110 protein-coding genes, 3 tRNA genes, 1 pseudogene and 2 riboswitches (2 of these 116 only partly in view) are annotated in these 112,082 nt (G+C 72.4%); of the genes and pseudogenes, 45 read left to right on the forward strand and 69 right to left on the reverse strand.

What is annotated here, in order from left to right:
* The 9 genes from BLW57_RS06930 to BLW57_RS42165 form a co-directional block, all read right to left on the reverse strand.
* Positions 1-160, reverse strand: partial view of an NtaA/DmoA family FMN-dependent monooxygenase gene (locus BLW57_RS06930; RefSeq protein ID WP_093472929.1) — the 5' portion only. The gene continues 1,217 nt to the left of window position 1, outside the view; the window shows 160 of its 1,377 coding nt (coding positions 1-160); it begins with the start codon at positions 158-160; the stop codon falls past the left edge of the window.
* Between the two features lie 26 nt (positions 161-186).
* The gene (locus BLW57_RS06935; protein ID WP_093472931.1) at positions 187-1,395 is read right to left on the reverse strand and encodes an LLM class flavin-dependent oxidoreductase; all 1,209 of its coding nucleotides are present in this window, start codon (positions 1,393-1,395) and stop codon (positions 187-189) included.
* 126 nt (positions 1,396-1,521) lie between these two features.
* Positions 1,522-1,641: a putative leader peptide gene (locus BLW57_RS43040; RefSeq protein ID WP_371127777.1), complete on the reverse strand. Its 120-nt coding sequence runs from the start codon at positions 1,639-1,641 to the stop codon at positions 1,522-1,524.
* Positions 1,642-1,693: 52 nt separating this feature from the next.
* Positions 1,694-2,446 carry a GNAT family N-acetyltransferase gene (locus BLW57_RS06940; RefSeq protein WP_093472933.1) on the reverse strand — a complete coding sequence of 251 codons (753 nt, stop codon included), beginning with the start codon at positions 2,444-2,446 and terminating at the stop codon, positions 1,694-1,696.
* Between the two features lie 52 nt (positions 2,447-2,498).
* The gene (locus BLW57_RS06945; protein WP_093472935.1) at positions 2,499-3,518 is read right to left on the reverse strand and encodes a transporter substrate-binding domain-containing protein; all 1,020 of its coding nucleotides are present in this window, start codon (positions 3,516-3,518) and stop codon (positions 2,499-2,501) included.
* An 89-nt stretch (positions 3,519-3,607) separates the two neighbouring features.
* Entirely contained in the window at positions 3,608-4,399 is a 792-nt protein-coding gene (locus tag BLW57_RS06950) for an amino acid ABC transporter ATP-binding protein (RefSeq protein ID WP_093472937.1), read from the reverse strand.
* Entirely contained in the window at positions 4,396-5,376 is a 981-nt protein-coding gene (locus tag BLW57_RS06955) for an amino acid ABC transporter permease (protein ID WP_093472939.1), read from the reverse strand. The genes BLW57_RS06950 and BLW57_RS06955 overlap by 4 nt, the downstream gene beginning before the upstream one ends.
* Before the next feature lie 354 nt (positions 5,377-5,730).
* Positions 5,731-5,841: riboswitch (SAM riboswitch) on the reverse strand.
* Positions 5,842-5,918: 77 nt separating this feature from the next.
* Entirely contained in the window at positions 5,919-6,806 is an 888-nt protein-coding gene (locus tag BLW57_RS06960) for a glutathione S-transferase C-terminal domain-containing protein (RefSeq protein ID WP_093472941.1), read from the reverse strand.
* Between the two features lie 77 nt (positions 6,807-6,883).
* Positions 6,884-7,006: a putative leader peptide gene (locus tag BLW57_RS42165; protein WP_256339413.1), complete on the reverse strand. Its 123-nt coding sequence runs from the start codon at positions 7,004-7,006 to the stop codon at positions 6,884-6,886.
* 162 nt (positions 7,007-7,168) lie between these two features.
* Between BLW57_RS42165 and BLW57_RS06965 the strand changes: the two genes are divergently transcribed.
* From BLW57_RS06965 to BLW57_RS06995, 7 genes are all read left to right on the forward strand, one after another.
* Positions 7,169-8,353 carry an NAD(P)/FAD-dependent oxidoreductase gene (locus BLW57_RS06965; protein ID WP_093472943.1) on the forward strand — a complete coding sequence of 395 codons (1,185 nt, stop codon included), beginning with the start codon at positions 7,169-7,171 and terminating at the stop codon, positions 8,351-8,353.
* Positions 8,350-8,652 carry a (2Fe-2S)-binding protein gene (locus tag BLW57_RS06970; protein WP_176985498.1) on the forward strand — a complete coding sequence of 101 codons (303 nt, stop codon included), beginning with the start codon at positions 8,350-8,352 and terminating at the stop codon, positions 8,650-8,652. Before BLW57_RS06965 ends, BLW57_RS06970 begins: the two co-directional genes overlap by 4 nt.
* The gene (locus BLW57_RS06975; RefSeq protein WP_093472945.1) at positions 8,645-10,039 is read left to right on the forward strand and encodes an FAD/NAD(P)-dependent oxidoreductase; all 1,395 of its coding nucleotides are present in this window, start codon (positions 8,645-8,647) and stop codon (positions 10,037-10,039) included. Before BLW57_RS06970 ends, BLW57_RS06975 begins: the two co-directional genes overlap by 8 nt.
* Before the next feature lie 71 nt (positions 10,040-10,110).
* Positions 10,111-11,007: a dihydrodipicolinate synthase family protein gene (locus BLW57_RS06980; protein WP_093472946.1), complete on the forward strand. Its 897-nt coding sequence runs from the start codon at positions 10,111-10,113 to the stop codon at positions 11,005-11,007.
* Between the two features lie 15 nt (positions 11,008-11,022).
* On the forward strand, positions 11,023-12,024 hold the full coding sequence (locus tag BLW57_RS06985) for a proline racemase family protein (protein WP_093472948.1): 1,002 nt from the start codon (positions 11,023-11,025) through the stop codon (positions 12,022-12,024).
* A 13-nt stretch (positions 12,025-12,037) separates the two neighbouring features.
* Positions 12,038-12,733, forward strand: coding sequence for a GntR family transcriptional regulator (locus BLW57_RS06990; RefSeq protein ID WP_093472949.1), 696 nt, complete (start codon positions 12,038-12,040; stop codon positions 12,731-12,733).
* A 189-nt stretch (positions 12,734-12,922) separates the two neighbouring features.
* Complete coding sequence (locus tag BLW57_RS06995) at positions 12,923-14,371, forward strand: amino acid permease (RefSeq protein ID WP_093472951.1); 1,449 nt, start codon at positions 12,923-12,925, stop codon at positions 14,369-14,371.
* A 132-nt stretch (positions 14,372-14,503) separates the two neighbouring features.
* Here the strand turns inward: BLW57_RS06995 and BLW57_RS07000 are convergent, their stop codons facing one another.
* On the reverse strand, positions 14,504-17,185 hold the full coding sequence (locus tag BLW57_RS07000; RefSeq protein ID WP_256339414.1) for a P-loop NTPase: 2,682 nt from the start codon (positions 17,183-17,185) through the stop codon (positions 14,504-14,506).
* A gap of 336 nt (positions 17,186-17,521) precedes the next feature.
* Here BLW57_RS07000 and BLW57_RS07005 point away from each other — a divergent pair, with 336 nt between their 5' ends.
* Positions 17,522-18,463 (forward strand): macro domain-containing protein, encoded by a 942-nt coding sequence (locus BLW57_RS07005; RefSeq protein WP_256339415.1) that lies wholly within the window; start codon positions 17,522-17,524, stop codon positions 18,461-18,463.
* A gap of 92 nt (positions 18,464-18,555) precedes the next feature.
* Here BLW57_RS07005 and BLW57_RS07010 read toward each other — a convergent pair.
* Together BLW57_RS07010 and BLW57_RS07015 are read right to left on the reverse strand one after the other, a co-directional pair.
* Positions 18,556-18,629 (reverse strand) — tRNA-Pro (locus BLW57_RS07010).
* Positions 18,630-18,674: 45 nt separating this feature from the next.
* Positions 18,675-20,102, reverse strand: a complete 1,428-nt coding sequence (locus BLW57_RS07015; protein ID WP_093472956.1) for an MFS transporter — start codon at positions 20,100-20,102, stop codon at positions 18,675-18,677.
* Between the two features lie 230 nt (positions 20,103-20,332).
* Here BLW57_RS07015 and BLW57_RS07020 point away from each other — a divergent pair, with 230 nt between their 5' ends.
* Positions 20,333-20,911, forward strand: a complete 579-nt coding sequence (locus BLW57_RS07020; RefSeq protein WP_093472957.1) for a TetR/AcrR family transcriptional regulator — start codon at positions 20,333-20,335, stop codon at positions 20,909-20,911.
* Positions 20,912-20,957: 46 nt separating this feature from the next.
* Here BLW57_RS07020 and BLW57_RS07025 read toward each other — a convergent pair.
* Positions 20,958-21,474, reverse strand: a pseudogene (locus tag BLW57_RS07025) (hypothetical protein).
* 129 nt (positions 21,475-21,603) lie between these two features.
* Between BLW57_RS07025 and BLW57_RS07030 the strand changes: the two are divergent.
* Positions 21,604-21,948 (forward strand): cupin domain-containing protein, encoded by a 345-nt coding sequence (locus BLW57_RS07030; protein ID WP_093472959.1) that lies wholly within the window; start codon positions 21,604-21,606, stop codon positions 21,946-21,948.
* Here the strand turns inward: BLW57_RS07030 and BLW57_RS07035 are convergent.
* Positions 21,938-22,945, reverse strand: a complete 1,008-nt coding sequence (locus tag BLW57_RS07035; protein ID WP_093472960.1) for a LacI family DNA-binding transcriptional regulator — start codon at positions 22,943-22,945, stop codon at positions 21,938-21,940. The two genes, BLW57_RS07030 and BLW57_RS07035, sit on opposite strands and share 11 nt — an antisense overlap.
* A gap of 143 nt (positions 22,946-23,088) precedes the next feature.
* On the opposite strand from BLW57_RS07035, the gene BLW57_RS07040 reads away from it, so the two are divergent.
* Positions 23,089-24,249 (forward strand): Gfo/Idh/MocA family protein, encoded by a 1,161-nt coding sequence (locus BLW57_RS07040; protein ID WP_093472962.1) that lies wholly within the window; start codon positions 23,089-23,091, stop codon positions 24,247-24,249.
* Here the strand turns inward: BLW57_RS07040 and BLW57_RS07045 are convergent.
* The gene (locus BLW57_RS07045; protein ID WP_093472963.1) at positions 24,213-24,821 is read right to left on the reverse strand and encodes a poly-gamma-glutamate hydrolase family protein; all 609 of its coding nucleotides are present in this window, start codon (positions 24,819-24,821) and stop codon (positions 24,213-24,215) included. The genes BLW57_RS07040 and BLW57_RS07045 overlap by 37 nt on opposite strands.
* Before the next feature lie 10 nt (positions 24,822-24,831).
* Positions 24,832-25,863 carry a LacI family DNA-binding transcriptional regulator gene (locus BLW57_RS07050; protein ID WP_093472965.1) on the reverse strand — a complete coding sequence of 344 codons (1,032 nt, stop codon included), beginning with the start codon at positions 25,861-25,863 and terminating at the stop codon, positions 24,832-24,834.
* A gap of 110 nt (positions 25,864-25,973) precedes the next feature.
* Between BLW57_RS07050 and BLW57_RS07055 the strand changes: the two genes are divergently transcribed.
* From BLW57_RS07055 to BLW57_RS07065, 3 genes are all read left to right on the forward strand, one after another.
* Positions 25,974-27,140 carry a phytanoyl-CoA dioxygenase family protein gene (locus BLW57_RS07055; protein WP_093472966.1) on the forward strand — a complete coding sequence of 389 codons (1,167 nt, stop codon included), beginning with the start codon at positions 25,974-25,976 and terminating at the stop codon, positions 27,138-27,140.
* Positions 27,141-27,148: 8 nt separating this feature from the next.
* A complete protein-coding gene (locus tag BLW57_RS07060; RefSeq protein WP_093472968.1) occupies positions 27,149-27,934 on the forward strand; it encodes an SDR family oxidoreductase in 786 nt (261 codons plus the stop codon).
* A 105-nt stretch (positions 27,935-28,039) separates the two neighbouring features.
* Entirely contained in the window at positions 28,040-29,044 is a 1,005-nt protein-coding gene (locus BLW57_RS07065) for a Gfo/Idh/MocA family protein (RefSeq protein WP_093472969.1), read from the forward strand.
* A 43-nt stretch (positions 29,045-29,087) separates the two neighbouring features.
* Here BLW57_RS07065 and BLW57_RS07070 read toward each other — a convergent pair whose 3' ends face one another.
* The 4 genes from BLW57_RS07070 to BLW57_RS07085 form a co-directional block, all read right to left on the reverse strand.
* Positions 29,088-29,288 carry a hypothetical protein gene (locus BLW57_RS07070; protein ID WP_093472971.1) on the reverse strand — a complete coding sequence of 67 codons (201 nt, stop codon included), beginning with the start codon at positions 29,286-29,288 and terminating at the stop codon, positions 29,088-29,090.
* Between the two features lie 138 nt (positions 29,289-29,426).
* Positions 29,427-30,338, reverse strand: a complete 912-nt coding sequence (locus tag BLW57_RS07075; protein ID WP_093472972.1) for an ATP-binding cassette domain-containing protein — start codon at positions 30,336-30,338, stop codon at positions 29,427-29,429.
* Between the two features lie 3 nt (positions 30,339-30,341).
* Entirely contained in the window at positions 30,342-31,418 is a 1,077-nt protein-coding gene (locus BLW57_RS07080; RefSeq protein WP_093472974.1) for an ABC transporter permease, read from the reverse strand.
* The gene (locus tag BLW57_RS07085) at positions 31,418-32,437 is read right to left on the reverse strand and encodes a sugar ABC transporter substrate-binding protein (protein ID WP_093472975.1); all 1,020 of its coding nucleotides are present in this window, start codon (positions 32,435-32,437) and stop codon (positions 31,418-31,420) included. The genes BLW57_RS07080 and BLW57_RS07085 overlap by 1 nt, the downstream gene beginning before the upstream one ends.
* Positions 32,438-32,626: 189 nt before the next feature.
* On the opposite strand from BLW57_RS07085, the gene BLW57_RS07090 reads away from it, so the two are divergent.
* The 5 genes from BLW57_RS07090 to BLW57_RS07110 all read left to right on the forward strand — a co-directional run bounded on the left by BLW57_RS07090 (position 32,627) and on the right by BLW57_RS07110 (position 38,361).
* Positions 32,627-33,418 carry a GntR family transcriptional regulator gene (locus tag BLW57_RS07090; protein WP_093472977.1) on the forward strand — a complete coding sequence of 264 codons (792 nt, stop codon included), beginning with the start codon at positions 32,627-32,629 and terminating at the stop codon, positions 33,416-33,418.
* Positions 33,419-33,689: 271 nt separating this feature from the next.
* Positions 33,690-35,003, forward strand: coding sequence for an ABC transporter substrate-binding protein (locus BLW57_RS07095; protein ID WP_093472979.1), 1,314 nt, complete (start codon positions 33,690-33,692; stop codon positions 35,001-35,003).
* An 8-nt stretch (positions 35,004-35,011) separates the two neighbouring features.
* Entirely contained in the window at positions 35,012-35,989 is a 978-nt protein-coding gene (locus tag BLW57_RS07100) for a carbohydrate ABC transporter permease (RefSeq protein WP_093472981.1), read from the forward strand.
* A complete protein-coding gene (locus BLW57_RS07105) occupies positions 35,986-36,873 on the forward strand; it encodes a carbohydrate ABC transporter permease (RefSeq protein WP_093472982.1) in 888 nt (295 codons plus the stop codon). Before BLW57_RS07100 ends, BLW57_RS07105 begins: the two co-directional genes overlap by 4 nt.
* 108 nt (positions 36,874-36,981) lie before the next feature.
* Positions 36,982-38,361: a glycoside hydrolase family 5 protein gene (locus BLW57_RS07110; RefSeq protein ID WP_093472984.1), complete on the forward strand. Its 1,380-nt coding sequence runs from the start codon at positions 36,982-36,984 to the stop codon at positions 38,359-38,361.
* A gap of 38 nt (positions 38,362-38,399) precedes the next feature.
* On the opposite strand, the gene BLW57_RS07115 is transcribed toward BLW57_RS07110, so the two are convergent.
* The 4 genes from BLW57_RS07115 to BLW57_RS07130 form a co-directional block, all read right to left on the reverse strand.
* Positions 38,400-39,872: a sialidase family protein gene (locus BLW57_RS07115; protein ID WP_093472986.1), complete on the reverse strand. Its 1,473-nt coding sequence runs from the start codon at positions 39,870-39,872 to the stop codon at positions 38,400-38,402.
* Between the two features lie 285 nt (positions 39,873-40,157).
* Positions 40,158-40,364 (reverse strand): hypothetical protein, encoded by a 207-nt coding sequence (locus tag BLW57_RS07120; RefSeq protein ID WP_093472987.1) that lies wholly within the window; start codon positions 40,362-40,364, stop codon positions 40,158-40,160.
* Between the two features lie 124 nt (positions 40,365-40,488).
* Positions 40,489-40,764 (reverse strand): hypothetical protein, encoded by a 276-nt coding sequence (locus tag BLW57_RS07125; protein WP_093472988.1) that lies wholly within the window; start codon positions 40,762-40,764, stop codon positions 40,489-40,491.
* A 247-nt stretch (positions 40,765-41,011) separates the two neighbouring features.
* Positions 41,012-41,088: transfer RNA gene (locus tag BLW57_RS07130), tRNA-Pro, on the reverse strand.
* Between the two features lie 116 nt (positions 41,089-41,204).
* Here BLW57_RS07130 and BLW57_RS07135 point away from each other — a divergent pair.
* Positions 41,205-41,723, forward strand: coding sequence for a DUF309 domain-containing protein (locus BLW57_RS07135; protein WP_093472990.1), 519 nt, complete (start codon positions 41,205-41,207; stop codon positions 41,721-41,723).
* A 55-nt stretch (positions 41,724-41,778) separates the two neighbouring features.
* Positions 41,779-42,552, forward strand: coding sequence for a precorrin-6A synthase (deacetylating) (cobF, locus tag BLW57_RS07140; RefSeq protein WP_176985499.1), 774 nt, complete (start codon positions 41,779-41,781; stop codon positions 42,550-42,552).
* Positions 42,553-42,601: 49 nt separating this feature from the next.
* Here the strand turns inward: cobF and BLW57_RS07145 are convergent, their stop codons facing one another.
* Entirely contained in the window at positions 42,602-43,348 is a 747-nt protein-coding gene (locus BLW57_RS07145; protein WP_093472993.1) for a cobalt-precorrin-6A reductase, read from the reverse strand.
* A gap of 61 nt (positions 43,349-43,409) precedes the next feature.
* Between BLW57_RS07145 and BLW57_RS07150 the strand changes: the two genes are divergently transcribed.
* Entirely contained in the window at positions 43,410-44,189 is a 780-nt protein-coding gene (locus BLW57_RS07150) for a TIGR01458 family HAD-type hydrolase (RefSeq protein WP_093472994.1), read from the forward strand.
* 35 nt (positions 44,190-44,224) lie between these two features.
* On the opposite strand, the gene BLW57_RS07155 is transcribed toward BLW57_RS07150, so the two are convergent.
* The 3 genes from BLW57_RS07155 to BLW57_RS07165 all read right to left on the reverse strand — a co-directional run bounded on the left by BLW57_RS07155 (position 44,225) and on the right by BLW57_RS07165 (position 47,870).
* Positions 44,225-45,001, reverse strand: a complete 777-nt coding sequence (locus BLW57_RS07155; RefSeq protein WP_093472996.1) for a sulfite exporter TauE/SafE family protein — start codon at positions 44,999-45,001, stop codon at positions 44,225-44,227.
* Between the two features lie 95 nt (positions 45,002-45,096).
* On the reverse strand, positions 45,097-46,611 hold the full coding sequence (locus BLW57_RS07160; RefSeq protein WP_093472998.1) for a long-chain-fatty-acid--CoA ligase: 1,515 nt from the start codon (positions 46,609-46,611) through the stop codon (positions 45,097-45,099).
* A 71-nt stretch (positions 46,612-46,682) separates the two neighbouring features.
* A complete protein-coding gene (locus BLW57_RS07165; RefSeq protein ID WP_093472999.1) occupies positions 46,683-47,870 on the reverse strand; it encodes a thiolase family protein in 1,188 nt (395 codons plus the stop codon).
* A 147-nt stretch (positions 47,871-48,017) separates the two neighbouring features.
* Between BLW57_RS07165 and BLW57_RS07170 the strand changes: the two genes are divergently transcribed.
* The 6 genes from BLW57_RS07170 to BLW57_RS07195 all read left to right on the forward strand — a co-directional run bounded on the left by BLW57_RS07170 (position 48,018) and on the right by BLW57_RS07195 (position 51,841).
* Positions 48,018-48,827, forward strand: a complete 810-nt coding sequence (locus BLW57_RS07170) for an alpha/beta hydrolase (protein ID WP_093473001.1) — start codon at positions 48,018-48,020, stop codon at positions 48,825-48,827.
* 85 nt (positions 48,828-48,912) lie between these two features.
* Positions 48,913-49,395, forward strand: coding sequence for a Dps family protein (locus BLW57_RS07175; RefSeq protein WP_093473002.1), 483 nt, complete (start codon positions 48,913-48,915; stop codon positions 49,393-49,395).
* Positions 49,396-49,428: 33 nt separating this feature from the next.
* The gene (locus tag BLW57_RS07180) at positions 49,429-49,773 is read left to right on the forward strand and encodes a DUF3140 domain-containing protein (RefSeq protein WP_093473004.1); all 345 of its coding nucleotides are present in this window, start codon (positions 49,429-49,431) and stop codon (positions 49,771-49,773) included.
* Positions 49,774-49,793: 20 nt separating this feature from the next.
* Positions 49,794-50,441, forward strand: coding sequence for an endonuclease (locus BLW57_RS07185; RefSeq protein WP_093473005.1), 648 nt, complete (start codon positions 49,794-49,796; stop codon positions 50,439-50,441).
* 65 nt (positions 50,442-50,506) lie between these two features.
* Positions 50,507-51,313 (forward strand): SAM-dependent methyltransferase, encoded by an 807-nt coding sequence (locus tag BLW57_RS07190; protein WP_093473007.1) that lies wholly within the window; start codon positions 50,507-50,509, stop codon positions 51,311-51,313.
* A 159-nt stretch (positions 51,314-51,472) separates the two neighbouring features.
* Positions 51,473-51,841, forward strand: coding sequence for a DUF4333 domain-containing protein (locus BLW57_RS07195; RefSeq protein ID WP_256339416.1), 369 nt, complete (start codon positions 51,473-51,475; stop codon positions 51,839-51,841).
* Between the two features lie 8 nt (positions 51,842-51,849).
* On the opposite strand, the gene BLW57_RS07200 is transcribed toward BLW57_RS07195, so the two are convergent.
* Positions 51,850-52,710 carry a Cof-type HAD-IIB family hydrolase gene (locus tag BLW57_RS07200; RefSeq protein WP_093473009.1) on the reverse strand — a complete coding sequence of 287 codons (861 nt, stop codon included), beginning with the start codon at positions 52,708-52,710 and terminating at the stop codon, positions 51,850-51,852.
* 162 nt (positions 52,711-52,872) lie between these two features.
* On the opposite strand from BLW57_RS07200, the gene BLW57_RS07205 reads away from it, so the two are divergent.
* From BLW57_RS07205 to BLW57_RS07230, 6 genes are all read left to right on the forward strand, one after another.
* Complete coding sequence (locus tag BLW57_RS07205; protein ID WP_093473011.1) at positions 52,873-53,685, forward strand: SAM-dependent methyltransferase; 813 nt, start codon at positions 52,873-52,875, stop codon at positions 53,683-53,685.
* 40 nt (positions 53,686-53,725) lie between these two features.
* Positions 53,726-55,129 carry a glutamine synthetase family protein gene (locus tag BLW57_RS07210; protein ID WP_093473012.1) on the forward strand — a complete coding sequence of 468 codons (1,404 nt, stop codon included), beginning with the start codon at positions 53,726-53,728 and terminating at the stop codon, positions 55,127-55,129.
* Complete coding sequence (locus BLW57_RS07215) at positions 55,129-56,307, forward strand: amidohydrolase family protein (protein WP_093473014.1); 1,179 nt, start codon at positions 55,129-55,131, stop codon at positions 56,305-56,307. The genes BLW57_RS07210 and BLW57_RS07215 overlap by 1 nt, the downstream gene beginning before the upstream one ends.
* Positions 56,308-56,323: 16 nt before the next feature.
* Positions 56,324-56,851 (forward strand): NUDIX hydrolase family protein, encoded by a 528-nt coding sequence (locus tag BLW57_RS07220; protein ID WP_176985909.1) that lies wholly within the window; start codon positions 56,324-56,326, stop codon positions 56,849-56,851.
* A gap of 280 nt (positions 56,852-57,131) precedes the next feature.
* The gene (locus BLW57_RS07225; protein WP_306822955.1) at positions 57,132-58,409 is read left to right on the forward strand and encodes a PP2C family protein-serine/threonine phosphatase; all 1,278 of its coding nucleotides are present in this window, start codon (positions 57,132-57,134) and stop codon (positions 58,407-58,409) included.
* 99 nt (positions 58,410-58,508) lie between these two features.
* Positions 58,509-59,615 carry an MASE1 domain-containing protein gene (locus BLW57_RS07230; protein ID WP_176985500.1) on the forward strand — a complete coding sequence of 369 codons (1,107 nt, stop codon included), beginning with the start codon at positions 58,509-58,511 and terminating at the stop codon, positions 59,613-59,615.
* Here BLW57_RS07230 and BLW57_RS07235 read toward each other — a convergent pair.
* Positions 59,594-59,670, reverse strand: a tRNA-Pro gene (locus tag BLW57_RS07235). The two genes, BLW57_RS07230 and BLW57_RS07235, sit on opposite strands and share 22 nt — an antisense overlap.
* 125 nt (positions 59,671-59,795) lie before the next feature.
* On the opposite strand from BLW57_RS07235, the gene BLW57_RS07240 reads away from it, so the two are divergent.
* Both BLW57_RS07240 and BLW57_RS07245 read left to right on the forward strand, forming a co-directional pair.
* On the forward strand, positions 59,796-60,503 hold the full coding sequence (locus tag BLW57_RS07240) for a thiamine pyrophosphate-dependent enzyme (protein ID WP_093473018.1): 708 nt from the start codon (positions 59,796-59,798) through the stop codon (positions 60,501-60,503).
* Positions 60,504-60,536: 33 nt separating this feature from the next.
* Positions 60,537-61,439, forward strand: coding sequence for a transketolase family protein (locus tag BLW57_RS07245; protein WP_093473020.1), 903 nt, complete (start codon positions 60,537-60,539; stop codon positions 61,437-61,439).
* Here BLW57_RS07245 and BLW57_RS07250 read toward each other — a convergent pair.
* The 13 genes from BLW57_RS07250 to BLW57_RS07315 all read right to left on the reverse strand — a co-directional run bounded on the left by BLW57_RS07250 (position 61,436) and on the right by BLW57_RS07315 (position 74,504).
* Entirely contained in the window at positions 61,436-62,734 is a 1,299-nt protein-coding gene (locus BLW57_RS07250; RefSeq protein WP_176985501.1) for an MFS transporter, read from the reverse strand. The genes BLW57_RS07245 and BLW57_RS07250 overlap by 4 nt on opposite strands.
* Before the next feature lie 94 nt (positions 62,735-62,828).
* Positions 62,829-63,188, reverse strand: coding sequence for an MmcQ/YjbR family DNA-binding protein (locus BLW57_RS07255; protein ID WP_176985502.1), 360 nt, complete (start codon positions 63,186-63,188; stop codon positions 62,829-62,831).
* A gap of 30 nt (positions 63,189-63,218) precedes the next feature.
* The gene (locus BLW57_RS07260) at positions 63,219-63,767 is read right to left on the reverse strand and encodes a GNAT family N-acetyltransferase (RefSeq protein WP_093473023.1); all 549 of its coding nucleotides are present in this window, start codon (positions 63,765-63,767) and stop codon (positions 63,219-63,221) included.
* A gap of 2 nt (positions 63,768-63,769) precedes the next feature.
* Positions 63,770-64,342 carry a helix-turn-helix domain-containing protein gene (locus tag BLW57_RS07265; RefSeq protein ID WP_093473024.1) on the reverse strand — a complete coding sequence of 191 codons (573 nt, stop codon included), beginning with the start codon at positions 64,340-64,342 and terminating at the stop codon, positions 63,770-63,772.
* Positions 64,343-64,388: 46 nt separating this feature from the next.
* Positions 64,389-65,291 carry a LysR family transcriptional regulator gene (locus tag BLW57_RS07270; protein WP_093473026.1) on the reverse strand — a complete coding sequence of 301 codons (903 nt, stop codon included), beginning with the start codon at positions 65,289-65,291 and terminating at the stop codon, positions 64,389-64,391.
* 31 nt (positions 65,292-65,322) lie between these two features.
* Positions 65,323-66,516, reverse strand: coding sequence for a glycine C-acetyltransferase (locus BLW57_RS07275; RefSeq protein ID WP_093473027.1), 1,194 nt, complete (start codon positions 66,514-66,516; stop codon positions 65,323-65,325).
* A 42-nt stretch (positions 66,517-66,558) separates the two neighbouring features.
* A complete protein-coding gene (tdh, locus tag BLW57_RS07280) occupies positions 66,559-67,587 on the reverse strand; it encodes an L-threonine 3-dehydrogenase (protein ID WP_093473029.1) in 1,029 nt (342 codons plus the stop codon).
* Positions 67,588-67,793: 206 nt separating this feature from the next.
* Positions 67,794-68,369 carry a GAF domain-containing protein gene (locus BLW57_RS07285; RefSeq protein ID WP_093473030.1) on the reverse strand — a complete coding sequence of 192 codons (576 nt, stop codon included), beginning with the start codon at positions 68,367-68,369 and terminating at the stop codon, positions 67,794-67,796.
* 61 nt (positions 68,370-68,430) lie between these two features.
* Positions 68,431-69,030: a GTP-binding protein gene (locus tag BLW57_RS07290; protein WP_093473032.1), complete on the reverse strand. Its 600-nt coding sequence runs from the start codon at positions 69,028-69,030 to the stop codon at positions 68,431-68,433.
* The gene (locus BLW57_RS07295) at positions 69,008-69,379 is read right to left on the reverse strand and encodes a DUF742 domain-containing protein (protein WP_093473033.1); all 372 of its coding nucleotides are present in this window, start codon (positions 69,377-69,379) and stop codon (positions 69,008-69,010) included. Before BLW57_RS07295 ends, BLW57_RS07290 begins: the two co-directional genes overlap by 23 nt.
* Before the next feature lie 2 nt (positions 69,380-69,381).
* Positions 69,382-69,816: a roadblock/LC7 domain-containing protein gene (locus BLW57_RS07300; protein ID WP_073891429.1), complete on the reverse strand. Its 435-nt coding sequence runs from the start codon at positions 69,814-69,816 to the stop codon at positions 69,382-69,384.
* A gap of 68 nt (positions 69,817-69,884) precedes the next feature.
* On the reverse strand, positions 69,885-72,167 hold the full coding sequence (locus BLW57_RS07305) for a sensor histidine kinase (RefSeq protein ID WP_176985503.1): 2,283 nt from the start codon (positions 72,165-72,167) through the stop codon (positions 69,885-69,887).
* A 1,170-nt stretch (positions 72,168-73,337) separates the two neighbouring features.
* Positions 73,338-74,504, reverse strand: a complete 1,167-nt coding sequence (locus tag BLW57_RS07315) for an MBL fold metallo-hydrolase (RefSeq protein ID WP_093473038.1) — start codon at positions 74,502-74,504, stop codon at positions 73,338-73,340.
* Positions 74,505-74,824: 320 nt separating this feature from the next.
* On the opposite strand from BLW57_RS07315, the gene BLW57_RS07320 reads away from it, so the two are divergent.
* From BLW57_RS07320 to BLW57_RS07330, 3 genes are all read left to right on the forward strand, one after another.
* Complete coding sequence (locus tag BLW57_RS07320; protein ID WP_093473039.1) at positions 74,825-76,009, forward strand: Glu/Leu/Phe/Val dehydrogenase dimerization domain-containing protein; 1,185 nt, start codon at positions 74,825-74,827, stop codon at positions 76,007-76,009.
* A gap of 187 nt (positions 76,010-76,196) precedes the next feature.
* Positions 76,197-78,419: an RNA polymerase recycling motor ATPase HelR gene (gene helR, locus BLW57_RS07325; protein ID WP_093473041.1), complete on the forward strand. Its 2,223-nt coding sequence runs from the start codon at positions 76,197-76,199 to the stop codon at positions 78,417-78,419.
* A 115-nt stretch (positions 78,420-78,534) separates the two neighbouring features.
* Complete coding sequence (locus BLW57_RS07330) at positions 78,535-79,149, forward strand: TetR/AcrR family transcriptional regulator (RefSeq protein ID WP_256339417.1); 615 nt, start codon at positions 78,535-78,537, stop codon at positions 79,147-79,149.
* 111 nt (positions 79,150-79,260) lie between these two features.
* On the opposite strand, the gene BLW57_RS07335 is transcribed toward BLW57_RS07330, so the two are convergent.
* The 3 genes from BLW57_RS07335 to BLW57_RS07345 all read right to left on the reverse strand — a co-directional run bounded on the left by BLW57_RS07335 (position 79,261) and on the right by BLW57_RS07345 (position 83,769).
* Complete coding sequence (locus tag BLW57_RS07335) at positions 79,261-80,046, reverse strand: SGNH/GDSL hydrolase family protein (RefSeq protein ID WP_093473044.1); 786 nt, start codon at positions 80,044-80,046, stop codon at positions 79,261-79,263.
* Between the two features lie 210 nt (positions 80,047-80,256).
* Positions 80,257-81,219, reverse strand: a complete 963-nt coding sequence (locus BLW57_RS07340) for a M23 family metallopeptidase (RefSeq protein ID WP_093473045.1) — start codon at positions 81,217-81,219, stop codon at positions 80,257-80,259.
* Positions 81,220-81,223: 4 nt separating this feature from the next.
* A riboswitch (cyclic di-AMP (ydaO/yuaA leader) is annotated at positions 81,224-81,420 on the reverse strand.
* A gap of 270 nt (positions 81,421-81,690) precedes the next feature.
* Positions 81,691-83,769 (reverse strand): alpha-galactosidase, encoded by a 2,079-nt coding sequence (locus BLW57_RS07345; RefSeq protein ID WP_093473047.1) that lies wholly within the window; start codon positions 83,767-83,769, stop codon positions 81,691-81,693.
* Between the two features lie 171 nt (positions 83,770-83,940).
* On the opposite strand from BLW57_RS07345, the gene BLW57_RS07350 reads away from it, so the two are divergent.
* Entirely contained in the window at positions 83,941-84,738 is a 798-nt protein-coding gene (locus BLW57_RS07350) for a tyrosine-protein phosphatase (protein ID WP_093473048.1), read from the forward strand.
* Positions 84,739-84,780: 42 nt separating this feature from the next.
* On the opposite strand, the gene BLW57_RS07355 is transcribed toward BLW57_RS07350, so the two are convergent.
* Both BLW57_RS07355 and BLW57_RS07360 read right to left on the reverse strand, forming a co-directional pair.
* Positions 84,781-84,903 carry a DUF6126 family protein gene (locus BLW57_RS07355; protein WP_073891447.1) on the reverse strand — a complete coding sequence of 41 codons (123 nt, stop codon included), beginning with the start codon at positions 84,901-84,903 and terminating at the stop codon, positions 84,781-84,783.
* A complete protein-coding gene (locus BLW57_RS07360) occupies positions 84,900-85,523 on the reverse strand; it encodes a helix-turn-helix domain-containing protein (RefSeq protein WP_093473050.1) in 624 nt (207 codons plus the stop codon). Before BLW57_RS07360 ends, BLW57_RS07355 begins: the two co-directional genes overlap by 4 nt.
* A 152-nt stretch (positions 85,524-85,675) precedes the next feature.
* Between BLW57_RS07360 and BLW57_RS41305 the strand changes: the two genes are divergently transcribed.
* A complete protein-coding gene (locus tag BLW57_RS41305; protein WP_176985504.1) occupies positions 85,676-85,834 on the forward strand; it encodes a hypothetical protein in 159 nt (52 codons plus the stop codon).
* Between the two features lie 11 nt (positions 85,835-85,845).
* Here the strand turns inward: BLW57_RS41305 and BLW57_RS07370 are convergent, their stop codons facing one another.
* The 18 genes from BLW57_RS07370 to BLW57_RS07450 form a co-directional block, all read right to left on the reverse strand.
* Positions 85,846-87,231, reverse strand: coding sequence for an aspartate aminotransferase family protein (locus BLW57_RS07370; protein WP_093473053.1), 1,386 nt, complete (start codon positions 87,229-87,231; stop codon positions 85,846-85,848).
* Positions 87,228-89,126, reverse strand: a complete 1,899-nt coding sequence (gene dxs, locus BLW57_RS07375; RefSeq protein ID WP_093473054.1) for a 1-deoxy-D-xylulose-5-phosphate synthase — start codon at positions 89,124-89,126, stop codon at positions 87,228-87,230. Before dxs ends, BLW57_RS07370 begins: the two co-directional genes overlap by 4 nt.
* Positions 89,127-89,157: 31 nt before the next feature.
* The gene (ispG, locus tag BLW57_RS07380) at positions 89,158-90,291 is read right to left on the reverse strand and encodes a flavodoxin-dependent (E)-4-hydroxy-3-methylbut-2-enyl-diphosphate synthase (RefSeq protein ID WP_093473056.1); all 1,134 of its coding nucleotides are present in this window, start codon (positions 90,289-90,291) and stop codon (positions 89,158-89,160) included.
* Between the two features lie 4 nt (positions 90,292-90,295).
* Positions 90,296-91,318: an adenosyl-hopene transferase HpnH gene (gene hpnH / locus BLW57_RS07385; protein WP_093473057.1), complete on the reverse strand. Its 1,023-nt coding sequence runs from the start codon at positions 91,316-91,318 to the stop codon at positions 90,296-90,298.
* Between the two features lie 5 nt (positions 91,319-91,323).
* Complete coding sequence (locus BLW57_RS07390) at positions 91,324-91,965, reverse strand: phosphorylase family protein (RefSeq protein ID WP_093473059.1); 642 nt, start codon at positions 91,963-91,965, stop codon at positions 91,324-91,326.
* Position 91,966: 1 nt separating this feature from the next.
* Positions 91,967-93,997, reverse strand: a complete 2,031-nt coding sequence (gene shc / locus BLW57_RS07395; protein WP_093473061.1) for a squalene--hopene cyclase — start codon at positions 93,995-93,997, stop codon at positions 91,967-91,969.
* A gap of 119 nt (positions 93,998-94,116) precedes the next feature.
* Positions 94,117-95,253, reverse strand: coding sequence for a polyprenyl synthetase family protein (locus BLW57_RS07400; RefSeq protein WP_073891465.1), 1,137 nt, complete (start codon positions 95,251-95,253; stop codon positions 94,117-94,119).
* Positions 95,253-96,680 (reverse strand): hydroxysqualene dehydroxylase HpnE, encoded by a 1,428-nt coding sequence (gene hpnE, locus BLW57_RS07405; protein WP_093473062.1) that lies wholly within the window; start codon positions 96,678-96,680, stop codon positions 95,253-95,255. The genes BLW57_RS07400 and hpnE overlap by 1 nt, the downstream gene beginning before the upstream one ends.
* The gene (locus BLW57_RS43045) at positions 96,677-96,805 is read right to left on the reverse strand and encodes a DUF6380 family protein (protein WP_371127778.1); all 129 of its coding nucleotides are present in this window, start codon (positions 96,803-96,805) and stop codon (positions 96,677-96,679) included. The genes hpnE and BLW57_RS43045 overlap by 4 nt, the downstream gene beginning before the upstream one ends.
* Positions 96,805-97,767: a presqualene diphosphate synthase HpnD gene (gene hpnD / locus BLW57_RS07410; RefSeq protein WP_093473064.1), complete on the reverse strand. Its 963-nt coding sequence runs from the start codon at positions 97,765-97,767 to the stop codon at positions 96,805-96,807. Before hpnD ends, BLW57_RS43045 begins: the two co-directional genes overlap by 1 nt.
* Entirely contained in the window at positions 97,764-98,660 is an 897-nt protein-coding gene (gene hpnC, locus BLW57_RS07415; protein WP_256339418.1) for a squalene synthase HpnC, read from the reverse strand. The genes hpnD and hpnC overlap by 4 nt, the downstream gene beginning before the upstream one ends.
* 360 nt (positions 98,661-99,020) lie before the next feature.
* The gene (locus BLW57_RS07420; protein ID WP_093473067.1) at positions 99,021-99,800 is read right to left on the reverse strand and encodes an ABC transporter ATP-binding protein; all 780 of its coding nucleotides are present in this window, start codon (positions 99,798-99,800) and stop codon (positions 99,021-99,023) included.
* Entirely contained in the window at positions 99,793-100,722 is a 930-nt protein-coding gene (locus BLW57_RS07425; RefSeq protein WP_093473068.1) for an ABC transporter permease, read from the reverse strand. Before BLW57_RS07425 ends, BLW57_RS07420 begins: the two co-directional genes overlap by 8 nt.
* A 111-nt stretch (positions 100,723-100,833) precedes the next feature.
* The gene (locus tag BLW57_RS07430) at positions 100,834-101,718 is read right to left on the reverse strand and encodes a glycosyltransferase family 2 protein (RefSeq protein ID WP_093473070.1); all 885 of its coding nucleotides are present in this window, start codon (positions 101,716-101,718) and stop codon (positions 100,834-100,836) included.
* A complete protein-coding gene (locus BLW57_RS07435) occupies positions 101,715-102,494 on the reverse strand; it encodes a CDP-alcohol phosphatidyltransferase family protein (protein WP_073891479.1) in 780 nt (259 codons plus the stop codon). The genes BLW57_RS07430 and BLW57_RS07435 overlap by 4 nt, the downstream gene beginning before the upstream one ends.
* Positions 102,472-103,533, reverse strand: coding sequence for an iron-containing alcohol dehydrogenase family protein (locus BLW57_RS07440; protein ID WP_093473071.1), 1,062 nt, complete (start codon positions 103,531-103,533; stop codon positions 102,472-102,474). Before BLW57_RS07440 ends, BLW57_RS07435 begins: the two co-directional genes overlap by 23 nt.
* Complete coding sequence (locus BLW57_RS07445; protein WP_093473073.1) at positions 103,521-104,273, reverse strand: phosphocholine cytidylyltransferase family protein; 753 nt, start codon at positions 104,271-104,273, stop codon at positions 103,521-103,523. Before BLW57_RS07445 ends, BLW57_RS07440 begins: the two co-directional genes overlap by 13 nt.
* Positions 104,270-106,069, reverse strand: coding sequence for a DUF5941 domain-containing protein (locus tag BLW57_RS07450; RefSeq protein ID WP_093473074.1), 1,800 nt, complete (start codon positions 106,067-106,069; stop codon positions 104,270-104,272). The genes BLW57_RS07445 and BLW57_RS07450 overlap by 4 nt, the downstream gene beginning before the upstream one ends.
* Before the next feature lie 266 nt (positions 106,070-106,335).
* Between BLW57_RS07450 and galE the strand changes: the two genes are divergently transcribed.
* The 3 genes from galE (at position 106,336) to idi (ending at position 109,149) form a co-directional block, all read left to right on the forward strand.
* Positions 106,336-107,307 carry a UDP-glucose 4-epimerase GalE gene (gene galE / locus BLW57_RS07455; protein WP_093473076.1) on the forward strand — a complete coding sequence of 324 codons (972 nt, stop codon included), beginning with the start codon at positions 106,336-106,338 and terminating at the stop codon, positions 107,305-107,307.
* Between the two features lie 130 nt (positions 107,308-107,437).
* On the forward strand, positions 107,438-108,379 hold the full coding sequence (locus tag BLW57_RS07460) for a cation diffusion facilitator family transporter (RefSeq protein WP_093473077.1): 942 nt from the start codon (positions 107,438-107,440) through the stop codon (positions 108,377-108,379).
* Between the two features lie 176 nt (positions 108,380-108,555).
* Positions 108,556-109,149 carry an isopentenyl-diphosphate Delta-isomerase gene (gene idi / locus BLW57_RS07465; protein WP_093473079.1) on the forward strand — a complete coding sequence of 198 codons (594 nt, stop codon included), beginning with the start codon at positions 108,556-108,558 and terminating at the stop codon, positions 109,147-109,149.
* A 60-nt stretch (positions 109,150-109,209) separates the two neighbouring features.
* Here the strand turns inward: idi and BLW57_RS07470 are convergent, their stop codons facing one another.
* A complete protein-coding gene (locus BLW57_RS07470; protein ID WP_093473080.1) occupies positions 109,210-109,707 on the reverse strand; it encodes an ATP-binding protein in 498 nt (165 codons plus the stop codon).
* Between the two features lie 280 nt (positions 109,708-109,987).
* Here BLW57_RS07470 and BLW57_RS07475 point away from each other — a divergent pair, with 280 nt between their 5' ends.
* Complete coding sequence (locus BLW57_RS07475) at positions 109,988-110,743, forward strand: enoyl-CoA hydratase/isomerase family protein (RefSeq protein WP_093473082.1); 756 nt, start codon at positions 109,988-109,990, stop codon at positions 110,741-110,743.
* Here the strand turns inward: BLW57_RS07475 and BLW57_RS07480 are convergent.
* Both BLW57_RS07480 and BLW57_RS07485 read right to left on the reverse strand, forming a co-directional pair.
* Positions 110,730-111,353 carry a DJ-1/PfpI family protein gene (locus BLW57_RS07480; RefSeq protein WP_371127848.1) on the reverse strand — a complete coding sequence of 208 codons (624 nt, stop codon included), beginning with the start codon at positions 111,351-111,353 and terminating at the stop codon, positions 110,730-110,732. The genes BLW57_RS07475 and BLW57_RS07480 overlap by 14 nt on opposite strands.
* A gap of 54 nt (positions 111,354-111,407) precedes the next feature.
* On the reverse strand, positions 111,408-112,082 hold the 3' portion of the coding sequence (locus BLW57_RS07485; RefSeq protein WP_093480576.1) for a GlxA family transcriptional regulator. Its footprint extends 285 nt past the window's final position; only the last 675 of its 960 coding nucleotides appear in the window; its start codon lies beyond the right edge, outside the window; the stop codon is at positions 111,408-111,410.

Raw genomic sequence — 112,082 nt, forward strand, 5'->3', positions numbered from 1 at the left:
GGAACAGGAAGTCGAACTTGGCGCGTTCGGCGGTGCGGGCGAAGCGCACGAAGGAGTCGAACTCGATGTGGCTGCCGGCGGCCGGGTCGCTCCACACGGTGGTGTTGTTGACGCCCGGGAAGTGCGCGGCCAGGTGTATCTGCTTCAGCGGCTTGCTCATGGGGTGGGGTGGTCCTCTCCGGCCGCTCAGGCCGATGCGGCTGCGTAGCGGTTGGCGGGGCGGGCGAGGCCGAGGAGGCCGCGCAGGGTGCCGGCCTCGTAGGCGTCGCGGAAGCGGTCGCGGCGCTGGAGTTCGGGCACCAGGTCCCGGCTGATCCGGGGCAGGTCGTGGCCGGCGACGGCGGGCCGCAGACGGAAGCCGGTCAGCCCCGCCGACGCCAGCTCCTCCAGCAGGTCGGCCAGCTGGGCGGCGGTGCCGGTGAAGATCCGGGCGTCGCTGGTGTACGGCTCGCCCGCGAGGGTGTCCAGGCGCTCCCGGCGGCCCTGCGCCTCCGCCCGGGTGTCGTCGAGGAACACGACGAGGTCACCGAAGACGTGCAGGGTCTCCCCGGCCCGGCCCGCGGCCTCCTGCTCGGCACGGATCTCCGTGACGATCGCACGGGCCTGGTCCGTGTCGTGCGGGGTGACGTAGCCGACGTCGGCCTGCCGGGCCACCAGCCGGTACGGGACGGTCTGGTGCGCGAGGGCGGTGACCAGCGGCTGGCCCTGCGGTGGCCGGGGTGTGATGGAGGGGCCCTTCACACTGAAGAAGCGGCCCTGGAAGTCGATGTAGTGCAGCTTGTCCCGGTCGATGAACCGGCCGGTGGCGGCGTCGCGGATCTCGGCGTCGTCCTCCCAGCTGTCCCAGAGCCGGCGCACGGCCTCCACGTGGTCGGTGGCCTCCTCGAACAGCGCGGCGACCTGGTCCCGGGCGGCCGGGCTGTCGTAGGCGTCGACGGGCTCGATCGTGCGGCGGCCGAAGTGGGCGGCCTCGTCGGGGCGGGCGGTGATCTGCACCCGCAGGCCGGCGCGTCCGGTGCTGACGTAGTCCAGGGTGGCGATCGCCTTGGAGATGTGGAACGGCTCGGTGTGCGTGGCCACGACGGTCGGGACGAGACCTATGTGCCGGGTGAGCGGGGCGACGCGGGAGGCGACGAGGACCGCGTCGAGCCGGCCCCGCACCTGGTCGGTGCGGTCGTCCGGCTGGAGGAAGCGCGAGGACTGCGGGCCGAGGCCGTCCTCGATGGTGACGAAGTCGAGCAGGCCGCGTTCGGCCTCGGCGACCAGGTCGGCCCAGTAGCCGGCGGTGAACAGGTCCCGGGGGCGGGCGACCGGTTCGCGCCAGGACGCCGGATGCCAGCCGGTGCCGTCCAGGGCGACGGCGAGATGCAGCGGGGAAGCGGGAGTTGAGGACACGTCGGTGCCTTCCTTGATGTCCGTACGACAGGGCCGGCTCACCGGGCGGGCGTCGGCGACGGCGAGCGCGGCGGCAGGAGACCCGGGCGCGGTGCCGGGGAGAGAAGGGAGGAGAAGGAGAGGAGGTCAGCGGCGACAGAGTGCGGCGGACACGCGCTGGAGGTCTATGTGCGGCCGGGAGTGCAGACGCACGGAGCGGTACGGGTGCGCAACGCAGGGCGGGAGTACGCGGGTCACGGCCGTCACCTCCGTCCGTCGGGCGCGGCGGGCCTGGTCGGCGACCGCCGGGCGGATCCCGTCACGAGTACAACGCCCGGCCGGCGCCGGGTGTTCCCGGTGTGCGGACCCGGACGATCCGTGAGCGGCGGCGGAACGTGAACCCGATCGACTCGTAGAGCCGGATCGCCCGGCGGTTGTCCGCGGCCGCGTGCAGGAACGGGGTGTCCCCGCGGTCCCGGATGCCCGCGGCGACCGCGCGCACCAGCCGGGTGGCCAGGCCCCGGGTGCGGTGCCCGGGGTCGGTGCAGACGGCGCTGATCTCCGTCCAGCCGGGGAGCCGCAGCCGCTCCCCCGCGAGGGCGATCAGCCGGCCCTCGTACCGGATGCCGCGGTAGGACCCCATGTCGACGGTCCGGTTCAGGAACGGGCCGGGGCGGCTCCGGGCGACCAGGTCGAGGATCTCGGGGACGTCCGCGGGTCCCAGCCGTACCGCCTCCGGGTCGGGTGCGGCCCGCAGGGCGGTGTCGACGAGCTGGACCCCCTCCCCGCCGCCGACGACCTCCCACCCGTCCGGAACCCGCTCGACGGGCTTGATCCGTACGGTGGTTCCGGGACCGGCCAGCGTGTGCAGGTCGGTCCAGGCGGCCGGGTCGGCGGGGTCGGCGAGGGCGGCGAAGTCGTAGGTCCCGGGCAGGTAGCGGGCGGCGCGGCCCACGCGTTCGGCGAGGTGGGCGTGCGGGCCGTCGAGAGCGGCCCAGACCGCGTTGTCGAGGACGGCCGTGCCGGCCGGGGCGGGGGCTCCGCCCGCGCGGAGGTCGGTCGTTGGGGCCACGGAGGCGGAGTCCCTTCTCGGCTCGGTGTCACTGGTCGGGACGGCTGGACCGTCAGGAGTTGTCCAGCGGCAGGCCGGGCGGGTTGACCTCCGACTTGGCCACGGCCTCGTTGGAGAGGTTGTAGGCGGCCAGCCACTTGGCGTACTGCCCGTGCTCGATGAGGTAGTTGATGGCGTCGGCGAGCGGCTCGGCGAGACCGCTGTCCTTCTTGGCGGTCGCGGCGATCAGTCCCTGGAGCGTCTCACCGGCCCCGGAGAAAGTGCCCGCGTTGCGGGTGGGGTTGGGCGTGTCGGCGGTCTGCCGGGCCCGGTAGGCGACGCTGGGGTTCGGGCCGAAGAAGGCGTCGATCTTGCCGCTGCCGAGCGCCAGGTTGATGGAGTTCTGGTCGGGGAAGTACTTGACGGTGAGCTTCTTGCCCTCCTTGGCCAGCTTGGCCTTCCACTCCAGGAGGATCTTCTCCTGGTTGGTGCCGGAGCCCACGGAGACCGTCTTGTCCGCGAGGCTCTTGTAGTCGCCGTCGAACTTCCAGGTGTTCTTCTTCAGTACCTCGAAGGCCAGGTTGTCCTGACGGTAGGAGGCGAACTCGTACTTCTTCTTGCGCTCCTCGGTGTCGGTCACGTTGGAGAAGGCCACGTCGACCTTGCCGCTGTCGACGCCGACGAAGAGGTTCTCCCAGGTGGAGTTCCTGATCTCGGGCTTGAGGCCGAGAACGGCGGCCACCAGGCGGCCGAAGTCGGGCTCGGAGCCGGTGAGCGTCTTCTGGTCGCTGCCCACGAAGTTCAGGGGCGCGGACCCCGACGGCAGGGCCCCGACGCCGATGACGAGCTTGCCGCTCCTGCGGACGGCGGCAGGCAGTTCGGCGCTGATCGACTTCACCTCGGAGACCTTCAGTTCGGTCTCCTCGGCGGCTCCGTTGGACAGCTGCCCCACGGTGACCGTTCCGGTGGTCTCGGTCCGGGCGGCCGCCTCGCTGTCGCCCCCGCAGGCGGTGAGCCCGGTGGCGAGGGTGGCGACGGCGGTCGCCGCGGTGATGCCGCGTGTCAGGCTGCGTCGGGAGATGTGGCTGGGCATGGCGTGGCTGTCCTTGTCTCGCTGTCGAGGGAAGTGAGGTGGTGCGGTGGTGCCGTGGGGGGGGCGTGGGTACGCCGCCGGGGGGCGGGTCAGAGCACCCTGGCGAGGAAGTTCCGGGTCCGTTCGTGCCGCGGCCGGTCCAGCACCTTCTCGGGCGGGCCCTGTTCGACGATCCGGCCGCCGTCGATGAAGACGACCCGGTCGGCGATCTCGCGGGCGAAACCGATCTCGTGGGTGACGATGACGAGCGTGGTGCCGCTGGTCGCCAGGTCCTTGATGACGGCCAGTACCTCGCCGACGAGTTCGGGGTCGAGCGCCGAGGTCGGTTCGTCGAAGAGGATGACCCCGGGGCGCAGGGCGAGGGCGCGGGCGATGGCGACGCGCTGCTGCTGCCCGCCGGACAGCTGGCGCGGGTAGGCGCCGGTCCGGTCGCCGAGCCCCACCCGTTCGAGGAGTTCCCGGGCGAGCTCCCGGGCTGCCGGCCTGGTCAGCCTGCCGGTGGCGGCGGGGGCCGCGGCGACGTTGTCGAGGACCGTCAGGTGCGGAAAGAGGTTGAAGTTCTGGAAGACGAAACCGATCCGGCTGCGCTGCGCCAGGATGGCGCGTTCGCCGAGCTCCTTCAGGTGCTCCCCCTGACGCTTCACGCCGATCGGCTCGCCGCCGACGCTGACGTGGCCGATCTCGGGCTTCTCCAAGTGGTTCATGACCCTGAGCAGGGTCGACTTGCCGGAGCCGGACGGGCCGAGGATCACGGTGACCTCGCCGGGGCGGATGGACAGGTCGATGCCGTCGAGGACGCGGTGGGTGCCGTACCACTTGTGGACGTCGTGCACCTCCAGCGCGGCGGGGGCGGCCTCCTCGAAGGCGGGTGCGCTCGTCATACGGCGGCCTCCCTGCGCAGCCGGGCCCGCAGGTCGGTGAGTCCGGCCAGGGCCTTCTGGACCGGGGTCGGCGGCAGGGTGCGCGTGGCACCGCGGGCGTAGTACCGCTCGACGTAGAACTGGACGACGGACACGGCGCTGGTCAGGATCAGGTACCAGACGGTGGCGACCAGCAGCAGCGGCACGATGTCGCCGGGGTAGGTGTTGCCCATCGACTGCACGGACCCGAACAGGTCGAGCAGGGACACGTAGAACACCAGGGACGTGCTCTTGACGAGGCCGATGAGCTGGTTGACGTAGTTCGGTGTGATGGACCTGAGGGCCTGCGGGAAGACGATCCTGCGGAACCGGTAGCCCCTGGGCAGTCCGAGCGCGGCGGCCGCCTCGTGCTGTCCCTGGTCGACGGAGAGCAGGCCGCCGCGTACCACCTCGGCCGCGTACGCCGCCTCGTTGAGACTGAGCCCCACGACGGCGATCGCCAGGTCGGTGGCCAGCTTCGACTCGTCGAAGGTGACGAAGGCGGGGCCGAACGGCACGCCGAGGCTCAACGTCCGGTACAGGGCGCTGAAGTTGTACAGGAAGATCAGCACCACGATCAGCGGGATCGAGCGGAACAGCCAGGTGTACGTCCAGCTGACGGCGCGCAGCACCGGGCTTCCGGACACTCTGGCGAGCGCCAGCAGGATGCCGCCGGCCAGTCCCAGTACGGCGCTGAGCGCGGCGACTTCGAGGGTGACACCGAGGCCGTCCAGCACGGTCGGGCGCAGGAACCAGTAGCGGAATCGGTCCCACTGGTAGAAGGGGTTCGTCACCAGTCCGTGCAGGATCTGCGCGACCAGCACGAGGACGATCGCGGTGAGGATCCAGCGGCCGGGGCGGCGCAGCGGCTGAACGTGCTGCGCGGTGCGTTGTTTTGACGGTGTGTCGGACGGTGGCGCCTCGGCGAGAGAGAGGGCGGCGCCTGGGGGTTCGCTCATGGCGGGCTCCGGCTGGGGGTCGGACGGCCCCGGACGGCGCGGCGGGCGGGTGTGCGGCACCACGGCACTGGGGCACGGGAGGGCACACGGGTACGCGCGGGACCGGGAACCGGGCGGGCGACGGCACACCGGACGGACGGTGTGCCCGGGGAACGCGGGGGGCCGAGAAGCGGGAGGTCAGCCCGGACAGCGGGCAGAGCCCGGTGCGGTACACAGTGCGCTGCTGACGCGGAGCAGATCGACGGCGCGGTCGGCGACCAGGAGCTGGGCGGACGGTACGCAGCCCTGGGGGCGGCTCGGGGCCGTCCTGGGGCTTGCGTACATGGCGTCACCTGTCACTGTCCGGGCCCGTGGGCCTCGCGCTTACCGAGAACGTCGTCCGGTCCGGTCGTCACCTGGGGCACCCCACCGCGGTGCGAGGGTTGCCGGTCAGCGAGCCAGGGCTTGGCGCTGACGCTCGTGACCGTTCTGAGCGGAAAGTAAGGCAGTCGGCCGCGGGAATGTCAACGGCCGTCCGCGAAGTGGACGCCGGACGCCCTTCCTCACCTGCGGGAAACGTCCGGCGCGTCGGCCGCGTGACCGGCCCAGTCCAGGATCTGGACGGCCGCCCCGGCCGCCTCCAGGCCCTGGCAACGGCCGTGGTGGCGGCGGGAGATGCCGTCGAGGTCGACGTGCCGGCCGAAGGCGTGACGGGCGGCCAGGCGGCGGGCGTAGGCCCACAGGGCGTGGTGGCCCGTGATCCGGTGGACCGCGGAGGCGTCGAGGTGGCAGCGGTGCACGGTGTCGAGCTGGACCAGGGTCACCCACAGCTCGACGTCGGCCGCGGTGAGCCGGTCGCCGACCAGGTACTCCGCGTCGAGCAGCCGCCGCTCCAGCCGGCCGAGGGTGCCGAGCAGGACCTCCAGGGCGGCGGCCCGTTCCGCCGGATCCGTTCCGGCCCGTCCGGCACTCTGGGCGGCCCCCTCGATGCCCTCGGTGCACATCCGCTCGACGGCCTCGATCACGGACTCCGTTCCGCACGGGTACAGACAGGTGCCGCCGTCGTACGCGAAGCGGTCGAGGTCGCGCAGGATGTCGCGGGCGTGGGTGCTGACGATGCGTCCGGACCAGTCGTCACTGAGCACGGGCGCGAGGGCGGGGCCGCTGTAGTGGTGGGCGCTCGCCTCGTACAGCGGCAGCAGCGCCGCGTGGCCGCCGTCGGGACGGTCGGGGACCGCGGGCAGCGGGGTGACGGGACAACTGCCGTCCAGGGCCAGGAGGCTGTGGCCGACGGCGAGGCGCAGCCCGTCGGGACAGGCGGTCGAGAGATGGAGCCGGTAGCGGTGCGGCACGGCGTAGTGGCCGCTGCGGGCGTCCCGGCCGATCCGGCCGCGGAAGGCGGGGGCGCTGCGGTGGACGTCCGGGACGGCGGCGAGCGGACTGGTGGACATGCGTCTCCCCTGGTCGTTGGGCGTGCGGAAGGGCGCACCGGCGGGCGCCTCGTGCGGTGCGGGCGAGGGGGCCCGGCTCAGTGCCGGCCGCTGATGGCGCTGCAGACGCGCAGCAGATCGATGTGCAGGCGGGAGGTGAGCAGGGGGGCGCGGAACGGCGTTCGGCCTGCTCGGCCGGTGACCGTCTCGAGGCGCGCCATGTTTTCCTACCTGTTCACTAGGATTCCCTCCCTGGAGTGTCGATCCGGCTCCGTACGACGTCAAGGGGGCGTCCACGCCTGGGACTCCGGGCGGGTCGACACGGCGGCCGGGAAGGGACGCGGGGACTCCTCAGCGAGAGAGACATGTGACATAGTACTGACGTGGCAAAGCGACTGACCTGCGATGTCGTGGTCGTCGGAGCCGGAATGGTGGGCGCGGCCTGTGCGCTGTACGCCGCACGCGCCGGCCTCGACGTTCGAGTGGTGGACCGGGGCCCGGTGGCCGGCGGCACCACCGGCGCCGGCGAGGGCAACCTGCTCGTCTCCGACAAGGAACCTGGGCCGGAGCTCGAACTGGCCCTGCTGTCCGCCGGGTTGTGGGCCGAGCTGGCGGAGGAGCTGGGCCGGGCGATCGAGTACGAGCCGAAGGGCGGCCTGGTGGTCGCCTCGACGCCGGACGCCCTGTCGGCGCTGGCCGGCTTCGCCGGGGGCCAGCGTGCCGCCGGCGTCACGGCCGAGCCGGTCGGACCGGATGAACTGCTGCCCCTGGAGCCTCACTTGGCCCCCGGTCTGGCGGGCGGAGTGCGCTACCCGCAGGACGCCCAGGTGATGCCCGCACTGGCCGCCGCCCACCTGCTGCGCGCCTCCGGTGCCGCCGTGCACACCGGCCACACGGTGACCGGTGTGCTCCGCGCGGCGGAGGGACCGGTGCGCGGCGTCCGCACCGACCGGGGCGACATCCACGCGTCGGCGGTGGTCAACGCGGCCGGCACCTGGGGCGGCGACCTCGCCTCGCTCGCGGGCGTCCGGCTGCCGGTGCTCCCCCGGCGCGGCTTCGTCCTGGTCACCGAGCCGCTGCCGCGGATGGTGCGGCACAAGGTGTACGCCGCCGACTACGTGGCCGACGTGGCCAGCGACTCGGCGGCCCTGCGCGCCTCACCGGTGGTGGAGGGCACGGCCGCGGGACCCGTCCTGATCGGCGCCACCCGCGAACGGGTCGGCTTCGACCGCTCGTTGTCGCTCCCCGCCGTGCGGGCGCTCGCGGCCGGGGCGATCGGGCTGTTCCCCTTCCTGGAACGGGTGCACGCCCAGCGGACGTACGCGGGCTTCCGGCCGTACCTGCCCGACCACCTCCCGGCGATCGGACCGGATCCCCGGGCGCCCGGACTGTTCCACGCCTGCGGGCACGAGGGCGCCGGCATCGGACTGGCCCCCGGTACCGGGCAGTTGATCGCCCACGCGCTCACCGGCAGGGCGACCGGACAGGACATCGCACCGTTCCGGCCGGAGCGGTTCGAGGACGACGCGTTCGAGGACGAGTTCGACGACGGAGGCGAGGCCCGGTGAATCCGATGGAGCTGACCCGGGCACGGCCGGGCGAGGCCTTCACCGTGACGTTCGACGGACGGCCACTGCCGGCGCTGCCGGGCCAGACGATCGCGGCGGCGCTGTGGTCGGCGGGTGTGACGGCCTGGCGCCGCACGCGGGGCACCAGAGCGCCGCGCGGGGTGTTCTGCGGGATCGGCGTGTGCTTCGACTGCCTGGTCACCGTAGACGGCCGCCCGAACAGGCGGGCCTGTCTGGTGCCCGTGCGCCCGGGACAGCTGATCCGCAGCCAGGAGGGGACGGGCCACGACGATGACTGAACACCCTCGTCTCGCCGTGATCGGCGCCGGTCCGGCCGGGCTCGCCGCGGCCCTGGCGGCGGCCGCCCGGGGCGTCCGCGTGACCCTCCTGGACGCCGCCGACCAGGCGGGCGGCCAGTTCTACCGGCAGCCCGCCCCGGCTCTCGGCGCCCGCCGGCCGCAGGCCCTGCACCACCAGTGGCGCACCTGGGAGCGGCTGCGGAACGGTCTCGACCGGCACCGAGCCGCGGGACGTGTCACCCACCTGACGGATCATCACGTGTGGTGCGTGCGGCGCGGCTCCGGTCCGGCGCCGATCACCGTGCACGCGCTGCTGGGCCCGGATCAGGACGAGGGGATCACCGTCCGCGCCGACGCCGTCCTGCTCGCCACCGGAAGCTGTGAACGCGTGCTGCCGTTCCCCGGCTGGACACTGCCCGGGGTCGTCACGGCGGGCGGCGCGCAGGCCATGCTCAAGGGCGGCCTGGTGCTGCCCGGCCGGACGGCGGTCGTCGCCGGAACCGGCCCGCTGCTGCTCCCCGTGGCCACCGGGCTCGCCGCGGCGGGCGCCCGCGTGGCCGCGCTGGCCGAGTCCGCCGGCCCCGGGGCCCTGCTGCGCCGGGCGCCCGCCCTGGCCGCACAGCCCGCGAAGCTCGCCGAGGGCGCCGGCTACGCGGCCCGGCTGCTGCTGCACGGCGTGCGGGTGCTGCCCCGGCACACGGTGGTCGAGGCGCACGGCACCGGCCGGCTGGCGGCGGTCACCGTGGCCGCGCTCGGCCGGGACGGGCGGACCAGGCCGGGCAGTGCTCGGCACATCCCCTGCGACACCCTCGCCGTCGGTCACGGCCTGCTGCCGCACACCGACCTCGCGGAGACCCTCGGCTGCACCCTGGCCGGCACGGACGTACGGGTCGACGACGAGCAGCGCACCGACGTGCCCGGCGTCTGGGCCGCCGGTGAGACCACCGGCGTCGGCGGAGCGGCCCTGGCGCTCGCCGAGGGCCATGTCGCCGGCCGCTCGGTCGCGGCCCGGCTGCACGGCACGGTCCCCGACCCGCGCCGCTGGGCCGCCGCCCGGGCCAGGAGCCGGCTGCGGTCGTTCGCCGCCGCCCTCGACGCGGTGTACGCGCCGCCGGCGGGCTGGGCCGGGGAGGTCCCGGACGACACGGTCGTGTGCCGCTGCGAGGAGGTCACCGCCGGGGAGGTCCGTACGGCCGCGGAGACGCTCGGCGCCTCGGACCCGCGCACCGTGAAGCTGCTGACCCGGGCCGGAATGGGCTGGTGCCAGGGCCGGATGTGCGCGCCCGCGGTGGCCGCCCTCACCGGCTGCCCGCTCACGCCGGGACGCCGGCCGTTCGCGCGGCCGGTACCGCTCGGCGTCCTGGCCGCACTGCCCGACCCGGACTGACACCCCGGCCGTCGCAGGAACGACCCCGACCCTCAGTGGTATGTCACACCCTACGAAATGGGAGACGACGCATGACGCAGACCCGGCACCGCCCCTGGCACGGCATCCTCGTGGCCACCGCGCTCCCCCTGCGCGACGACCTCTCCGTCGACCACGACCGCTACGCCGAGCACTGCGCCTGGCTGGTCGCCAACGGCTGCGACGGCGTCGTACCGAACGGCTCGCTCGGCGAGTACCAGGTGCTCACCCCGGAGGAACGCGCCCGGGTGGTTGAGACCGCCGTGGCCGCGATCGGCGGTGACCGGGTGATGCCGGGCGTCGCCGCTTACGGCTCCGCCGAGGCCCGCCGCTGGGCCGAGCAGGCCGCCGAGGCCGGATGCGCGTCGGTGATGCTGCTGCCGCCCAACGCCTACCGGGCCGACGAGCGGTCCGTGCTCGCCCACTACGCGGAGGTCGCCCGGACGGGCCTGCCGGTGGTGGCGTACAACAATCCGGTCGACACCAAGGTCGACCTGGTGCCCGAACTCCTCGCCCGGCTGCACGCCGAGGGGCACGTCCACGCGGTCAAGGAGTTCTCGGGCGACGTCCGCCGGGCCTACCGCATCGCCGAACTCGCCCCGGAACTCGACCTGCTGGTCGGCGCCGACGACGTCCTGCTGGAGCTGGCCGTGGCGGGCGCCAAGGGCTGGGTGGCCGGCTACCCCAACGCGCTCCCCCGCGCCTCGGCGGAGCTGTACCGTGCCGCGGTGTCCGGTGACCTGACCACCGCGCTCCCCCTCTTCCGGCAGCTGCACCCGCTGCTGCGCTGGGACTCGCGGGTGGAGTTCGTGCAGGCGATCAAACTGTCCATGGACGTCGTCGGGCGGTACGGCGGCCCGGTGCGCCCGCCGCGCGTACCGTTGGCGCCGGAGCAGCAGGCCGCGGTCCGGGCGGCCACCGAGAAGGCCGTCGCCGCGGGGCTCGTCTGACAAGGAGACCGGTCAGTGCGCAGCACACTCGTCCTGCACGCCGTCGACTCGCACACCGAGGGCATGCCGACCCGCGTGATCACCGGCGGGATCGGCACCGTACCCGGTGCGACGATGAACGAGCGACGGCTGTACTTCCGTGAACACCGCGACCAAGTCAAGCGGTTGCTGATGAACGAGCCGCGCGGCCACTCCGCGATGAGCGGCGCGATCCTCCAGCCGCCGAGCCGCCCCGACTGCGACTGGGGCGTGATCTACATCGAGGTCTCCGGCTATCTGCCGATGTGCGGGCACGGCACGATCGGGGTGGCCACCGTGCTGGTGGAGACCGGCATGGTGGACGTGGTGGAGCCGGTGACCACCATCCGGCTCGACACCCCGGCGGGGGTGGTGGTGGCCGAGGTGACCGTTCAGGACGGCGCCGCGCGGGACGTGACCCTGCGGAACGTGCCGTCGTACGCCGTCGCCCTGGACCGCGAGATCACCCTGCCCGACGGCCGCACGGTCACCTACGACCTCGCGTACGGCGGCAACTTCTACGCGATCCTCCCCCTCGACGCCTTCGGGCTGCCCTTCGACCGCTCCCGCAAGGACGACATCCTCGCCGCCGGCCTGTCCCTGATGAGCGCCGTCAACGCGGAGGCGGAACCGGTGCACCCCGAGGACCCCTCCATCCGCGGCTGCCACCACGTCCACCTCCTGGCCCCCGGCGCCACCGCCCGGCACTCCCGCCACGCGATGGCCATCCATCCGGGCTGGTTCGACCGCTCCCCGTGCGGTACGGGGACCAGCGCGCGCATGGCGCAGCTGCACGCGCGCGGTGAACTCCCCCTGCACACCGAGTTCGTGAACGAGTCGTTCATCGGCACGCACTTCACCGGGCGGCTGCTCGGCACGACGGAGGTGGCCGGGATCCCGGCCGTGCTGCCCAGCTTCACCGGCCGCGCGTGGATCACCGGCACCGCCCAGTACCTGCTGGATCCCACCGACCCCTTCCCCGAGGGGTTCGTCCTCTAGACTCACCCCGGTGATGCGTGACATGGCACAGGATGCGACGGCCGCCGACCTGCCCGCGCTCCCCCGGCTCGGCGGCCGGCGGAGCAGCTTTCGCGAGCGGGTGGCCGACGCGCTGCGCGCCGCACTGGTCGCGGGCGAGCTGCGGCCCGGCGAGGTCTACTCGGCGCCGTCGCTCGCCGCCCGCTTCGGCGTCTCCGCGACGCCGGTGCGGGAGGCGATGCTGGACCTGGCCAAGGAGGGCCTGGTCGACACCGTGCCCAACAAGGGCTTCAGGGTCACCGCCGTCTCCGACCGGCAGCTCGACGAGTACACGCACATCCGCGCGCTGATCGAGATCCCCACCGTGGTCGAGCTCGCGCGCACGGCGGACCGCGTCTCCCTGGAGGCCCTGCGGCCCGCGGCCCGGGAGATCGTCACCGCCGCCGTGGCGGGCGACCTGATCGCCTACGTCGAGGCGGACACCCGCTTCCACCTCGGTCTGCTGGCGCTCGCGGGCAACGCCCACCTCGTGGAGGTCGTCGCCGACCTGCGCAAACGATCACGTCTGTACGGGCTCACCGCACTGGTGGAGGCGGGCCGGCTGCTGGCCTCCGCCGAGGAGCACCTGGAACTCCTCGACGCGCTGCTGGAGCGCGACGGGAAGGCCGTGCGCGAGGTCATGACCCGGCACCTGGGACATGTCCGCGGCCTCTGGGCGTCGGCCGACTGATCCCCGGCGCGGTCCTTTCCGTCCGCCGGACATCTCACGGCGCCGAGGCCGCCGTACGACGCTATTTGCGTGATCCGGCGGTCCCGACGGGACAAGGAACGGCGATTTTGCGCCAGATCGGGGCATCCCCGACCATTGGCTGGTCCCGGCGATCCCGGGAACGTCAGTTCCATGAGAGGCGCACCACCCATGCACAGCACCGGAACCGTCTCGGCTCCGGCCTCGACGGAGACCCACGCGGCCCCCGCCGAGGACCCGCACGGCGACACCGGCCGGCACGCCCGCCGGTTCGGCCTGCCCGTCGCCACCGCTCTGGTGATGGGCAACATCATCGGCGGCGGCATCTTCCTGCTCCCCGCCTCCATCGCCCCCTACGGCACGGTCAGCCTGGTCGCCTTCGGCGTCCTCACCGTCGGCGCCGTCGCGCTGGCCCTGGTGTTCGGCCGGCTCGCCGCGCGCGACCCCCGCACCGGCGGCCCGTACGTGTACGCCCGTGAGGCCTTCGGCGACTTCGCCGGCTTCCTCGCCGCGTGGTCGTACTGGATCACCACCTGGGTGTCCAACGCCGCACTCGCCGTCGCCGCCGTCGGCTACCTCGACGTGCTGATCCCGGTGGGCGGCCACGCCTGGACCGCGTGCCTGGCCGCCCTCGCGCTGCAGTGGCTGCCCGCACTCGCCAACTTCGCCGGCACCCGCTACGTCGGCGCCGTGCAGCTGGTGTCCACGGTGCTGAAGTTCGTGCCGCTGCTGCTCGTCGCCGTGGGCGGGCTGTTCTTCTTCGACCCCTCCCGGCTCGGGCCGTTCAACTCCAGCGGGCACGGCGCGATCGGCGCGGTGTCCGCCTCGGCGGCCCTGCTGCTCTTCTCCTACCTCGGCGTGGAGTCGGCCGCCGTCAGCGCGGGCGAGGTCGAGAACGCCCGCCGGAACGTGGGGCGCGCCACCGTCATCGGCACCGCGGGTGCCGCGCTGGTCTACCTGCTGGGCACGCTCTCCGTCTTCGGCACGGTCGCGCACGACCGCCTGGTGAACTCCACGGCGCCGTTCTCGGACGCCGTGAACACGATGTTCGGCGGCACCTGGGGCGGTACGGCGGTCGCGCTGGCCGCGCTGGTCTCGATGACCGGCTGCCTGAACGGCTGGACGCTGCTGAGCGCCCAGACCCCCTACGCCGCCGCCAAGGACGGTCTGTTCCCGGCCGCCTTCGCGCGGCGCAGGCGGGGCGTGCCGACGGTGGGCGTCGGTGTCACGGTCGTCCTGTCCTCCCTGCTCACCGCGTACAACTACCTGTCGGGCTCAGGGAAGGTCTTCGAGGTCCTGGTGCTCGTCACCACATTCACGGCGACCGTGCCGTACCTGCTGGCGACGGCCGCGCAGCTGTTCCACCTCGTGTCCGGCGACCGCCCGGTCGACCGGGGCCGGCTGCTGCGGGACTCCGCGATCACCGCGGTGGCCGCGGTCTTCTCCATCTGGCTGATGGCGGGCGCCGGTTACGCGGCGGTCTACCAGGGCGTGCTGTTCCTGTTCGCCGGCATCCTCGTCTACGCGGTGATGGCGGCCCGCCGCCGTCGCCACGAGACGGCGTCGGCCGGGGCGGGACGCCACGGCGCCGTGCTGGCTCGCTCAGGAAGGGCGTCCTGACGCGCTCCTCGACACAGACATGCGCAGCGCCGCCCATCCTGGGTGCGCAGACGGCCTCCGCCAGGCTACGGAGCCGGTCGGGACGGCAGGACCTGCACCTGTGTCCCCTGCCGACCGAAGGAGGCGGCGGCCTCACCACCCGCCCTTCCTGCGCTCGGCCAGCCTGCGCAGGTCGTCAAACGAGAGCAGCCCCTGGAGCCCCGACGGCAGTGGCAGCCCGGTCTCCGATCTCGCGGCGGCGGCGGCCTTGTCGAGCAGCTGGGCGAGTCGCCCGCACAGCTTGCCCGACGGCAGTTCCCGGATCTCCCCGACTCGGGGTAGCTGGACACCCCGCAGGTACTTGGTCGCTTCGTCCGTACCACGAACGCGTTCCAGGAGGACGTAGCAGATCTCCGGGACCTCGGCTGTCTCCGCCACTTGGGTCTGTCTGTTCACGTCGGCCATCGACTTGGCGAGGCTCACCAGGGCATATCCGGCGCGCGAGGCATCGAGGTTGAAACCAACTCGGTCGTCCAGCGCCAGGGCCGCCAGTCCCGCGGACGTCTGGGCCTGACCGTCGCTCCGCAGGCAGATGGAGTACTCCACGAGGAACCCCCTGATGTGACGCCGGTAGTCCCGGTACTCGTTCAGGTGTGGGGCCAGTCCGCGGCCATAGACGAGAGCCTTGCCCCTGTCCTCCATCCGCATCGCCCGCAGGAGCGAGACTCTCGACTCGAGGACGTCGCCTCCGGTGCCCACGACCGCGCCTTTGGCCGCCCAGACGGCCTCGGGGCCACGGAGGTCGCGGGACAGCAGATAGGCGTCCCGATAGCCCTCCTCATCAGTGGCACCGGCTACGAGCAGGCTTCCACCCGCCTGCCCCACCAGCTCGTACACCTTCTGGGCAGCCCCCTCCTTCTCCAGCGCCGTCACGACGATGGCGGCGATGGACGGGTGCCGACAGTACACACGGTTTCCGGCGATCGTCACCGCCGCCTCCCGGCCGAGGGTCTTGAGGATCTTCCCGTCGGCGAAGACCGTGTCGAGTCCGACCATGGCGGCGATGACGGCCCTGCTGGCCCCCTTGCCCCGGTTGCCGTCCTGGTCGAGCACGTGCTGCATCAGACAGATCCCCGCGAACACGTCGCCCAGGTCCAGGGAGTCCGTCAGCCGCACCTGGCGCAGTTTGCGCAGAAGGTCCTCCACCCGGTCACCGAGGCCCGATCCATGGCGGACGTCGAGCACCGCCCCGAAGAGGGTGTTTCCCTGCTCGGCCATCACGCCCGCCGATCCGATCAGCCGATCCCGGACCTCACTCACTCCGGAGGCGTGGAACGGCAACAGTCCGTTGCGCTCCCACGCCTCGGCGAGGTTCTGGGCGTCCTCACGGGTGATGCCGTGGAAGAGGACGTCCTCGAACGACGGCCGCAGACGCCCAGCCCCCTGCCACCAGAGGCGGTCGTGGCTGGCTAGCAAAAAGGCGATGCCGGACTCCTCGCGGGCCCAGAAGTCCTTCGTGGCGACGAGATCGTCCACGGCCAGGTCCGCCTCGTCGATACAAATCAGTGTCCTCGCCGAGGAACCGGCTTCTTCCAGCCACTCCTCGGTGATGGCGGGCGCGCCCGGCTCCCGCCACAACACCCGCCAATCGGGCCGAGTTTCCGCGACAGTGACGGCCACCTGGCGAACGGCGAGCGATTTACCCTCGCCGAGCGGGCCGATGGCCACCACACCGCGACCACCTCCGGCGTCGAGCGCCCGGTCCACTTCCTCCCTCAGCCGGGTCGTCGCGCTGAGCAGTGGCCACTGCCCCGGATCCGCATCCGCCCACTCCGGCTGACGGCCCTCGACGAACGCCGACGGCTCGTACGAGGAGGAGCGACGGGGATGACGTGGGACACGCGAGTAGCCGAACGGTGCGGCCTCCTCCGATTCGGTCTGCGCGCCGTCGGGGAGGTCATCCGAGAAGAGGGCGTGCCCGTCGACCCCGAGATAGAGGCTGAAGCCCGGTGCCTCGACCAGTTCCTTCAGCGGACCGTCGCCGACGACGACCGCTACGTCGGAGTCGTATGCCGCCCAAAGCACTTGCGCTTGAAGGGAGTCGGCGTCGTGGATGATCCTGCTCCGAAGGCTCCTCATGAAGCCGTCCAGCCAACCGCTGTATCCCACGACCAGCACCACGGAGTCGATCAGGAGCCGCTGGAGGAGCTGGTCCAGCCTGGGGCGCGGCGCGGTGATGCGGGTCGGGGCGTTGCTGGTCGCCGCACCGGTCCAGTGGCCGTGGATGTGGAGGACCGGCTGGTGTACGAACTGGTCCAGCTGCTCGATCGTCGGCGCAGCGTCGGTGGGGACGGGGTACGCCATCGACTCGATACCCTCCCTGCGCAGGGCGATCTCGATCAGCGGATCGAAGTTCGTCGTGATGACAGGGCCGCGCACCCGGCCGTTCAGGTCCGAGAAGAAGCGGGCGAAGCGTTGGTATCCGGTCGGCACCCGCCAGGTTCCGTCCCGTTCGAGGTCCTGGCACTTCTCCCGGTCATTCGCGACCGCGGCCACTTCCTCCGGCCGCACGTCCTCGCAGGCCTGCAGCACGGCCGCGCGGATCGCGCGCATCACGGCGGGCTCGCCCGCCAGCTTCGTCAGCATCGCTGCGGCGTTCTGGTATTTGAGGCCGGGATCGGGTTCTCGGGCGAGGGTCTCGTCGAAGCGGGCCCGGCCGCGCGACGGAATCTGCTCACGGAACATCGTCATCAGTTCCGGGACACCGGGAAGCACAGCGCTGCTGATCCCCGAGCCGAACACCGTGATGAGACGACGGTCAGCTTCCTGCGCCATCACTTCAAGACGAATCCTGAGATCGTCCATATCGCCGATGTCGATAGGATGCATGGGGAAATCAAACCACAAGGACGATCAGGAAAAAGGCACTTGGGGCCGTCCGGAGGGCAGTTGACGGCACAACCGACCGTACATCGTGACCCGCGCTCTGCCACGTACACAGGTGTCGCTCCTGTCTGTCAGGCCGGCCCTGTGCCGCAACAATGTCCGCGCTCGGAGGGAAGGGCTGGGATGGCACCTCTGCACTTGGGCGTCATGGCGGTATTCACCATCTGCGGCATAGCGTTGCAAATCTGGTCTTCACAGCCCCAACGGGCTGGGCGTCATTACGCGTTGCAGCTGCCTGTCGTCCTGTTCTACTCCCTGGCGGCCGCCCTCTTCCTCTTCTCCGTCTTCCCCGATTCCATGACCGAGGGCCGGGCCCTCGGGTTCGGGATCGGGGGCGCGGCGGGCTTCGCCGCCTTCTTCATGCTGGCGAGCTTCACCTGGTTGAGTAGGACCCGTGGAAGGGACGAACTGGCGGGCCGGGTGAAGAAGTTGACGCGAGAGAACGCCGCGCTGCGACGCAGGGTGTCGGCCGGACGGGACAGTGGCGGCCCGCCCCGTGTCCTCAGCGAGTGCACGCGGTACGAACTGCCTCTGCGTGATAGTCGAAGGCACCGAGTGGGCATGGTCACCGGAAACCTCGCCAACGTTCTCGGAACGGACGTCTGGGTCAACCCGGAGAACACCCGCATGGAGATGTCCCGCGTCGACGAACCCACGGTCTCCGCCACGATCCGGTACCACGGCGGTGTCCGTGACGGCGCCGGACACCTGACTCACGACACCATCGGCCTGGAGCTGGCGAAGCATGTGACCGACCGCACCCACGTCGCCGCCGGCCAGGTCCTGGTCACCGGCTCCGGGGAACTGGAGGAGACCCACCAAGTACGGCGCATCGTGCACGTGGCTGCCGTTGAGGGTGAACCGGGCTCCGGTTTCCGCCAGGTGATCGACCTGGAGCGTTGCGTCCGAAACGTTCTCACCGAAGTGGATCGCCTGTCCGCCGAGGGCCCGGCGCTGCGCTCCGTCGTCCTGCCCCTCCTGGGAACTGGCGGCGGCAACAGCGACCTGGAGGCCACGGTGACAAGGCTTCTCTCGGCAACGATCGGCTATTTCCACTCCCACAAGGGCTCACGCATTCGCGTGGTGTACCTCCTGGCCTACACCGATGTACAGGCGGCTCTGTGCAGGGAGGCGCTGGCCGGGGAAGCGGCGCTGGCCGGGGACTGAGATCGCTCGCAGTGCCTGGCCGTTGTCCAAGACGATCGAAGGGTCGCCTCAGATTCCCTCTGAAACGACCCTCGATCTGCGACTTCGTAAAGTCGGGACGACAGGATTTGAACCTGCGACCCCTTGACCCCCAGTCAAGTGCGCTACCAAGCTGCGCCACGTCCCGCCGCGGTCCCACACGGTGTGTCCCGTGTGATCACGCAGGTCAACCCTACCGCACCTGGGCCGGTGCGCGTGTCGACTCGGCAGGCGCGGTGTGCACGGTGCGGCCGGGGCGGCGGACCGGGACGAGGAGGGCGGCGCCGGCCGCGGCCAGCAGCAGGACGGACAGCAGGGCCCAGGCGTGGGTGTAGCCGGACTCGTACGGCAGGCCGGAGGGCTGGAGCCGGCCGGTCACCAGGACGCTGGTGAGCGCGGCGCCGACGGAGCCGCCGATGGTGCGGATGTTGGCGTTCATGCCGGTCGCGGCGCCGGTCTGCTCCGGCGGGACGCTGCCCACCACCAGGTTGGCCATCGAGGCGAAGGCCAGCCCGATACCGAGCCCGAACAGGCCCGCGACGACGGCGATCTGCCACTGCTCGTCGTGCCGGAGGGTGAGCAGGCCGCAGGCCACCGCGCCGAGCGCGGCACCCGCGGTGAGCAGGGCCTTCGCGCCCACGCGAGGCTCCAGGCGGCCGGAGAGGACACCGGAGAGGAACATCGCGACGAGCATCGGCAGCATGAGCAGTCCGGACGCGGTGACGCTCGCGCCGAAGCCGTAGCCTGCCGCGGAGGGCGTCTGGACGAAGCCGGGCAGGAAGGACCAGATCGCGTACATGCCCGCGCCGAAGAGCAGGGCGGCCGTGTTGGTGGTCCACACGGCGGGCAGCCGCATCACGCGCAGGTCGATCAGCGGGCTGCGGGAGCGGGCCTCGGCCGTGAGCCACAGGGCGAACAGCACGACGGCGGCGGTGAACAGGCCGAGCACCTCGGGCGAGCCCCAGCCCCACCGCGTGGCCTGGCTCAGCGGCAGCAGCAGGGCCACCAGCCAGCCGGAGAGCAGACCGGCACCCGCCCAACTGACCTTCCCCTCGGCCCGTTTGGGGGACTCGGGGACGTAGCGCGCGGCGATCAGGACGGTCGCGGCGACGATCGCGACCGGTATCCAGAACAGCCACCGGTAGTCGAGCGCGGAGACGATCGGGCCGGCGGCCACGATGCCGACGCCACCGCCCGCGGCGATCACCGCGGAGAGGTTGCTGATGCTGCCGGGGACCTCGGCGGCGGCGAACTCGTCCCGGATGATGCCGAAGGAGAGCGGGAACAGGGCGCCGCCGACGCCCTGGACGATCCGGGCGACGATGAGGACGCCGATGTTCGGGGCCAGCGCGGCGACGAGACAGCCGGCGAGGACCGTCACCAGGACCGCGACGAGGGTGCGCTTCTTGCCGGCGAGGTCGCCGACCCGGCCGAGGATCGGGGTGAAGACCGAGGCGGACAGCAGGTAGGCCGTCATCACCCAGGTCGCGGTGGACTGTGAGGTGTGCAGGGCGTGCTGGACGGTCGGCAGGGCCGGCGCGATCAGCGACTGGAGCATGGAGAACACGCCGGCACCGGTCGCGAGGACCGCGAAGGTGAGGCGGGTGGACTTGCGGGGCATGAAGGAGCCTCTCCGGAATGCGTGACGCGGAGGGTGCGAAGGTCTGACGGCGGGCCGCGCGGGCCCGTACGGAAGGGGTGCGGCGGGCAGGCGCCGGGACGCGTCCGTCCACGGCGGAGCCACCTCCGCACTGCTAAAGTGGAGGTACCCCTCCACTGTAACGGAGGTACCCCTCCGGTTCAAGATACGGAGGTCGAACTCCGTTTCGAGCCCACCCCCGGGAGGCAGAAGTGACGGCCACGCCGTTCCCCGTCGGCGAGATCGTGGCGACCCGCCGGCCGCACCGCAAGGACGCGGCACGCAACTACGACGCCCTGCTCGCCGCCGCCCGCGAGGCGTTCGCCGAGCACGGCTCGGACGCCTCGCTGGAGGACGTCGCCCGTCGCGCGGGCGTCGGCATCGGCACCCTGTACCGGAACTTCCCCACCCGCCGGGACCTCTTCGAGAGCGTCTACGCGGACGAGGTGAACACCCTGTGCCGGGCCGCTGTCGAACTCGCCGGCGGTGACCCCTGGGAGGCGCTGACCGCCTGGCTGGACCGGTTCGCCGGCTACATGGTCACCAAGCGGGCGGTGCGCGAGGCCCTGAACAACGAATCGGACATCTTCACGGCCTGCCGCGACTCCATGTACGCCGCCGGCGGCCCGCTGCTGGAGCGTGCGCAGCGGGCGGGCGTCGCGCGGACGGACATGGACTTCGGCGATCTGCTCCGGATGGTCGCCGGGATCATGGCGACGGCGTTCGACGACGACGCCCAGCGCGACCGGGTCCTCGCCATCGCCCTGGACGGGGTGCGCACCGGCCGCTGAGCCGGGCGTCCCGGATCCGCTCACGCCGGGCGTGCCCGTCGGTGGCCTACTTGATCAGCGCGTTGGCCACCACCACGATCAGCCCGAGCAGCGCGTCCCCGAGGCCGACGAGTACGGCGCCGGGCCAGCTGCGCGCCGCCCGGCGCGCCGTGACCAGGCCGAGCACGAAAAGGATGAGGATGTTGAGGACGAACGCCGCGTACTCGACGCCGTTGGCGGGCCACCACTTCCACCACGCGCCCGCGAGCAGCAGGACCGTCGGCAGCACGGCCGCCACGAGCGGCCACTCCTCGCGCAGGGCGAGCAGGATGTCCCAGCGGCGGTGGGGGCCCCGCTCGGCGATGTAGTGGGCGTATCCGTGGGCGAGGGCGGAGGCGCACGCGGTCACCAGGACCCAGGCGGCGTCGTAGCCGCGGACCTCGGCGGAGGTGTGCCCGTACTGGGTGAGCGCCGCGACCATCGAGCTGGCGAGGACGGGCGCCGTACACCCCGCCGAACAGGACGATCTCGCGCGTGCCGTGCTGCCGGGACGGTGCCGTGCCGGGCGCCGTGCTGTCGGACATGCTCCCCACGATCACCCGCTCCCCGCCCGCCTGCCAGTCCGCGCGCCCGACGAAGTGTCCTCCGACCAGGCCCGATGCCGCACACACTGTCCACGGCGGCGGGGTGCGGCCGCTCGCTAAGGTCGGCCCATGACGCACAGCTTCGCGCTCCACATCCCCGACGCCGGTCTCGAACCCGACCCCCTCGACCCGGAGCAGATCGTCTCCGGAACCCCGGAGGTGACCGGCAAGGTGGTCTGGGAGTCCCCGGACGGCAGGCAGATCCGCGGGATCTGGCAGATCACCCCCGGCGTGGTCACGGACACCGAGGCGGACGAGCTGTTCGTGGTGATCAGCGGGTCGGCGACGATCGAGGTCGAGGGCGGCCCCACGCTGACGGTGGGCCCGGGCGACATGGCGGTGCTGCGCGCGGGCGACCGTACGACGTGGACCGTGCACGAGACCCTGCGCAAGGCGTACGCGATCAATCTGTGAGGCCGCCGGCCGGCTCCCCGGTCGTGCCCCGGACCTCCAGCGTCGGTACGGCGAGGTGCACGCGCCCCTCACCGTCCGGCCGCTCGAAGCGGTCCAGCAGACAGCGTGCGGCACGCCGGCCCATCTCGTGCGGGGCGGTGTCCACGGTGGTCAGCCAGAGGTGGCGCAGCCGGGAGATGCCGGTGTTGTCGTAGCCGGCCACCGACAGGTCGCGCGGCACCCGCAGGCCCAGTTCCGCGGCCGCCGAGAGCGCGCCGATCGCGGCCATGTCGTTGACGCAGAAGAGCGCCGTCGGCCGGTCGGCGCGGCCGAGCAGCCGGACGGTCCCCCGGTACCCGCCCTCCTCGGTGAGGTCGCCGGGCTCGACGAAGGGCTCGGCGCCGTGGGCCCGCATCGCCGCCTCGAAGCCCCGCCTGCGCAGCGCGCCGACGGCGCCGTGGCCCGCGAGGTGCGCGATCCTGCGGTGGCCGAGGCCGAGCAGATGCTCGGTGGCGAGCCGGGCACCCCGTTCGTCGTCCCCGGCCACGACGTCCACGCCGGGCGCCCGCTGCTCATGGGCGCCCGCCACGACGACGGGCACACGCCGCGCCAGGCTGCCGAGTGCGCCCGCGTCCGGGACCGTGCCGACCACCACCAGCCCGTCGACGCCGAGGTCCAGGAAGGGCTCGGCGAGGTCGTGACCCAGCCGCCGGTTCAGACGGGCGTCGGCGAGGAGCATGTGCAGCCCGGCGGTGTGCAGCAGCGAGTTCAGACCGTCCAGGAGGTCCACGAACCAGGGGTTGCGCAGGTCGTCCAGGAGGACGCCGACCGTGCGGGTACGCCGCTCGCTCAGGCTGCGGGCAGCGGCGTTGGGCCGGTAGCCCAGCTCGTCCACGGCCCGCAGGACGGCGTCCCGCTTCTCGGCGCGCACCGGGCCGGAGCCGCGCAGCACCAGGGAGACCAACGACTTCGACACTCCCGCGCGTTCGGCCACGTCGCGGATCGTCGGAGGTCTCATGGATGGACCGTTCCATGGACCGATCCGGCTGTCAAAGGCCGGCGGGCGGCTCACCGGGGACGCGAGAGACCTGCTTGACAGCCGATCCATGTCCGGACATGGTGACCGGGACAGGAGATGGACCGGTCCAACGAGGGGCTGTCATGGTGGATGCGCTCGGTGTCGCCGTCGTCGGGTTCGGCTGGATGGGCCGGGTGCACACCCAGGCCTACGCCCGGCTCCCGCACCACTACCCCCGGCTTCCGCTGCGCCCGCGGCTGGTCGCGGTCGCCGAGGAGGTACCGGGGCGGGCCGAGGAGGCCGCCGAGCGGTTCGGGTTCGCCTCCGCCACCCGCGACTGGCGCGAGGTGGCCGCCGACCCGCGCGTCCGGGCGGTCAGCATCACCGCGCCGAACTTCCTGCACCGGGAGATCGGCGTGGCGATGGCCGAGGCCGGAAAGCACATCTGGATCGAGAAACCGGTGGGGCTGACCGCCGAGGACGCCCGAGCCGTCGCGGACGCGGTCGCGAAGGCGGGCGTCCAGGGCGCGGTCGGCTTCAACTACCGCAACGCGCCCGCCGTGGAAGCAGCCCGCGACCTGATCGCCACCGGCGGGATCGGCACGGTCACCCACGTGCGCATCCGGCTGTTCAGCGACTACGCGGCCCACCCGGACGGCGCCCTGACCTGGCGGTACGAGCGGGCGCGCGGGGGCAGCGGAGTGCTCGGCGACCTGGCCTCGCACGGCGCCGACCTGGCCCGCTTCCTGCTCGGCGACATCGCCTCCCTCATCGCCGACACCGCGGTCTTCGTCCCCGAGCGGGCGCGGCCGGCCGGTGCCACCGCCGGTCACGCCCTCGCCCCCGGCGGCGAGCGTGGCCCGGTCGAGAACGAGGACTACGTGGGCTGCCTGCTGCGTTTCGCCTCCGGCGCCCGAGGGGTGCTGGAGGCCTGCCGGGTCTCGGTCGGCGAGCAGAACACCTACGGCTTCGAGGTGCACGGCACCCGGGGCGCGGTGTTCTGGGACTTCCGCCGGATGAACGAGCTCCGCACCAGCCTCGGCACCACCTACCAGGACCAGCCGGTCAGCACGGAGTACGTCGGACCGGGCGCCGGCGAGTTCGCCGCGTTCCAGCCGGGCGCGGCCAACGCGATGGGCTACGACGACCTGAAGGTCATCGAGGCGTACCGCTTCGTCCGGTCCGTCGCCGAGGGCACGCCGTACGGCGCCACCGTGGCCGACGCGGTGCACAGTGCGGCCGTGCTGGACGCGATGGCGCGGTCCGTTCAGAGCGGGTCCTGGGTGGACGTCGAAGCGAGCTGAGCGAGCCGCCGGACACCGGCGGCGAGTGCGTCGGCCACCGGCTGCGGGGGCGTGTCGGCCGGTCCGGTGGTCCGGGCCGTGAGCGGCAGTTCCACCTGGACCCCGCCCAGGCGGGTGAGGTTGACCGGGTTCCTGGGATGCAGCCCGCGCAGCGCGGCCGGGATCGCCGCCAGGTCCGCGACCGCCCGGAACCGGGGTGCGAGGACGAGCAGTTCCTCGGCGAGGAGGTGTGCGGCCTCGCGGTTGCCGCCGCCCAGGAAGAGGGTCCGCGGTGCGTGGGACCGCATGTGGCCGTGGAGCGAGACCGTGAGGGCGACCCGGCCCAGGAACTCGCGCAGCAGCGCGCAGTGGTCGACCGCCATACGTGGGGACGGGATGTGCCGGGGCCGCGGCACTCCCGGCTGGGTGAAGACCAGGCTGGTGGCTCCGCAGCGCCGGGCCACCAGGTCCGCCAGCTCGGCCGTGCCCCCCTCGTTGCTGCCGTGCAGCGCGAGCAGCCCGATCGCGCCGCCCGGCACGAGGGTCGCGACCAGCGGTACGCCCTCGATCTCCACGTGTTCGGTCCGGCTCACCCGATCCCCTTCAGTCGTCCCGTCGCGCGGGCGTGTTGTACGGCGTGACGACCTGGATGGCGGTCGGCAGCGCCGGACCGGCCGGGGGCAGCGCGCCGTGCGCGCGCATGACGTGCCGGCAGGCCTCGCGCATGTCCTGGCGCAGGTCGTGGTGGAGGACGGCGGACAGCCGGTGCTCGCGCAGCAGACGGGTGTTGTCGTGGTCGAGGTCGTGGGCGACGAACACCGCGCAGTCGCGGCCGAGATCCGCGAAGGCCCGCAGGGTGGCGTCGTTGCCCCCGCCGATGGAGTACACGGCCCGGATCTCCGCGTCGCGTTCCAGGGCGGCGCGTACGAGGTCGTACTGCGTGGCGTCCAGGCCCTGGCCCTCGGCGATCTCGACCAGGGTCCGCTCCGGGTGCCGGGCCCTCATCACGCTGCGGAAGCCCATCTCCCGCTCCTCCTCGTTGCGGAAGAAGCCGCTGCTGAGGCTGGTGAGGACGTGGCCGGGCCGGTCACCGAGCCACTGGCCCATCAGATAGGCGGCGGTCGCGCCGGCCGCGCGGTCGTCGATGCCGACGTAGGCCAGCCGGCCGCTCGTGGGCAGGTCGGTGACGAGGGTGACGACGGGGATGCCGGCGGCGGTGAGCCGGCCGACGGCCGTGGTGACCTCGGGGACGTCCGGCGCCTTGAGGATCACGCCCTGCGAGCCGCGCCGGGCGATCCGGTCCAGCGTCCCGGCCTGCTCGGCGGCCGGGCCGGTCTCGCGGAAGTGGAAACGGGAGCGCAGCACCGCCGGGTGCAGGGAGGGCAGTTCTGCCTCCAGGGCGGCGCGTACGGCGGTGGTGAACCGCTCCGGTGCCTGCACCACGATGTCGACCATGAAGGTACGGCCGGCCAGCCGGACCTGGGTGCGCTGGCGGTCGAGGTCGGTGATCGCCCGGCGCACCTCCTGCGCGGTGCTCTCGCGCACCCCTCCCCGGCCGTTCAGCACCCGGTCCACCGTGGCCTCGCTCAGGCCCGCCTGTCGCGCGATCTCCCGGATGGGGAACGGGTGTCCCATGGACCGGCTCCTTGAGGGGTTTTTGACGGGTGTCTGCTGGTTGTTCGAGGGGTTTGTACTGACAAGAATGACAGGACCGCGCCGATCCCAGGCCCGAAAGCAGGACGCCGATGTCCCTCAGCTCCGCCCCCGGCCGCGCCCGGCTGTCCGAACAGGACTGCGATCTCGACGCCTTCCGCGCGCTCGTCGGCCGTACGACGCGTCTCGCGGACCATCCGCACGCCTCCTCGGTGACGGAGAACGTCCTCGTCTACGAGGGCGAGCGGCTGCGTACGGCCGGCGACCGGGACGCGCTGCGGGCCGAACTGGTGCGGGCGCTCGCCGACGGTCCCGGGATCGTCGTCGTCCGGGGTGCCTTCCCCGACCCCGCCGTCGTCGACCGGCTCACGGCGGTCTTCGAGGCGCTGATCGCCGGGCAGCGGGCCTCCGGCACGACGGCCGGTGACCACTTCGCGCGGCCGGGCGCCAACGACCGGGTGTGGAACGCGCTGGAGAAGACGGCCCTGTACGACCCGGAGGCGTTCGCCGCGTACTACGCGAACGAGGTGCTGGCCCTCGTCTCGACGGCCTGGCTCGGCCCCGGCTATCAGGTCACCTCACAGGTCAACGTGGTCAACCCGGGCGGCGCCGGCCAGACCGCGCACCGGGACTACCACCTCGGCTTCCTGCCCAACGCGGCGGCGGCCGCCTACCCCGCCCATGTGCACCGCCTCTCCCCGGTGCTCACGCTCCAGGGCGCGGTCGCCCACTGCGACATGCCGGTGGAGTCGGGGCCGACGCGGTACCTGCCGTACTCACAGACGTACGAGCCGGGCTATCTGGCCTGGCGGCTGCCCGCGTTCCAGGAGTACTTCGAGGCGCACCAGGTGCAGCTCCCGCTCGCCAAGGGTGACGCGGCCTTCTTCAACCCGGCGCTCTTCCACGCCGCCGGGACCAACCGGACGGCGGAGGTGCGGCGCACGGCCAACCTCCTCCAGATCTCCTCCGCCTTCGGACGCGCGATGGAGACGGTGGACCGGGTGGCGGTGGCCGGTGCGGTGTTCCCGGTACTGCTGCGGCACCGGTCCCGGGGCGCGGCGCGGGAGTGGCTCGACAACGTCGTCGCGGCGAGCGCCGAGGGCTACCCCTTCCCCACCGACCTCGACAGCGATCCGCCGGTCGACGGGCTGGCCCCGCCGTCGCAGGCGGACCTGCTGCGGCGCGCGGTGCGCGAGGAGTGGACGCCGGAACGGCTGCGCGAGGCACTGCGGGCCGGTGCCGAACGCCGGAAGGGCTGAGGAGAGCCATGGGTCTGAACGGACTTCTCCGGGACAAGGTCGTCCTGGTCAACGGCGGCAGCCAGGGAGTGGGTGCCGCGATCGCGCGGGCCGCCGTCCGGGAGGGGGCCGTGGTGGCGGTGGGCGCGCGCCGGCCCGGACCGGGCGAGGCCCTGGTGGCCGAGTTGACGGCCGCCGGCGGCGAGGCGCGGTACGTGCGGGCCGATCTCGCGGACGCCGGGCAGGCGAAGGCGTCGGTGGCCGAGGTGGTGGCCGCGTACGGCCGGATCGACTGCCTGGTGAACTCGGCGGGGCTGACCTCCCGGGGGACGCTGCTGGACACCACACCGGAGCTGTTCGACGAGCACATCGCGGTCAACCTCCGGGGACCGTTCTTCGCGATGCAGGCCGCGGTCGCCGACATGCTTGCCCGCGAGGCGCCCGGCACGATCGTCAACGTGATCACCTCCTCGGCGCACGGCGGGCAGCCGTTCCTGGCCCCGTACGTGGCCGCCAAGGCCGGCCTGATGGGCCTGACCCGGAACGCCGCGCACGCACACCGCTGGGACCGGATCCGGGTCAACGGCCTGAACATCGGCTGGACGGCGACGGAAGGCGAGGACGCCACCCAGCGCGCCTTCCACGGCGGGGGCGACGACTGGCGGGACCGGGCCGCGGAGCGGCTGCCGATGGGCAGGCTCGGCCGGCCGGACGAGATCGCGGACTTCGTCGTCCTGCTGCTGTCCGACCGGTCGGGCGTGGTCACCGGCTCGGTGATCGACTGGGACCAGAACGTACTCGGCGGGCTGGACTGAGACGTGCCGGCCCGCCCGTCGTCGCGGGGCGGGCCCGACGGACGAAGGGGGCCGGACCGGTCCCCGGCGGCGTACCTCACCCACCAAGAAGGAAGCAGCGAAGCAATGCGTATCGGAATCCTCGGCCTGGGCCGCATCGGCGCCTTCCACGCCGAGACCCTCTCGGAACTGGACGCCGTCGACACGCTCGTCGTCGCCGATCCGTTCGCGGACGCCGCCAAGGCCGCCGCCGAGCGGTTCGGGGCCGAGGTGGCGGACTCGCCGGAGGCACTCCTGGCGGCCGGTGTCGACGGCCTCGTCGTGGCGGCCGCCACGGACGCCCACCCCGCGCTGATCCGCGCCGGTGTCGAGGCGGGCGTGCCGGTCTTCTGCGAGAAACCGGTGGCCCGGACCATGGCCGAGGGCGTCGGGGTACTGGCGGCCGTGCGCGACAGCGGCGTCCCGATCCAGATCGGCTACAACCGCCGCTTCGACGCGGGCTTCGCCGCCGCGCGGGCCGCCGTGCGGGCGGGCGAGCTGGGCACGCTGCACACGGTCCGGTCCACCACCCTGGACCCGGCTCCGCCGCCGGCCGCGTACGTCGCCGCGTCCGGCGGGATCTTCCGGGACTGCTCCGTGCACGACTTCGACATCATCCGCTGGGTGACGGGGCGTGAGGTCACCGAGGTGTACGCGGTCGGCGGCAACCGCGGCGCCGACTACATCGCGGCGGCCGGCGACGCGGACACCGTCGGCGCGGTCCTCACCCTGGACGACGGCACCCTCGCGGTGGTCTCCAACTCCCGTCACAACGGTCGGGGTTACGACGTGCGGATGGAACTCCACGGCTTCCGGGACTCGATCGCCGTGGGCCTGGACGATCAGCTGCCGCTCCGCTCCGTCGAGCCCGGCGTGAGCTTCCCGGCCGGCACCCCGCACGACTTCTTCATGGACCGGTTCACCGACGCCTACCGCGCCGAACTGACCGCGTTCACCGAGGTCGTGGCCGGCACCCGGCCCTCGCCCTGCACGATCGAGGACGCCCTGGAGGCGGGCTGGATCGCCGAGGCCTGCACCCTGTCGCTGCGCGAGCACCGGCCGGTGAGCCTCGCGGAGGTGCGGAAGGGATGAGACCACGGTGCGGCGCCCGGACATCGGGCGCCGCACGCTCGTCTCAACCGCAGTACCGGATCAGCCACTCGTCCGGGTTGTAGGTGTCACGGGCCGGGTCCGGCACGGTCGCGGGCTTCGTCTCGACCGTGTCCTCCGGCCGTATCCGCTCGGGCAGTGTGCCGAAGCGGTGGGCACGCCGGGCCGCCGCGTCGGTGGTGGCCGTGTCCTGGGCGCTCTGCCGGGGCTCGGTGCGCTGCGTCATCTCGTCCTCCCGTCTGCGCGGGCATCCCCCGTCGTCCTTCACAACGCCCGCGTGCCCCCGCTTGGTTCCCGTACGCCTGCCGGCCGAATCCCCTGCGGTTGCGCAGGAACCGCAGGGGATCCGGCCGGCGTGGGCGGGTCAGGACGTGCCGTCGGGGGACGGCGCCACCGGCGCGGTCAGGTCGCCCTCCTCGGGCAGCTCCTCCACGTCGACGCCGCGCACCTGGGCCAGTTCGTGCTTGAGGGCGGCCAGTTCGGCGCCGCCCGCCATGTGGTTGGTCAGCTCCTCCAGGCCGACCTCGTCGCGGTCGGCGGACAGTTCGAGGGTGCCGAGGCGCAGGACGCTGAAGTGGTCGCCGACCATGTAGGCGTGGTGGGGGTTGTGGGTGATGAAGATGACGCCGAGTCCGCGTTCGCGGGAAGCGGCGATGTACTTCAGGACCACGCCGGACTGCTTGACACCCAGGGCGGCCGTCGGCTCGTCCAGGATGAGGACGCGGGCGCCGAAGTAGACGGCGCGGGCGATCGCCACGCTCTGCCGCTGACCGCCGGAGAGGGTGCCGATGGGCTGCTCCAGGTCGTCCAGGACGATGCCCATGTTGCGCAGTTCCTCGTCGGCCGTCCGCTTCATGCGGGCGATGTCGAGGCGGCGTACGGGCCAGGGCCCCCGGGTCATCTCGGAGCCGAGGAAGAAGTTCCGCCACACCGGCATCAGCGGAACGGTGGCCAGGTCCTGGTAGACGGTGGCGATGCCCTGGTCCAGGGCCTCGCGCGGGGAGGTGAACCGCACCGGCGCGCCGTCGACCAGGAACTCGCCCTCGGTGTGCTGGTGCAGGCCTGAGATGATCTTGATGAGGGTGGACTTGCCGGCGCCGTTGTCGCCGAGGACGCAGGTCACCCGGCCCGCGTGCACCTTCAGGTCGACGCCGTGCAGGGCGCGGACGTTGCCGTAGGACTTGCCCGCGCCGCGCAGTTCGACCAGGGGGCCCTCCCCTTCGGGCGGGGCGTCCTTCAGGACGGCGCCGGGGGTTCCGGTTGCGTTGTCAGTCATCGGTCACCTCCGGGTCGCCGTGCGCTGGACCCATAGATTGATCAGGACGGCGCCGAGCAGCATCACGCCGAGGAAGGCCTTGAACCAGTCCGGGTTCCAGCCGGCGTAGACGATGCCCTGCTGGACCATGCCGAACATGAAGGCGCCGAAGACCGGTCCGATCGCCGAGCCGTAGCCGCCGGTGAGCAGACAGCCGCCGATGACGGCCGCGGCGATGTAGATGAGCTCCTGGCCGACGCCCTCGCCGGACTGCACGGTGTTGAAGGAGAACAGGTTGTGCATGCCGACGAACCAGGCGCCGAAGCCGACCAGCATGAACAGCGTGATCTTGGTAAACCCGACCGGGACGCCGACGGCGCGGGCGCTGTCCTTGTTGCCGCCGACGGCGAAGATCCAGTTGCCGTACTTGGTGCGCAGCAGAACCCAGCTGGCCAGGGCGGCGAAGACCAGCCACCAGACCACGGTGATCTGCACCTCCACCCCGCCGACGTCGAAGGACGACGCGAAGATCTTCTTGGCCTGGTCGAAGCCCTGCATGTCGCTGATGTCGTCGGTGGCCACGTTGCCGGTGACCGACTTGGTCACGGCGAGGTTCACGCCCTGAAGGATCAGGAAGGTGCCGAGGGTGACCAGGAAGCTGGGCAGTCCGGTCTTCACCACCATCCAGCCGTTGAAGGCGCCGACCGCGAGAGAGGCGGCCAGGGCGACGATCACACCGGTCCACACGTTCAGGGTCAGCTGGTAACTGAGCATGCTCGCGGTGAGCGCCGAGGTGATCACCGCGACACCGGCCGACAGGTCGAACTCGCCGCCGATCATCAGCAGGGCCACGGGCAGGGCCATGATCCCGATGGTCGAGGACTGGTAGAGGATCGTGGCCATCGAGCTGCCCTGGCGGACCGAGGGCGCGACGATCAGGAAGAAGACCAGGACCGCGGCGGCGCCGAGGAAGACGCCCACCTCCGGCCGGGCCAGCAGCCGGAGCACCAGGGGGCGCCGGGTCGTACGGCCGTCACTCTGCTCGGGGCCGGGCGCCGGCGGTGTCCCCACCGCCGGCTCGGCGTGCTGGGCCATGCTCATCACCTGGTGCCCTTCGCGGCGAACTCGGAGACCTTGTCGACGTTGGACTTGTCGACGAAGGCCGGGCCGGTCAGCACCGGCTGCTCGCCGCCGCCGCTGTAGTTGCCGTTGTTCTTGTAGAGCCACAGGGAGTCGACCGCCAAATAGCCCTGGAGGTAGGGCTGCTGGTCGACCGCGAACTCGATGGTTCCCTTCTGTACGGCCTTGACCAGGTCTTTGTTGAGGTCGAACGTGGCGACCTTCGCCTTGCTGCCCGCGTCGCCCACCGACTGCACCGCGGTGAGGGCGAACGGCGCGCCGAGTGCGACGACGGTGTCGATGGACTTGTCCTGCTTGAGCTTCGCCGTGATGGTCGACTTCACGGACGGCATGTCGGTGCCGTTCACGTACAGGGTCTCAGTGGTGCCCTTGAACGTCTTCTTCACGCCGTCGCAGCGCTGGGTGAGACCGACGTTGCCCTGCTCCTGGATCACGCACACGATCTTCTTGGCGCCGGTGGTGTTGAGCTTGTTGCCGACCGCCTCGCCCGACACGCTCTCGTCCTGCCCGAAGAACTCCAGCAGGCCCAGCTTCTTCCAGTCGCTCAGACCGGAGTTCAGTCCGACGACCGGTATGCCGGCCTGCCGTGCCTTGCCGATCACGTTCTTCATGGCGTCCGGCTTGGCCAGGGTGACCGCGATGCCGTCGACCTTCTGGTCGACGGCGTTCTGCACCAGGTTGGCCTGGGTGCCCGCGTTCGGGTCGGCGGAGTAGACCAGCTTGACGTTGTCCTTGGCCGCCGCGGCCTCCGCGCCCTTGCGGACGGTGTCCCAGAAGGTGTCGCCGGGTGCCTGGTGGGTGACCAGCGCGACGGTCATCCGGGGGGTGTCGGCCTTGCCCGCGGAGGCGTTCGCCGCTCCTTCCTCGGCCTTCTTGCCGCCGGAGCTGCTGGAGCAGCCGGCGAGGGTGAGGGCTGCCGCGGCGGCCACAGCCACAACGGGGGCCAGCCTGCGGGAGCGGGAGCGAGAAGAGCGGTCCATCTGTCCTTGCACCTCACTGTGCGTCGGGGGAGGGACGCCTGCGCTTGGGCACGCTGTGCGTTGGGACGGGATCCAAGTCCCTGACGGGCCCGCTGTCAATACTTTGTTAAGACATCATTTCACAAGCAGGTCCGAATGTAAGTACAAATGATTGACATCGTCGCCCGCCGGCCCCTACACCTGAGAGGCATGAGCCCAGTACACCGCACCCCGCAACGAACGGCATCGGGTGATCGCGCTCTCTCCTCGCTCCCCCTCACCCTGGACCGCACGAGCCCCGTACCGCTGTACCACCAGCTCGCCCGGCAGCTGGAGTCGGCCATCGAGCAGGGGGCGCTGGCCCCGGGGAACCTGCTCGGCAACGAGGTGGACCTGTCGGTGCGGCTCGGGCTGTCCCGGCCCACCGTGCGCCAGGCGATCCGGTCCCTGGTCGACAAGGGGCTGCTGGTGCGCCGCCGCGGGGTCGGCACCCAGGTGGTGCACAGCAAGGTCAGGCGTCCGCTGGAACTCAGCAGCCTCTACGACGACCTGGAGGCGGCCGGGCAGCGGCCGACCACCCGGGTGCTGCGCAACGAACGGATCCCGGCGGCCGCCGACGTGGCGGCGGCCCTCGCCGTGCCGGAGGGCGCGGAGGTGACCGTACTGGAGCGGTTGCGCCGCACCCGCGGCCGCCCGGTGGCCTTCCTGCGCAACTACCTGCCCGAGCCGCTGCTCGAACTCCCCACGGAGCGACTGGAGTCGACGGGGCTGTACCGGATGATGCGCTCGGCCGGCCTGACCCTGCACAGCGCCCGGCAGTCGGTGGGCGCCCGCGGCGCCACCGCCGGGGAGGCCGCCCTGCTGGACGAGGAGGAGGGCGCGGCCCTGCTCACCATGGAACGCACAGCCTACGACGACACCGGCCGGCCGGTCGAGTACGGCAGCCACGTCTACCGGGCGTCCCACTACGCCTTCGAGTTCCAGCTGCTGGTCAGACCCTGAATCGGAATCCCCCGCGTTCACACAGCCCCCACGGCCGCCCGTGCCGTGGGGGCCTGTTCGTTCCCGGCGCGGCGAACACGCAGGTAACGGTGACGATTACGTTTCGGGCAAGAGACTCCCCGAGGCGACCGCACCTATTGACGCATGAGCGGACATGGGGCTGTTATTACGCCCACGATGTTCGGTCGAGTTGGTTTCTGAGCGGTTTCGGCGACCTTTCGGTGATCAACTCAACCCCTTGACCGGACCCCTGCATTCCTCAGGAGCCGCCATGCGCCCCTCCCCCTCAGGTTCTTCCGTCCCGGGTCCCGGCCGCCGCGCGCTGCTGCGCGGAGCGGGTGGTGCCGCACTGCTGGCCGGTGCCGGCATACCCCTGCTGTCCGCCTGCGGAGGCAGCGGTTCGGGCTCCGACCCGAAGACCGTCACCGTGGGCTCCAACGCCTCCGACGCGGTGCCGAAGAAGGCCTTCGAGAGTGTCTACGCGGCCTTCAAGAAGCAGTCCGGCCTCACCGTCGACGTCAACACGAAGGACCACAACACCTTCCAGGAGCAGATCAACTCGTATCTGCAGGGCACGCCGGACGACGTGTTCAACTGGTTCGCCGGCTACCGCATGCAGTTCTTCGCGGCGAAGAAACTGGCCACGCCCATCGACGACGTCTGGGCGAAGATCGGGGACAACTTCCCCGAGGCGATGAAGAAGCTCAGCAAGGGCGAGGACGGCAAGTACTACTTCGTGCCGATGACGACGTACCCGTGGGCGGTCTTCTACCGCAAGAGCGTCTTCGAGCAGCACGGCTACGAAGTCCCCGCCACCTGGGACGACTTCGTCGCCCTGCTGAAGCGGATGAAGAAGGACGGCCTGGTCCCGCTGGCCTTCGGCGACAAGGACGCCTGGCCGGCGATGGGCACCTTCGACCAGATCAACTTCCGCCTGAACGGCTACGACTTCCACGTCCAGCTGATGGCCGGGAAGGCCTCCTGGACCGACGCCAAGGTCAAGGCCGTCTTCGACCACTGGACCGAGATCCTCCCCTACCACCAGGACGGCTTCATGGGCCGCACCTGGCAGGACGCCGCGCAGACGCTGGTCGCGAAGAAGGCCGGCATGTACGTCCTCGGCTCGTTCGTGGCGCAGCAGTTCACCGACAAGGCCGCCCTGGACGACCTCGACTTCTTCCCCTTCCCGGAGCTGAACTCCGCGCACGGCCAGGACACGGTCGAGGCGCCGACCGACGGCTTCATGGTCAGCAAGTCCCCGAAGAACCACGCGGGCGTGGTGAAGCTGCTGGAGTACCTCGGCTCCCCGGCGGCCGAGGAGATCTACCTGAAGACCGACCCGAGCGTGGTCGCCGCCTCCAGCAAGGCCGACACCTCGTCGTACTCGGCGCTCCAGAAGAAGGCGTTCGAGATGATCGGCGGCGCCAAGAGCCTCACCCAGTTCATGGACCGCGACAGCCGCCCCGACTTCACCTCCACCGTGATGCAGCCCGGCCTGCAGAAGTTCCTGCAGAACCCCAAGGGCGTGGACAGCCTGCTGTCCTCCATCGAGCGCCAGAAGAAGACGATCTTCGCCTCCTCATGAGCAGCCCCATGACGACCGACACGACGACGAAGAGCCCGGAGGCGGCGCCGCCGCCTCCGGGCACCGCGCCTGCGAAGAAGCGGGGCACGAACGGCCACCAGCGCCTGCTGACCCGCCGTGACCGCATCACGCTCGCCGTGATGGCGGGCGTGCCCACCCTCCTGCACGTGGCCCTCGTATGGGTCACCGCGATCGCCTCGATCTTCCTCGCCTTCACCACCTGGGACGGCATCGGGTTCGACTCGATCAAGTGGGTGGGCCTGGACAACTTCCACCAACTCTTCAGCGACAACCCGCAGTTCTGGCCTGCGGTCCAGCACAACGTCATCTGGTTCGTGGCCCTCATCCTGGTCCCGACGCCGTTCGGCCTGTTCCTGGCGGTGCAGCTGGACAAGCGGATCCGCTTCAGCCGGGTCTACCAGACCGCGTTCTTCCTGCCGGTCGTCATCTCCATGGCCTGCATCGGGTTCGTCTGGCAGCTCGTCTACAACCCGGACACGGGCCTGATCAACAGCATCATCGGCGCCAACAAGCCCGGCGACTACATCGACTGGATCGGCGATCCGAAGCTCAACCTGTGGGCGGTCCTGATCGCCGCGTCCTGGCGGCACACCGGCTACATGATGATCCTCTACCTGGCCGGCCTGAAGAGCGTGGACCCGTCGTTGCGCGAGGCCTCCGCGCTGGACGGCGCCAACGAGTGGCAGACGTTCAGGAGCGTCATCTTCCCCACCCTGCGGCCGACCAACACCGTCGTCCTCGTCGTCACCATCATCGAGGCGCTACGCGCCTTCGACCTGGTCTTCGTCTTCAACAAGGGCGCCCAGGGCACCGAGTTGCTGTCGATCCTGGTCACCAACAACATCATCGGCGAGTCCAGCCGCATCGGTTACGGCTCCGCCATCGCCGTCGTCCTGCTGGTGATCTCGCTCGCGGTGATCGTCCCCTATCTGATCGCCACCTTCCGGAAGGAGCGGCGGGCATGAGCAGCACCACCGCCCCGTCGAAGCGGCGCGCCCCGATCCGCCCGGCCCGCGTCCTGCTGCACGTCTTCCTCGCGGGCACCGCCCTCGCCTGGCTCGCGCCCCTGCTGTGGGCGGTCTTCTCCGCGCTGCGCCCGTACAGCGAGACCAGCGCGAAGGGCTACGTCTCCTGGCCGGACACGCTGAACTTCGACAACTTCACCAACGCGTTCGAGCAGTCGGACATGACGCACTACTTCGGCAACACGCTGATCATCGCGATCCCGGCCGTGCTGCTGACCCTCTTCCTGTCCTCCTGCGTCGCCTTCTACGTCAGCCGTTTCGACTTCCGGGTCAACCTGGCGCTGCTGCTGGTCTTCACGGCCGGCAACCTGCTCCCGCAGCAGGTCATCATCACCCCGCTGTACCGGCTGTACCTGCTCACCGATCTGCCGGGGGTCACGGCGAGCGGCAAGCTGTACGACTCCGCCCTCGGCCTGGTCCTCATCCATGTGGCGTTCCAGTCCGGGTTCTGCGCGTTCGTGCTGAGCAACTACATGCGCTCGCTGCCGCACGAGCTGACCGAGGCCGCGCTGGTCGACGGCGCCTCGGTGTGGCGGCTGTACTGGCAGATCACCCTGCCGCTGTGCAAGCCGGCGATGGCGGCCCTCGGGACCCTGCTGTCGATCTGGATCTACAACGACTTCTTCTGGGCGCTGGTGCTGATCTCGACCGGTGAGAACATGCCGATCACCTCGGCCCTGAACAACCTCTCCGGCCAGTACTTCACCGACCCCAACCTGGTCGCCGCCGGTGCCCTGCTGACCGCGATCCCGACGCTGGTCGTCTACTTCGTGCTCCAGCGCCAGTTCGTCAGCGGCCTGACCCTGGGCTCCAACAAGGGCTGAGCCGCCGAACGCTCACCGAGAACCTTCCGGTGCACGGGACTTGAAGAGTGCGGCGGTGGCTGGTGGGATGCGCGGCACGAACGGACACCGCCGGACCGGAGGTTCACCGTGCTGCGAGCGTCACTGACGGCCGCCGCGGTCGTCGCCGCGCTGCTCGTCCCCGCCACCGCCCACGCCTCACCGGAGACCGGGGAGGCCGGTCCGGGCATCCCCCCGCTCACCGACCGGCAGGGGCGGGTCCTCACCCTGCACGGCTGGAACATCGAGGACAAGACGCACCGGGGTGAGGAGGCCCTGACCGGCATCACCGAGCGCCATCTGCGCGACATGCGGGCCGAGGGCTTCGACTTCGCCCGGCTGTTGGTCTTCTGGGACGACCTGGAGCCGAGGCCCGGACAGTACAGCGAGAGCTACCTGCGCAGGATCGGCCGCATCCTGGACTGGGCCGACCGGTACGGCGTGAAGGTCGTGATCGACGCCCACCAGGACGTCTTCGGTCCCGCCTTCGGCCACCGCGGCATACCGGAGTGGGCGACCCGGACCGACGGACTGCCGTTCACCGCACATCCGGACGACTGGTTCGCCGAGTACTTCGAGCCCGCCGTGCAGCGCGCCTTCACCCATCTCTACGAGGACCGGGACCTGCGCACCGCCCAGGTACGGATCTGGCGCGTCCTCGCCACCCGATTCGCCCGCCATCCGGCCGTCCTCGGCTACGACCTGATCAACGAGCCGATGGGCGAGGCGCGTCCGGGCGAGGACCTGGCGACGGCGGCCCGCCGCGTCGAACGCGAACAGCTGACCCCCATGTACAACCGCCTCGCCGACGCGGTGCGTTCGGCCGACCGGGACGCCTGGGTGTTCGTCGAGCCCACCCCGATCGTGGGCGAGGGCGTACCGACCGGCCTCGGCCGCGTCCACGACCCGCGCGTCGTGTACGCGCCGCACTTCTACGACTCCGCCATGGAGGCGGGCTCCGACTACGACCCCGGCGCCGGCTGGATCAAGGCGTACGAGCGGGCCGTCACCGCGTACCCGCAGCGGTACCGGGTGCCGGTCGTCGTCGGTGAATGGGGGCCGCCCGACAGCGCCCTGCCGCACATGAACCGCTTCTACCGGGACGCCATGGCCTCCCTGAGCCGCTACGCCTCCGGCTGGGCGGGCTACGTGTGGTGCTACGGCGGCGGATACTGCGCGGTCGACGACGCAGGTTCCTTCCGCCCCAACAAGGAGCTGACCGCGGAGCCGTACGCGGAGAGCGTCGCGGGCACGGACGTCTCCGCCTCGTACGACGCCGGACGGGGTGTGTACCGGCTGTCGTACCGCGCGGCTCCGCGCGGCTCGCGGGTGTCCGAGCTGTCCGTGCCGCCGGGCACCTGGCGGATCAGGGCCGGCGGCCGTGCGACCGTCGTACGCGGACCGGACGGACGGGCCCGGGTGCTGGCCGCTCCCGGCAGCCGGGTGACGGTCACCGTCGAGCGCGGCTGACGCGGGGCGGCACACGGACTGCTCGGCCTCCGGGACCGTCACCCGGTGCGGAAAGTGCCGGAGTACACGTCCGTACGGTTCCGCGGTGTGCCGGAGTGGGTCTCGGTGAGCACCGCCCGCACCCCCTTGCCGTCCGCCACCAGGCCCTGGTAGTCGCCGAGGAAGTAGCCCCCGGAGAACGGCGCCTGCAGCCAGTCGAAGACCCGCGAGATCCGTCGTTCGGTCCTGCGCCTCGGGTCTCCGTGCGGCAGGGTGGCCAGCTGGTAGGCGGTGGGCAGGGTGCTGGTGTCGCCCGGCCCGAGGAAGCGCAGGTCGTAGTAGGTCAGCGCGACCGTGCCCCGCTGGTCGACCGCGATCGACGGTGAGAACGCCGGCACCTCCCGCGGGCTGATCAGCTCGGGACTGCCCCAGGTGCGTCCGCCGTCGGTGGAGCGCACCAGCTGGACGGAGTCGAACCTGCCGCCGGAGAAGTCCGAGCCCTCGTAGGCCATGTACAGCGTGCCCGTCCTGGGGTCGACCGCCGGGCTGGGCAGGGTCGCCGCGGCGCGCAGCGGCTTGGTGGGGTCGTTGGGGTCGACCTCCGGTACGGAGGTGTCCCGGGCCACGGTGACCGGGGCGCTCCAGGTCTCTCCGGCGTCCGTCGAGGTGACCACCGCGTAGTGGGCTTCGACGACGGTGCTCAGGTCGTCGGCGAGGGTGATCCGGTCGAAGAAGTCGTACAGGGTGCCGGTGCGCCGGTCGACGACGATCAGATGGCCGATGGTCTGGGTGTTGGGCACGGCGCCGGTGTCGACGAACCGCCGGGCCGCGCTCCAGGTGCGGCCGCCGTCGCGGGTGACGGAGAGGTAGCCCGGCCCGTCGAGGGAGCTGGGGCCGGGCGGGTCGTTGTCGAGGCGGTCCCAGACCTGGTAGGCCGTGCCCTTGCGGATCGGGTCGGCGGTGACCGAGGGCTTGTCGTTGAAGAACGGCTGCTCGTCGACGTGGGTGGTGGTGAGGTTGCGCCAGGTGCGGCCCCCGTCGCGGGACGTGGCGGCCAGGAGGGCGCTGCGGGTGCTCCTCGTGAAGTCGAAGCCCTCTCCGCCGGCGTAGACGGTGCCGTCCGGTCCGGTGCTCACCCAGGGGTCGGTGGCCCGTTCGTAGTCCGCGCCGCCGGGGGCGCACAGGCTGAACGGCAGCGTGCTCCGGTGGAAGGTGCGGCCGTCCGTGGTCCAGGACGCCGCCAGGCCGCGGGCGCCGCCGTCGTTCCAGCGGTCCTGCTGGAACACGGTGACCACGCGCTTCGTGTCGCGCGGATCGACGGACAGGTACGGCTCGACCTCTGTGCCCGGGTACACGACGCTGTCGGGGTCCCTCGCGCCGATGGTGCAGCGCGCGTACGGGTCGCCCTGGGCCACCCTGACCAGAGGGGTGCCGCCGGCGTTCTGGTCCGCCGCGGCGGGGGGAGCGCCGGTGACGGTGACGAGCAGGAGCGCGGCGGTGGTGACGGCGGTGAGGGGCGCGAAGACGCGCATGCAGGATCTCCTCCGGGCCGGCGGGGGTGCGGGGCCGCCGTCGTCGGGGCGGCCGAGGGCGCGGAGGTGTACCGGAACTCAGGAGTGGGACGACTCCGCTCGATCCTTCTCGGCGCCGGGGCCGAAGTCCTTGATGGGCCGAACGGCGGAGTCCTCCCCAGGAGGCGTCGACGAGCACGGCGGAGCCGACCGGCGGGTACCGCCGGTCGGCGTCGACGAGCACGGCGGAGCCGACCGGCGGGTACCGCCGGTCGGCTCCTTGGTCGTGCGACTTCTACGGGAAGATCACGTGATCGACTGCGTGGTCCCGTCGGGCAGCGCGCAGACGTAGCCGGCGTAGGGGCGTGCCGTGACCTGTCCGCCGGCGGCCGTGCACTCGTCCCTGGTCATGTTCGGAGACGAGGCGGCCGCGGCACCGACCGCGCCGACCGCGCTGATGCCGGCAAGGGTGGCCGCGGCCAGGGCGAGGCCCAGGATCCTTCGCATGCGCATGACTTCTCCTCCTCTCGGGCGCCGTCGTTCGGCCTCCGGGAAGGAGAAGTCTCAGGACGAGGGCGCCCTCCGAATCAGCATGGGCGCTGCGCGTGAGGCCCGCGAGCGGACCTCGCGCGGGCCTCTACCGGGGTTCGTGGGCCGCCGCCCGGCAGGCACCGTTCGCAGCGCCGCCTGCCACCCCGGCCCCGGTCAACCCGGTCACACAGCCCTGCAAGTCTCCGACCACGCCACGGCCGCAGGCCGCGGTGACGGAGTCGGAGGCGGCGGCACCGGCCTGCGTGGCCATCTGCGTGCAGGCGGGGATGTCCGCGCGGGCCGCGGGGGCGGTGAGGACCGCGCCGCCGAGGGTGAGGGCCAGTGCGGCGAGGACACCGGCCGTACGGGTCGGGCTGCGCATGGGCAACCACCTGCTCTCCAGGCGTCGTTGGTCGCGCCCTCTCCGGCCGGAGACGATGACTCCGGACCGGACGGGGACGCACCCGGACCTCTGCTCGCGGCCCCTCACTCCAGCGTCGCACCCTCTCCCCCGCCCGTCCTGGGCAGCCGGGGCCGACGCACCGCCACGGCTGCGACCGCCACGGGCCGGACGCACGGAAGGCCGTCCTCCCCTGTGTGAGAGAACGGCCTCCGACCTGCGAAAAGCATGGTCGGGACGACAGGATTTGAACCTGCGACCCCTTGACCCCCAGTCAAGTGCGCTACCAAGCTGCGCCACGTCCCGATGCGCTCACTCGCGGTGACCCGCGTGATCGCGCGAACAGAACTTTACCCCACGTCCGGGGGTGCGCCGAAGAGGGCCTCGCGGGACGTGGCGGGGCGCAGGGGGACAATCGGCGTATGACCAGTGAGGGCGGTGCTCGGGCCAGGGACCGGGACGTGGACGGGAGGGCCCGCAACGCGCGGCCCCGGGACGGGCTTGGCCGGCCGCTGCCCCACGGCGCCGAGGGCGTGGCCCGGCAGCCGGAGGGTGTCGTACGGGCGCCGTCGGAGACGGTCGCGGAGGCGCAGACGCTGCTGGACGCGGGCAGGCCGTTCCACGCGCACGAGGTGTTCGAGGACGCCTGGAAGTCGGGCCCGGAGGACGAGCGGACCCTGTGGCGCGGGCTGGCCCAGCTGGCGGTGGGGCTCACGCACGCGGCACGGGGGAACACCGTCGGCGGGGCGCGCCTGCTGCGGCGGGGCGCGGGCGCGGTCGAGGAGTGGGAGTCGCAGCGGGGCGAGGACCGGCCGTACGGGCTGGATCTCGCCGGGCTCGCCCGCTGGGCGCGGGAGCTGGCCGGACGCGTGGCGGAGGGGGCCGGGCCGGTGGACGCCCGCGACGAGGCGCCCCGGCTCGGGTGGCGAGAGCCCCGATGACGGTGCCCGCCGAGGCGGTGGACGGCTCGTCATGGGCATGCGGCAGACTCGGGGCGTGCGAAAGATTCATGTCATCGGTATCGGCGCGGGCGACCCCGACCAGCTGACCCTGCAGGCGGTCAAGGCGCTGCGGAGCACGGACGTGTTCTTCCTGCTGGACAAGGGCGAGGTGAAGAACGACCTGACCCAGCTCCGCCGGGACATCCTCGACGCACATCTGCCCGAGGGGTCGTACCGCCTGGTGGAGGCCCGGGATCCGGAGCGGGACCGGAAGGCGGGCGGAGCGGCGTACTCGCCCGCCGTGGAGGACTGGCGCAGTGCGCGCGCCGGGATCTACGAGCGGCTGATCGGCGAGGAGCTGGGCGAGGACGGCACCGGCGCGTTCCTGGTGTGGGGGGATCCCGCGCTGTACGACAGCACGCTGGGGATTCTCCAGGAAGTGCTGGCGGCCGGCCGGGTGGCGTTCGAGTACGAGGTGGTGCCCGGCATCAGCAGCGTCTCCTCGCTGGTGGCGCGGCACCGCACGGGCCTGAACCGGGTGGCCCGGCCGGTGCAGATCACCACCGGGCGGCGGCTGTCCGAGGGCTTCCCGCCGGGGGTGGACGACGTGGTCGTGATGCTGGACGCCCACCAGGTGTTCCGGCGGTACGCCGACGAGGACATGGACATCTACTGGGGGGCCTACATCGGCACCCCGGACGAGATCCTCGTCTCCGGCCCGATCGCCGAGGCCGGCCCCCGCATCGAGCGGCTGCGTGCCGAGGCCCGCGAACGCAAGGGCTGGATCATGGACACGTATCTGCTCCGCAGGAACAGCACGGAGGACTGACCGCGTCGCGCCCGACGGGACCGCACCGCGCTCCCCCCGGGCCCGGTGGTCATCCCGGGGTGAGCCCCAGCGCCGTCAGGGTGGCCGGGACGTCGGGTGCCGTGCGTACTCCGGGGGGCAGGGCGGGACGGCGTACGACGAGGACGGGCAGGCGGAGGTCCCGGGCCGCCGTCAGTTTCGCGGACGTCGCCTCGCCTCCGCTGTCCTTCGTGACCAGGACGTCGATCCGGTGGGCGCGGAGCAGTTCCGTCTCGTCGGCCACCGTGAACGGGCCGCGGGCCAGGATCACTTCGGCGTCCGGGGGCAGCGGCGGTTCGGGCGGGTCGACCGACCGGACGACGAAGTGCCGGTCCGTCAGACCGGCGAAGGCCGCGAGGCCCAGGCGTCCGGTGCTGAGGAACACCCGGCGGCCGAAGCGGGGCAGCGCCCGGGCGGCCGCGTCGAGGGAGGGGACGGAGGTCCAGTCGTCTCCGGGGCCGGCACGCCAGCCGGGGCGGCGCAGAACGACCGCGGGGACCCCGGTGGCCGCCGCCGCGCGGGCCGCGTTGGCCGTGATCGTCCCGGCGAACGGATGGGTGGCGTCCACCAGGGCGTCCACCCGGTGTGCGCGCAGCCAGTCGGCGAGGCCGTCCGCGCCGCCGAAGCCGCCGGTCCGGACATCGCCCGCCAGCGCGCCCGGCCGGGCGACGCGGCCGGCCAGCGAGGTGGTGACCCGGACGCCGGGGCGGGCGGCGAGTTCGGCGGCGAGACGGCGGGCCTCGGTGGTGCCGCCGAGGATCAGGACGTGCGGGGGCATGGGGGTGAGCGTACCGAGGTCGTTCGGCGCGATCCGCCGCCCGGGTCGCTACGGTCGGGCCATGGAATCCGTGCGTGCCGTACTGATCGACATCGACGGTGTCCTCACCGTCTCGTGGCAGCCGCTGCCGGGCGCGGTGGAGGCGCTGGAGCGGATCCGCGCGGCCGGTCTCGACGTGGCCCTGGTGACCAACACGACCTCACGCACGCGGGCGTCGATCGCCGAGGCCCTCTCGGCGGCCGGTTTCGCGGTGGACGCCGACGACGTCCTCACCGCGCCCGCCGCCACGGCCGCGTACCTCGCCGAGCACTTTCCCGGCGCCCGTTGCACGCTGCTCAACAGCGGGGACATCGGGGAGGACCTGGGGGACATCACGGTGGTCGACGACCGTCCCGACGTGGTCGTCCTCGGCGGTGCCGGACCGGAGTTCGACTACGCTGCGCTGAACCGTGCCTTCGGCCATCTCCAGCAGGGTGCCGAGCTGATCGCCATGCACCGCAATCTGTACTGGCGGACCGACGCCGGGCTGCAACTGGACTCGGGGGCCTTCCTGGTGGGGCTGGAGAAGGCCGCGCGGGTGGAGGCGGCGATCACGGGCAAGCCGTCGCGGGCGTTCTTCGAGGCGGCGCTGGCCCGGGTGGGCAGGAGTGCCGCGGACGCGCTGATGGTGGGCGACGACATCGAGTCGGACGTGCTCGCGGCGCAGCGGGCCGGGCTCACGGGGGTGCTGGTGCGGACCGGCAAGTACCAGCGGGAGACGCACGAGCGGGCGAGCGGCACCCCGGACCACGTGGTGGACTCCTTCGCGGACCTGCCGGCGCTGCTGGGGCTGACACCGTGACGTCCCGAGTCGAGCCGACGCCGTGAACCCGTGTCTCAGCGGAGGAGCAGTTGTACTCCGCCCACGACGGTCGCCGCGATCACGAGTTGTTCGAAGAGTCGTTGGTTGATCCTGTTCACAGCCCATTTGCCGAACAGAGCTCCGGGCACGACGAACACCGCGAGCGCGGCGTCGAGGAGCAGCGAGCGTCCGTCGATGAGACCCAGGCCCGCACTGAACGGCACCTTCGACACGTTCACGATGAGGAAGAAGAACGCCGAGGTTCCCAGGAAGCCCAGCTTCCGGAAACCGGCGGACAACAGGTACATCGACATCACCGGGCCGCCCGCGTTGGCGACCATCGTGGTGAACCCGCCGAGCACGCCGTAGGAGCGGGCCTTCATCCGGCCCGCCCGGGTGGTGACCTCGTCCGGCGCGTCCGCGGTCGCCTCCTCGCGGCGCCGGCGCCACAGGGTGACGCCGGCCATCAGCAGCAGGATCGCGCCGATCGAGGTCCGGACGATCCCGTCGCCGGCCCACACCAGGAACAGCGTGCCGGCCACCACGCCCGCCGCGACGGCCGGGAACAGCCGCCACAGCGTGGGCCAGTGGGCATGCCGCCGGTAGGTGAGGACGGCGAGCACGTCGCCGACGATCAGGACGGGCAGCAGCACGCCGGTGGAGGCGCGGGCGGGCAGGACGGCCGCGAAGATCGCGAGGCTGACCGTGTTGGCCCCGCTGACCGCGGTCTTGGAGAAGCCGACCAGAAGGGCCGCGAAGGCGAGGGCGGCGAACTCCCAGCAGGAGAGGTGCCAGAGCGTCATCGTGTTCATGCGGGAACCGATGTTATGTCCGGACAAGCCTCCGGCGTAAGCACTGTCTCGCCAGATGGCACCTGCCGCGGTTCCCGCCGCGCCGGCCCCGCCCGCTACGAGCGGTCCGCGTACTGTGTCCGCAGCTCCCGCTTCAGCACCTTCATGCTCGGCCCCAGCGGCATCGCGTCCGTGATCTCCACACGGCGCGGGTACTTGTGCCGGCCGAGATGCTCCTTGGACCACTCGGTGATCGCGGCCGCGTCCGGGGCGGTGCCCGGCGCGGGTACGACGACGGCGCACACCTCCTCGCCGTGCAGTTCGTCGGGCAGGCCGATGACGGCGACCTGGGCGATGCCGGGGTGGCACATCAGGACCTCCTCGACCTCCCTCGGGTACACGTTGTAGCCGCCGCGGATGATGACGTCCTTCTTGCGGTCGACGATGCGCAGGAAGCCGTCCTCGTCCTTGGTGCCGAGGTCGCCCGTGCGGAACCATCCGTCGACCACGGCCTCGGCGGTGGCCTCCGGGCGTCCGAGGTAGCCGGAGAAGACGTTGTGGCCGCGGATGACGACCTCGCCGAGTTCGCCGGCCGGCAGCAGTTCCACGCGGTCCTCGACCTCGGCGCGGGCGATCTCCACGTCGATGCCCCACAGGGGGTGCCCGATGGTGCCGGCCCGGGTGCCGAACGCGGGCTGGTTGACGGTGGCCGTCGGCGAGGTCTCCGACAGCCCGTACCCCTCGTAGACGCGCGCCCCGAACGCGGCCTCGAACCGCTCCAGTACGGCGACCGGCAGGGAGGCCCCCCCCGACACGCACACGCGCAGCTCCGGCAGCGCGGGCGCGTCGGCGGCCGCCGCGGCGAGGGCGACGAACATCGTCGGCACGCCGTGGAAGGTGTTCACGCCCTCCTTCACCATCAGCTCGATGGCACGGGCCGCGTCGAAGCGGGGCAGCAGGACGAGCGTGGCGCCCGCCCGCCAGGTGGAGTTGAGCGAGACGGTCTGGCCGAAGGCGTGGAACAGGGGCAGCGCGCCGAGGGCGACGTCGTCGGCGCGGATGTCGTTGGCGTCGAAGGCGTTGACCGTCGCGTTCATCACCAGGTTGAAGTGGCTGAGCACGGCTCCCTTGGGGACGCCGGTCGTACCGCTGGTGTAGAAGACGACCGCCGGGTCGTCGGCGGCCCGGGTGACGTACGAGGTGAGGGGCTCGGCGTCGGCCGCGAGCCTCTCGAACTCCTCGCCCAGGGTGATCACCCGGACCCCGGTGGCGGCGGCAGCGGCCCGGCCCGTCTCCGCCTGCGCCGGGTGGACGAGCAGCAGTGTGGCCCCGCTGTCCCTCAGGACGTGCTCGACCTCGCCGGCCGACAGCAGCAGGTGCACGGGGACGACGACACCGCCGGCCGCGGCGACGGCGTAGTAGGCGACGGGGAACTCGGCGGTGTTGGGCGCCATCAGGGCGACGCGGTCGCCCGGCCGTACGCCGAGGCCGGCGAGCGCGCCCGCGCCGGCGAGCGCGCGGCGCCACACCTCGGCGAAGGTGAGCCGCAGTTCGCCCTCGACGAGTGCGGTCCTGCTGGGGCGGCGCCGGGCGTTCTCGGCGAGGATGGCGGCGACGGACAGGGTTGCCATGGAGTGCTGCTCCGTTTCTTGCTGCGGCTCGTGTGACCGACCCCGGTGCGGGGCGCCCCCGTTCGGTGGAGCTAGTGCCGTTCGACCAGCACCGCGCTCCCCTGGCCCACGCCGACGCACATCGTGGCCAGCCCTCGCTCCGCGCCCGTGCGGCGCATGCGGTGGAGCAGGGTGGTCAGGATGCGGGCGCCGGAGCAGCCGAGGGGGTGACCGAGGGCGATGGCGCCCCCGGTCGGGTTCACCAGGTCCGGGTCGATGCCGAGCTGGTCGACGCAGGCGAGCGCCTGTGCGGCGAACGCCTCGTTGAACTCGGCCTCCTGGAGGTCGCCGACGGTCCAGCCGGCCCGGGCCAGCGCCTTGCGGGTGGCGGGGACCGGCCCGATGCCCATCACGTCGGGGTGGACCCCGGCGGAGGCGCCCGCGACATAGCGCCCGAGGGATTCGAGGCCGAGGTCGTTCAGGGCCTCCTCGCTGGCCAGGAGCAGTCCGGCGGCGCCGTCGTTCATCGGTGAGGCGTTGCCCGCGGTGACCGTGCCGCCCGGGCGGAAGACCGGCTTCAGGCGGGCCAGCTTCTCCAGCGAGGTGTCCTCGCGGACGCACTCGTCCTGCTCGACGACGATGCCGTCCGGGCGCTCGACGGGCAGGAGTTCGTCGTCGAAGTGGCCGTCCTTGCGTGCGGCGGCGGCCAGTCGGTGGCTGCGCAGCGCGAACTCGTCCTGCCGCTCGCGCGGGACGCCGTAGCGCCCGGCCACCTCCTCGGCGGTCTCGCCCATCGCCAGCAGGCCGTGCAGGTCCTTCATGGCGGGGTTGACCAGGCGCCAGCCGAGCCGGGTGTCGTGGGTCTCGATCCTGTGCGGCAGGGCCTCGTCGGGGCGGGGCAGCACGAAGGGCGCGCGGCTCATGGACTCCGAGCCGCCGGCGACCACGATGTCGGCCTCGCCCGCGGCGATCGTCCGCGCGGCGGTGGTGACCGCTTCGAGCCCGGAGGCGCAGAGCCGGTTGACGGTGGCGCCGGGCACGGACTCGGGCAGCCCCGCGAGCAGGGCGGCCATCCGGGCGACGTTGCGGTTGTCCTCGCCGGCCTGGTTGGCCGCGCCCCAGTAGACGTCGTCGATCCGGGCGGGGTCGAGGGCGGGGACGTCGGCCACCAGGTGGCGGATCACGGTCGCCGCGAGATCGTCGGGCCGGACGGCGGACAGGGCTCCGCGCAGCTTTCCGATGGGGGTGCGGCGGGCGGCCGCGAAGTGGACGGGACGCACGGCTGGGACTCCTGACCTACGGCGCTGTGGATCAGCTGGGACTGCGGCGGCACTGCTTAATTAGCACTGCTAGTTTTGGACTATAGACCTCCGACCGGCCCCCTGGGAAGATCTCCCGAGGCCTGCACCCCGGCAGCTGGAGGAGACATGCCCCACGTCCGCGAGCACGCCCTCGACGGCACCCGCGGCGCCGTCGCCGTACACGAGTGGCCGCACCCGGCGCCGCGCTACCTGGCACTCCTCGTGCACGGGTACGGCGAGCACGCCGGCCGGTACGACGGGCTCGCCGCGCTGCTCACCGGGCACGGGGCGGCCGTGTACGCACCCGACCACATGGGACACGGCAGATCCGCCGGCGAGCGGGTCGTGATCGAGGACTTCGAGGACGTGGTCACGGATGTGCACGCCGTCGCCGAACTGGCCCGGGCCGCGCACCCCGGGCTGCCGCTCGTGCTGGTCGGCCACTCCATGGGCGGTCTGATCGCGGCGCGCTTCGCCCAGCGGTACGGCCCCGAGCTGACCGCGCTGGTGCTGTCCGGGCCGGTGATCGGAGCCTGGGAGCTGCCGGGGCGGCTGCTCGCCCTGGACGAGATCCCGGACATTCCGATCAGTCCGGCCTCCCTCTCCCGGGACCCGGCGGTCGGCGCCGCGTACGCCGCCGATCCGCTGGTCTGGCACGGCCCGATGAAGCGGCCCACGCTGGAGGCGTTCGTGCGGACCCTGGAGACCGTCGCGAAGGGCGGGGACGTCGGCCCGCTGCCGCTGCTGTGGCTGCACGGGGACGACGACCGGCTGGTGCCGCTGCCCGGCAGCCGCGTCGGCGTGGAGCGGCTGAGCGGTGGCCTGCCCACCGAGCGGATCTTCGCGGGAGCCCGGCACGAGGTGTTCCACGAGACGAACCGGGAGCGGGTCTTCGCCGAGGTGCTGGCCTTCCTCGACCCACTGCTGCCCCGCTGATCAGCGCCGTTTGGCAGGCCCGGCGGCGGGCACCCGCCCTTTCGGACGTGATCGCACATCTCTGAGGAAAGGGGACGCACGCACCATGACCGTGGTCAAGAGCACGCTGCCCGAGAAGGCGCTCGGCGTCGCCGGGACCGCCCTGCAGGACACCCTCGTGGACCTGCTCGGACTGTCGCTGGTGGGCAAGCAGGCGCACTGGAACATCGTGGGTCCGCGGTTCCGCTCGATCCACCTCCAGCTGGACGAGGTCGTCGCGACGGCGCGCACCCACTCCGACACGGTCGCCGAGCGTGCCGCCGCGCTGGGCGTGTCGCCGGACGGCCGGCCGGAGACCATCGCCGCGAGCCTCGCGCTGCCCGGGACCAAGGACGGCTGGCTGCGCGACACGGAGGTCGTGGAGCTGATGGTGTCGACGCTGGGGACGGCGGTCGGCCGGCTGCGCGAGCGCATCGAGGCGACGGAGAAGGCCGATCCGGTCACCCAGGACCTGCTGATCGCCGTCACCGCGGACCTGGAGAAGCAGCGCTGGATGTTCCAGGCCGAGAACCACGACACCGCCGGCTAGTACACCCGCCCTCGACCAAGGAAGGGGAAACCCATGGCCGACGCCCTCGAACTCGACGCGCTGTGGACGGACTTCCACCGCGTGGTCAACATGACCTCGGCGGAACTCGCGGCCTGGCTCAAGGTCCGGGACGCCGCCGAGGAGACCGAGCCCCTGCCCGAGCAGGCCGGCACGCCGACCGGGCAGCACGTCCTCGCGATCCTCCAGAAGCGCCGCACCGATCTCACCGACGACGACGTCCGCGTGATGTACAAGGTCGTCGACACGGTCGGAGACCTCGTGGACCTGGAGAACGAGCCCGAGCCGGAGACCACCCCGGAGGACACGCGCCGCCGGCACCGGCTGATGACACTCGGCCACGACCCGCTCAAGCCGTAGACCGTTCACCGCCACCGGCCATGAACCACGACGAACGGGTCCTGCGCGAGCTGGTGTCCGAGTACGGGCGGACGTACGCCGACGAGGCGGGCATCCGCCTGAAGGACACCCCGCAGCCGCTGTACCGGCTGCTCGTGCTGGCCCTGCTGCTCAGCGCCAGGATCCGGGCCTCGGTCGCGGTCGCCGCCGCCCGGGCCCTGCACGAGGACCGTCTCGACAGCCCCCGCCGCATGGCCGGCGCCGACTGGCAGCAGCGGGTGGACGCGCTCGGCCGCGGCGGCTACCGGCGCTACGACGAGCGCACGGCCACCCAGCTCGGCGACGGCGCCGAGCTGCTGCTGGACCGCTGGGGCGGGGACCTGCGCCGGCTGCACGAGGAGGCGGGCGGCGACACCGGTGAACTGCGGCGGCTGCTCCAGGAGGAGCCCGGCGTGGGCCCCGCCGGCGCCGACATCTTCCTGCGCGAGGCACAGCGCGTATGGCCGGAACTCGCGCCCTACCTCGACGGCAAGGCGCTGTCGGGGGCCGAACGGCTCGGCCTGCCGAAGGACCCCGACCGGCTGGCCGAGCTCGCCGGGAACACCGAACCGGCCGTCCTGGCCGCCGCGTTGGTGCGGGCGGCGCTGGACAAGCAGGTGGCCGAAGACTGTCTCCGCCGCGCGTCTTGATCGTGTCAGACTGCTGCTCGCACGTCCCGGAGTGACCGCCGGGCCGGCCGAGCGGAGGAGACAGGGTGACGGGGACCGAGGCGGCCGCACAGCACATCGACACCAGCCGGCCGCATCCGGCCAGGGTGTACGACTGGTTCCTCGGCGGCAAGGACAACTACCCCGTCGACGAGGAACTGGGCCGCCGGATCCACGCGATCGACACGGGTGCCGGCCGGGCCGCACGCGCCAACCGCGCGTTCATGCGCCGGGCCGTGCGCACCCTCGCCGAGGACGGCGTCCGCCAGTTCCTGGACATCGGGACCGGTATCCCGACCGAGCCCAACCTGCACCAGATCGCCCAGTCCGCGGCGCCGGACGCGCGGGTGGTCTACGTCGACAACGACCCGATCGTGCTGGCCCACGCGAACGCGCTGCTGCGGGGCACCCCCGAGGGCGTGACGGAGTACGTGCAGGCCGACGCCCGCGACCCGCGCACGATCCTCGAACGCGCCGCGGCCGTCCTGGACTTCGGCCGGCCGGTCGCCCTCTCCCTCATCGCCCTGCTGCACTTCGTCGCCGACGAGGACGGCGCCCACGACCTGGTGGCCACCCTCCTGGCGGCGCTGGCACCCGGGAGCTGCCTGGTGCTGTCGACGATGACGGCCGACTTCGAGCCGGAGAACGTACAGCGGGGCATCGCCGCCTACGCGGCCGGCGGAGTGACCCTGGTGGCGCGTTCACGGGACGAAGTGGGCACCTTCTTCGAGGGACTCGACCTGCTGCCCCCGGGCATCACCTCGGTGTCCGACTGGCGGCCCGAGGACCGGCCGGAGGGCGACGACGGCCCCGTCTCCCTGTACGGCGCGGTGGGCCGGAAGCCCACGGGCTGACCGGCGTACGTGTACTTGAGGACGTCAGCCGGAAGACGGAGGCGCGGGGCCCGCGTACCGCCTCAGGTCTGACGGTCCCCGGACGAAAGGCTGACGCGCGTGCCCGGCCCGGCGGGGCAGGCTGGAGCGGTGGCCGGTCCGGACTCTCGGGAGCGTGTGATGTCCAGCAGGTTCGTCGTCGGGTTCCTCGGTGCCGTGCTCGCCGCCGTGGTCGTCTGGGCCGTCGGCACCCATCTGCTCGCCGACGCCGCGACCACCAGCGAACTGGACGGGCACAGCACGGTGACCGTCGACGGCCGCAGGGCACTCGCCCCGGACGTCGTCGCGAACCGGACCCGGGACAGGTTCCACCCACTGCCCTGGGTCGGCACGGAGATCTCCGCCGTCTCCTGCCCCGCCGGACTTCCGGCCCGCCGGGGCGCGACCCTGACCTGCACCGGCAGGAAGGCGGACGGCACGACCGTACGCATCCCCGTGCGGGTCACGAAGGTCACCGCCACGAGCATGACCTGGGTCTTCGGCCGCTGACCCGCCGGCTACAGGCCGAGCACGCGGGCGACCGTCCGCAGCACCCCGTCGTCGTTGTTGGACGGGGCCAGGTGGCGGGCGCGACGGACGACGTCGGGGTGGGCGTTGGCCATGGCGAACGACCACTCGGCGGCGTCGAGCATTTCCAGGTCGTTGAGGTAGTCGCCGAAGACCATGGTCTGCGCGGGGGTGATGCCGAGCGCTTCCTGGAGGCCGCGCAGCGCGGCGCCCTTGTTGGCGGTGCGGTTCATCACGTCGACCCAGTGTTCGCCGGAGACGACGACCTGGTGCGTGGCGGCGAACGGGGCGAGTGCCGGGGCGGTGGAGCGCTCGGCGGGCCCGAAGTCGAACACCGCGACCTTGATCACGTCGTCGTCGACGGCGGTGACGTCCTCCACGATCCGGTGCTCGACGTAGTACTTGCGCACCTCGGCCAGGAACGCCTCGTCGGTCCGCTCGACGTACGCCGACCGCTTGCCGCAGACCACGGCCCCGGCGTCCACCCCGTCCGCGACGAGCCGCCGTACCGTCCGGGCCACCCCGGCCGCGGCGGACCCCGCCAGCGGGTCGGAGCTCAGCTCCACGCCGTCGCGGACCACGTACGTGCCGTTCTCCGCGATGAACACCATGCCCTCGGCGACCTCGGCGAACTGCCGTGCCAGCGTGGCGTACTGGCGGCCGCTCGCGGGGCTGAACAGCACTCCGCGCCGGCGCAGCTCGGCGAGCATCGGCCAGAGCCCGTCGGGTATCCGCTTGGCGTCGTCCAGCAGCGTGCCGTCCATGTCGGTGACGATCAGCCGGATGTCGGCGGGCCCGGCGGGCAGGCCGGGGACGTCGAGGAGGGGCGTGGGCACGGGCGTCGCGGACATGTCCTGCTTCCGGTCGGGTGAGGGTACGCCGACCAGTGTCGCTCACCGCCCGGAACGCCCCCGGGGCACCCCGAACCGCTCACGGTGCGCGGTTTCCCGCGACAGCGCGATCACCTGGCGGCACAATGACGGCGGACGACCGCGACGGCGAAGGGCGGCGACGTGACCGAAGGCCATTCCCCGGCGGCCGGGCCGGCGGGTCTGAACACCTCCGTGGCGCACAACGCCCGGGTGTGGAACTACTGGATCGGCGGCAAGGACCACTACGAGGTCGACCAGCGGGTCGGCGAGCACGTCGCGGGGATGTTCCCGGTGATCCGGGCGGTGGCCCGCGCGGACCGTGACTTCCTCGGGCGGGCGGTGCGGTTCCTGGCCGGTGAGCGTGGGATCCGGCAGTTCCTGGACGTGGGCACGGGCCTGCCGACCGTGGACAACACGCACGAGATGGCCCAGCGGATCGCCCCCGAGTCGCGGATCGTGTACGTCGACAACGACCCGATCGTGCTCGTGCACGCCCGTTCGCTGCTCACCAGCTCTCCCGAGGGCGTCACCGACTACATCGACGCGGACGTGCGCGACCCGGAGGGCATCGTGCAGCGGGCCGGCGACACCCTGGACCTGACCCGGCCGGTGGCGGTGATACTGCTGGGCATCCTGAACTTCGTGCTGGACACCGGCGAGGCCCGGGACATCGTGCGGCGGCTCATGGCGGCGGTGCCCTCGGGCAGCCACCTGGTGCTTACCCACCCGACCTACGACGGCGACGTGGGCGGCGAGGGGAACGTCGCCGCGATGGAGTTCTGGAATGCGAACGCCACCCCGCCGATCACCGCCCGCGGCCGGGCGGAGATCGCCGGGTTCCTCGACGGCCTGGAGCCGGTCGAGCCGGGTCTGGTGCCGTGCTCGCAGTGGCGCCCGGAGTCCGCGGCCGCCGCACCGGTGCCGCAGTTCGGCGCGGTGGCCCGGAAACCCTGAGTCCGGCCGTGTGCCCCGCCCGGCCCGCCGAGGAGGACGTATGACGACTTTCGCCGACCCCGTGCCCGGCGGCCGTCCGGGCGATCTGCGCCGGGTCGCCGCGCTCACCGCGGACCTGGCCGCGCGGGACGTGCACGGCGTCGTGCTGGCCTACGTGGACACCGCGGGCGTCGGCCGCGTCAAGACGATCCCGACGGCACGGCTGGAGTCGGCCGTGTCCTGGGGGGTGGGCATGTCCCCCGTGTTCGACACGTTCCTCGCCGGAGACTCGATCGTCACGACCGACGTGCTCGGCTCCCCCGACGGCGACCTCAGGCTCTACCCGGACCTCGACCAGCTGGTGGCGCTGGCCGCGCAGCCCGGCTGGGCGTGGGCGCCGGTGGACCGGATCACCCAGGAGGGCGACCGGCACCCCGGCTGCGCCCGGACCTTCCTGCGCCGGATCGTCACCGACGCCGCCGAACGGCACGGCCTGACGTTCAAGGCGGCCGTCGAGATCGAGTGGGCGATGGGGCTGGACTCGGCGCCCGCCGGCGCGTTCGTGCCGGCCGTCTCCGGTCCGGCCTACGGCGCGATCCGGCAGGTGGAGCTGAGCGACTGCACCGCCGACCTGCTGACCGCCCTCGCCGCGCAGGACGTGGACGTCGACCAGCTGCATCCCGAGTACGCGGCCGGGCAGTTCGAGATCTCGGTGGGTGCCCTCGACCCGGTGGCCGCCGCCGACCGCAGCGTCCTGGTACGCCAGACGATCCGCGCGGTCGCCGGACGGCACGGCCTGCGGGTGTCGTTCGCGCCCGCGGTGCTCGCCGAAGGGGTCGGCAACGGCGGCCATCTGCACCTGTCCTGCTGGCGCGACGGGGTGAACCTGCACGCGAACGGCGACCGCCGGTACGGCATGACGGCCGAGGCGGAGTCCTTCGTGGCGGGGGTGCTCGCCCGCCTCCCCGCGCTGACGGCGGTCACCGCGCCGAGCCCGGCCAGCTACCTGCGGCTCAAACCCTCCCAGTGGGCGGGGGTGTTCACCGCGTGGGGCCGCGAGACGCGGGAGGCCGCGCTGCGGGTGATCACCGGCACGGCAGGCCGCCGGGACCAGGACGCCAACCTGGAGGTCAAACCGGTCGACCTGGCCGCCAATCCGTACCTCGCCCTGGGCTGTGTGATCGCCGCGGGTCTGGACGGCATGAGCGCGGGCCGGTCCCTGCCCGAGGAGATCACCGGCGACCCGGCCCGGTACGGCCCGGACGAGGCGGCGGCCCTGGGGGTGCGGCGGCTGCCGCGGTCGCTGCCGCGGGCCGTCGAGGAGTTCCGCGCGGACCCGGTGCTGCGGGAGGCGCTGGGCCCCGTCCTCGCGGACGCGGTGACCGCCGTACGCCTCGGCGAGGCGGCGGCCGTGTCGGGGCTGGACGACGCCGGGGTAGCGGCCGCCTACCGCTGGACGTACTGATGACCGCCGTGTCCGGCCCGGTGTCCGAGGCCCTCGCCGAGCTGGCCCTGGTCGACCACCACTGCCACGGGGCGGTGACCGCGGACCTGACCGGCGGGGAGTTCGCATCGCTCATCACCGAGGGCGAGGCCTGGCCCGGTGTCTCGCCCTTCGACAGCCCCGTCGGCGTGGCCGTCCGCCGTCACTGCGCGCCCCTGCTGGACCTCCCGCGGCACGCGCCCCCCGCGGAGTACGTGGCCCGGCGCGCGGAGCTGGGCTGGCGGGAGGTCAACCGGCGCTTCCTGACGGCGGCCGGCACGGAGGTGTTCTGCGTGGACACCGGTTACGCCCCGCACCCGGTCACCTCCCCGGCCGAACTGGGCCGCGCGGCGGGCGCCGCCGCCTGCGAGGTCGTACGGCTGGAGCAGATCGCCGAGGCGGTGGCCGCGCGTGGCGTGGAGGCGGACGGGTACGCGGCCGCCTTCCGCGGCGCCGCCGAGGAGGCCGTGCGCCGGCCGGGCGTGGTGGCGGTGAAGTCGGTGGCCGCCTACCGCACCGGTTTCGCCCTGGACCCGGCCCCTCCCACCGACGCCGAGGTGACGGAGGCCGCCGCCGGCTGGCTCACGCACGGCGGCCGGCTCGCCGAACCGGTGCTGGTACGGCACCTGCTGTGGACCGCCGTCGAACTGGGCCTGCCCCTGCAACTGCACACCGGGTTCGGCGACGCGGACGTGACGCTGCACCGCGCGGACCCCGCCCTCCTCACCGACTGGCTGCACCTGACGTCCGGCACCGTCCCGGTCCTCCTGCTGCACTGCTGGCCGTACCACCGTCAGGCCGCCTTCCTGTCCGCGGTGTTCGCGCACGTCCACCTGGACGTGGGCCTCGCCCTGCACTACACGGGGCCGGCCCGCTGCCGGGCGGTGCTGGAGGAGGCGCTGGAGATCACCCCGTTCCGCAAACTGCTGTACAGCTCCGACGCCTATGGTGTGGCCGAGTTCCACCATCTGGGTGCCCTGTCGTTCCGGCAGGGGCTGGCCGCTCTGCTGCAGGCCCGGGTGGACGCCGACGAGCTGAGCCTGCCCGACGCCCTGCGGATCGCGGCCTGGGCGGGCCGCGACAACGCCCGCCGACTGTACGGACCGCCCGTATCCGAACCGGCCCGCGACCCCAGCGGGCGCCCCACCCGGAAAGTATGATCAAGCAATGTCTGACATGACCGAGACCACGCCCGGCTGGCTGACCACGGACGAGCTGGAGATGGCCAGGGCCCGGATGCCGATCCTGTACGTCGAGGCCGTACCCGTGCGCGTCGACGACAGCGGCGAAGTGACCAGCATCGGACTGCTGCTGCGCATCGGCCCCGACGGAACGGTCAGCCGGACCCTCGTCTCCGGGCGCGTCCTGCACCACGAGCGCGTCCGCGACGCGCTGCTGCGCCACCTGGAGAAGGACCTCGGCCCGGTCGCCCTGCCCCGTGTCCCGGCCTCCCTCCAGCCCTTCACCGTCGCCGAGTACTTCCCGACGGCGGGCATCACGCCGTACCACGACTCGCGCCAGCACGCCGTGTCCCTGGCCTACGTCGTGCCGGTGACCGGTGACTGCCGCCCCCGGCAGGACGCGCTGGACCTGGTCTGGTTCAGCCCGCAGGAGGCCGTCTCCGCGGCCGTGCAGGGCGAGATGCCGGGCGGGCACGGGGTGCTGCTGAAGCAGGCGCTCGCCCATGTCGGCGTGGCCCTCTGACCGCGGTACGACGGCTCCCCGGCGGATGCTGGCGCCCCTCGGCGGCCGCGATGCCACAATCGAAGAACGACCGTGCCAGGCCGTGATCCCGCTCCGGACGGGGGCCGTGTCAGGAGGCCGGAATGTACCGCTCGAACGAGGGGCTGCCCGGGCGGATCCGTCGTGACCGGCGAGCGGACCGGGGCCGGGCCCGCCGGGTGCTCGTGCCCACGGGAGAGCCGTGATGGCGGGAGAGCGGGAGGGGAGACGACCGCGGGAGCCCGCTCTCCCGGACCTGCACGTGCGCCTGCGTTCCGAGCTGGGCCGGATCGACGACACGCTGCGCATCCTGGTGGCCTCCATCGACCGCCTGCAGGGCCTGCTGGACGCGGTGGTGGCCATCTCCCGCGAGGTGGAGCTGCCCGCGGTGCTGCACCGCATCGTGACCACCGCCATGGACCTGGTCGGCGCCCGCTACGGGGCGCTGGGCGTCCTCAGCGAGTCCGGGGAGCGGCTGGAGCAGTTCATCTCGGCCGGCCTGTCCGAGCAGGAGCGCCTCGCACTGGCCGAGATCGGCATGCCCCGTGGTCTCGGTGTGCTCGGCCATCTGATCCGCTACCCCGAGCCCCTGCGGATCGAGGGGATCCGGGCCCACCCGTCCTCCGTGGGGTTCCCGCCCGGTCATCCTCATCTGCGCACCCTGCTCGGCGTGGCCATCAGCGTGCGCGGCGAGATCTACGGCGACCTCTACCTCTCCGAGCGCTACGACGGACAGCCCTTCGACGTCCATGACGAGAACGTCGTCATCGCCCTGGCGAGCGCCGCCGCGATCGCCATCGAGAACGTCCGCCTCTTCGAACGGGTGCGCGTCGGGGCGGAGCAGTTCCAGCGGCTTCTGCTGCCCAGCCTGCCCGACCTGCGGCCGTTCACCGCCGCCGCCATCTACCGGCCCGCCGCCGAGCCCAGTCAGCTCGGCGGCGACTGGTACGACGCCATCCCCCTGTCCGACAACGTGGTGGCGGTCGTCATCGGCGACGTGGTCGGGCACGATCTGCGGGCGGCGGCCGCCATGGCCTCCACCCGCAACATGCTGCGCGCGCTGCTGTTCGACCAGACCATCGCGCCCGGCGCGGTCCTCAGCCGGCTCGACCGGGCCCTGGAAGCGATCACGAACAACCCGGTGACGACCACCACCCTGGCCCGGATCGAACCCGAGGGGCCCGACTGGCGGTTCAACTGGAGCACCGCGGGCCATGTCCCGCCCCTGCTGATCACCCGGGACCACCGGGCTCGGTTCCTGCTCGCCGAGCCCGGACTGCCGCTCGGCGTGGACACCGAACAGCCCCGCCCCGACCACTCCCGCCTGCTCCCGCCCGGAGCCACCGTGGTCTTCTTCACCGACGGACTGATCGAGCACCCGGGCCACGCCATCGACGAGAGCCTGGAAGCGCTCGGCGACATCGCCGCCGAGCACGCCGATCTGCCCCTGCCGGAGTTCGTGCAGGCGCTCGCCGATCACCACCCGAGCGACGGCCACGACGACATGGCCATCCTCGCGCTGCGCACGCCGTGCTCCTGAGCCGCGCCCGCGGGGTGCCGGCCGGTCCCTTGACCTGGAGGTTCCGTCCGATCCGGCGGATGATGGGCTTCGGGGCGATGTCGACACGGAGGTCGCCCGATGACGGACGTGCGGCATGACCGGCTCCGGCGCAGCGGCCGGACCACCCTGGAGATCTGCGTCATCGCCGCGCTGTACTTCGGCTCCGCCGAGCTGGGGCTGCTCCAGCAGCTGGTGCGCAGCCAGGTCACCCCGCTGTGGCCGCCGAGCGGCATCGCGGTGGCGAGCCTGCTGCTGCGCGGCCGGCGGGTGTGGCCGGGTGTGGCGCTCGGCGCGTTCCTGGCCAATGTCGATCTCGGGCCGTCGCTCCCGGCCGTCCTCGCGATCACGGCGGGGAACACCCTGGCGCCCGTCTGCTCCTACCTGTTGCTCCGGCGTGCCGGGTTCCGCAACGCACTGGACCGGCTGCGGGACGTCCTCGCCCTGATCTTCCTCGGCGCGTTCACCGGGATGCTGGTCAGCGCGACGACGGGCACGACGACCCTGCTCGTCTCCGGGGCGCTGAGCGCCGCCCGCTTCTGGCCGACCTGGTCGGTGTGGTGGACGGGCGACGCGATGGGCGTCCTGGTGGTCACGCCGGTCCTGCTCGTGCTCAGCTCGGCGCGGTGGCCGAGGAACGTGCGCACGTCCCGGTGGATGGAGGCGGTGCTGCTCGTGGCGGCCACCGCCGCCGTGGGGTTCGTGGAGACCGGGCGGGCTCCGCTGCTCTTCCTCGGGTTCCCGTTGCTGGTCTGGGCGGCGTTCCGGTTCCAGCTGGCGGGGGCGGCTCCGTGCGCGCTGGCCGTGTCGACGTTCGCGATCGTCGCCGCCGCGCGGAGGACCGGTCCGTTCGCCGGGCACGACCTGCTCACCAACATGATCACCCTGCAGGCGTTCAACGGCGCCGCCGCGCTGACCGCGCTGCTGCTCGGAGCCGTCGTCAGTGAGCGGGACCGGAACCAGCGGGAGATCGTGGACGCCTGCAACCAGATCGCCGGCATGGTGTCCAGGATCACCGCCGGCGACCGCCGTCCGGTCCCGCCCGACGAACCCGGTGCACCCGAGGGACCGGGTGGGGCGGGCGGCGTCGGTGGAGCGGACGGGGAGGACACGACAAAGGCCGCCTCCTCGTCGACGAGAAGACGGCCTCCGACCGGCCACAGGGCTGGTCGGGACGACAGGATTTGAACCTGCGACCCCTTGACCCCCAGTCAAGTGCGCTACCAAGCTGCGCCACGTCCCGGTGCGGTTTGACCTGGGGTTTCCCCGGTCGAAACGCGCAGGGAAACAATACCGCACTCGGCTCCGTGGTCGCGCGTCCCTTTCGCTGTTGACCTCGACCTTGGTTGAGGTTGCACGATCGACGGCATGACGATCGCAGCGGACGAGATCCGTACCCACGGCTATGACGACCTGGCCGGTCTGATGGGCCTGATGACCGGCGACGAGAAGCACGGCCCGGCGGCCACCTCCACGCTCGACGTGCTCTGGGTGCTGTACGACCGGGTGCTCCGGGTCTCCCCGGAGCGCCGGGACGATCCGCACCGGGACCGGTTCCTGCTGAGCAAGGGGCACGGGCCCATGGCGTACTACGCCGTGCTGGCCGCGAAGGGGTTCGTGCCCGTCGAGTGGCTGCCCGGGTTCGGGTCGTACGACTCCCCGCTCGGGCACCACCCGGACCGCGTGCTCGTGCCCGGAGCCGAGATCGGCAGCGGGTCCCTCGGGCACGGGCTGCCGATCGCCGTGGGCAGCGCGCTGGGGCTGCGGGCACAGGGGCTGCCCGGCCCGGCGGTGTGGGTGCTGATCGGGGACGCCGAGCTGGACGAGGGCAGCAACCACGAGGCGATCGCCTTCGCCGGTCCCGCAGGCCTGGAGCGGCTGCACACCGTCGTGATCGACAACTCCTCCGCCAGCCATGCGCTGCCCGGGGGCATCGCCGCCCGGTTCGAGGCCGCCGGGTGGTCCGCGGTGACCGTGGACGGGCGCGACCACGAGGCCCTGTACGCCGCGTTCACGGCTCCGCACCCGGGACGGCCGCACGTGGTCGTGGCCCGCGTCGAGCCGAAGAACGCCTGACCCTCACCCGCTCTCCGGAAAGGGCACACCTCCATGGACACCATGCGTGACCGATTCGCCCCCGTCGTCTCCCGGCTGCTGGACGAGGACCCGCGGGTCGCGGTCGTCCTCGCCGAGATCGGCGCGGACGGCTTCCGCGCGGCCGCGCGCCGGCATCCCGACCGGGTGATCAACGTCGGCATCCGCGAGCAGCTGCTCGTCGGGGCGGCGGCGGGACTGGCGCTCACCGGGCTGCGGCCGGTGGTGCACACCTTCGCCAGCTTTCTGGTGGAGCGGCCGTTCGAGCAGGTCAAACTGGATCTGGGGCACCAGGACGCGGGTGCGGTGCTGGTGAGCGCCGCCGCCTCCTTCGACTGGCCGGCCGGCGGCCTCACCCACATGGCGCCGGGCGACGTGGCCCTCCTCGACACGTTGGACGGCTGGACCGTGCACGTGCCCGGGCATCCCGACGAGGCGGAGACCCTGCTGCGCCACGCGGTCGCCGCGGGCGACGACAAGGTGTACGTACGGCTGTCCGTGCAGGCGAACCGGGAGGGGCGGGCGATCGACGGGAAGCGCTTCGTGCCGGTCCGCGAGGGCCGCTCGGGCGTGGTCGTCGCCGTCGGCCCGATGCTGGACGCGGTCCTCGCCGCCACGGAGGGCCGGGACGTGACCGTGCTGTACGCGACGACCGTACGGCCCTTCGACACGGAGGGGCTGCGCCGGGCGACGGGGACGGCGGGCACGGACGTGGTGCTGGTCGAGCCGTACCTCGCGGGCACGTCGACGGGGGCGGCGACCGAGGCGCTGTCCGACGTGCCGCACCGGGTGCTCGGGCTCGGTGTCGGCCGCCGTGAACTGCGCCGCTACGGAACCGTCGAGCAGCACACGGCCGCTCACGGCCTCGACCCGCGCGGGTTGCGCGAACGGATCGACGGATTCCTGTACGCCCCCTAGGGTTTCCGCAGCCGCGGGGCCGGGGCGTCGGCCCGGACCAGGTCGCGTATCGGCGGTATCGCGAGCAGGGCCGCCGCGACGGCCAGGCTCACCACCGCCGCGGCCAGGAGGACGTGGCCGGCGCCGAGCGCGCCCGCGGCCGGACCGGCGAGGGCCTGGCCGACCGGCATCATCGCGAGGGAGCCGGCCACGTCGTAGGCGTGAATGCGGTTGAGGACGTCGGCCGGGACCTGGGTCTGCACACTGGTCGCCCACATCACGCCCCAGAACGACATGCCGGCACCGGCGACGGCCGCCCCGGCCGCCATGGCCGGCACGCCGAGCCCGGCGCCCACGGCCGCCGGGAAGCCGAAGAAGGCGAACAGGGACACCGCGCCCGCCCGGAGCATGCGGCGCGGGCGCAGCCGCAGGGCCAGCAGGCCACCGACGACCGTGCCCGCGCCCAAGGCCGAGTTGACCAGGCCGTAGGCGCGCGGGCCGTGGTGCTGGACGATCTCGGTGGCCACCAGCGGGACGGTCGGGCCCCAGACGGCGATCATGTACAGGCACCAGACGGCGATCACCCCCCACAGCCAGGTCCGTGACCGGAACTCCCGCCAGCCCTGGACGAGATCACCGCGGAAGGCGCGCACGCCCCGGCCGGCGGCGGCACGCGTGCCCTCCGGGAGCGGCGGCAGCCGCAGCAGGAGCAGGCACAGCGCGCTGATCGCGTAGGTGGCCGCGTGCCCGGCGAACACCCCGCCCGGTGAGGCCAGGCCGACCAGGACTCCGGCGACGGCCGGCCCGGCCAGCTGCGCGGCGGACTCGGCGATGCGGACGGCGCCGTTCGCGCCCTGGACGTCGGCCGCGAGCCGGGGCACGGTGCTGGCCACACCGGGCTGGAAGACGGCGCCGGCGACGCCGTTGACGAAGCCGATGGCGCAGATCTGCCACAGCACCACATGGCCGGCGAAGAACAGGCCGGCCGCGAGGGACTGCGTGCCGAGCCGGACGAGGTCGGCGCCGATCATCAGCCTGCGGGTGCTGAACCGGTCGGCGACGACACCGCCGAGGACGACCAGACCGGCGAAGGCCGCGGCCGTCGAGGCCATGGCGAGACCGACCGCGCCCGCGCCGTACCCGTGCTCCAGCAGTCCGGCGGCGAGGGCCACGGGCAGCATCGTGTCACCGAGGCGGGCCGCGGCCCGGGCCACGAAGAACAGGGCGAAGTCCCGTGACCAGACGGCGGGTCCGCCGGGCGCGCTGCCGTGTACGCCCCGGGCGGCGACGTCCTGCCGTGCGTCCGTTCCGGTCATCGTCGCGCCCCTCCCTGCCGCCTCGCCGGTGTCTCCCGCACCGCTTACGCCGCGCGGGATCATGCCACGCCGGGACCGCGCCCACGGGGTATTTTCAGCCCGCGGACGGCATCCCCAACTCCGGGTGGGCGTCGAGCAGTCGGGGCGGCGCCGCCTGCCGCCAGGAGTCGGCGAGGATGTCCCGCAGTTCGTCCTCGTCCTCCAGCGCCGCGAGTCTCGCTCTCACCCAGGCGAACTGGGCCTCGTGACCGGCGATCCAGAACTTGCCCGGCTCGGCGAGGACCAGTTCGTCGCGTTCCTCCTTGGGGCAGCGCACGGCGATGGAGGTCTCGTCCTCCGGCAGCGTCGCGAACATCTTCCCCGCCACCCGGAACGTGGGCATGCTCCAGGCGACCTTCTCCGTGGTGTCCGGCAGGGAGAGGGCGATACGGCGTACGTCTTCGGCATCCGGCATGCCACGCACCGTAGCCCCTGCCACTGACAGTCACCCGGTCGCGGCGCTCCCCCGCCCGGGCCCCGGAGCGGCCGTCCGCTTGAAGTACAGGGTGGTGCCGCGGAGTTCGCCGGCCGGGGTCAGGGCGTAGTCGGGGATGGTGCCGGCCTCGGTCCAGCCGGCCGAGCGGTACAGGTGCTCGGCCGGGCTCCCGGTCTCGGTGTCGAGGTGCAGCAGGGTGATGCCGTCGGCCGCGGCCGCGTGCTCGGCGGTGGCGAGCAGGCGCCGGCCGAGGCCCTGCCCGCGCGCGGAGCGGTGCACCATCAGCTTCACGAGTTCCGCGCGGTGACGGCTGTTGGGCTTGCCGGGGCGGGCGAGGGAGACGGTGCCGGCCACGCGCCCGGCGCCGTCGACGGCCACCCATACGGCGAGCCGGCCCGCGGCCGCGTCGTCCGCGCGCTCCCGCCACCATGCGGCGGCCTCCGCGCGCGTCAGCGGTGCGAGGAAGCCGACGGAGGCACCGCCGGCCACGGTGTCGGTGAGCAGCGCGGCCAGTTCCGCCGCGCGGTCCCGCAGCTCCGCTCCGGACCAGCGCACCACCCTCACGGCCGCACCACCGCCAGCACGTACCGGGCCGTGCCGGGTCCGGCGCACCGGAAACGGGTCGGGCCGTGGACGCGCATCCGCAGGCAGTCGCCGGTGCCGAGGCGGTGGGCCCGCTCGCCGTCGGTCACCTCCAGGGTGCCGTCCAGCACCCACAGATGCTGTTCGAGGCCGGGTACGGGCGGGCGGTCGTAGGCGATGTCGGCGCCCGGGGCGAGCCGGCCCTCGACCAGTTCGCCACGCAGTCCGGCGTGCGGCGGGGACACGGAGCGCCGGACGAACCCCGAGGCACGGTCCTCCCACACCTGCTGCTCGGCGGCCCGCACGAGCGGGACCGGCCCCGCCTCGACCTCGCTGAGCAGCTGGGACATGGTGCGGCCGTAGACCTGACACAGGCGGTTGAGCAGGGCGGCGGTGGGGCTGGTCTCCGCGCGTTCGGCTCGCGAGAGGGTGGAGCGGCTCACTCCGCTGCGCTCCGCCAACTCGCCCAGCGACCAGCCGTGCTGGGCGCGCAGGGCGGCCAGCCGGGCACCGATGCGGACGTCGACCGCGTCCGGGTCCTCGCTTCTCACATCCGGGACGATATCCCGGATGTGAGACGGGCGTGTTACGGAGGGCTCACGGCCGCGCGGCCACTCCGAGGGCCTCCAGCACCGGCCGGATCAGCGGGTGTCCCTCGGCTCCCCGGCGTACCGCGGCGAAGACGCGGCGGGTCGGGGCCTCTCCGTCGACCGGGCGGACGACCACGCCCGTGAGGTCCATACCGCGCAGCGCGGAGCGCGGTACGAGCGCCACACCGGCGTCGGCCGAGGCGAGGGCGACGACGGCGCGGAAGTCGTCGGAGGAGTGCTCCAGCCGGGGCTGGAAGCCGGCGCTCTCGCAGGCGAGCACGACCACGTCGTGGCAGGGGTTGCCCGGGTAGGGCCCGATCCACGGGTCCTTCGCCAGCTCGGCCAGGGGCACCTCGGCGTGGTCCGCGAGGCGGTGGCCGACCGGCACGACGGCGTCGAACGGCTCGGCGTACAGCGGGACATGGGTGAGCCGGGGGTCGTCGGCGGACGGGGCGCCCCGGTACTCCACGGCGACCGCCACGTCGACCTGGCGGTCCAGCACCATCGGCAGGCTGGCGTCGCCCTCGGCGTCCTGGACACGGATGCTTATGCCGGGTGCGCGGGACGCGAGACGGGCCACGGCCGGGGCCACCACCTGGGCGATGCCGGTGGCGAAGGCGGCCACGGTGACCGTGCCCGCCTCGCCCGAGCCGTAGGCGGCCAGCTCGGCCTCGGCCCGCTCCAGCTGGGCGAGGACCGCGTTGGTGTGGCTGAGCAGGATCTCGCCGGCCGGGGTGAGCCGTACGCCCTTGGCGCCGCGCTCGACCAGGCGGTGGCCGGTTTCCTGCTCCAGGGCCGTCAGCTGCTGGGAGACGGCCGAGGGGGTGAGGTACAGCGCGGCGGCCGCCGCGGTGACCGTGCGGTGGTCGGCCACCGCACGGAGGATGTGGAGCCGCCGTGCCTCGATCATGCCCCCGATTATTCCAGGGTGTCCGCCCTGGTCAGCCCTCCAGCTCGGCACGGGCCGCGACGAAGGCGTCGACGGCGCGGTCGACGTCGGCCGTGGAGTGCGCGGCGGACAGCTGGACGCGGATGCGGGCCTGGCCCTGCGGGACGACCGGGTAGGAGAAGCCGATCACGTACACCCCGCGCTCCAGCAGGAGTTCGGCCATACGGCCCGCCTCGGTCGCGTCGCCGATCATGACCGGGGCGATGGCGTGGTCGCCGGGGAGGATGTCGAAGCCCTCCTCGGTCATCCGGCGGCGGAACAGCGCGGTGTTCTCGGTGAGCCTGACGCGCAGGTCGTCGGCGGACTCCAGCAGGTCCAGGACCTTCAGGGAGGCGGCGGCGATCACCGGGGCGAGGGTGTTGGAGAACAGGTACGGGCGGGAGCGCTGGCGCAGCAGGGCGACGATCTCGGCGCGGGCGGCGACGTAGCCGCCGGAGGCACCGCCGAGGGCCTTGCCGAGGGTGCCGGTGATGATGTCCACGCGGTCCATGACGCCGTGCAGCTCGGGCGTGCCGCGGCCGGAGGGGCCGACGAAGCCGACGGCGTGCGAGTCGTCGACCATGACCATGGCGTCGTAGCGGTCGGCGAGGTCGCAGATCTCGCGCAGCGGCGCCACGTAGCCGTCCATGGAGAAGACGCCGTCGGTGACGATCAGCCGGCGCCGGGCGTCGGACGCCTCCTTGAGCTTCGCCTCCAGGTCCGCGAGGTCGCGGTTGGCGTAGCGGAAGCGCCGGGCCTTGGACAGGCGGATGCCGTCGATGATGGAGGCGTGGTTGAGGGCGTCGGAGATCACCGCGTCCTCCTCGCCGAGCAGCGTCTCGAAGACACCGCCGTTGGCGTCGAAGCAGGAGGAGTAGAGGATCGTGTCCTCCTGGCCGAGGAAGCCGGACAGCCGCGCCTCCAGCTCCTTGTGCACCTCCTGGGTGCCGCAGATGAAGCGGACGGAGGCCATGCCGTAGCCCCAGCGGTCCAGGGCCTCGTGGGCGGCGGAGACCACCTCGGGGTGGTCGGCCAGGCCGAGGTAGTTGTTGGCGCAGAAGTTGAGGACCTCGCCGGGGCGGCCGCCGGCGGTGACGTTGACGGTCGCGGACTGCGGGGTGCCGATGACCCGCTCGGGCTTGTGCAGGCCGGCGGCACGGATCTCGTCGAGGGTGGCGCGCAGGTCGTCGCGGACGGTGTCGAACATGGGGGCTCCTGAAAGTGCTGGCGGGTGTGCGCGGACTGCGGCTCAGACGGTCCAGTCGAGGATGATCTTGCCGCCCTTGCCGCTCGCGGCGTCGGCGAAGGCGGCCTCGAAGTCGCGGTAGCCGTACCGGCCGGTGATCACCGGGGCGAGGTCCAGACCGCCCTCCAGCAGCACCGACATCGCGTACCAGGTCTCGAACATCTCGCGGCCGTAGATGCCCTTGATGGTGATCATCGAGGTGACGATGCGCGACCAGTCGACCGGGAACTCCTCGGCCGGCAGGCCGAGCATGGCGATCCGGCCGCCGTGCGTCATGTTGGCGATCATGTCGCGCATGGCCTCCGGACGGCCGGACATCTCCAGGCCGATGTCGAAGCCCTCGCGCAGCCCCAGCTCCCGCTGTCCGTCGGCGATCGTCGTCTCGGCGACGTTCAGCGCGAGGCTCGCGCCGATCTTGCGGGCCAGCTCCAGGCGCTCCTCGCTGACGTCGGTGACGACGACGTTGCGGGCGCCGGCGTGCCGGGCCACCGCGGCGGCCATCAGGCCGATCGGGCCGGCACCGGTGATCAGGACGTCCTCGCCGACCAGCGGGAAGGACAGCGCGGTGTGCACGGCGTTGCCGAACGGGTCGAAGATGGCGGCGACGTCGAGGTCGACGGGGACCCGGTGCACCCACACGTTGGACGCGGGCAGGGCGACGTACTCGGCGAACGCGCCGTCGCGGCCGACGCCGAGGCCGACGGTGGCCCGGCACAGGTGCCGGCGTCCGGCCAGGCAGTTACGGCATTTGCCGCACACCAGATGGCCCTCACCGCTCACCCGGTCGCCGATGCGGATGTCGCTCACGTCGCGCCCCACCTCGACGACCTGCCCGACGAACTCGTGCCCGACCACGAGCGGGGTGCTGATCGCCTGCTGCGCCCAGCCGTCCCAGGCCCGGATGTGCAGGTCGGTGCCGCAGATACCGGTCCGCATGACCTTGATCAGCACGTCACCGGGCCCGATGGCGGGCTCCGGGACGTCCGTCAGCCAGAGTCCCGGCTCCGCCTTCTCCTTGACCAGCGCCTTCACGCGTACGGCTCCTGTGGGTGAGGCCCGGGCGGCGGGCATGCGAAGAAGCCCGCACCGGGTCAGAGGGGTGGAATCACCCTGCAATCTGCCGTATGCGCGGGCGGTGGTCCATCGAGCTTTTCTTAACCGGCGCCTCAGCTTTCCTACACGCCCCGCGCGTGCCCCTGCACGAGCCCGCTCGCATCCCGCGCGCGAAGGCTCGCGCTTCAGAGCGGCAGACCGTCCGCGGCGCTGCGTTCGAGGCGTACGACGAGGTCGGCGGCGAGTGCCTTGATGGTCTCCAGGCCCTCTCGGCCCCAGACCCGGGGCGCGGTGTCGGCGGCACACACGGTGCCGAGCGCCATTCCGGAGCTGTCGATCAGGGGGGCGCCGAGATAGGAGTGGATGCCGTAGTCGTCGACCACCGGGTTGCCTGCGAACCGCGGGTAGTCGCGGACGTCCTCCAGCACCAGCGCCTTGCGGCGGACCACCACATGGGGGCAGAACCCGTGGTCGCGGGGCAGGACCCGGCCCAGTTCGGCCCGGGTACCGTCCTCCCGGACGGCCGGGGCGACGGCGGGGGCGCTCAGGCCCGCGAAGAACTGGTGGTCCTCGCCGATGAAGTTGACCATGGCGTACGGCGCGCCGGCGAGCCGTCCGAGGTGCTCGGCGAACGCGTCGAGCGCGGGGGCGGGCCGGTCCGCGAGGCCGAGCCGGCGCAACCGGTGGACCCGGGCGGGGGCCTCCTTGTCCTCGGGGGTGAGCAGCAGCCCCCGGACCGGCCGGGGCGGCTCGTAGCTCATGGCCGGGCTCCGTCGCAGTGGGCGTACCTCATATAGGGGCTCCGTGAGCGGTAGGGCGGAATCACCTGTGGGCGCCTCGGGTGGGCGCGGGCTCGGGGGTGTGGGCGAGGAGGTGGCGTACGAGGGTGAGCAGGGTCTGCACGCCGGAGCTGGAGATCCGGGCGTCGCAGCGGACGACGGGGACCTCAGGGTCGAGGTCGATGGCGGCCCGCACCTCCTCGGGGCCGTAGCGGTACCCGCCGTCGAACTCGTTGACGGCGACGATGAAGGCGAGCCCGCGCTCCTCGAAGAAGTCCACGGCGGCGAAGCAGTCCTGCAGCCGGCGGGTGTCGGCGAGGATCACCGCGCCGAGCGCGCCCTCGGACAGCTCGTCCCACATGAACCAGAACCGCTCCTGTCCCGGCGTGCCGAACAGGTACAGCACGTGCTCCGGATCGAGGGTGATCCGGCCGAAGTCCATCGCGACGGTCGTCTCCATCTTGTTCTCGATGCCGTCGAGATTGTCGGTGGCGGCGCCGACCGTGGTGAGCAGCTCCTCCGTGCTGAGCGGTGCGATCTCGCTGACCGCTCCCACGAAGGTCGTCTTGCCGACCCCGAATCCGCCCGCCACCAGGATCTTGAGCGCGGTGGGGAACGGGTCAGAGCTGTCGTCGTAGTCCATCGAGCACTGCCTCCAGCAGAGACCGGTCAGTGGGAGTGTGGTGGAAGGCGGGCGGCTTGGTGGTCAGCGCACCGCAGTCGACCAGGTCCGAGAGCAGCACCTTGGTGACCACGGCGGGCAGCTTCAGCTGCGCGGCGACCTCGGCGACCGAGACGGGCGCGCGGCACAGGTCGAGGGCCTGTGCGTGCTCGGGCCCGAGGTAGCCGAGCGGGGTCACCCCCGTGGACATCACCTGGGACATCAGGTCGAGGGCGATGCTCGGCTCGGTCCGGCCGTTGCTGACCGTGAAGGGGCGCACCAGCCGTCCGGCCGCGTCGTCCAGCCAGGGTCCGTCGCCGGCTGCGGCCACGCTCAAGGCCTCGTCGCCGAGGGTTCGACGGCGTGCTGCCGGGGGGCGGTCACCAGGTACGGGCGGACGCTCTTGACCAGCATCGCCATCTCGTAGCCGAGGACGGCGGCGTCTGCCTCGCGGCCGGCGAGCACCGCGAGACAGGTGCCGGAGCCGGCGGTGGTGACGAACAACAGGGTCGAGGCGAGTTCGACGACGACCTGGCGGACGTCGCCGCCGTCACCGAACCGGACGCCCGCGCTGCGGCCCAGTGAGTACAGCCCGGAGGCGAGGGCGGCCATGTGGTCGGCACTGTCCGGGTCCAGACCGTGCACGGACTTGACCAGTCCGTCGCAGGACAGCAGCACCGCGCTGCTGGTGTGGGGTACGCGCTGCACGAGGCCGCTCAGCAGCCAGTCGAGGTCGGAGGCGTGGGCGGTCGGCGCATCGCTCGCCATGGTGGATCGACTCCTTGGGGTACGAATTCTGCGGGAGCACTGGTGGGGGGCACATGTACTCGGGACGGTCAGCCGGCCGGGGCGCTCCCATCGGCCCGGCCGGTGCCACGGGTGCCGTCGAACGCGGGCTCGTGGGCGCGCGCCGGTGGTATCGAGGCAGGGGTGGTGCGGCCCGGGGAGGTGTAGTCCGGGGCCATGTGGTCCGGGGCCATGTGGCCGGGCGACATGTGGCCCGGTGACATGTGGTCCGCGTCCTGGTGGTCGTTGACGCCGTGTTCGGGCCGGGCACGCGTGAGTTCGGTGGACTCCGCGGGGGCGGATTGCAGGTGTCCGTCCGCCATGTGCGCGGCCTCCAGGGAGAACGAGCCGACGGGGGACGGGTCCGTGGTGGCCGTGTCCGCGTGCTGCGACTGCTGGAAGGCGGGCTTGCCGTACGGGGACTCCGCGACGGCCGCCTCCCCGGACGCCGGATGGGCGTGGGGAGACTCGTCGTAGCCGGTCTCCCTCGGCTGCTGGGCCTCGGCGAGCCCGATTCCGCGCTGGAAGGCGGCCATCAGCCCGGGGTCGTGGCCCGCGCCGGTGTCGGCCACCTGACGTGGTGCGGGGCCGCCGCGCAGCTGGGGCACGAGGTGCTCCTGGGCGCGGCGCCTGGGCAGCAGGGGCTTGTCCGGGGTGGCCTGCACGGTCTCGCTGCGCGGGGTGGGCAGGATGCCCGCGTGCGCCTCGACCGTCGAACGGTCCTCGGCGTTGACACCGGGCACGGCCTCGGCCGGGTTGGGCCGCGTGGCACGGGCGCCGCGCACGGGGAGCGGCGCGGGACCGTCTCCGGTGCGCGCGGCCTCACCGCTCCCGGCCGCGCGCCGCGCGGCTCCGGTGCCGGAGTCCCGCTCGGCGTCCCGGCGCCCGGGCCCGCGCTGGGCATGTCGTCGGCGCCCGGTGCCCGGGGCCGGTCCGGCTCCCGCTCCGGCAGGCGGACCGGCGGCCGTGTCCGACGTGGACCCGTCGTGGGCATCGGCTCCGGCGGGCAGAGCCGTGGCCTGTGGGGGTGCCGGCAGGGGGGCGTGCGCCCGCTGCGGCGTCGCCGTGACAGCGGCGTGCCGCGGTGGCGGTACCGCGTCCCCGGCACCGTCCGCGAGCACCGTCGGCGCCGTTCCCAACAGTGCTTGCGGGACCACGAGTACGGCCTGCACGCCGCCGTAGATGTTGCTCTGGAGCCGCACGGTGATGCCGTGCCGGCGGGCGAGCTGGGACACGACGTAGAGGCCGATGCGTCCGTCGGCCAGCAGGCTGGCGACGTTCACCTGGTCGGGGTCGGCGAGCAGGGTGTTCATCCGGTGCTGCTCGGCGACGGGCATGCCGAGTCCGCGGTCCTCGACCTCCACGGCCAGCCCGGAGGTCACGAGGTTGGCGCGGAGCAGCACCTGGGTCTGCGGGGCGGAGAACACCGTGGCGTTCTCGACGAGTTCGGCGAGCAGGTGGATGACGTCGGCGACGGCGTGACCGCGCAGTTCGCCGTCGATCGGCGGCACGAGCTTCACCCGGGAGTACTGCTCGACCTCGGCGATGGCGGAGCGCAGCACCTCGGTCATGGACACCGGGTTGCTCCATTGACGCCGGGAGACGGCACCGCCGAGCACGGCGAGGTTCTCGGCGTGCCTGCGGATGCGGGTCGCCAGGTGGTCGACGTGGAAGAGGCCCTTGAGCAGGTCCGGGTCCTCGATCTCGTTCTCCAGCTCGTCGAGGATGGAGATCTCACGGTGCACCAGGGACTGCAGCCGGCGCGCGAGGTTGACGAAGACCTCGAGCTTCTGCTCACTGCCCGCCTGGCTGGAGAGCTGGGCGGCGCGCACGACGGCGGTGACGGCGCCGTCGTGCGCGCGGGCCAGATCGGCGGCCAGCAGGTCGAAGTCGTCGGCGTCCGCGGGCGGCCGGCGGCGCGGGGCGGGCTGTGGCGGGGCCCCTCCCTGGCGCAGCGCGTCGACCAGGGAGTCCAGGTCGGCCTCGCCGCGCGCGGCGGTGCGGCGCAGGGCGTCCACCCGGTCGGACACCGACCTGGCGGCGCGGTCGGCGGCCACGGCGGCGATCAGGATGCCGGCGACGGCCACGGAGACCGCTCCCGCCAGCACGGCCCACAGCGTGGGCCCCGTGTGCACGCCCCCGGAACGGATGCTGAACAACACGGCGGCGGTGGCGCTCAGCGCGACCGCGAGCGGCGGCAGCACGGCCAGCCGCATGAGCTGGGGCCGTATGTGCGTCTCGGGCAGTGCGGGAGCGGGTCTGGCGACCGGCCGCCCGTGCCTGCCGCCCTCGCGGCGGTCGGCGCGGGTGGCCGGTGCTCGGAGGTGAGACATCTGCGTCCTCGTACTGGTCCGTCGGGCGTGTGTTCCGCACGCGGTGCGTGGTGCGGGCATGTGTGCGGGCATGCGTCGTCGCGATGTCGGGCCGACGGGACCGTGGTGCCCGGCCTCGGCGCGTCCGACGGACACTCACAGTAGTTGCCTGCGCATCATGTGCGGTGGGCAGTTGACAAAGTCCTGCGCAGAGCGTCCCGCTCTGGTATGAAGCCTCGTACGACAGACCGATAACCGGGCCGAGCCCCCTCGGGCAACCCGAAAGCGATCGATAAGACCTGGTCAAAACCGGTCAGCAGGAGCCGGGGGATGAGGGCGGGCCCAGGCTGCCCGACCCGCGCCGACGACTCACGCCACACGCCTTCGGGCCCACGCCTCGGCACCTACGACGGCCGCACCGATGTCACGGAGAGTGTCGGCCTTGGCCTGACCATCACCCCGGGGGCAGGGGGGAATCACCGGCACTCCGGGCAGGGCCACTGCACGGCGCCGGAGGCCGCCGCCAGCGCTCAAGGGGCCGCCGGTCGCCGGCGTGGCGCCGAGGTGCTCCGGGTAGGACGCTGCCGGTGATCCAGCGGGTCCCGGCGACTGCGCGCGGGCCGCCACAGCTCGGGGCGGCCCGCCGTCGACGCTGCTGGACAGGAGCCGCCGCGTGCCGGGAGGGCGACCGGCCGATACCCAGAGCGGGGCCAATGCGCTCCACGCGGCAGCCGCCGCAGCTCAGAGCAGGGCCACAGCGCTCTGAACCGGTCGCTGCCGCCCCGGGCAAGCCACCACCGGCACTATTCCGGGCGACGGCACTCGGACGGGCCGCCGCCGCTCGGGGCAGACCACCCCCGTCGTTCCGAAAGCGACCACACAGCACCCAGGGCGGGCGACCGCTGACACCCCGGGCGGGGCCACGCGCTCCACGCATCCGCCGTCGGCGCTCCCCGCGGACCGCCGGCAGCGCAGGGCCACAGCGCTCCGAACCGGTCGCCGGTGCCCGGACAGGCCACCACCTGCGCTCCGGAAGGGGGCCGCGGCGCTCGGGGCGGGACCGCTGCCGGCAGTCAGGACCGGCCATACCCGCGCACGGGCGGAATCGCCGCCATCCTCGTGAACGAGGCCGTCGCACCCCGGGTACGCCGCCGCCAGGCTCCGGGCTTCGGCGGCTGGTCCTCGTTGTCGTCAGCCGCGCTTCGGCGGCTCGGCGACGAAGGCGCCGACGGATCGCCAGGTGCGCCGGACCTCCCCCGACACACCGCGCCACCAGGCCTCGGCCGGGAGCTTGCCCGCCGGTTCGAAGGGCTCGCCGGGCCGGGGCAGGGCCACGGCCTGGCCCGCCTCCTCGGCCGCCTCCTTCGTCCACTCCCCCGGCTCGGCCCACGGGTGCGGGGCGAGATTGAAGGTGCCCCAGTGGATCGGCAGCAGCGCGCCGTGCGGGGCGCCGCCCTGGAGGTCCAGGTGGGCGCGCAGACCCTCCTCGGGGGTCATGTGGATGTCGGGCCAGAACTCGCTGTACGCGCCGATCTGCATCATCGTGGCGTCGAACGGGCCGTGTGCCGCGCCGATCTCCGTGAAGCCGTCGAAGTAGCCGGTGTCGCCGCTGTGGTAGATCCGGTGCTCGTCGCCCGAGACGACCCAGGACGCCCAGAGCGTGTGCTGGGTGTTGCGCAGACCGCGGCCGCAGAAGTGACGGGCGGGAGTGGCGGTGAGCGTGAGCCCGGCGATCTCGGTCGACTCGTGCCAGTCCAGCTCGCGCAGCCGGTCCGGGGAGACGCCCCAGTGCTCGAGGTGGGCGCCGACGCCGAGAGGCACCGCGAACACGGTGTCCGTGCCGGCCAGGGCCTTGATGCTGGGCAGGTCCAGGTGGTCGTAGTGATCGTGGGAGATCACGATCACGTCGACGTCACCGAGCGCGGCCAGCGGCAGCGGCACCGGGTGCAGCCGCTTCGGCCCCGCGAAGGGGAACGGGGAGCAGCGCTCGCCCCAGACGGGGTCGAACAGGACCCGTCGGCCGTCGATCTCCGCGAGCACGCTGGAGTGGCCCATCCAGGTCAGCCGCAGTCCCGTGGCGGGCGGCTCGGCCAGGTCGGCGAAGGTCGTGGGGTGGACCGGGACCGTGCCCCTGGGGGCGCGCAGCGGCCGGGTCTCCTTGTCGAGGAAGACCTTCGCGAGGTCCAGCGTGGAGCCTGAGGGCCGGGTGCGGGCGGGCCCGCCAGGGTTCTGGAAGACGCCGTCCTTGAAGTGCGGGGACCGGCGGATGCGCGCCATGCGCTCACCGCCCGGGTCCGCGCCGAAGGCCGCGGGCCGCAGCGCGCGGAGGCCGGAGCTCGAGGAACGCGGACCGGTCACGGTACCTCCAGATGGAGTGGCTGAGGTCCTCCATTATGGTCGGCGCCTCCGACAAGCCCGCGGCCACCGTGGCCCCGACGCCTGCTACTGAATGTCCGTTCAGCAACATTGACACGCCCGGGAGCCGCTTCGGATACTGACCCGGTACTGACTGATGATTCAGTAACACCCACTCGGCCCCCTCCGCCGAGCACCCCGACCCCCTGGGGAGGCGACGGCGGCCACGGCCCGCGCGCGTGCACCCCCGCCGATCTCGCGCGAGCCCTCACCGAGGCCCTCTGCCGGCCCGCCCCCCTCACCACCCTCCCCGAGGAGACCCCATGACCGCCCCCGCTCCCCTGATGTCGCTCGTCTGGACCGATCACGTCACCGGCCGCCGGGGCTTCCTGGTCGTGGACCGGCTGGTGCGGGGCGTGGCCAGCGGCGGGCTGCGGATGCGCCCCGGCTGCACGCTGGAGGAGGTGGCCGGGCTGGCCCGCGGCATGACGATGAAGGAGGCCCTGCACTACAACCCCGAGGGCCGTTACGTCCCGCTCGGCGGCGCCAAGGGCGGCATCGACTGCGACCCGCAGGACCCGGGCGCGTACGGGCTGCTCGTGCGCTACCTGCGCGCCATGCGGCCGTACATCGAGAGCTTCTGGACCACCGGTGAGGATCTCGGTCTGACCCAGGACCTGGTGGACCGGGCGGCGGCCGAGGCCGGCCTGGTCTCCTCCGTCCAGGCGGTGTACCCGCTGCTGGACGACGAGGCGGCGGCCCGCCGGAGACTCGCGGACGCCTTCGCGGTGGAGGTCGACGGCATCGGCCTGGACGAGCTGGCCGGCGGCTGCGGGGTCGCCGAGTCGGTGCTCGCGGCCCTGGACCGGGCGTCGGTGCCGTACCGGGGCACCCGGGTCGTCGTCCAGGGCCTCGGCACTATGGGCGGGGCGACCGCGCGCTTCCTCGCACGCGAGGGCCTGACCGTGGTGGCCGTCGCCGACATCAAGGGCACGATCGAGAACCCGGCCGGCCTCGACGTGGAGGCGCTGCTGGCCGCGCGCGACACGTACGGCACCGTCGACCGGCGCGTGCTGCGCCCGGGCGACCGCGAACTGCCCGGCGACGCCTGGCTGTCCACCGAGGCGGAGGTGCTGGTGCCCGCGGCCGTCTCCTACGCCGTCGGCATCGCCGAACAGGAACGCGTCACCGCCCGCTGGATCGTCGAGGCCGCCAACATGCCCGTGGTCCCCGAGGCGGAGACCCTGCTGGCCGCACGCGGGGTCACGGTGCTGCCGGACGTGGTGGTCAACTCCGGTACGAACGCCTGGTGGTGGTGGACGCTGTTCGGCGACATCGGTGCCGACGCCGACGAGGCGTTCGCGCACATCCGCGGCTCCATGCGCGCCCTGATCGAGCTGATGCTCGACCGGGCGGAGGCCGACGGCACGACCCCGCGCGCGGCCGCCCACGCCCTGGTGACCGACCGGCTGGCGGTGATCGCGGAACGCTTCGGCTGGTACCGGTGACGGGACCGGGCGAGACACCCGGGAGGAACACCGGGGGCCGCAAGGGGCGCCGCGGGCGTCCCACCTCTCGCCACTCTCAACCTATAGCGCACCGGGGGGCTTGCGGCAAGGCCCCGGTCGTACCGCAGAATCGCAGGCCGACGCCGATCACCTGCGGAAATGGGAGATTCACGAAGTGCGTGCACCGATGTCGGCAGACCCCACGGGCGGTACCCCGGATCGAGCCGGTGACAGGAGCTCTCCGACGACCAGCGCGTTCGATCTACCCGAGCGCCTCTCCCCCAAGGCCGACCCGGCGCTCGTCGCGCGCGACGAGCGGCACTTCGCGGCGATCGCGGAGAGCCTGCGGCAGACGATCGCCGAACTGTCCGAGCGTCTCGACGCCGAACTCAGGGCGCCCGGCGGCACAGGTCGGCAGGCGATGGACCGGGACGCGGAGGTGCACCGGCTGACCGGTCGTCTGCGCACCCTGCGCCGCTTCGGCCTGGACCTGTGCCTCGGGCACATGGTCGGCGCGGACGACGGCGAGCCGGTGTACATCGGACGCCTCGGTCTGACCGACAGCACGGGGCGCCGGTTGCTGCTGGACTGGCGCGCCCCCGCCGCCGAGCCGTTCTTCGCGGCGACCCACGCCGATCCGATGGGCCTGGCGAGCCGTCGCCGGTACCGCTGGACGGGCGGCCGGATCAGTGACTACTGGGACGAGGTGTTCACCGCCGACGGGCTGGAAGGACACGCGGCGCTGGACGACCAGTCGGCCTTCATCGCCAGTCTCGGCGGCAGCCGGTCGGCCCGGATGCGGGACGTGCTCGCCACCATCCAGGCCGACCAGAACGCCGTCGTCCGGGCGGGCTCCCGGGGCGCCCTCGTGGTCGACGGCGGTCCGGGCACCGGGAAGACGGTCGTCGCCCTGCACCGCTCCGCCTACCTGCTGCACTCCGACCCGCGCCTCGGTCACCGGCGCGGCGGCCTGCTGTTCGTCGGACCGCACCAGCCCTACCTGGCCTATGTCGCCGACGTGCTGCCCAGCCTCGGCGAGGAGGGCGTGCGGACGTGCACCCTGCGGGACCTGCTGCCCGAAGGCGCGGCGGCGGAGGAGGAGGCCGACCCCGAGGTGGCCCGCCTGAAGTCGTCCGCGGACCTGGTGCGGGCGATCGAGAAGGCCGTCGCGTTCCACGAGGAGCCGCCCACGGCGGGCCTGACGGTCACCACTCCGTGGTCGGACGTCCGGCTGACCGCCGACGACTGGGCCGAGGCGTTCCGCGCACCGGGCCCCGGCACACCGCACAACGAGGCGCGCGACATGATCTGGGACGAGCTGGTCACGATCCTCCTGGACAAGCTGGACGGTGACGTACCGCCCGACCTGTTCCGCAGGGCGCTGCTGCACGACGAGGAACTGGTCGGCGCCCTTCACGGCGCGTGGCCGCTGCTCGAAGCGGCCGACGTCGTCGGGGACCTGTGGTCGGTGCCCGCCTACCTGCGGCTGTGCGCCCCCTGGCTCGGCCCGGACGACGTACGCAAGTTGCGGCGTGAGGAGGCGCAGGCGTGGACCGTGTCCGACCTCCCGCTGCTCGACGCCGCGCGGCAGCGGCTCGGCGACCCGGACGCGGCCCGGCGCGGGCAGCGGCACAGGGCCGTCCTGGACGCGCAGCGCGAGCGGATGGCGCAGGTCGTCGACAACCTGATCGACGCCGCGTCCGCCTCCGGCGCCGACGGTGACGACGGCGAGGGTCTGGTGCGGATTCTGCGCGGTCAGGACGCCGCGGTCAGCCTGGTCGACGAGTCCGAACTGGCCACGGCCGACCGGGACCTGCTCGCCGGCCCGTTCGCGCACATCGTCGTGGACGAGGCGCAGGAACTGACCGACGCGGAGTGGCAGATGCTGCTGTCGCGGTGCCCGTCGCGGAGTTTCACCATCGTCGGGGACCGCGCCCAGGCCCGGCACGGGTTCACGGAGTCGTGGCGGGAACGGCTGGCGCGGGTCGGGCTGGACCGGGTCGACGTGGCCTCCCTGAGCATCAACTACCGGACGCCCGAGGAGGTCATGGCGGAGGCGGAGCCGGTCATCCGGGCCGTGCTCCCGGACGCCAACGTGCCGGCCTCCGTCCGCAGCAGCGGTGTCCCCGTCGTGCACGGCACCGTCTCGGAGCTGGAGTCGGTCCTCGACGGCTGGCTCGCCGCGCACGACGACGGGATCGCCTGCGTCATCGGCGCTCCCTCGTTCCGGGCGACGCCCCGCGTCCGCTCGCTGACCCCGGAGCTGTCGAAGGGGCTGGAGTTCGACCTGGTCGTCCTCGTCGACCCGGAGGCGTTCGGCGAGGGGATCGAGGGGGCGGTGGACCGCTATGTCGCCATGACCCGGGCGACGCAGCGGCTCGTGGTCCTCACGAGCCGCCCCACGGACTAGCCCCCGTCCCGGTGCGTGTCTCCCCGCGCGTGCGCGCCCGGTGGCCGGAACAGCACCGGCGAGCGGGCCCACCTGCCCGGCGGGCTCGGAGCGGCCCGCCCGGTAGGGTGACCGCGTGGCGAGAGTGCGGTTGAGCGTGGCGGAGCGGCGGGAGGAACTGCTGCGGGCCGCCATCGAGCAGATCGAGGCGCGGGGCGTCGCGGCGGTCCGGATCGCCGACGTGGCCGCGGCGCTCGGGGTGAGCAACGCGCTGGTGCTGTACCACTTCTCGACCAAGGAGAAGCTGGTCGCCGCCGCGTTCACGTACGCGGCGCAGGACGACCTCGCGCACCTGCGCAAACTGCTGGGACGGCGCACCTCCGCGCTGCGCCGGCTGCGGGCGGCGGTGCGCTGGTACGCGCCGACCGGTCAGGCCAAGGGCTGGCGGCTGTGGATCGAGGGCTGGGCCGTGGCGCTGCGCGAGCCGGCGCTGCGGGACGTCACCCGGGACCTGGACAGGGAGTGGAAGGCCGCGCTCGTCGAGGTCATCGCCGAGGGCGTGGCGGCGGACGAGTTCGTGTGCGCCGATCCGGTCGGCACGGCACTGCGGCTGACCGCGCTGATGGACGGGCTGGCCGTCCAGCTCACCTCGTACCCGGGCTCGGTGCCGCGGTCCCGGGCGCAGGAGTGGGTCGATGAGGCCCTGGCCCGCGAACTGGGCCTGGACCGGGAGGCGTTGGCGGGGCGCTGACACGCCGCGCCGTACCTGCGGGGGCGTGATCGTGCCCCTCGCCGTGGGTCGCACGGGTCGGGGCACGAAGAACCACTCACCGGCACCGGTCACCGTTTCGGTGGCTCCGGGTCAGGCCACGGAGGCGATCCGGAGCTTGATGTCGTCCGGCGACAGGGGGCCCTTCGCCGTCACGTGGTCGCCGGAGGACTCGCCCCGCAGTCGGCGGCCGATCCACGGCACGAGGTACTCGCGGGCCCAGTGGACGTCGTCCCGGCGGACCTCCAGGGTGCCCCGGGGCGGCAGCGGCGGCCACGGCTGCTCCGGGTCGGCCGGCACCTCGAGACCGAGGGCCTGACCGGCGCGCAGGGCCACGCGGGTGTGCCCCTCGGGCGAGAGGTGGAGCCGGTCGCTGTCCCAGGCCCTGCGGTCCTGTACGGACTTGAGGGACCACAGGTCGAGCACGGGGCAGCCGTACCGGTCGGCGATGGCGCGCACATGCCCGTTGTACGTGGCGATCTTGCCGCGCAGATGCTTGAGCAGCGGGACGCCACGGGTGTCGAACCCGGTCGTCACCATCACCGTGCCCGCGGCCTCGGCCAGCGGGGCCAGGGCGCGCTCGAATCGCTCGGCCACCTCGTCCGGGTCGGTACCGGGGCGGATGATGTCGTTGCCGCCGGCGCAGAAGGACACGAGGTCCGGGGCCAGTTCGACGGCCTGGGGAAGCTGGTCCGCCACGATCTGGTCCAGCAGCTTCCCGCGCACGGCCAGGTTGGTGTACTGGAAGTCGCCCTCGGGACGCCGGTCGGCGAGCAGTACCGCGAACCGGTCCGCCCAGCCCACGAACGCCCCGTCGGGACCGGGATCGCCCACGCCCTCGGTGAAGCTGTCCCCCACCGCCACGTACGACCCGATCACTGATCTGTTGTCACTCTTCGAATCGTCTGCCACATCGGACCATGATTCACCTTCGGATGTGACCTACGCGACCGTAGGCCGGGGTTGACGAACGGTGAGATGGGACACTCTTAAAGAATTTGCCAACCGGGAATACCGAAGGCCGGATCCGGGGATCGGGGGTCCGGCCTTCGGTGGCGTGTCCGGCAGGTGGTTGTGGTGCGGGCCGTGTCAGCCGACGGGGACGCCGTGCTCGCGGAGGTAGCCGACCGGGTCGATGTCGGAGCCGTAGTCCGGCGTCGTGCGGATCTCGAAATGCAGGTGCGGGCCGGTCACGTTGCCGGTGGCGCCGGACAGGCCGATCTGCTGTCCCGCCGTCACGGCCTGGCCGGCCGAGACGGAGAGCCGGGAGAGGTGGCCGTACTGGGCGTAGTGGCCGTCGAGGAGCTTGATGACGACCTGGTTGCCGTAGGCGCCGCCCCAGCCCGCCGAGACGACCGTGCCCGCGCCGACGGCCTTGAGGGGGGTGCCGGTCGGTACGACGAAGTCGACGCCGGTGTGGTAGCCGCTGGACCACATGCTGCCGGCCGTGTGGTAGGCGGTGCCGATGGTGGCGCCGGTCACGGGGAGGGTGAAGCCGGTGGCGGCGGTCGTCGTGGCGGCGGACACCGCCGGCTTGGCCGCCGAGGCCTGCCGCGGGGCCACGGACGCCTTCGTGGGGGCCGAGGTCTTCGCGGGGGCCGAGGGCTTCGCGGGGGCCGAGGGCTTCGGGGCGGCCGAGGAGTGCTGCGGGGCAGCGGGTTCGGTACGGGTCCGGGCGGCCTGCTCGCCGAGCGTCAGCTTGAGGCCCGGGTGGATCAGCGCGGGGTTGTCGCCGACGGCCTGGCGGTTGTCGTCGTAGAGGCGGTGCCAGCCACCGCCGACGTGCTGCCGGTCGGCGATCGTCGCGAGGCAGTCGCCGGCCTTGACGGTGTAGATGTGCGCCGTCGCGTCCGCCGCGGCGGCGGACCTCTGCACCGCGGCGGGAAGGGACTGCGCGGCCTTTCCGGAAACGGGCTGCGCCGCGGGGGCGGCGTGCGCTCCCGTGGCCCCGAGGAGCGGGAGGGCCAGAGCGGCGCCACCCGTTCCGGCGACGGCGATGGAGCGGGAAAAACGCGGGGTCTTGGGACGTCGGTGCTTACCCTTCGCGGGCATGGCGCATTCCTCTCCGACGCCTGCGAGGTCAGCTGCCGGGTTCGGGCTGGAGTCGCCCGGCCGTGCGGTGCGCGGCTTCACCCCTGGCCTGTCGCGAGAACCGGGACAGGCGGTCGTGCCTGGTGGGTCCCCCGCTCCTGCCGAACACGGGTCATATGTGCGGGAACTCCGGGCGGCGGCAGGATTCGGCGTTCCGTCCGGATTGGTGGCGAACGTAAGCGAGCAGGACGGGCGGAAACAAGCGCCCCGTTCCCGCCCTTCCGGATTCGCAAGATCGAAGGCGGGAATGCCCGGTGACCCTCCGTGCATTCCCGCCTTCCGGGCCGATTCGATTTCCCTGTGGGGCACCGGAATTACGTGAACATGTCGCGCGACGTACGGTCACGAATATGACGCCCCTCACACGGAGTCCCCCCACGTCCGTTTATTTGATGGCGAGTTGGACTCGGGGCGCCAATCTGCGTGAAGGGTTCAGATACGACACAGTCGGACAATCGTCGCATCCAGGTCGCCCTTCAGCCCCGTCCGCAGGCCGTGGTGCAGCAGTACGGCACCTCGGTGCACTTCGCCCGATTCGCGGCATTCGTACGACGCTGTCGGGTCGAGTCCGCGCAGCCGCACCGCCGGAACCGGCTCGCCGTAGCTCTGCGACCGAAGCCAGGCGAGGACCACCGTCTCGTCCCCGAGGACGTACTGGACGGCACTCAGCCCGTCCGCCGGGGGCCGCAGCCGGTACAGCTCGCCCCGCTGGACGACCGGGCGGATCTCCTTGTAGAGCTCCACCCAGCCCCGGGCCTCGGCCAGCTCCTCCGCGCTCCACGCCGTGAGGTCTCCGCCGACGCCCAGCACGCCCGCCATGGCGCTGACGAAGCGGAACCGCAGCGAGCTGACCCGGCCGTTGAGCTGGGTGTTCGGGCTGTCGGTGACCCAGGCGGCCATCACACGCGCGGGGTGGATCTGGCTGAAGCCGTGCTGGATGGCGAGCCGGTCCAGCGGATCGGTGTTGTCGGAGGTCCACACCTGGTCGGTACGGCTCATCACCCCGAGGTCGATCCGGCCGCCGCCTCCCGAACAGGACTCGAAGGCGACCCCCGGGTGCGCCGCGCGCAGCCGGTCCAGCAGGGCGTACAGCGCGTGGACGTGATCGATCCACAGGCGCTGCGGGTACGGCTCGCCGGGCCAGCCGGCGTCGGTGAAGCAGCGGTTGAAGTCCCACTTCACGTAGTCGATCGGGGTGCTGGTGAGCAGTGCGTCCAGCTGCTGCCAGAGGTGGTCCTGGACGTCCTCGCGGGCCAGGTTGAGGACGAGCTGGTTGCGCAGCTCCGTCCGCTTGCGGCCCCGCTGGTACTGCACCCAGTCGGGGTGGGCCCGGTAGAGGTCGCTGTCCTGGTTGACCATCTCGGGCTCGACCCAGATGCCGAACCGCATGCCGAGGCCGTGCACCTGGTCGGCGAGCGGCTTGAGACCGTGCGGGAAGCGGTCGGGATTGGGGCTCCAGTCGCCCAGCCCGGCGCGGTCGCCGGTGCGGGCACCGAACCAGCCGTCGTCCACCACGAAGAGTTCGCAGCCGATCTCGGCGGCGCGGCGGGCGAGGGCGGTCTGCTGCTCCTCGGAGATGTCGAAGTGGGTCGCCTCCCAGGAGTTGAAGAGCACGGGCCGGTCCCGCTCCGCGTCCGGCACGACGTACGCGCGCTGGTAGGCGTGCCAGGTGCGGCTCGCGGCACCGAACCCGCCGGCGCTCCACAGGCCGGCGAAGACCGGGGTGGTGTACGCACCACCGGGCTCCAGGAGCAGCAGGCCCGAGTCGTCGTATCCGGCGCCGCCGGTGATCTGGACGCGCCCGTCCGGGAGCTGGGCCACGGAGATCCGCCAGGAGCCGGACCAGCCGAGCGCGCATCCGTAGACCTCGCCGTGCTCCTCGGTGGCGTCGGTGTCGAGCGCCACCCAGGGCAGGTGCTGGTGGCCGGTGTGCCCGCGGCGGCTGCCGATGATCTTCTCGCCGTAGGTGAGCGGCGCGGTGGTGAGCCGGGACTCGGCGGCCCAGCGGCCGTGCAGCTGGGACAGCCGCCAGCCCTCGCGGTCGGGCAGGGTCCAGGTGGCGGCGTCGGCGCGCAGCAGCTCCACGCGCGCCCGGCCGCCGTTGGCCACGGTCACCCAGCGCTCGACCACGTCACCGCGCATCCGGTGGTGCAGGGTGATCGCCACACCGTCGTCGTCGAAGAGCAGCCGCAGTTCCTCCCCGTCGCCGGCGGTCCCGTACGACACGAAGCGCCACTCGGTGCCGCGGCGTTCCTCGGTGCGCACGGACAGGGCGGGGCGGACGAAGCGGGGGCCGCCCTCGACCGGGTACTCCTCACGGCCGTCGAGCGGGGACTCGAAGGGCCAGTAGCCGGGCAGGGGGTTCGCGGCCAGGGCCTCGGCGTCTTCGAGCGCGATCCGCGGCCCCCAATGGAGGTGCAGCAGCTCGTCGGCCTCGGTGAGGTGCAGGGCATAACTACTGGTGGGACCCGACAGGAGCCAGGTACGACCGTCTTCGGCGATGTCCACCATCGAGACCTCACAGGTGTCAACAGATCCGCTCAAGCGCGAACATCATCAGGCTCCGTAACCCCTGGTGGCAACGCCTGTGGACAACTCATTGCCTGAGGAAAGTGATGTCGTATGGTCGACGGAGCGCCCGTCGACGAGCCGCGCCGGCGGGGCCGACCGCGAGGAGCCCCCGTGACGCAGCAGGTCCCGTCGACCGAGCCGGAGCTGGCCGGTGTGCGCAATTTCCGTGACGTGGGCGGGCTGCCCACCGTGGACGGTCGGCGGGTGCGCCAGGGAGTCCTGTTCCGCAGTGGCCATCTCGCGCACGCGACGCCGGCGGACGCGGCCTTCCTCGCCACCCTGGGCCTGCACACGATCTTCGACTTCCGCAACGCGGCCGACCAGAAGCTGGAGGGCCCCGACGTCGAACTGCCCGGCGTGCGGAACGTGAACCTGCCGTTGAGCGACCCGGCGGACGGCGCCGAGTTCTGGAAGATGGTGCGCGACGGCGATCTCGACCAGCTCCGCGCGATCCTCGACGGCGGCAAGGGCGCCGGCCGGATGATCGCCTCCTACCGGACGATCGTGAAGCAGCGCACCGGCGAGCACTCCCGGGTGCTGCACTCACTGGCGGAGGACAGCGTGCCCGCGCTGATGCACTGTGCGGCCGGCAAGGACCGCGCGGGCATCTCGATAGCCGTCACGCTGCTGGCCGTGGGTGTGGAGCGCGAGGCGATCGTCGCCGACTACCTGGAGTCCAACGCCAAGCACCGGCGCTACAAGGTCCGCCGCAGCGGCAGCCAGGACAGCGCGTACACGCCCGAGGTGATGGAGCTGCTCAGCCCGCTCTTCGACGCGCGCGCCGAGTACCTGGAGGCGGCGTTCGACAGCATCGAGGAGACCTGGGGCGGCGTGGACGCCTACCTGGAGAAGGGCCTCGGCCTCTCCGCCGGGTCCCGCGACCGCCTGCGCGCGCGCCTGCTGAACTGAGGGACCCGGGGGCCCGGCGCCGGGGACTCCGGGCCCACCGTGTCAGCCCTTGGCACCGACCGCGAAGAGCAGGTAGAGGAACGCGGCGAGGACATGGCCGAGGGCGATGTAGATGATCAGCCGGATCCAGAGGGAACGGGGGAACTTCTCCTCGAAGTCACTCATAGCAGTTCTCCGGTCAGCGGGCCCAGGCACAGCGTGGCCGTGGGGCTCTGCAGCAAGGTGTGGACGAACAGCAGCTCGACGCCGTCCTGGTCCTCGGCGGCGAGGCGGTGCGGGATGAGCGAGTCGAAATGCGCGCTGTCGCCGGGCGCGAGCAGATGGGCGGTGTCGCCGAGGCGCAGCCGCAGCCGCCCCTTGAGGACGTACAGCCACTCCTCGCCCGGGTGGACGCGCACGATGTCGCCCTGGGAGCCGTACGGCACCTGCACACGCAGGGCCTGCATGGCCCGGCCGGGGGCCCCGGCCTGGAGGTAGGTCCAGCCGCCCGCCCGGGTCGGCTCCATGTCGGTGGACCGCACGATCGCGTCCCGGTCGGCGACCCGCTCCCCCAGCAGTTCGGAGACGGTCGTACCGTAGATACGGGCGAGCGCGAGGAGCATCGGCAGCGAGGGCTGGCGGTGCCCGGTCTCCAGGCGGGACAGGTGGGCGGGCGAGAGCCCGGCGGCGCGGGCCGCGGCCTCCAGGGTGAGGCCGGCGCGCCGGCGCAGTGCGCGCAGCTGTGGCGCGACGGCCGGGAGGTCGTCGCCCTGGTCCGCCGGTGAGGGGGCGTCTGAGGCTTCCATGCCTCTATTGACCGTCATTTTTGCCTGTGCGGCAATTTTCTTGCCTCTGAGGCAAACCCCCCGCCACGGCCCTCGGCCCCACCGCGCTCGTCCTCGGGGTCCTGGCCGCGGCGGGCGTGTGGCCGGCGCTCACGTTCGGCCTGTTTGCGGTGATGCCGATCGCCGGAGGGCTCGCCGTCACGTTCGGCCTGATGGGCGCCCACCACGCCCGCCGTGGTCTCGGCCGGATGTGGACCGCCGTGACGGGAGCCGTCCTCGGCACGATCGGACTGCTCTACCCCTTCGTCCTGATCCTGTCCTTCTCCCTCTGAGGGGATCGCGCTCAGCGGTTCGCCACCGCCTGCTTGATCAGGGTCTTGCCGAAGTCCCACATCAGCCCGCCGCCGCTGTGCGCGTCGTCCATGACGGCGGTGAAGGCGTCCACGAACCGGTCCACGTCGGCCTCGTCGATGATCAGCGGCGGAATGAGCTTGATCACCTCCAGATGGTCGCCGGAGACCTGGGTGAGGATCCGGTGCCGTTGCAGCAGCGGTACGACGACCATCTGCGCGAACAGGCCCTTGCGCGCCGCCTGGAGCATGGCCCACCGGCTGCGCAGCTTCAGCGAGGACGGCCTGCCGAACTCGATGCCGATCATCAGGCCCCGGCCGCGCACGTCGGCCAGCAGCTCGTACGTGTCGATCAGTGCGGTGAGCCGGGACTTGAGCAGCTCACCGGTCGTCCGCACGCCCGCGACGATCTGCTCGTTCTCCATGACCGACAGCACGGCCAGACCGCACGCCATCGCCTGGGCGCCCGAGCCGAAGCTCGCCGAGTGGACCAGAACGCGGTCCATGGACGAGTAGACCTTCTTGAAGATCCACTCCTTGCCGAGGGTGGCACCGACCGGGACGTAGCCGCCGGAGAGCGCCTTGGCCACGCACACCAGGTCCGGTTCGACGCCGTCCTCGTGCTGGTAGGCGTAGAAGTCGCCGGTGCGACCGAGGCCGGTCTGCACCTCGTCGGCGATGAGCAGCGCCTTGTGCCTGCGCAGCAACTCCTGCGCGCCGCGCAGATAGCCGGGCGGCGCCTCGTGCACGCCCTTGCCCTGGATCGGCTCCACGATCAGGGCGGCCACGTCGCCCTTCTTCAACTCCCGTGCCAGGGCGTCGAGATCACCGAGGGGTACGGCGGTGTCCGGCAGCAGCGGGGCGAAGCCGTCGCGGAAGCCGCTCTCGCCGTTCACCGAGAGCGCGCCGGTGGTCAGGCCGTGGAAGGCGTGGTCGCAGTACAGGACACGCGGCCTGCCGGTGGCGTACCGGGCGAACTTCAGGGCCGTCTCGACCGCTTCGGTGCCGCTGTTGCCGAAGAACACCCGGTCCAGGTGCGGGCTGTGCGCGAGCAGCCGTTCGGCGAGCAGTCCGGGCAACGGCTGGCAGTCGAAGCGGGTGAGGTCGGCGAGATCGAGGTCGAGCACGTCGTGCAGCGCCTTGCGGACGACGGGGTGATGGCGGCCCAGGCCCATCACCCCGAACCCGGCGAGCATGTCCAAATAGTCGTTGCCGTCCGCGTCGAAGAAGTGGGCGCCCTCGGCACGCTCGTAGACCTTGTCGAAGCCGATGGTGTGCAGCATGCGCGGGAGCTGCGGGTTGAGATGCTTGGCGTGCAGCTCGTAGCGTTCGGCTCCACGCTCGGCGAGCAGGGCGCCGAGGTCGAACTCGGTGGTCATTCACTCTCCTTGGCTGTGCCGCCGGCGTCCCCGACGGCCAGGCTCGCGCTGATCCGCCCGGCGATCTCGACGGGCGTGAGTCCGATGTCGGCCAGGACCTCGCTGCGTTTGGCGTGCGCGAGGAACTGCTCGGGGACGCCGAACCGCCGTACCGGCACGTCCACGTCGGCGTCGCCGAGGGCGAGGGCCACGGCCGAACCGACGCCCGCCGCACGGCTGTTGTCCTCCACCACGGCCACCAGGCGGTGCCCGGCGGCGAGTCCGGGCAGGGCGGGGTCGACGGGCTTGACCCAGCGAGGGTCGACCACCGTGCAGGTGATGCCCCGGGCGTCCAGGAGTTCGGCGGCCTGGAGACACACCGGTGCCATCACTCCGACGGCCACCAGCAGCACCTCGGGGCGCTCGCCGCGGTGCAGGACGTCCAGGCCGCCCACCCGGTCGACCGACGGGATGTCCGGGCCGACGGACTCCTTCGGGAAGCGGACCAGGGTCGGCGCGTCGTCCACGGCGACCGCCTCGCGGAGCTGGGCCCGCAGCTGGCCGGCGTCGCGCGGGGCGGCGATCCTGAGGCCCGGGACGACCTGGAGGACCGACATGTCCCACATGCCGTTGTGGGAGGCCCCGTCCACGCCGGTGACACCCGCCCGGTCCAGTACGAAGGTCACCCCGCAGCGGTGGAGGGCCACGTCCATCAGCAGCTGGTCGAAGGCGCGGTTGAGGAAGGTGGCGTAGACGGCGACGACCGGGTGGAGGCCGCCGGCGGCGAGGCCGGCGGCGGAGACGGCCGCGTGCTGCTCGGCGATGCCCACGTCCCACACCCGGTCGGGGAAGCGCTCGGCGAACTTCCCGAGACCGACCGGATGCAGCATGGCCGCCGTGATCGCCACGACGTCCTCCCGCTCCTGGCCGATCCGCACGATCTCGTCGCCGAACACCGAGGTCCACGACGGTCCGCCGGCCGGCGTGAGCGGCGCGCAGGTGAGCGGGTCCATCACCCCGACGGTGTGGAAGTGGTCCTCCTCGTGGGCGAGGGCCGGTTCGTAGCCGCGGCCCTTCTCCGTGAGGCAGTGCACCAGGACCGGGCCGTGGAAGCGCTTCGCGCGACGCAGCGCGGACTCCACGGCGTTGATGTCGTGGCCGTCGATCGGACCGATGTACTTCAGCCCCAGGTCCTCGAACATGCCCTGTGGGGCGAAGGCGTCCTTGAACCCCTTCTTCGCGCCGTGCAGGGACTCGTAGAGCGTGCCGCCGACGACCGGGGTCCTCAGGAGTACGTCCTTCCCCCAGGCCAGCATCTTCTCGTAACCGTCCGTCGTGCGCAGGGTGGCCAGGTGGTTGGCGAGGCCACCGATGGTGGGGGCGTACGAGCGCTCGTTGTCGTTGACGACGATGATCAGCGGCCGGTCCTTGGCGGCGGCGATGTTGTTCAGCGCCTCCCAGGCCATGCCGCCGGTCAGCGCGCCGTCGCCGATGACCGCGACGACATGCCCCTGCTCACGCTGCACCTGGCGGGCCTTGGCGAGGCCGTCGGCCCAGCCGAGCGCCGTGGAGGCGTGGCTGTTCTCGATGACGTCGTGCTCGGACTCCTCGCGCGAGGGGTAGCCGGACAGGCCGCCCTTCGAGCGCAGCTTGGAGAAGTCCTGCCGTCCCGTCAGCAGCTTGTGCACATAGCTCTGATGACCGGTGTCCCACAGGATGCGGTCGACCGGCGACTCGAAGACCCGGTGGAGCGCGATGGACAGTTCCACCACCCCCAGGTTGGGCCCGAGATGACCGCCGGTCCGCGACACCGCGTGCACCAGGAACTCGCGTATCTCCTCGGACAGTCCGCCGAGTTCCGCCTCGGACAGCGCCTTCAGGTCGCGTGGTCCCCGGATCGTCTCCAGAATGGTCACGCTCGGGCCCCCTCTCGGTCCGTGCCTTGCCTCAACTCAACTGGTCTGCGGGGCCCGTCCGCTCGGCGAGCTTCATGGCCTCCTCGATGAGGGTCTCCACGATCCTGGACTCCGGGACGGTCTTGACGACCTCGCCCTTCACGAAGATCTGACCCTTGCCGTTGCCCGAGGCAACCCCGAGATCTGCCTCGCGGGCCTCGCCGGGACCGTTGACCACACACCCCATCACCGCGACCCGCAACGGCACCTCCATGCCGTCCAGACCCGCGGTGACCTCCTCGGCGAGCTTGTACACGTCGACCTGGGCGCGGCCGCAGGACGGGCAGGAGACGATCTCCAGGCCGCGCTGCTTGAGGTTCAGCGACTCCAGGATCTGGAGGCCGACCTTGACCTCCTCGGCCGGCGGGGCCGACAGGGAGACGCGGATGGTGTCGCCGATCCCCTGGGAGAGCAGGGCGCCGAAGGCGACGGCCGACTTGATGGTGCCCTGGAAGGCCGGGCCGGCCTCCGTGACCCCCAGGTGCAGGGGGTAGTCGCACGCCTCGGCGAGCTGGCGGTAGGCCTCGATCATGACGACCGGGTCGTTGTGCTTGACGGAGATCTTGATGTCGCGGAAGTCGTGCTCCTCGAACAGCGACGCCTCCCACAGCGCGCTCTCGACCAGCGCCTCCGGGGTCGCCTTGCCGTACTTCTGGAGCAGGCGGCGGTCCAGCGAACCGGCGTTGACGCCGATGCGGATCGGGGTGCCGTGGTCCTTGGCGGCCTTGGCGATCTCCCTGACCTTGTCGTCGAACTGCTTGATGTTGCCCGGGTTCACGCGGACCGCGGCGCAGCCGGCCTCGATCGCCGCGAAGACGTACTTGGGCTGGAAGTGGATGTCCGCGATCACCGGGATCTGCGACTTGCGGGCGATGGTCGCGAGGGCGTCGGCGTCGTCCTGGGTCGGGCAGGCCACCCGGACGATCTGGCAGCCGGACGCGGTCAGCTCGGCGATCTGCTGGAGGGTGGCGCCGATGTCCGACGTACGGGTCGTCGTCATCGACTGCACCGAGACCGGGGCTCCGCCCCCGACCGCCACCGGCCCGACCTGGATCTGCCGCGAACCGCGCCGCGGTGCGACCGGACGGGCCGGTACCTCGGGAACGCCCAAGGGAACGGCGGTCATCGCGTCACTCCCGGTTTCCGGAGACGGTCTCGCGCATGGCCCGCAGGGACTCCTTCAGGGAGCCCATCGTGGCGAGGACGGCGGTGGGCTCGTAGCCGCAGTGCGCCATGCAGTTGGCGCAGCGCGGATCCTTGCCGCGGCCGTACTTGTCCCAGTCGGTCTCCTCGATGAGTTCCCGGTACGTCGGCACGTATCCGTCGCTCATCAGGTAGCAGGGGCGCTGCCAGCCGAAGAGCGAGTAGTTCGGGATCGCCCACGCGGTGCACGGGAAGTCGACCTTGCCCTCCAGGAAGTCCAGGAAGAGCGGGGAGTGGTTCAGCCGCCACTTGCGGCGGTTGCCGCCCGCGAAGGCCTTCTTGAACAGCTCGCGGGTCTGCTCCACGCCGAGGAAGTGCTCCTGGTCGGGAGCCTTCTCGTAGGCGTAGGCGGGCGAGATCATCATCTCGTCGACCTGGAGGTCGTCGTTGAGGAAGTTGAGCACCTCGATGACGGTCTGCGGGGTGTCGGTGTTGAAGAAGGTCGAGTTGGTGGTCACCCGGAAGCCGCGCCGCTTGGCCTCCTTGATGGCCTCCACCGCCTCGTCGAACACACCCTCCTTCGCGACGGACTCGTCGTGCCGCTCGCGCAGCCCGTCGATGTGCACCGCGAAGGCGAAATAAGGGGAGGGCGTGAACTTGTCCATCTTCTTGCGCATCAGCATCGCGTTCGTGCACAGGAAGACGTACTTCTTCTTCGCCACCAACTGCCGCACGATCTCGTCGATCTGCGGGTGCATCAACGGTTCTCCACCGGCGATGGAGACCATCGGCGCACCGGACTCCAGCACGGCGCCCACGGCCTGGGCGACCGGCATGCGCTGCTTGAGCACACCCGCCGGATGCTGGATCTTGCCGCATCCCTCGCACTTGAGGTTGCAGGCGAAGAGCGGTTCCAGCTCGACGATGAGCGGAAACTTGTCCCGCCTACGAAGCTTCTGTTCAGCCAGGTAAGTAGCGACCTTGATGGACTGACGCAACGGCATGGCCATCTGGCTCACCTCCGGGGGAGCAGCAAGGAACGGTGCCATTCGATGAATGCTGGAAGAACGGAACGCAGGACGCGGAAAGCCGATATTCCACCGCGCACCGTGCCGATCCGGACGAGTTCGTGTTCAGGAGCGTCCACGACCACCCGTACAGCCGCGACGGGCCGGTCGCCGGCGCGCACCGCGCTCAGGAGCGTGGCCGCCGACTCCATGTCGACGGCGATCGCACCGGTCGCGAGCAGGTCGGAGCGCTCCGGGCCACGGACGACGTGGTCGGAGCCGGTGAGGGGGCCGGTGTGGACCGTGCGCCCGGGCAGCAGGCGCGCGAGTTCCTTCACCAGCAGCTCGGTGCCCACACAGGCGACCGTGCCGCGCGGGTCCCGGGTCTCCTCGGCGACGACCAGGTCGCCGGGGTGCATGCCGGGGGCGAGCCCGGCGCAGAAGCCGGTGGCCAGGACGGCCGCGTCGGCCAGCGCCGGGTCGCCGAGCCGCCCGGTGACGGAGCGTTCCGCCGCCCTGGGGCCCATGCCCGTGCGGACGACCGTGTACGGCCCGCCGGCGCCCCCGCGGTCGCCGGTGCGCAGGGCGAGGTGCTCGATGCCGAGCGCGCAGGCGATCAGCAGCGGGGCCGGACCGGGCTGGTTGGTCAACTCAGACCCCCTGTGCCTCGACGAGGGCCTTGCCGGCCTTGGCGAGCGGGGGCCGCTCGAAGGGGTCGCCGTGCAGGTACCGGCCGAGCGCGGTGAGCGGGAAGACCTGCCGGTACAGGTGGTAGTTGATGGAGAAGTCCCAGGGGAAGCCGGTGCCGGTGAAGTACGGCTCGTCCCAGGTGCCGTCCTCCCGCTGGGTGTCGGCCAGCCAGCGGACGCCGCGCTCGACGGCCTTGGAGTCCTTCTCCCCCGCCGCGAGCAGCGCCATCAGCGCCCACGCGGTCTGCGAGGCGGTGGAGGCGCCGTGGCCGCTCCACTCCTCGGCGTACTTGTAGGAGCGCAGGTCCTCGCCCCAGCCGCCGTCGTCGTTCTGGACGCCCTCCAGCCAGGCCACCGCCCGCCGGATCGCCGGGTGCGAGCCGGGCAGACCGGCCGCGGTGAGCGCCGGCACCACGGAGCCGGTGCCGTAGATGTAGTTGACGCCCCAGCGGCCGAACCAGGAGCCGTTCGCCTCCTGTTCGGCGAGGAGCCAGGCGATGCCGCGCCGGGCACGCGGGTCGTGGGCGAGGCCCTCGGCCGCGAGCATCTCGACCACGTGCGCGGTGACGTCCGCGGACGGCGGGTCGATGACCTCGCCGAAGTCGCAGAACGGCAGCCGGTTCGGGAACGGGCTGGTGTTGTCGACGTCGAAGGCGCCCCACGCGCCGTTCTTCGACTGCATGCCGAGGTTCCAGCGCACGGCCCGTCCGACGGCATGGTCGACGCGCTCGGGGTCGTGGTGCCTGACCCGGCGCAGGGCGAGGGCCACCTCGGCGGTGTCGTCGATGTCCGGGTAGTTGTCGTTGTGGAACTCGAACGCCCAGCCACCCGGCGGGAGTCCGGGGCGCTTCACGGCCCAGTCGCCGGGCCGGACGATCTCCTCGCCGAGCATCCAGTCGGCCGCCCGGACCAGCTGGGGGTGGTCGGCGGGCAGTCCCGCGTCGGCGAGCGCGATGGTGGCGAGGCAGGTGTCCCACACCGGGGACTGGCAGGCCTCGATCATCCGGGCGCCGTCCTCGCGCCATACGGCGAAACGGTCCAGCGAGGCGAGGCCCTCGCGCATCACCGGATGCCGGAGGTCGTAGCCCAGCAGGTGCAGGGCGATGACCGAGTAGACGGCCGGGGGCTGGATGCCGCCCCAGCAGCCGTCGTTCTCCTGCCGCTCGATGATCCAGCGGGCGGCGGCGTTCATCGCGGCCTTGCGCACACCGCGCGGAACGATCTTGCGCAGCTGGTGCAGCGCCTTGTCCAGCCGCTGGAAGGCGCCGTCCCAGCTGGCCACCGGCGCCAGGGGCTTGGCCGGGTTGGGGTCGGCCGGGTCGGTGTGCAGCTCGTCCAGCGGGAAGGGTGCCGGGCGCACCGGGCGCTTGGCCGAGACGACGGTGAGCGGCACGATCGTCTGCCGGGCCCAGCAGCCGAAGTCGTAGATGTTGAGCGGCATCCAGGTCGGGAACCAGATCAGCTCCGGCGGGAGTTCGGGTAGGTCCTCCCACTTCCACCAGCCGAACAGGGCGAGCCAGATCCGGGTGAAGACGCGGGCTGCGGCGATGCCGCCGCGTTCACGGATCCAGGCGGAGGCCTTCGCCATGTGGGGGGCGTCGGGCAGGTCGCCGGCCAGGCGGAGGGCGACGTACGCCTCGATGGTGGTGGACAGTTCGCCGGGTCCGCCGTAGAAGGTGGCCCAGGTGCCGTCCTCGCGCTGCTCGCCGCGGATGAACTTCGCGGCGGCCACGGCGGTCGACTCGTCGAGGATGCCCAGGAACTGACGGAGCAGCAGGTCCTCGGCGTCCATGGTGACGTTCGTCTCCAGGTCGCCCTTCCACCAGCCCTCGGCGTCCTGCCGGGCGAGCAGGAAGTCGGTGGCGCGCCTCGCGGCGTGCGCGGCGGCTTCCCGTACCCCGGCCGCCTCGGGGGTGGTGATGGCGGTGTCGCTGGCCGCGGCAGCGCGGGGCGGCAGGGTCGCCCCGGTGCTTCCGTCGGTCGTCGCTGTCATGGCTTCCCCTTCGTGCAGTCGTGCGAGTCGTGCTGCTGTGGGTCCGCCGTCGGCCGGTGTCCTGCCTCCGCGGGAGGCACCGGCCGGCGACTAAGCGAGGCGTGTCGAACCGATGGCGATCATCTCTTCCGTACGACGACGAAGTCGGCGAGTGCCGTGAAGGAGGCCCGCACCGGGTCGGGCATGTGGACGGCGTCGAGGGCCTCGACGGCGATGACGTGCTGGCGGCGTGCTTCCCCGGCGGTCCACTCGCGGCCGCCGGCCTCCTCGATGAGGGCCGCGCGTGCCGCGAACTCCTCCTCGGAGAAGTTCTCGAAGTCGCTGCTCTTGGCGTCGGCGGCGAGGATCTCGCCGAGCCGCTCCGAGGCCGGGCCGCCGGCCGCGAGGGCGGCCACCACCGGCAGGGACTTCTTGCGCTGGCGCAGATCGCTCCAGGTCTGCTTGCCGGTGGACTCCGGGTCGCCCCAGATGCCGAGGAGGTCGTCGACGGCCTGGAAGGCGAGGCCGAGGTGGTAGCCGTACTTCTCCAGCGCGTCGGCGGTGGCGTCGTCGGCGCCGCCGAGGACGGCGCCGATGGAGCTGGAGGCGGCGAGCAGGGCGCCGGTCTTGTTGCCCTCCATCTCCAGGCACTCCTCGACGCTGACCCGGTCGCGGTGCTCGTAGGAGATGTCCTGGGCCTGACCGTCGATCAGGGCGCGGGTGGCGGTGGTCAGCCGGCGGGTGGCGCGGCCGGCCTCGACGCTGCCGAGCTCCAGCAGGACCTCGTTGGCGAGGGCGAACAGGGCGTCGCCGACCAGGATCGCCTGGGCGGGGCCGTGCACCTTCCAGACGGTGTCGCGGTGGCGGCGCTGCTCGTCGCCGTCCATCAGATCGTCGTGCAGCAACGAGAAGTTGTGGACGAGTTCGACGGCGACGGCGCCGGGGACGCCCACCTCGGGCGCGGCACCGGTGACCTCGGCGGAGAGCACGGCGAGCGCGGGCCGTACGGCCTTGCCGCCGTCTCCGTCGGCCGGGTTGCCGGCCGCGTCGATCCAGCCGAAGTGGTAGGCGGCGACGGTGTCCATCGGAGGCGCCAGGCGGTCCACGGCCGCACGCAGGACCGGGGTGGCCAGGGTCCGGCCGCGCTCCAGCAGCGCGGTCACGTCCACCGCGGCCCGTGGAGCGGGCTTCGAGGCCGGGGGCACAGTGGGCACAGTCTCTCCTCTTGTTGCGGTACCGGGGGTGCGGGGGCCTGCCGCATGCTCCAGACCGGGCATCAGGCCGCCTCCTCGAACTCGAAGAGGTGGCGGGGGCGGGGCCGGCCCAGGGCGCTCAGCGCGGCGTCGGCCGCGCTCACTCCACTGCGGACCGCACTCTCCATGGTCGCGGGCCACCCTGTGGCGGTCCACGCTCCGGCCAGGTACAGGCCGGGGGACTTGGTGCGGGCGCCGGGCCGCAGCCGCCCGACGCCGGGGGTGGGGGCGAACGTCGCCGTGCGCTCCCGGGTCACGAAGAAGTCCTGCACCACGGCCGCCCGGGTGCCGGGGATCAGCCGCTCCAGCTCGGGCAGGTAGCGGTCGCGGAGGTCGGCGACCGGTGTGTCGATCTCGTCCTGGGCGGCCGACTGGGACAGCGCGAGGTACTGGCCCGTGCGCAGCCCCGAGGCGTGGGTGCGGTCGAAGACCCACTGCACGGGGGTGCCGAGGGCGGCGAAGAAGGGCTTCGCGAGCACCTTGCGGTCGTAGACGACGTGGACGTTGAGGATCGGCGCGGTGCCGATGTCGAGCAGCCGCCCCGGGTCGTCCAGGGCGCCGGGCGGCAGCAGGTCGTGGGTCTCGCGCTGGGGTACGGCGAGGACGACGGCGTCGGCGTGCAGCGTCTCGCCGGGAACCTGAACGTTCCAGCTCCCGTTCTCGTTGGAGGAGATGGAGGTGACGCGTGTACGGACCTCGGAACGCACGCCCGCGGAGTCGAGCGCCTTGCGGGCCAGCCGGTCGTGCAGTTCGCCCAGCGGGACATGGGCCCAGCCGATGTCGGCCGCGCCCGGGTCGGACAGCAGGCCGGTCTTGAACACCATCGCGGCGAGTCCCAGCGAGGCGTCGCCCGCGACCGCGTTGAGGGTGGCGACCCCGACCAGGTCCCACAGGGCCTCGACGGCGCGTGCCGACTGGCCGTGCGCGGCCAGCCAGCTGCCGAAGTCCTGGGTGTCCAGGGCCGGATCGGCGGGGTCGAGCCCCTGGAGCGCGAGCGCGGCCCGGCCCACGGCGGCACGCTCGACGAGCGAGAGATGCGGATAGGCGGCCAGGCTGCGCCCCAGGTGGAGGGGGACGGGCAGCGGGTCGCGCCGCAGCCGGCCGAGCCGGCGCCCTTCGGGACGGGCGACGTCGACGACGGGCACGTCCAGGCGGTCCTGCAGGGGCGCCAGGGCCGCGCCCTCGATCCGGTCGAGGAACCAGCGGTAGGCGGTGCAGCAGCGCAGGTACACGTGCTGGCCGTTGTCGACGGTCAGCTCGCCGCGCCGGAAGGAGAAGGCGAGGCCGCCGAGCCGGGGTCTGCCTTCGAGCAGGGTGACGCGGACGCCCGCGTCGGCGAGTGCGAGCGCCGCGGTGATGCCCGCGAGGCCGCCGCCGACCACGACGGCACTGCGGCCCGGGGCCTGCGGGGTGCCGTCGTGCTCCTGTGCGGGGCATGAGCCGTCGCTCATCGTGCGTCCTTCCGTGCGTGCCGGGCGTGCTGGTTGAACGGTGCACGCCCGGTCGTCGCAGTCAGGGACGCCACGCCGCAGCGGAGGGTTGCGTGCCGCATCCCCGCCGGTTCGCTCGGGTCCATCAGGTGCGCCTCCTGACGGTCCGCCAGGAGGCGTGGCGGGTCACGTGCCGGGCGTCGAGACCGGAGAGGCCGCGCACGGCGACGTACGCCTTCTCGTGTCCGGGCAGTGAGACCCGGCCGCGCAGGACGGCCTCCGGGTCGCGCTCGATGCGGTCCAGCAGCCGGCGGTAGATGCCCGCCATGGCGGCCACGCAGGCGCCGCTGCGCCGGTCGAGCATGGGGAGCAGCCGGTAGCCCTCGGCGAAGAGCGCCCGGGCGCGCCGCACCTCGAAGTGCACGAGGCCCGCGAAGTCGGAGCCCTCCGGCGGGGTCGGTCCGTCGAACCCGGCCGAGCAGCCGAACTTGGCGAGGTCGTCGGCGGGCAGATAGGTACGGCCGCCCTCGGCGTCCTCCCGGACGTCCCGGAGGATGTTGGTGAGCTGCAGCGCGAGTCCGAGGGTGTCGGCGTACTCGGAGGCCCGCTCGGCGCCGCGCGCCCCCGGTTCGGTGCCGAACACGCCGAGCGAGAGCCGGCCGATGGCACCGGCGACACACCGGCAGTAGACCTTCAGGTCGTCCCAGGTCTCGTAGGTCTCCCCGCGCACGTCCATCTGGACGCCGTCGATCAGCTCGTCGAGGCCGCCGAGCGGGATGGGGAAAGCGCGTGCGGCGTGAGTGAGGGCGACGGCCACCGGGTCGGTGTCGTCCTCCCTGACCTCGCCCGCGCGGACGCGGGCGAGCAGCGCGCGGGTGTCGTCGAGCCGTGCCACCTTGACCTCGTCGGCCAGGTCGCCGTCGCCGATGTCGTCCACCCGCCGGGAAAGCGCGTACAGCGCCGACATGGCGCGGCGCTTCGCCGTCGGCAGCAGCCGGATGCCGTAGGCGAAGTTACGGGCCTGCTGCCCGGTGACGGCCTCGCAGTAGCTGTACGCGGCGAGTACCGGAGCGGACACGTGCGGCGGAGAATCCACGGTCCGGATCACCCCTCTCCTCGCAGGATCGCGCCCGCCTCACGCAGCAGCTGGACCTTGCCGGGTCGGGGCGGGCCGGGAAGTACGTCGTATTCGGCGGCGGCGATCGCCCGGATCGCCGCCCTTCCCCCCGCCACGAACCCCGCGAGCAGCAGCTTCAGCCTGCCGTTGACGCTACCCACCAGGGGGGCGCCTTCATTCAGCAGATCGCGGGCGCGTTGACCTTCGTATGCAACCAGGGCGCGCACCGATGCGCTCGCGGTTTTCGCGGCGAGATCCGTTTCCTGCACGTGAAAGCGCTTCATGTCCTCGGCGGGCAGGTAGATCCGGTCGCGGCCGAGGTCCTCGGCGACGTCCTGGAGGTGCTCCACGATCTGCAGCGCGGTGCAGACGGCGTCGGACCGCCGGATCCGCTCGGGGGTCGCGGTGCCGGTGACGGCGAGGACGAGGCGGCCCACGGGGTTGGCGGACAGCTCGCAGTAGGCGAGGAGGTCGTCGTAGGTCTCGTAGCGGCGGACGAGCTGGTCCTGGCGGTTGGCGGCCATCAGCCCGAGGAACGGCTCGGGGGCGAGGGAGCGACGGCGGACGGTGAGCTGGAGGCGGCGCAGCAGCGGATGGCGCGGGGTGCCGTCGAAGACGCGGCGCAGGTCGGTCTCGAAGGCGTCGAGCAGGACGAGGCGGTCCTCGGCGTCGGTGGCCGACACGCCGAGCACGCGGGCGTCGCCCCCGCCGGGGGCCAGGTCGCCGTCGCCGATGTCGTCCACGAGGCGGGCGAAGCCGTAGACGGCCATGAGGTCGTCGCGCCAGGCCCTGGGCAGGAAGAACGGGGCCACGGGGAAGTTCTCGCTCGTGGCCTTGTCCAGGGTGGCGCGTTCCAGATCCGGCGCCGTGTCGCCGGCCGTCACCGGGCGCTGCCTGGCGCGGGGACGGCACATGCTGCGTTGAGCTGGGGAGTTTCCGTAGCCATTGCCGTCACATCTCCCGTTCTACACTGCCGACCCAATACACACTATTTCGGACACGCCGCCCGGCAATCCGCGGGAGCGCCCCATCAGAGGGTGTCGCGCATTATCGCCCCACTTGCCGCTTTCCGGCACCGGTACAGCTTACGTTGTACAGCGCAGCAAGGTCCGTCGGGGTGTCCTGCGCATCACAAGAACACACCGATTGGCGCCAAGATTCCTAGCGCCAGGCGGAGTTGACGTTTCCTTTGCAGACGCAGGGCCCCGCCGGACGGTTGCCGGCGGGGCCCTGGCCGAAAGGGGCTACTTGCCCGTGAACTTCTCGTATTCCTTCAAGACCTCTTCGGTGGGCCCGTCCATACGCAGTTCGCCGCGTTCCAGCCACAGCACGCGGTTGCAGGTGTCGCGGATGGACTTGTTGTTGTGACTCACCAGAAAGACGGTTCCGGCTTCCTTCCGCAGTTCCCGGATGCGCTCCTCGGAGCGCTTCTGGAACTTACGGTCGCCGGTGGCGAGGGCCTCGTCGATCATGAGGACGTCGTGGTCCTTGGCGGCGGCGATGGAGAACCGCAGCCGGGCCGCCATGCCGGAGGAGTAGGTGCGCATCGGCAGGGTGATGAAGTCGCCCTTCTCATTGATCCCGGAGAAGTCGACGATGTCCTGGTAGCGCTCCTTGATCTGCTCCCGGGACATGCCCATCGCGAGACCGCCGAGGATGACGTTGCGCTCGCCCGTCAGGTCGTTCATCAGGGCCGCGTTGACACCGAGCAGCGAGGGCTGGCCGTCGGTGTAGACCTTGCCGCTCTCGGCGGGCAGCAGGCCGGCTATGGCACGCAGCAGGGTGGACTTGCCGGAGCCGTTGGAGCCGATGAGGCCGATGGCCTCGCCGCGGTAGGCGATGAAGGAGACGCCGCGCACGGCGTGCACCTTGCGCACCCCGCGCTCCTCGCCGCGCTTGACGATGCGGCTCAGCGCGGCGGTCGCGCTGCCCTTGCCGGTCTTGGCGCCGTTGACCCGGTAGACGATGTGCAGGTCGTCGGCGATGACCGTCGGGCGCCGGTCCTGGATGTTCTGCTCAGCCACGGCCGTACCGCTCCTCCGCCTTCCAGAAGTACACGAAGCCACCCGCGAAGACGGCCACGGCCCAGAACAGGGCGATGGCCCACACGTGCGGCGGCAGGTTCGAGGAACCGTATCCGTCGATCAGGGCGAACCGCATCAGGTCCATGTAGACCGCGGCCGGGTTGACCTGGAGCAGCCGGACGATCCACTCGGGGCGGCCCTCCATCATCGTGCTGATGGAGAACATGACGCCGGAGGCGTACATCCAGGTGCGCAGGACGAAGGGCATCAGCTGGGCGAGGTCCGGCGTCTTGGCGCCCATGCGGCCCACGATCAGCGCGAGCCCGGTGTTGAACAGGAACTGCAGCGCCAGCACCGGGACGATCAGCAGCCAGGACAGGCCGGGGTAGCTGCCGAAGCCGATGGCCACGAGGAACATCACGATCATCGAGAAGAGCAGCTGCTGCAGCTGTTGCAGCGAGAAGGAGACGGGCAGCGAGGCGCGCGGGAAGTGCAGGGCGCGTACCAGCCCCAGGTTGCCGGCAATCGCGCGGACGCCGGTCATCACCGAGCTCTGCGTGAACGTGAACACGAAGACGCCCGTGACCAGGAACGGGATGTACACGTCCTTGGACATGCCCCGGCTGGCGTGCAGGATGACGCCGAAGATGAAGTAGTAGACCGCCGCGTTCAGCAGCGGGGTCGCCACCTGCCACAGCTGGCCGAGCTTGGCCTGGCTGTACTGCGCCGTCAGCTTCGCCTGCGAGAAGGCGAGGATGAAGTGGCGGCGCCCCCACAGCTGACGGACGTAACTGCCGAGCGAGGGCCGGGCACCGCTCACCGAGAGCCCGTACTTCGCGGCGAGGTCGGCCGGCGTCAGTCCCTCGTCGGGCGACGGGGCCGCGGTCACCGCGACCGTGCCGTCGTGCGTGGTCTCACTCACAGGTGGAAACTTTCGTCTTCGGGTTCAACTGCTTGCGCGCCGCCTCCTCGGCGGACGCGTTCACGAGCGGCACGACCGGTCGACGCGTCGCGGCCTCTCACGTCGAGCTTGTCAGATCACCGGAGGGCGGCCCAGTCGTGTGAGCCGCCACACAGTGCGCCAGCGCATCGGACGGCGGGGGCCGCACGAGGTGCTCCAGCCCTCCCGGAAGCCGCCGAACCAGGCCTTCAGGGCCGGCCGGGAGGGGCGGCGCAGCAGCGTGAGCAGCAGCCAGACCCCGAGGTAGACCGGGACCAGGGGGGCGGGGAGGTTGCGGCGGGCGAGCCAGACCCGGTTGCGGGCGACCATGCGGTGGTAGACCGCGTGCCGCGAGGGCGCGGTCGTCGGGTGGTACAGCACCATGTCGGACCGGTAGTCGATCATCCAGCCCGCGTCGAGGGCCCGCCATGCCAGGTCGGTTTCCTCGTGGGCGTAGAAGAATGCGTCCGGGAGGCCGCCGACTTCCGCGAACACGCGGGTGCGGACGGCGTTGGCGCCGCCGAGGAACGTGGTGACCCGGGAGGAGCGCATCGGGTCGGAGGCGCGCAGCCGCGGCACGTGCCGGCGCTGGGTCTCGCCGGTCTCGGGGTCGGCGATACGGAAGCTGACGATGCCGAGCTCGGGGTCCGCGGCGAACGCCTCGCGGCACAGCTCGGCGGTGTCGTGCCGGGCGAGCAGGCCGTCGTCGTCGAGGAAGAGCAATATGTCGACATCGCGACCGCCGGGGCCGAAGGCCTCTATGCCGACGTTCCGGCCGCCGGGGATGCCCAGGTTCTCGGGCAGCTCCAGCGTCCGCACGCCCTCGGGGACGTCCGGGACGGGCGAGCCGTTGCCGACGACCACCACCTCGACGCGGTCGCCGTCCTGCTTGGCGACCGAGTCGAGCAGGGCGCGCAGCTCCTCGGGCCGGTTGCCCATGGTGATGACGACGGCGCCGACGCGCAGGGCCGCGCTCACTTCAGCCTGCTGGAGGCGAGGATGGACACGAGGTGCAGCAGGGTCTGCAGCAGCGCGATGCCGGCCAGCACCGCGACGCCGAGCCGGGAGAAGAACAGGTCGCCGCGGGCCTGGTCGACGACCGCCAGGACCAGGATCAGCAGGGACGCCTCGATACCGAGGATCAGCCGGTGGAACTTCAGGGCGGCGGCGGCGCGGCGGGCCAGCGCCATGCCGGAGGTGCGCATCTCGGCGGCGGCCTCCTGCACCGGCGGCTTGCCGGCCTGGTGGCGGGCGACGCCGACGAGGTCGGTCTCGGCCTTGATGAGGATGGCGCCGAGCGCGGCCAGTGTGCCGAGAAAGGCCCACAGCCAGTCGATACGGCCGCTGCCCCACAGGTCGGCGGCGCGCAGACCGAAGCCGACGAGGACCGCGGCGTCGGTCAGGTAGGCGCCGACCCGGTCCAGGTAGACGCCGTTCAGCGAGTACTGCTGCTTCCAGCGCGCGATCTCGCCGTCGACGCAGTCCAGCAGCAGGTACATCTGGACGCACACCACGCCGAGCACCGCACCCGGGATCCCCGGCACCAGGAGTGCCGGGGCCGCGAGCACGCCGAAGACGGTCATCAGGTACGTGAGCTGGTTGGGCGTGACCCTGGTGTTGACCAGGTAGCGGTCGACCCGCAGGGAGACCTCTCGCATGTAGAGGCGCCCCATCCAGTGCTCACCGCTGCGCCGGTCCTTCACCCCCGCGGGGTGGACGACCGGACGGAGTTCAGCTACCGATGGCCTTGACATAGTCGGCGTAGACGTCCTTGATCTGATGGGTTTCGAGGGCGAGGTGTTCGAGGATCGTGTACCGGCCGGGCCGGGTCTCCGGGGCGAACTCCACGACCCGGACGAACTCGTCCACGGTGAAGCCGATCTCCTCCGGAAGCACCGGAAGCCCGTGCCGGCGCAGCACCTCGGCCATGAACGCCGCCTCCTCGTGCGCCCCGCGCAGGTACATCGCGAAGGCCGCACCGAGGCCGCACTGCTCGCCGTGGGCGGCAGCCCGCTTCGGGAAGAGCAGGTCGAAGGCGTGGTTGATCTCGTGGCAGGAGCCCGAGGCGGGCCGGGAGTCGCCCGAGATCGACATCGCGACGCCCGTGAGGACCAGCGCCTCGGCGAGCACCTGCAGGAAGCCGTTCTCCCCGATGCCGCCCGGGTGCCGGAGCACCGCCTCGCCGGCCTGCCGGGCCATGGCGGCGGCCAGACCGTCGATCTGCTCGCCCTTGACCCGGTTGGCCAGCTCCCAGTCCGCGATCGCGTTGATGTTGGACACCGCGTCGCCGATACCGGCGCGCACGAAGCGGGCCGGGGCCTCGCGGATGACGTCCAGGTCGATCACGGCCGCGATCGGGTTGGGCACGCCGTAGGAGCCGCGGCCCGCGTCGTTGTCGAGGGTGGCGACCGGCGAGCACAGACCGTCGTGGGCGAGGTTCGTGGGGACGGCGACGAGGGGCAGGCCCACGCGCGCGGCGGCGAACTTCGCACAGTCGATGATCTTGCCGCCGCCGAGGCCGACGACCGCGTCGTAACGGCCGGACTGCATCTCGCCGGCCAGCCGGACGGCGTCGTCCAGGGTGCCGCCGCCGACCTCGAACCAGGTGGCGCCGGGCAGCGAGGGCGAGATCCGCTCGCGCAGCCTGGCGCCGGAGCCGCCGCTGACGGCGACCGCGAGCCGGCCGGAGTGCGAGATGCGCTGGTCGGCGAGGACGCCCGCCAGGTCGTCGAGGGCACCCGGGCGGATGTCGACGACGACCGGCGAGGGGATCAGCCGGGTCAGTACTGGCACGCGATCTCCCGTCCCCGGGCGAGGTCGTCGTGGTTGTCGATCTCGACCCACTTGACGTCACCGATCGGTGCCACGTCGATCTTGAAGCCGCGGTTCACCAGCTCCTGGTAGCCGTGCTCGTAGAACTGCTGCGGGTCCGTCTCCCAGACCGTCTTCAGCGCGTCGGCCAGTTCGAGGGCGGCGTCGCCCTCGATCAGGGTGACGCCGATGTACTCGCCGGTCGCCTCGGCGGGGTCCATCAGCTTGGTGATCTTGCGGACGCCCTTCTCGGCGTCGACGACGACCTTCATCTCCTCGTCCGCGAGGGACTTCACGGTGTCGAGGGCAAGGATGATCTTCTTGCCCTCGCCGCGGGCGGCGAGCAGCGTCTTCTCGACGGAGACCGGGTGGACCGTGTCGCCGTTGGCGAGGATCACACCGTCCTTGAGGGCGTCACGGCCGCACCACAGGGAGTAGGCGTTGTTCCACTCCTCGGCCTTGTCGTTGTCGATCAGGGTGATCTTGAGGCCGTACTTCTGCTCCAGGGCCGCCTTGCGCTCGTACACGGCCTCCTTGCGGTAGCCGACGATGATCGCGACCTCGGTCAGACCGATCTCGGCGAAGTTGCCGAGGGTCAGGTCGAGCACGGTGATCGAGTCCTCCGCGCCCGCGGGCCCCACCGGCACCAAAGCCTTGGGAAGGGTGTCGGTATAGGGGCGCAGTCGCCGTCCGGCGCCTGCCGCCAGCACGAGGCCGATCATGCGGGTTCTCCTTCATCGTGTACGGCGGGCGCCCCAGCGGACACCCAGAAGCGGATGCTCTCGACGAGCACCACCAGGGCGACGGCCACGGCGAGCACCGTGAGCGCGACCTTGAACTGCGAGGCGGTGAGCACCGCGGCCAGGACGGTGACGAGCAGCGTCCGCCCTTCGTGCCCCCCGATGGCGCGCACCAGCCGGGCCGGCGGCGCGCCGGCGTTCCCGCGGATGCGGTACACCGTGTCGTAGTGATGGTAGGCGACGGCGGCCACCAGGCCGAAAGCCGCGGGAAGGGCCCCGTTCACCCCCGCTTTGCCCGCGAGGGCGAGGACGGTGCCGTACTCGGCGGCCCGGAAGATCGGCGGGACGAGCCAGTCGAGGGCGCCCTTGAGGGGGCGGGCGACGGCAAGGGCCGAGGTGAGGACGTAACCGAGGGCGCCGACGACGGGCAGCACGCTGCCGTGGCCGGCCAGGGCCGAGCAGGCCACCACGGCGGCGCCGCCGAGCAGGGCCACGGCGGGGACGGCGAGGCCGGGCAGGCCCCGCTTCGCCGGGCGCCGCAGGGCGTCGGCGAGCGGACCCGAGTCGGCGAGGTCGGCGAGGGCCTGCGCCGCGCGGTCGGTGCGCCGGGCCTTGCGGGTCAGCGAGCGCAGCACACGGCCCGCCGTGGTGTAGGTCGCGGCGAAGGCGCAGCCGATCAGCAGCACGTAGAAGGTGATGCGGGGGGTGGTGGCCGCGGTGAGGACGGCGATCATCGCCCAGCGCTCGCCGATCGGCAGGACGATCATGCGGCGCACCCAGACCGTCCAGCCGACGCTGTCGAGCCGGTCGGAGAGGGCGGCGGTGGGGCTGGTGTTGGCGGTGGCGTCGTGGTTGGCCTCGTTGAACGAGAAGTCCACCACATGCCGGCAGGTCTGCAGGATCATCGCGCCGAGTGCCAGGGCCCACACGTCGTCGCCGCCGCGGGCGGCGCCGAGGGCGAGGCCGGCGTAGTACGCGTACTCCTTGGCCCGGTCGAAGGTGGCGTCCAGCCAGGCGCCGAGCGTGGAGTACTTGAGGGCGTAGCGGGCGAGCTGGCCGTCGGTGCAGTCCAGCACGAAGGAGGCGATCAGCAGCACGCCGGCCGCGACGAAGCCGACGCGGGTGCCCGTCGCCGCGCAGCCGGCCGCTATCAGGGCCGTGAGCAGCGAGGCGGTGGTGACCTGGTTCGGGGTGAGGCCCCGGCGCGCGCACCAGCGGGCGATGTAGCGCGAGTAGGGGCTGATGAAGAAGGTGGTGAAGAAGCCGTCGCGGGACTTCACGGCGGACTTCAGGCGTACGGCCTCGTCGTCCACGGAGGCGACGGCCTGCCGTGCCTCGTTGCGGGCCTGCGGGTCGTCCGGCACGGCCGCGACCAGGCTGCCCAGCTCGGGGCGGTGCACCTCGGCGCCGTCGGCGTCCAGAGCGGTGACGATGCCTTCGGCGAGGCTGTCCACGGCGAGGGCGGTCCCGCCGCCGGCGGAGGTCTCGCGGGCCACCGCCCGGGTGAGGGCCTGCCGTGCGGCGGGCTGGGCGGTGACGGCGCCGGGTACGGCGGAGAGCGGGAAGCGCGGGTCGGTCAGGCCGAGGCGCAGGGCGTGCAGGTGACCGACGAAGCGGGCGTCGACCACGGCCACGCGGTCCGCGGCGGGAGCGGCGGCGAGCAGGGTCTCCGCCCCGGAGGCGTCCGCTGCCACCTGTACGTCGAAGCCGAGGGACCGCAGATCGCTCTCGAGCGACGATCCGGGGACCGGCTGACCGGTGACGATGGCGGTCGGCAACCGAACTCACTCCCTGGGGGTCGGCGCGCGGGCGCCGGTCGTCTGCGTGGTGGGGCGCCCTTGGCCGCGGGACCCGGGCGGCATGTCGGCAGAGGGTATCGGATGGGCGGAAGCCCATGTTCACCGGCCGTTCACGGCCCGGTCCACGGGGGCTGCCCCGTCCTTTGCCGCGATCATCATCGGTGATCCGGGGCCGCCCCACAAACCCTGGGGGGCAGACCAGGGCAACCGGGACACCCGGCGGGCTCGGCATAGGGTGGACGACCATGACGTGGCTGATCACCGGCGGAGCCGGATACATCGGGGCGCATGTGGCACACGCCATGGCCGGCGCCGGAGAGAGCGTGGTGGCACTGGACGACCTGTCGGCCGCCGTGCCCGCCCGGCTGCCCGCCGGGGTCCCGCTCGTCGAGGGCTCGACGCTGGACGGGGAGCGGCTGAAGCGGGTCTTCGCGGAGTACGGCGTGACGGGTGTGGTGCATCTCGCCGCCCGCAAGCAGGTCGCCGAGTCCGTGGCCCGGCCCACCCACTACTACCGGGAGAACGTCGGCGGACTGGCCACGCTCCTGGACGCGGTCGCCGGCGCGGGCATCCGCCGGCTGGTGTTCTCCTCGTCCGCGGCCGTGTACGGCAACCCGGACGTGGAGCTGATCACCGAGGACACTCCGTGCGCCCCGGTGAACCCCTACGGCGAGACCAAGCTGGCCGGTGAGTGGCTGGTGCGGGCGGCAGGTGGTGCGCACGGGATCTCCACCGTATGTCTGCGGTACTTCAACGTGGCGGGCGCGGCCGCGCCGGAACTCGCGGACACCGGTGTCTTCAACATCGTGCCGATGGTCTTCGACCGGCTCACCCGCGACGAGGCCCCGCGGATCTTCGGCGACGACTACCCGACGCCGGACGGCACCTGCGTCCGGGACTACATCCACGTGGCCGACCTCGCCGAGGCTCACCTGGCGGCCGCGCGGCGGCTGGCGTCCGGGGACGTGGTGGGTGATCTGACGCTGAACATCGGCCGGGGCGAGGGCGTCTCGGTGCGGGAGCTGATCGACGTCGTCGGCGAGGTCTCCGGGGACCGCAGGCCGCCCGTGGTCGAGGGGCGCCGCCCGGGGGACGCACCGCGCGCGGTCGCCTCGGCCGAGCGGGCCGCCGAGGCGCTGGGCTGGCGGGCCCGGCGCGGAGTGCGGGAGATGATCGACTCGGCCTGGCGGGGCTGGCAGCTGCACCACGGCACATGAGCCACCACTGCCCTGACCTGCGCATCGTTTGCGCAGGTCAGGGCAGATGACAACGGTGTTCAGTGCCGCGTTGCCCCATACCCCCCACCCGTAGTTCACTGGCTCGTGACGCACACGGAAGGCGGTAGTCATGGGGGCAGGGCACGACCACGGGCACGCGCACTCCCACGCGCCGCCCACGGGTACGGCCGCGGTCGCGTACCGGGGCCGGCTGCGCATCGCGCTGGGCATCACCCTCACGATCATGGTGGTCGAGATCGTCGGCGGCCTGGTCGCGGACTCGCTCGCGCTGGTCGCGGACGCGGCCCACATGGCGACCGACGCGGTAGGTCTCGGCATGGCCCTGTTCGCGATCGCCTTCGCGAACCGGCCGGCGAGTACGAACCGCACCTTCGGCTTCGCCCGCGCCGAGATCCTCGCCGCGCTGGCCAACTGTCTGCTGCTGCTGGTGGTCGGCGGGTACGTGCTGTACGAGGCGATCGAGCGCTTCGTCACGCCCGCCGACACCCGGGGCGGGCTGATGATCGTCTTCGGTCTGCTCGGCCTGGTCGGCAACTCGGTCTCCCTGTTCCTGCTGATGCGCGGGCAGAAGGAGAGCCTGAACGTGCGCGCCGCCTTCCTCGAGGTGGCCGCGGACGCCCTCGGCTCGGTCGCGGTACTGATCTCCGCGACCGTGATCCTGACCACGGGCTGGCAGGCGGCCGACCCGATCGCCTCGCTGGTCATCGGGCTGATGATCGTGCCGCGGACGCTGAAACTGCTGCGCGAGACGCTCGACGTGCTGCTGGAGGCGGCCCCCAAGGGTGTCGACATGGCGGACGTCCGGACGCACATCCTGGCGCTGGACGGCGTGGAGGACGTGCACGATCTGCACGCCTGGACGATCACCTCCGGCATGCCCGTGCTCTCGGCCCACGTGGTGGTCAGCTCCGAGGTGCTCAACGCCATCGGCCACGAGAAGATGCTGCACGAACTCCAGGGCTGCCTGGGCGACCACTTCGACGTGGAGCACTGCACCTTCCAGCTGGAGCCGGGCGGGCACGCGGAGCACGAGGCGCGGCTCTGCCACTGAGGCTCGGACTCCTGTTCGACGCATGTCCGGACGGTTCCCGGTGGCGAACGCCGGGCACGATGATCCATCGGATCCCACTTCCGGTGCCGCGCCGCGCGCGGACGTGCCGGGAAGTGCCGGGAGTGCCGGATTCGTACGGCAGACTTGGGGTGCGAAGACCGAGGCGAAGGATGGGTATGCCGATCACACCTGCCACCGCGACGCACAGCTCGTCGAACGGCACCGCAGAGGCGATTTTGCTGGAACTGGTCGACGAGAAGGGTGTGACGACCGGTACGGCGGAGAAGCTCGCCGCTCATCAGCCGCCGGGACAGCTGCACCGCGCGTTCTCGGTGTTCCTCTTCGACGAGCACGGCCGGCTGCTGCTGCAACAGCGGGCCCTCGGCAAGTACCACTCCCCCGGTGTGTGGTCCAACACCTGCTGCGGCCACCCCTACCCGGGCGAGTCGCCGTTCGCGGCGGCGGCCCGGCGCACCTACGAGGAACTGGGGATCTCCCCGTCACTGCTGGCGGAGGCGGGCACGGTCCGCTACAACCACCCGGACCCCGCCTCGGGACTGGTGGAGCAGGAGTTCAACCATCTGTTCGTAGGCCTGGTGCAGTCGCCGCTCGCGGCGGACGAGGAGGAGGTCGCCTCGACCGCCTTCGTCACGGCGGCCGAGCTCGCGGAGCGGCACGCCCGTGACCCGTTCTCGGCCTGGTTCATGACCGTGCTGGACGCGGCCCGCCCGGCCGTCAGGGAGCTGACGGGCCAGTCCGCGGGCTGGTGATGACGTCCGGCGGTGCCGGAGGGCCGGGGCCCTCCGGCCCGGCCGCGCGGCCGGGCCCGGTCACTGGGACAGCATCGCCGGTTTGAGCGGCAGGGCCGCCCAGATCACCTTGCCGCCGCTCGACGTGTGCTCCACGTCGACCACCCCGCCCGCCTCCCGGGTCACCTCCCGGACCAGGAGCAGTCCCCGGCCGCCGGTCTGGCCGTGGTCGGCCTCCAGCGCGGTCGGACGGTAGGGGTGGTTGTCCTCCACGGACACGCGCACCCATTCGGCCCCGACGGCCACCTCGACGGCCAGCATCGGCGACAGCAGCGCCGCGTGCCTGACCGCGTTCGTGACCAGTTCGGAGACGATCAGCAGCAGGCCGTGCACCAGGTCGTCGGAGACCGGTACGCCCTGGCGCAGCAGCAGGTCCCGTACCGCTCGCCGTGCCTGCGGGACCGATGCGTCCACGGCGGGCGCGGTGAACCGCCAGACCCCTTCGTAGGGCAGTGGGTCGGCCGGCCGTTCCGCGTCCCCCGCTGGGCGCGGGCCGTCCCCGCGCCCGTGGTTGTCCATCGTCCGGTCGCCACCCTCGCGCTCGATTGTCACCACACGTCGAGTGTTGGTAACGATCCGCCCCGGTCCGCCGGACTGAACACAAGTCAGCTGGTATCGAGCGGTTTCTGATCGACTGCGTATGACACGGGTACGGGTGGGACTGTTTTACGGCCCCCGCGCGCCGGTTCGCGAACTATTCGGGTTGTAGGCGTTCGGTCCTCCCGCCCGCGGCGGTGACGCGCGCCGTGCCCACGGGCCCCTCGTCGCACCGGCGCGCCCGGCGGCTACCATCCGGCGCATGGAGCCCCAGCTGTCGTACCAGGTCACCGACTCCGTCGCCACCGTGGTCATCCGCCATCCGGCCAAGCGCAACGCCATGACGGCAGCGATGTGGCGGGCGCTGCCACCACTGCTCGGCCGTCTCGCGCACGACCCGGACGTCCGCGCGCTGGTACTGACCGGGGAGGGCGGCACGTTCTGCGCGGGCGCGGACATCAGCACGCTCCAGGGGTCGCCGGAGGAGGCGCAGGGGCTCGCGGTGGCCGCCGAGGAGGCCCTGGCCGCGTTCCCCAAGCCGGTCCTGGCCGTGGTGCGCGGCCACTGCGTGGGCGGCGGCGCGCAGCTCGCGGCCGCCTGCGATCTGCGGCTGGCGGAGGAGGGCGCGCTGTTCGGGGTGACACCGGCGCGGCTGGGCGTCGTGTACCCGTCGTCGTCCACGCGGCGGCTGGTGTCCCTGGTGGGGCCGGCCACCGCCAAGTACCTGCTGTTCACGGCCGAGTTGATCGATGCCGGGCGCGCGCTGCGCACCGGTCTGGTCGACGAGGTCCTGCCGGGCGGGGAACTCGACGAGCGGGTCGCCGAGTTGACCCGGATCCTGGTGTCGCGGTCCCAGCTCACCCAGGCCGCCGCCAAGGAGTTCGCCGACGGCCGAGCCGACCGGGACGCCCACTGGACGGCGCAGGCACGCGGCAGCCGCGACACCGCGGAGGGCGTGGCCGCGTTCCTGGAGCGCAGGCGGCCGGAGTTCACCTGGAGCGTGCCTACGCCAGGGTGAAGCGGCTCCCGGTGCGGAACTCCTCCACCAGGTGGGCGGGCGCCTTGTGCGGGGAGCCCGCGTCGTACGGCGGCTGCGGGTCGTACTCGGTCAGCAGCTGGACAGCCTGGGCGTGTTCGTCGCCGGCGATCCTGCCGACCAGGGTGAGTCCCATGTCGATGCCGGAGGAGACGCCGGCGGCGGTGACGTACCGGCCGTCGGTGACGACCCGCTCCCCCGTGGGTTCGGCGCCGTACTCCTTCAGCAGGTCGAGCGCGGCCCAGTGACAGGTGGCGCGCCGGCCCCGGAGCAGCCCCGCGGCGCCGAGCAGGAGCGATCCCGAGCAGACCGAGGTCGTCCAGGTGCTCGTCGCGTCGACGGCGCGCAGCCAGTCCAGCACGGCCGCGTTCTCCAGCTGCTCGAAGGTGCCGGGGCCGCCGCACACCACCACGACGTCGGGGCTCGGGACCTGATCGAGGGACTTGTCCGCGGTGACGGCGAGGAAGCCGGTGTCGGTGCGCACGGGGCCGGGCCGCTCGGCGACGAAGTCGAGCCGGACGTCCGGGAGCCGGCTGAGGATCTCGTAGGGTCCGACGACGTCCAGGGCGGTGAAGCGGTCGTGGACGAGCATGGCGATGTGCACGGACTCTCCTGCGGGTTCGGTGGGCGGGTTCATTGGGCGGTTTCAGTGGGCGGGTGCCGGGTGGAAGCGCCGGCGGTACTCGGCGGGCGGGGTGCCGAGCGCGCGGACGAACGCGCGCCGCATGGCCTCGGGGGTGCCGTAGCCGCTGGCGCGGGAGATCTCCTCGATGCCGTCGGCGGAGTCCTCCAGCAGCCGACGGGCGTGCTCCAGGCGGACCCGGTCGACGTAGCGGCCGGGGGTGGTGCCAGTCTCGTCCCGGAAGGCGCGGGCGAAGTGGCGCGGTGAGAGCCGGGCGCGGGCGGCGAGCGAGTCGACCGTCAGATCGCCGGCGGGGTGCTCGGTTATCCACCGCTGGACCTCCCGCAGCGGTGCGCGCTGGGCGGTCTGCGCGGCGAGCTGGGCGCTGAACTGGGCCTGGTTGCCGGGTCTGCGCAGGAAGACCACCAGGTGCCGGGCGACGGCCAGGGCGACGTCGCGGTCCAGGTCCTCCTCGACCAGAGCGAGCGCGAGGTCGATGCCCGAGGTCACGCCCGCCGAGGTGGAGACGTGTCCGTCGCGGACGTAGATCGGCTCGGGGTCCACCCGCACGGCCGGGTGGTCGCGGGCGAGCCTGTCGCAGTGGGCCCAATGGGTGGTCGCGCGGCGCCCGTCGAGCAGTCCGGCGGCGGCGAGCAGGACGGCGCCCGTGCAGACGGAGACGAGGCGCCGCGCGCGCGG

Source organism: Streptomyces sp. 1222.5 (assembly GCF_900105245.1).
Lineage (GTDB): Bacteria > Actinomycetota > Actinomycetes > Streptomycetales > Streptomycetaceae > Streptomyces > Streptomyces albidocamelliae.

Coding starts and splice junctions, on each gene's coding strand:
- BLW57_RS07340 (WP_093473045.1), bottom strand. CDS start 81,219: ATGCCCGCGAAGGGTAAGCACCGACGTCCCAAGACCCCGCGTTTTTCC.
- BLW57_RS07035 (WP_093472960.1), bottom strand. CDS start 22,945: ATGAGACCTCCGACGATCCGCGACGTGGCCGAACGCGCGGGAGTGTCG.
- BLW57_RS07080 (WP_093472974.1), bottom strand. CDS start 31,418: ATGAGCATGGCCCAGCACGCCGAGCCGGCGGTGGGGACACCGCCGGCG.
- BLW57_RS07155 (WP_093472996.1), bottom strand. CDS start 45,001: ATGAACACGATGACGCTCTGGCACCTCTCCTGCTGGGAGTTCGCCGCC.
- shc (WP_093473061.1), bottom strand. CDS start 93,997: ATGACAGCGACGACCGACGGAAGCACCGGGGCGACCCTGCCGCCCCGC.
- BLW57_RS06955 (WP_093472939.1), bottom strand. CDS start 5,376: ATGAGCGAACCCCCAGGCGCCGCCCTCTCTCTCGCCGAGGCGCCACCG.
- BLW57_RS07050 (WP_093472965.1), bottom strand. CDS start 25,863: ATGGGACACCCGTTCCCCATCCGGGAGATCGCGCGACAGGCGGGCCTG.
- BLW57_RS06960 (WP_093472941.1), bottom strand. CDS start 6,806: ATGTCCACCAGTCCGCTCGCCGCCGTCCCGGACGTCCACCGCAGCGCC.
- BLW57_RS07185 (WP_093473005.1), top strand. CDS start 49,794: ATGAACCACGACGAACGGGTCCTGCGCGAGCTGGTGTCCGAGTACGGG.
- BLW57_RS07275 (WP_093473027.1), bottom strand. CDS start 66,516: ATGTTCGACACCGTCCGCGACGACCTGCGCGCCACCCTCGACGAGATC.
- BLW57_RS07180 (WP_093473004.1), top strand. CDS start 49,429: ATGGCCGACGCCCTCGAACTCGACGCGCTGTGGACGGACTTCCACCGC.
- BLW57_RS41305 (WP_176985504.1), top strand. CDS start 85,676: ATGCCGATCGCCGGAGGGCTCGCCGTCACGTTCGGCCTGATGGGCGCC.
- BLW57_RS07435 (WP_073891479.1), bottom strand. CDS start 102,494: ATGTCAAGGCCATCGGTAGCTGAACTCCGTCCGGTCGTCCACCCCGCG.
- BLW57_RS06950 (WP_093472937.1), bottom strand. CDS start 4,399: ATGACGAGCGCACCCGCCTTCGAGGAGGCCGCCCCCGCCGCGCTGGAG.
- BLW57_RS42165 (WP_256339413.1), bottom strand. CDS start 7,006: ATGGCGCGCCTCGAGACGGTCACCGGCCGAGCAGGCCGAACGCCGTTC.
- BLW57_RS07200 (WP_093473009.1), bottom strand. CDS start 52,710: ATGTCCGCGACGCCCGTGCCCACGCCCCTCCTCGACGTCCCCGGCCTG.
- BLW57_RS07015 (WP_093472956.1), bottom strand. CDS start 20,102: ATGCCCCGCAAGTCCACCCGCCTCACCTTCGCGGTCCTCGCGACCGGT.
- helR (WP_093473041.1), top strand. CDS start 76,197: ATGTCGGCAGACCCCACGGGCGGTACCCCGGATCGAGCCGGTGACAGG.
- BLW57_RS06995 (WP_093472951.1), top strand. CDS start 12,923: ATGCACAGCACCGGAACCGTCTCGGCTCCGGCCTCGACGGAGACCCAC.
- BLW57_RS07175 (WP_093473002.1), top strand. CDS start 48,913: ATGACCGTGGTCAAGAGCACGCTGCCCGAGAAGGCGCTCGGCGTCGCC.
- BLW57_RS07065 (WP_093472969.1), top strand. CDS start 28,040: ATGCGTATCGGAATCCTCGGCCTGGGCCGCATCGGCGCCTTCCACGCC.
- BLW57_RS07100 (WP_093472981.1), top strand. CDS start 35,012: ATGACGACCGACACGACGACGAAGAGCCCGGAGGCGGCGCCGCCGCCT.
- galE (WP_093473076.1), top strand. CDS start 106,336: ATGACGTGGCTGATCACCGGCGGAGCCGGATACATCGGGGCGCATGTG.
- BLW57_RS07250 (WP_176985501.1), bottom strand. CDS start 62,734: ATGACCGGAACGGACGCACGGCAGGACGTCGCCGCCCGGGGCGTACAC.
- BLW57_RS07470 (WP_093473080.1), bottom strand. CDS start 109,707: ATGGACAACCACGGGCGCGGGGACGGCCCGCGCCCAGCGGGGGACGCG.
- BLW57_RS07170 (WP_093473001.1), top strand. CDS start 48,018: ATGCCCCACGTCCGCGAGCACGCCCTCGACGGCACCCGCGGCGCCGTC.
- BLW57_RS07300 (WP_073891429.1), bottom strand. CDS start 69,816: ATGGCGAGCGATGCGCCGACCGCCCACGCCTCCGACCTCGACTGGCTG.
- BLW57_RS07125 (WP_093472988.1), bottom strand. CDS start 40,764: ATGCGCAGCCCGACCCGTACGGCCGGTGTCCTCGCCGCACTGGCCCTC.
- BLW57_RS07070 (WP_093472971.1), bottom strand. CDS start 29,288: ATGACGCAGCGCACCGAGCCCCGGCAGAGCGCCCAGGACACGGCCACC.
- BLW57_RS07120 (WP_093472987.1), bottom strand. CDS start 40,364: ATGCGCATGCGAAGGATCCTGGGCCTCGCCCTGGCCGCGGCCACCCTT.
- BLW57_RS07285 (WP_093473030.1), bottom strand. CDS start 68,369: ATGAGCTACGAGCCGCCCCGGCCGGTCCGGGGGCTGCTGCTCACCCCC.
- ispG (WP_093473056.1), bottom strand. CDS start 90,291: ATGACCGCCGTTCCCTTGGGCGTTCCCGAGGTACCGGCCCGTCCGGTC.
- BLW57_RS07245 (WP_093473020.1), top strand. CDS start 60,537: ATGGACACCATGCGTGACCGATTCGCCCCCGTCGTCTCCCGGCTGCTG.
- BLW57_RS06975 (WP_093472945.1), top strand. CDS start 8,645: ATGACTGAACACCCTCGTCTCGCCGTGATCGGCGCCGGTCCGGCCGGG.
- BLW57_RS07075 (WP_093472972.1), bottom strand. CDS start 30,338: ATGACTGACAACGCAACCGGAACCCCCGGCGCCGTCCTGAAGGACGCC.
- BLW57_RS06945 (WP_093472935.1), bottom strand. CDS start 3,518: ATGCCCAGCCACATCTCCCGACGCAGCCTGACACGCGGCATCACCGCG.
- hpnH (WP_093473057.1), bottom strand. CDS start 91,318: ATGGCCATGCCGTTGCGTCAGTCCATCAAGGTCGCTACTTACCTGGCT.
- idi (WP_093473079.1), top strand. CDS start 108,556: ATGCCGATCACACCTGCCACCGCGACGCACAGCTCGTCGAACGGCACC.
- BLW57_RS07115 (WP_093472986.1), bottom strand. CDS start 39,872: ATGCGCGTCTTCGCGCCCCTCACCGCCGTCACCACCGCCGCGCTCCTG.
- BLW57_RS07055 (WP_093472966.1), top strand. CDS start 25,974: ATGTCCCTCAGCTCCGCCCCCGGCCGCGCCCGGCTGTCCGAACAGGAC.
- BLW57_RS43045 (WP_371127778.1), bottom strand. CDS start 96,805: ATGGACCCGAGCGAACCGGCGGGGATGCGGCACGCAACCCTCCGCTGC.
- BLW57_RS07095 (WP_093472979.1), top strand. CDS start 33,690: ATGCGCCCCTCCCCCTCAGGTTCTTCCGTCCCGGGTCCCGGCCGCCGC.
- BLW57_RS07160 (WP_093472998.1), bottom strand. CDS start 46,611: ATGGCAACCCTGTCCGTCGCCGCCATCCTCGCCGAGAACGCCCGGCGC.
- BLW57_RS07085 (WP_093472975.1), bottom strand. CDS start 32,437: ATGGACCGCTCTTCTCGCTCCCGCTCCCGCAGGCTGGCCCCCGTTGTG.
- BLW57_RS06980 (WP_093472946.1), top strand. CDS start 10,111: ATGACGCAGACCCGGCACCGCCCCTGGCACGGCATCCTCGTGGCCACC.
- BLW57_RS07105 (WP_093472982.1), top strand. CDS start 35,986: ATGAGCAGCACCACCGCCCCGTCGAAGCGGCGCGCCCCGATCCGCCCG.
- BLW57_RS07210 (WP_093473012.1), top strand. CDS start 53,726: ATGACGACTTTCGCCGACCCCGTGCCCGGCGGCCGTCCGGGCGATCTG.
- BLW57_RS07400 (WP_073891465.1), bottom strand. CDS start 95,253: ATGCCCGGTCTGGAGCATGCGGCAGGCCCCCGCACCCCCGGTACCGCA.
- BLW57_RS07090 (WP_093472977.1), top strand. CDS start 32,627: ATGAGCCCAGTACACCGCACCCCGCAACGAACGGCATCGGGTGATCGC.
- BLW57_RS07255 (WP_176985502.1), bottom strand. CDS start 63,188: ATGCCGGATGCCGAAGACGTACGCCGTATCGCCCTCTCCCTGCCGGAC.
- BLW57_RS07030 (WP_093472959.1), top strand. CDS start 21,604: ATGACGCACAGCTTCGCGCTCCACATCCCCGACGCCGGTCTCGAACCC.
- BLW57_RS07145 (WP_093472993.1), bottom strand. CDS start 43,348: ATGCCCCCGCACGTCCTGATCCTCGGCGGCACCACCGAGGCCCGCCGT.
- BLW57_RS07480 (WP_371127848.1), bottom strand. CDS start 111,353: ATGCTCGTCCACGACCGCTTCACCGCCCTGGACGTCGTCGGACCCTAC.
- BLW57_RS07040 (WP_093472962.1), top strand. CDS start 23,089: ATGGTGGATGCGCTCGGTGTCGCCGTCGTCGGGTTCGGCTGGATGGGC.
- BLW57_RS06990 (WP_093472949.1), top strand. CDS start 12,038: ATGCGTGACATGGCACAGGATGCGACGGCCGCCGACCTGCCCGCGCTC.
- BLW57_RS07290 (WP_093473032.1), bottom strand. CDS start 69,030: ATGGACTACGACGACAGCTCTGACCCGTTCCCCACCGCGCTCAAGATC.
- BLW57_RS07000 (WP_256339414.1), bottom strand. CDS start 17,185: ATGGCGCAGGAAGCTGACCGTCGTCTCATCACGGTGTTCGGCTCGGGG.
- BLW57_RS07150 (WP_093472994.1), top strand. CDS start 43,410: ATGGAATCCGTGCGTGCCGTACTGATCGACATCGACGGTGTCCTCACC.
- BLW57_RS07305 (WP_176985503.1), bottom strand. CDS start 72,167: ATGTCTCACCTCCGAGCACCGGCCACCCGCGCCGACCGCCGCGAGGGC.
- BLW57_RS07060 (WP_093472968.1), top strand. CDS start 27,149: ATGGGTCTGAACGGACTTCTCCGGGACAAGGTCGTCCTGGTCAACGGC.
- BLW57_RS07220 (WP_176985909.1), top strand. CDS start 56,324: ATGACCGAGACCACGCCCGGCTGGCTGACCACGGACGAGCTGGAGATG.
- BLW57_RS07240 (WP_093473018.1), top strand. CDS start 59,796: ATGACGATCGCAGCGGACGAGATCCGTACCCACGGCTATGACGACCTG.
- BLW57_RS07195 (WP_256339416.1), top strand. CDS start 51,473: ATGTCCAGCAGGTTCGTCGTCGGGTTCCTCGGTGCCGTGCTCGCCGCC.
- BLW57_RS07360 (WP_093473050.1), bottom strand. CDS start 85,523: ATGGAAGCCTCAGACGCCCCCTCACCGGCGGACCAGGGCGACGACCTC.
- BLW57_RS07445 (WP_093473073.1), bottom strand. CDS start 104,273: ATGATCGGCCTCGTGCTGGCGGCAGGCGCCGGACGGCGACTGCGCCCC.
- BLW57_RS07135 (WP_093472990.1), top strand. CDS start 41,205: ATGACCAGTGAGGGCGGTGCTCGGGCCAGGGACCGGGACGTGGACGGG.
- BLW57_RS07345 (WP_093473047.1), bottom strand. CDS start 83,769: ATGGTGGACATCGCCGAAGACGGTCGTACCTGGCTCCTGTCGGGTCCC.
- BLW57_RS07355 (WP_073891447.1), bottom strand. CDS start 84,903: ATGAGTGACTTCGAGGAGAAGTTCCCCCGTTCCCTCTGGATCCGGCTG.
- BLW57_RS07320 (WP_093473039.1), top strand. CDS start 74,825: ATGACCGCCCCCGCTCCCCTGATGTCGCTCGTCTGGACCGATCACGTC.
- BLW57_RS07270 (WP_093473026.1), bottom strand. CDS start 65,291: ATGATCGAGGCACGGCGGCTCCACATCCTCCGTGCGGTGGCCGACCAC.
- BLW57_RS07215 (WP_093473014.1), top strand. CDS start 55,129: ATGACCGCCGTGTCCGGCCCGGTGTCCGAGGCCCTCGCCGAGCTGGCC.
- BLW57_RS07475 (WP_093473082.1), top strand. CDS start 109,988: ATGGAGCCCCAGCTGTCGTACCAGGTCACCGACTCCGTCGCCACCGTG.
- BLW57_RS07230 (WP_176985500.1), top strand. CDS start 58,509: ATGACGGACGTGCGGCATGACCGGCTCCGGCGCAGCGGCCGGACCACC.
- BLW57_RS07460 (WP_093473077.1), top strand. CDS start 107,438: ATGGGGGCAGGGCACGACCACGGGCACGCGCACTCCCACGCGCCGCCC.
- BLW57_RS07370 (WP_093473053.1), bottom strand. CDS start 87,231: ATGACCACCGAGTTCGACCTCGGCGCCCTGCTCGCCGAGCGTGGAGCC.
- hpnE (WP_093473062.1), bottom strand. CDS start 96,680: ATGAGCGACGGCTCATGCCCCGCACAGGAGCACGACGGCACCCCGCAG.